96 protein-coding genes, 1 tRNA gene, 1 rRNA gene, 14 pseudogenes and 1 riboswitch (2 of these 113 only partly in view) are annotated in these 115,343 nt (G+C 44.6%); of the genes and pseudogenes, 80 read left to right on the forward strand and 32 right to left on the reverse strand.

Annotation, left to right across the window (positions count from 1 at the left end; all coding sequences use genetic code 11):
- A protein-coding gene (locus NQ542_RS04085) for a citrate/2-methylcitrate synthase (protein ID WP_005639394.1) crosses the window boundary here: on the forward strand, nt 1-949 show its 3' portion. Its footprint begins 395 nt before the window's first position; the window shows 949 of its 1,344 coding nt (coding positions 396-1,344); the start codon falls outside the window, past its left edge; the stop codon is at nt 947-949.
- Between the two features lie 64 nt (nt 950-1,013).
- On the opposite strand, the gene NQ542_RS04090 is transcribed toward NQ542_RS04085, so the two are convergent.
- A complete protein-coding gene (locus NQ542_RS04090; RefSeq protein WP_005639395.1) occupies nt 1,014-1,169 on the reverse strand; it encodes a hypothetical protein in 156 nt (51 codons plus the stop codon).
- 128 nt (nt 1,170-1,297) lie between these two features.
- Between NQ542_RS04090 and NQ542_RS04095 the strand changes: the two genes are divergently transcribed.
- The 3 genes from NQ542_RS04095 to NQ542_RS04105 all read left to right on the forward strand — a co-directional run bounded on the left by NQ542_RS04095 (nt 1,298) and on the right by NQ542_RS04105 (nt 2,898).
- On the forward strand, nt 1,298-1,474 hold the full coding sequence (locus tag NQ542_RS04095) for a DUF4250 domain-containing protein (RefSeq protein WP_005639397.1): 177 nt from the start codon (nt 1,298-1,300) through the stop codon (nt 1,472-1,474).
- Nucleotides 1,475-1,708: 234 nt separating this feature from the next.
- Nucleotides 1,709-2,059 carry a DUF6565 domain-containing protein gene (locus NQ542_RS04100; RefSeq protein WP_005639400.1) on the forward strand — a complete coding sequence of 117 codons (351 nt, stop codon included), beginning with the start codon at nt 1,709-1,711 and terminating at the stop codon, nt 2,057-2,059.
- Nucleotides 2,060-2,079: 20 nt separating this feature from the next.
- A complete protein-coding gene (locus tag NQ542_RS04105; RefSeq protein ID WP_005639402.1) occupies nt 2,080-2,898 on the forward strand; it encodes an alpha/beta hydrolase in 819 nt (272 codons plus the stop codon).
- Nucleotides 2,899-3,050: 152 nt separating this feature from the next.
- Here NQ542_RS04105 and NQ542_RS04110 read toward each other — a convergent pair whose 3' ends face one another.
- Together NQ542_RS04110 and NQ542_RS04115 are read right to left on the reverse strand one after the other, a co-directional pair.
- On the reverse strand, nt 3,051-4,718 hold the full coding sequence (locus NQ542_RS04110) for a formate--tetrahydrofolate ligase (protein ID WP_005639403.1): 1,668 nt from the start codon (nt 4,716-4,718) through the stop codon (nt 3,051-3,053).
- Nucleotides 4,719-4,799: 81 nt separating this feature from the next.
- On the reverse strand, nt 4,800-5,498 hold the full coding sequence (locus NQ542_RS04115) for a precorrin-2 C(20)-methyltransferase (RefSeq protein ID WP_005649923.1): 699 nt from the start codon (nt 5,496-5,498) through the stop codon (nt 4,800-4,802).
- 187 nt (nt 5,499-5,685) lie between these two features.
- Between NQ542_RS04115 and NQ542_RS04120 the strand changes: the two genes are divergently transcribed.
- The 5 genes from NQ542_RS04120 to NQ542_RS04140 all read left to right on the forward strand — a co-directional run bounded on the left by NQ542_RS04120 (nt 5,686) and on the right by NQ542_RS04140 (nt 10,366).
- A complete protein-coding gene (locus tag NQ542_RS04120; protein ID WP_005639408.1) occupies nt 5,686-6,045 on the forward strand; it encodes a hypothetical protein in 360 nt (119 codons plus the stop codon).
- 42 nt (nt 6,046-6,087) lie between these two features.
- Nucleotides 6,088-6,289, forward strand: a riboswitch (cobalamin riboswitch).
- Between the two features lie 56 nt (nt 6,290-6,345).
- A complete protein-coding gene (locus NQ542_RS04125) occupies nt 6,346-7,506 on the forward strand; it encodes an ABC transporter substrate-binding protein (protein ID WP_005649921.1) in 1,161 nt (386 codons plus the stop codon).
- A 9-nt stretch (nt 7,507-7,515) separates the two neighbouring features.
- Nucleotides 7,516-8,553 (forward strand): iron ABC transporter permease, encoded by a 1,038-nt coding sequence (locus tag NQ542_RS04130; RefSeq protein WP_005643707.1) that lies wholly within the window; start codon nt 7,516-7,518, stop codon nt 8,551-8,553.
- Entirely contained in the window at nt 8,553-9,560 is a 1,008-nt protein-coding gene (locus tag NQ542_RS04135; protein ID WP_036724155.1) for an ABC transporter ATP-binding protein, read from the forward strand. Before NQ542_RS04130 ends, NQ542_RS04135 begins: the two co-directional genes overlap by 1 nt.
- A gap of 131 nt (nt 9,561-9,691) precedes the next feature.
- Nucleotides 9,692-10,366, forward strand: a complete 675-nt coding sequence (locus tag NQ542_RS04140) for a hypothetical protein (RefSeq protein WP_005649919.1) — start codon at nt 9,692-9,694, stop codon at nt 10,364-10,366.
- Here the strand turns inward: NQ542_RS04140 and cbiD are convergent, their stop codons facing one another.
- The 12 genes and pseudogenes from cbiD to NQ542_RS04200 all read right to left on the reverse strand — a co-directional run bounded on the left by cbiD (nt 10,367) and on the right by NQ542_RS04200 (nt 26,592).
- Nucleotides 10,367-12,211, reverse strand: a complete 1,845-nt coding sequence (gene cbiD / locus NQ542_RS04145) for a cobalt-precorrin-5B (C(1))-methyltransferase CbiD (protein WP_005639418.1) — start codon at nt 12,209-12,211, stop codon at nt 10,367-10,369.
- A 164-nt stretch (nt 12,212-12,375) separates the two neighbouring features.
- Complete coding sequence (gene cobM / locus NQ542_RS04150) at nt 12,376-14,313, reverse strand: precorrin-4 C(11)-methyltransferase (RefSeq protein ID WP_005639420.1); 1,938 nt, start codon at nt 14,311-14,313, stop codon at nt 12,376-12,378.
- Nucleotides 14,306-15,565 carry a precorrin-6y C5,15-methyltransferase (decarboxylating) subunit CbiE gene (cbiE, locus tag NQ542_RS04155; RefSeq protein ID WP_005639421.1) on the reverse strand — a complete coding sequence of 420 codons (1,260 nt, stop codon included), beginning with the start codon at nt 15,563-15,565 and terminating at the stop codon, nt 14,306-14,308. The genes cobM and cbiE overlap by 8 nt, the downstream gene beginning before the upstream one ends.
- Complete coding sequence (cobJ, locus tag NQ542_RS04160) at nt 15,562-16,974, reverse strand: precorrin-3B C(17)-methyltransferase (protein ID WP_005639423.1); 1,413 nt, start codon at nt 16,972-16,974, stop codon at nt 15,562-15,564. The genes cbiE and cobJ overlap by 4 nt, the downstream gene beginning before the upstream one ends.
- Before the next feature lie 47 nt (nt 16,975-17,021).
- Nucleotides 17,022-18,686 (reverse strand): AMP-binding protein, encoded by a 1,665-nt coding sequence (locus NQ542_RS04165; RefSeq protein WP_005639425.1) that lies wholly within the window; start codon nt 18,684-18,686, stop codon nt 17,022-17,024.
- A 176-nt stretch (nt 18,687-18,862) separates the two neighbouring features.
- The gene (locus NQ542_RS04170) at nt 18,863-19,516 is read right to left on the reverse strand and encodes a 3-keto-disaccharide hydrolase (protein WP_005639429.1); all 654 of its coding nucleotides are present in this window, start codon (nt 19,514-19,516) and stop codon (nt 18,863-18,865) included.
- 28 nt (nt 19,517-19,544) lie between these two features.
- Entirely contained in the window at nt 19,545-21,233 is a 1,689-nt protein-coding gene (ettA, locus tag NQ542_RS04175) for an energy-dependent translational throttle protein EttA (protein ID WP_005639431.1), read from the reverse strand.
- A gap of 308 nt (nt 21,234-21,541) precedes the next feature.
- A pseudogene (locus NQ542_RS04180) lies at nt 21,542-21,742 on the reverse strand (BfmA/BtgA family mobilization protein); the annotation flags it as partial.
- Nucleotides 21,743-21,805: 63 nt separating this feature from the next.
- Complete coding sequence (locus NQ542_RS04185; RefSeq protein WP_005639433.1) at nt 21,806-23,098, reverse strand: MATE family efflux transporter; 1,293 nt, start codon at nt 23,096-23,098, stop codon at nt 21,806-21,808.
- Nucleotides 23,099-23,336: 238 nt separating this feature from the next.
- Entirely contained in the window at nt 23,337-23,810 is a 474-nt protein-coding gene (locus NQ542_RS04190; RefSeq protein WP_036724003.1) for a DinB family protein, read from the reverse strand.
- An 83-nt stretch (nt 23,811-23,893) separates the two neighbouring features.
- Nucleotides 23,894-24,430, reverse strand: a complete 537-nt coding sequence (locus NQ542_RS04195; RefSeq protein WP_005649909.1) for a helix-turn-helix domain-containing protein — start codon at nt 24,428-24,430, stop codon at nt 23,894-23,896.
- 351 nt (nt 24,431-24,781) lie between these two features.
- Nucleotides 24,782-26,592, reverse strand: a pseudogene (locus NQ542_RS04200) (HelD family protein).
- A gap of 126 nt (nt 26,593-26,718) precedes the next feature.
- Between NQ542_RS04200 and NQ542_RS04205 the strand changes: the two are divergent.
- Nucleotides 26,719-27,312 (forward strand): phosphoglycerate mutase family protein, encoded by a 594-nt coding sequence (locus tag NQ542_RS04205; RefSeq protein WP_172676543.1) that lies wholly within the window; start codon nt 26,719-26,721, stop codon nt 27,310-27,312.
- Here NQ542_RS04205 and NQ542_RS17825 read toward each other — a convergent pair.
- Nucleotides 27,313-28,077 (reverse strand): annotated as a pseudogene (locus NQ542_RS17825) (LuxR C-terminal-related transcriptional regulator). It abuts the gene before it with no gap.
- Between the two features lie 228 nt (nt 28,078-28,305).
- On the opposite strand from NQ542_RS17825, the pseudogene NQ542_RS04220 reads away from it, so the two are divergent.
- The 3 genes and pseudogenes from NQ542_RS04220 to NQ542_RS04230 all read left to right on the forward strand — a co-directional run bounded on the left by NQ542_RS04220 (nt 28,306) and on the right by NQ542_RS04230 (nt 29,245).
- A pseudogene (locus NQ542_RS04220) lies at nt 28,306-28,618 on the forward strand (helix-turn-helix domain-containing protein).
- The gene (locus NQ542_RS04225; protein WP_005649906.1) at nt 28,605-28,898 is read left to right on the forward strand and encodes a DUF3876 domain-containing protein; all 294 of its coding nucleotides are present in this window, start codon (nt 28,605-28,607) and stop codon (nt 28,896-28,898) included. Before NQ542_RS04220 ends, NQ542_RS04225 begins: the two are co-directional and overlap by 14 nt.
- A 53-nt stretch (nt 28,899-28,951) precedes the next feature.
- Nucleotides 28,952-29,245, forward strand: a pseudogene (locus NQ542_RS04230) (helix-turn-helix domain-containing protein).
- A 283-nt stretch (nt 29,246-29,528) separates the two neighbouring features.
- Here NQ542_RS04230 and NQ542_RS17900 read toward each other — a convergent pair.
- A complete protein-coding gene (locus NQ542_RS17900; protein WP_370686462.1) occupies nt 29,529-29,795 on the reverse strand; it encodes a site-specific integrase in 267 nt (88 codons plus the stop codon).
- A gap of 205 nt (nt 29,796-30,000) precedes the next feature.
- Here NQ542_RS17900 and NQ542_RS04240 point away from each other — a divergent pair, with 205 nt between their 5' ends.
- From NQ542_RS04240 to NQ542_RS04395, 34 genes and pseudogenes are all read left to right on the forward strand, one after another.
- Complete coding sequence (locus tag NQ542_RS04240; RefSeq protein ID WP_005639464.1) at nt 30,001-31,071, forward strand: site-specific integrase; 1,071 nt, start codon at nt 30,001-30,003, stop codon at nt 31,069-31,071.
- Nucleotides 31,072-31,309: 238 nt separating this feature from the next.
- Nucleotides 31,310-31,477 (forward strand): annotated as a pseudogene (locus NQ542_RS17985) (PRTRC system ThiF family protein); the annotation flags it as partial.
- A 373-nt stretch (nt 31,478-31,850) separates the two neighbouring features.
- A complete protein-coding gene (locus NQ542_RS04245; protein WP_005639469.1) occupies nt 31,851-33,059 on the forward strand; it encodes a tyrosine-type recombinase/integrase in 1,209 nt (402 codons plus the stop codon).
- Nucleotides 33,060-33,522: 463 nt separating this feature from the next.
- Entirely contained in the window at nt 33,523-34,059 is a 537-nt protein-coding gene (locus NQ542_RS04250; RefSeq protein WP_005639473.1) for a UpxY family transcription antiterminator, read from the forward strand.
- Between the two features lie 10 nt (nt 34,060-34,069).
- Entirely contained in the window at nt 34,070-35,215 is a 1,146-nt protein-coding gene (locus NQ542_RS04255) for an MraY family glycosyltransferase (protein WP_005639476.1), read from the forward strand.
- A gap of 11 nt (nt 35,216-35,226) precedes the next feature.
- Nucleotides 35,227-36,024 (forward strand): polysaccharide biosynthesis/export family protein, encoded by a 798-nt coding sequence (locus NQ542_RS04260; protein ID WP_005639478.1) that lies wholly within the window; start codon nt 35,227-35,229, stop codon nt 36,022-36,024.
- Between the two features lie 8 nt (nt 36,025-36,032).
- The gene (locus NQ542_RS04265) at nt 36,033-38,435 is read left to right on the forward strand and encodes a GumC family protein (RefSeq protein WP_005639480.1); all 2,403 of its coding nucleotides are present in this window, start codon (nt 36,033-36,035) and stop codon (nt 38,433-38,435) included.
- 17 nt (nt 38,436-38,452) lie between these two features.
- Nucleotides 38,453-39,166 (forward strand): tyrosine-protein phosphatase, encoded by a 714-nt coding sequence (locus tag NQ542_RS04270; protein WP_005649411.1) that lies wholly within the window; start codon nt 38,453-38,455, stop codon nt 39,164-39,166.
- 156 nt (nt 39,167-39,322) lie between these two features.
- Complete coding sequence (locus tag NQ542_RS04275) at nt 39,323-40,891, forward strand: lipopolysaccharide biosynthesis protein (RefSeq protein WP_005639484.1); 1,569 nt, start codon at nt 39,323-39,325, stop codon at nt 40,889-40,891.
- Entirely contained in the window at nt 40,876-41,799 is a 924-nt protein-coding gene (locus NQ542_RS04280; RefSeq protein WP_005639486.1) for a nitroreductase family protein, read from the forward strand. Before NQ542_RS04275 ends, NQ542_RS04280 begins: the two co-directional genes overlap by 16 nt.
- Entirely contained in the window at nt 41,796-43,031 is a 1,236-nt protein-coding gene (locus tag NQ542_RS04285; RefSeq protein ID WP_005639488.1) for a polysaccharide pyruvyl transferase family protein, read from the forward strand. The genes NQ542_RS04280 and NQ542_RS04285 overlap by 4 nt, the downstream gene beginning before the upstream one ends.
- Complete coding sequence (wecB, locus tag NQ542_RS04290) at nt 43,028-44,173, forward strand: non-hydrolyzing UDP-N-acetylglucosamine 2-epimerase (protein ID WP_005639490.1); 1,146 nt, start codon at nt 43,028-43,030, stop codon at nt 44,171-44,173. The genes NQ542_RS04285 and wecB overlap by 4 nt, the downstream gene beginning before the upstream one ends.
- Nucleotides 44,174-44,179: 6 nt before the next feature.
- Entirely contained in the window at nt 44,180-45,403 is a 1,224-nt protein-coding gene (locus NQ542_RS04295) for a glycosyltransferase (protein ID WP_005639492.1), read from the forward strand.
- 103 nt (nt 45,404-45,506) lie between these two features.
- Entirely contained in the window at nt 45,507-46,304 is a 798-nt protein-coding gene (locus tag NQ542_RS04300) for an acyltransferase family protein (protein ID WP_005639495.1), read from the forward strand.
- Nucleotides 46,301-47,017 carry a PIG-L deacetylase family protein gene (locus NQ542_RS04305; RefSeq protein WP_005639497.1) on the forward strand — a complete coding sequence of 239 codons (717 nt, stop codon included), beginning with the start codon at nt 46,301-46,303 and terminating at the stop codon, nt 47,015-47,017. Before NQ542_RS04300 ends, NQ542_RS04305 begins: the two co-directional genes overlap by 4 nt.
- On the forward strand, nt 47,014-48,114 hold the full coding sequence (locus tag NQ542_RS04310; protein ID WP_005639499.1) for an ATP-grasp domain-containing protein: 1,101 nt from the start codon (nt 47,014-47,016) through the stop codon (nt 48,112-48,114). Before NQ542_RS04305 ends, NQ542_RS04310 begins: the two co-directional genes overlap by 4 nt.
- Nucleotides 48,111-49,073: a glycosyltransferase gene (locus NQ542_RS04315; protein ID WP_005639501.1), complete on the forward strand. Its 963-nt coding sequence runs from the start codon at nt 48,111-48,113 to the stop codon at nt 49,071-49,073. The genes NQ542_RS04310 and NQ542_RS04315 overlap by 4 nt, the downstream gene beginning before the upstream one ends.
- A 37-nt stretch (nt 49,074-49,110) precedes the next feature.
- Nucleotides 49,111-50,048 (forward strand): annotated as a pseudogene (locus tag NQ542_RS17905) (acyltransferase family protein).
- Between the two features lie 12 nt (nt 50,049-50,060).
- Nucleotides 50,061-51,179, forward strand: coding sequence for a glycosyltransferase family 4 protein (locus tag NQ542_RS04320; RefSeq protein WP_005649408.1), 1,119 nt, complete (start codon nt 50,061-50,063; stop codon nt 51,177-51,179).
- 2 nt (nt 51,180-51,181) lie between these two features.
- Nucleotides 51,182-52,498, forward strand: a complete 1,317-nt coding sequence (locus NQ542_RS04325) for an O-antigen ligase family protein (protein ID WP_005639509.1) — start codon at nt 51,182-51,184, stop codon at nt 52,496-52,498.
- Between the two features lie 12 nt (nt 52,499-52,510).
- On the forward strand, nt 52,511-53,482 hold the full coding sequence (locus NQ542_RS04330; protein WP_005639510.1) for a glycosyltransferase family 2 protein: 972 nt from the start codon (nt 52,511-52,513) through the stop codon (nt 53,480-53,482).
- 402 nt (nt 53,483-53,884) lie between these two features.
- Nucleotides 53,885-54,091 (forward strand): annotated as a pseudogene (locus tag NQ542_RS04335) (acyltransferase); the annotation flags it as partial.
- Nucleotides 54,088-54,762 (forward strand): acyltransferase, encoded by a 675-nt coding sequence (locus NQ542_RS04340; protein WP_005639514.1) that lies wholly within the window; start codon nt 54,088-54,090, stop codon nt 54,760-54,762. The pseudogene NQ542_RS04335 and the gene NQ542_RS04340, both read left to right, overlap by 4 nt.
- Before the next feature lie 48 nt (nt 54,763-54,810).
- Nucleotides 54,811-55,947, forward strand: coding sequence for a glycosyltransferase family 4 protein (locus NQ542_RS04345; protein ID WP_005639516.1), 1,137 nt, complete (start codon nt 54,811-54,813; stop codon nt 55,945-55,947).
- 90 nt (nt 55,948-56,037) lie between these two features.
- The gene (locus NQ542_RS04350; protein ID WP_005639518.1) at nt 56,038-56,595 is read left to right on the forward strand and encodes a hypothetical protein; all 558 of its coding nucleotides are present in this window, start codon (nt 56,038-56,040) and stop codon (nt 56,593-56,595) included.
- A 62-nt stretch (nt 56,596-56,657) separates the two neighbouring features.
- Complete coding sequence (locus NQ542_RS04355; RefSeq protein ID WP_005639519.1) at nt 56,658-57,479, forward strand: hypothetical protein; 822 nt, start codon at nt 56,658-56,660, stop codon at nt 57,477-57,479.
- Between the two features lie 10 nt (nt 57,480-57,489).
- Entirely contained in the window at nt 57,490-58,260 is a 771-nt protein-coding gene (locus tag NQ542_RS04360) for a WecB/TagA/CpsF family glycosyltransferase (protein ID WP_005639521.1), read from the forward strand.
- A complete protein-coding gene (gene gmd / locus NQ542_RS04365; protein WP_005639523.1) occupies nt 58,257-59,345 on the forward strand; it encodes a GDP-mannose 4,6-dehydratase in 1,089 nt (362 codons plus the stop codon). The genes NQ542_RS04360 and gmd overlap by 4 nt, the downstream gene beginning before the upstream one ends.
- Nucleotides 59,342-60,286, forward strand: a complete 945-nt coding sequence (locus tag NQ542_RS04370) for a GDP-L-fucose synthase family protein (protein WP_005639525.1) — start codon at nt 59,342-59,344, stop codon at nt 60,284-60,286. Before gmd ends, NQ542_RS04370 begins: the two co-directional genes overlap by 4 nt.
- Before the next feature lie 19 nt (nt 60,287-60,305).
- Nucleotides 60,306-60,416: ribosomal RNA gene (rrf, locus tag NQ542_RS04375) — 5S ribosomal RNA — on the forward strand.
- Nucleotides 60,417-60,768: 352 nt separating this feature from the next.
- Complete coding sequence (locus tag NQ542_RS04380) at nt 60,769-62,115, forward strand: sugar phosphate nucleotidyltransferase (protein WP_005639527.1); 1,347 nt, start codon at nt 60,769-60,771, stop codon at nt 62,113-62,115.
- Between the two features lie 324 nt (nt 62,116-62,439).
- Complete coding sequence (locus NQ542_RS04385) at nt 62,440-64,713, forward strand: Helicase associated domain protein (RefSeq protein WP_005639532.1); 2,274 nt, start codon at nt 62,440-62,442, stop codon at nt 64,711-64,713.
- 74 nt (nt 64,714-64,787) lie between these two features.
- A pseudogene (locus NQ542_RS04390) lies at nt 64,788-65,331 on the forward strand (AAA-type ATPase lid domain-containing protein); the annotation flags it as partial.
- Between the two features lie 54 nt (nt 65,332-65,385).
- Nucleotides 65,386-66,573: an IS256 family transposase gene (locus NQ542_RS04395; protein ID WP_122206265.1), complete on the forward strand. Its 1,188-nt coding sequence runs from the start codon at nt 65,386-65,388 to the stop codon at nt 66,571-66,573.
- A gap of 147 nt (nt 66,574-66,720) precedes the next feature.
- On the opposite strand, the gene NQ542_RS04400 is transcribed toward NQ542_RS04395, so the two are convergent.
- The 5 genes from NQ542_RS04400 to NQ542_RS04420 all read right to left on the reverse strand — a co-directional run bounded on the left by NQ542_RS04400 (nt 66,721) and on the right by NQ542_RS04420 (nt 71,725).
- Nucleotides 66,721-67,014, reverse strand: coding sequence for a helix-turn-helix domain-containing protein (locus NQ542_RS04400; protein WP_005641696.1), 294 nt, complete (start codon nt 67,012-67,014; stop codon nt 66,721-66,723).
- Nucleotides 67,015-67,026: 12 nt separating this feature from the next.
- Nucleotides 67,027-67,230, reverse strand: coding sequence for a helix-turn-helix domain-containing protein (locus NQ542_RS04405; RefSeq protein WP_081447005.1), 204 nt, complete (start codon nt 67,228-67,230; stop codon nt 67,027-67,029).
- A 388-nt stretch (nt 67,231-67,618) separates the two neighbouring features.
- A complete protein-coding gene (locus NQ542_RS04410; protein ID WP_005641700.1) occupies nt 67,619-67,852 on the reverse strand; it encodes a hypothetical protein in 234 nt (77 codons plus the stop codon).
- A complete protein-coding gene (locus NQ542_RS04415; RefSeq protein WP_005641701.1) occupies nt 67,849-68,778 on the reverse strand; it encodes an amidoligase family protein in 930 nt (309 codons plus the stop codon). Before NQ542_RS04415 ends, NQ542_RS04410 begins: the two co-directional genes overlap by 4 nt.
- A gap of 2,044 nt (nt 68,779-70,822) precedes the next feature.
- The gene (locus NQ542_RS04420; RefSeq protein WP_005641712.1) at nt 70,823-71,725 is read right to left on the reverse strand and encodes a helix-turn-helix domain-containing protein; all 903 of its coding nucleotides are present in this window, start codon (nt 71,723-71,725) and stop codon (nt 70,823-70,825) included.
- Nucleotides 71,726-71,888: 163 nt separating this feature from the next.
- Between NQ542_RS04420 and NQ542_RS04425 the strand changes: the two genes are divergently transcribed.
- The 20 genes and pseudogenes from NQ542_RS04425 (at nt 71,889) to NQ542_RS04520 (ending at nt 88,671) form a co-directional block, all read left to right on the forward strand.
- On the forward strand, nt 71,889-72,122 hold the full coding sequence (locus NQ542_RS04425; RefSeq protein WP_005641714.1) for a hypothetical protein: 234 nt from the start codon (nt 71,889-71,891) through the stop codon (nt 72,120-72,122).
- Nucleotides 72,119-73,245, forward strand: a pseudogene (locus NQ542_RS04430) (aldo/keto reductase). Before NQ542_RS04425 ends, NQ542_RS04430 begins: the two are co-directional and overlap by 4 nt.
- A gap of 12 nt (nt 73,246-73,257) precedes the next feature.
- Complete coding sequence (locus tag NQ542_RS04435) at nt 73,258-74,316, forward strand: cyclophilin-like fold protein (protein ID WP_005641721.1); 1,059 nt, start codon at nt 73,258-73,260, stop codon at nt 74,314-74,316.
- 2 nt (nt 74,317-74,318) lie between these two features.
- A complete protein-coding gene (locus NQ542_RS04440) occupies nt 74,319-74,885 on the forward strand; it encodes a DapH/DapD/GlmU-related protein (protein ID WP_005641723.1) in 567 nt (188 codons plus the stop codon).
- A gap of 9 nt (nt 74,886-74,894) precedes the next feature.
- Complete coding sequence (locus NQ542_RS04445) at nt 74,895-75,845, forward strand: aldo/keto reductase (RefSeq protein ID WP_005641725.1); 951 nt, start codon at nt 74,895-74,897, stop codon at nt 75,843-75,845.
- 18 nt (nt 75,846-75,863) lie between these two features.
- Nucleotides 75,864-76,382: a cupin domain-containing protein gene (locus tag NQ542_RS04450; protein WP_005641727.1), complete on the forward strand. Its 519-nt coding sequence runs from the start codon at nt 75,864-75,866 to the stop codon at nt 76,380-76,382.
- Entirely contained in the window at nt 76,379-77,392 is a 1,014-nt protein-coding gene (locus NQ542_RS04455; RefSeq protein ID WP_005641728.1) for an amidohydrolase family protein, read from the forward strand. Before NQ542_RS04450 ends, NQ542_RS04455 begins: the two co-directional genes overlap by 4 nt.
- 98 nt (nt 77,393-77,490) lie before the next feature.
- Nucleotides 77,491-78,396 carry a flavin reductase gene (locus NQ542_RS04460; protein WP_151203678.1) on the forward strand — a complete coding sequence of 302 codons (906 nt, stop codon included), beginning with the start codon at nt 77,491-77,493 and terminating at the stop codon, nt 78,394-78,396.
- 6 nt (nt 78,397-78,402) lie between these two features.
- A complete protein-coding gene (locus NQ542_RS04465) occupies nt 78,403-79,218 on the forward strand; it encodes a carboxymuconolactone decarboxylase family protein (RefSeq protein ID WP_005641731.1) in 816 nt (271 codons plus the stop codon).
- A gap of 8 nt (nt 79,219-79,226) precedes the next feature.
- Nucleotides 79,227-79,796, forward strand: coding sequence for a flavodoxin (locus NQ542_RS04470; protein ID WP_005641733.1), 570 nt, complete (start codon nt 79,227-79,229; stop codon nt 79,794-79,796).
- Nucleotides 79,793-80,806 carry an aldo/keto reductase gene (locus NQ542_RS04475; protein ID WP_005641734.1) on the forward strand — a complete coding sequence of 338 codons (1,014 nt, stop codon included), beginning with the start codon at nt 79,793-79,795 and terminating at the stop codon, nt 80,804-80,806. Before NQ542_RS04470 ends, NQ542_RS04475 begins: the two co-directional genes overlap by 4 nt.
- Before the next feature lie 7 nt (nt 80,807-80,813).
- The gene (locus tag NQ542_RS04480; protein ID WP_005641736.1) at nt 80,814-81,401 is read left to right on the forward strand and encodes an NAD(P)H-binding protein; all 588 of its coding nucleotides are present in this window, start codon (nt 80,814-80,816) and stop codon (nt 81,399-81,401) included.
- Between the two features lie 44 nt (nt 81,402-81,445).
- Entirely contained in the window at nt 81,446-82,207 is a 762-nt protein-coding gene (locus tag NQ542_RS04485; protein ID WP_005641738.1) for an SDR family oxidoreductase, read from the forward strand.
- A 15-nt stretch (nt 82,208-82,222) separates the two neighbouring features.
- Nucleotides 82,223-83,128: an aldo/keto reductase gene (locus tag NQ542_RS04490; protein WP_005641740.1), complete on the forward strand. Its 906-nt coding sequence runs from the start codon at nt 82,223-82,225 to the stop codon at nt 83,126-83,128.
- Nucleotides 83,129-83,378: 250 nt separating this feature from the next.
- Nucleotides 83,379-83,918 carry a flavodoxin family protein gene (locus NQ542_RS04495; RefSeq protein WP_005649394.1) on the forward strand — a complete coding sequence of 180 codons (540 nt, stop codon included), beginning with the start codon at nt 83,379-83,381 and terminating at the stop codon, nt 83,916-83,918.
- A 74-nt stretch (nt 83,919-83,992) separates the two neighbouring features.
- The gene (locus tag NQ542_RS04500; RefSeq protein ID WP_005641744.1) at nt 83,993-84,187 is read left to right on the forward strand and encodes a Sec-independent protein translocase subunit TatA/TatB; all 195 of its coding nucleotides are present in this window, start codon (nt 83,993-83,995) and stop codon (nt 84,185-84,187) included.
- A gap of 4 nt (nt 84,188-84,191) precedes the next feature.
- Entirely contained in the window at nt 84,192-84,974 is a 783-nt protein-coding gene (tatC, locus tag NQ542_RS04505) for a twin-arginine translocase subunit TatC (RefSeq protein ID WP_005641745.1), read from the forward strand.
- Nucleotides 84,975-84,981: 7 nt separating this feature from the next.
- Nucleotides 84,982-87,018: pseudogene (locus tag NQ542_RS04510) on the forward strand (hybrid sensor histidine kinase/response regulator); the annotation flags it as partial.
- Between the two features lie 88 nt (nt 87,019-87,106).
- The gene (locus NQ542_RS17910) at nt 87,107-87,388 is read left to right on the forward strand and encodes an Hpt domain-containing protein (RefSeq protein WP_005641749.1); all 282 of its coding nucleotides are present in this window, start codon (nt 87,107-87,109) and stop codon (nt 87,386-87,388) included.
- A complete protein-coding gene (locus NQ542_RS04520) occupies nt 87,385-88,671 on the forward strand; it encodes a sigma-54-dependent transcriptional regulator (protein WP_005641752.1) in 1,287 nt (428 codons plus the stop codon). Before NQ542_RS17910 ends, NQ542_RS04520 begins: the two co-directional genes overlap by 4 nt.
- A gap of 231 nt (nt 88,672-88,902) precedes the next feature.
- On the opposite strand, the gene NQ542_RS04525 is transcribed toward NQ542_RS04520, so the two are convergent.
- The 4 genes and pseudogenes from NQ542_RS04525 to NQ542_RS04540 all read right to left on the reverse strand — a co-directional run.
- The gene (locus tag NQ542_RS04525) at nt 88,903-89,982 is read right to left on the reverse strand and encodes a site-specific integrase (protein ID WP_005641753.1); all 1,080 of its coding nucleotides are present in this window, start codon (nt 89,980-89,982) and stop codon (nt 88,903-88,905) included.
- A gap of 239 nt (nt 89,983-90,221) precedes the next feature.
- Nucleotides 90,222-90,294, reverse strand: a tRNA-Lys gene (locus NQ542_RS04530).
- Nucleotides 90,295-90,524: 230 nt separating this feature from the next.
- A pseudogene (locus tag NQ542_RS04535) lies at nt 90,525-90,801 on the reverse strand (chromosome partitioning protein ParB); the annotation flags it as partial.
- Nucleotides 90,779-91,536: pseudogene (locus NQ542_RS04540) on the reverse strand (trehalose-6-phosphate synthase); the annotation flags it as partial. The pseudogenes NQ542_RS04540 and NQ542_RS04535, both read right to left, overlap by 23 nt.
- 832 nt (nt 91,537-92,368) lie before the next feature.
- Here NQ542_RS04540 and NQ542_RS04545 point away from each other — a divergent pair.
- From NQ542_RS04545 to NQ542_RS04585, 10 genes and pseudogenes are all read left to right on the forward strand, one after another.
- Nucleotides 92,369-92,839, forward strand: a complete 471-nt coding sequence (locus tag NQ542_RS04545; protein WP_005649390.1) for a hypothetical protein — start codon at nt 92,369-92,371, stop codon at nt 92,837-92,839.
- Between the two features lie 18 nt (nt 92,840-92,857).
- A pseudogene (locus NQ542_RS04550) lies at nt 92,858-94,178 on the forward strand (sigma-54-dependent transcriptional regulator).
- A 695-nt stretch (nt 94,179-94,873) separates the two neighbouring features.
- On the forward strand, nt 94,874-94,954 hold the full coding sequence (locus NQ542_RS17915) for a potassium-transporting ATPase subunit F (protein ID WP_081447009.1): 81 nt from the start codon (nt 94,874-94,876) through the stop codon (nt 94,952-94,954).
- Nucleotides 94,955-94,980: 26 nt separating this feature from the next.
- Nucleotides 94,981-96,690 (forward strand): potassium-transporting ATPase subunit KdpA, encoded by a 1,710-nt coding sequence (gene kdpA, locus NQ542_RS04555; protein ID WP_005641784.1) that lies wholly within the window; start codon nt 94,981-94,983, stop codon nt 96,688-96,690.
- 16 nt (nt 96,691-96,706) lie between these two features.
- Complete coding sequence (kdpB, locus tag NQ542_RS04560) at nt 96,707-98,746, forward strand: potassium-transporting ATPase subunit KdpB (protein WP_005641785.1); 2,040 nt, start codon at nt 96,707-96,709, stop codon at nt 98,744-98,746.
- Nucleotides 98,747-98,826: 80 nt separating this feature from the next.
- Nucleotides 98,827-99,408: a K(+)-transporting ATPase subunit C gene (locus NQ542_RS04565; RefSeq protein ID WP_005641787.1), complete on the forward strand. Its 582-nt coding sequence runs from the start codon at nt 98,827-98,829 to the stop codon at nt 99,406-99,408.
- A gap of 33 nt (nt 99,409-99,441) precedes the next feature.
- Nucleotides 99,442-100,212: a hypothetical protein gene (locus tag NQ542_RS04570; RefSeq protein ID WP_005641789.1), complete on the forward strand. Its 771-nt coding sequence runs from the start codon at nt 99,442-99,444 to the stop codon at nt 100,210-100,212.
- A 12-nt stretch (nt 100,213-100,224) separates the two neighbouring features.
- Nucleotides 100,225-101,346, forward strand: a complete 1,122-nt coding sequence (locus NQ542_RS04575) for a hypothetical protein (RefSeq protein WP_005641791.1) — start codon at nt 100,225-100,227, stop codon at nt 101,344-101,346.
- Between the two features lie 11 nt (nt 101,347-101,357).
- Entirely contained in the window at nt 101,358-103,076 is a 1,719-nt protein-coding gene (locus NQ542_RS04580; RefSeq protein WP_081447010.1) for an ATP-binding protein, read from the forward strand.
- A 28-nt stretch (nt 103,077-103,104) separates the two neighbouring features.
- Nucleotides 103,105-104,433 carry an aspartate kinase gene (locus tag NQ542_RS04585; protein ID WP_005641795.1) on the forward strand — a complete coding sequence of 443 codons (1,329 nt, stop codon included), beginning with the start codon at nt 103,105-103,107 and terminating at the stop codon, nt 104,431-104,433.
- 230 nt (nt 104,434-104,663) lie between these two features.
- On the opposite strand, the gene NQ542_RS04590 is transcribed toward NQ542_RS04585, so the two are convergent.
- The 5 genes from NQ542_RS04590 to NQ542_RS04610 all read right to left on the reverse strand — a co-directional run bounded on the left by NQ542_RS04590 (nt 104,664) and on the right by NQ542_RS04610 (nt 110,769).
- Nucleotides 104,664-105,983, reverse strand: a complete 1,320-nt coding sequence (locus NQ542_RS04590) for a TldD/PmbA family protein (RefSeq protein ID WP_005641799.1) — start codon at nt 105,981-105,983, stop codon at nt 104,664-104,666.
- A gap of 90 nt (nt 105,984-106,073) precedes the next feature.
- Nucleotides 106,074-107,606, reverse strand: coding sequence for a TldD/PmbA family protein (locus NQ542_RS04595; protein WP_005641801.1), 1,533 nt, complete (start codon nt 107,604-107,606; stop codon nt 106,074-106,076).
- 8 nt (nt 107,607-107,614) lie between these two features.
- A complete protein-coding gene (locus NQ542_RS04600; protein WP_005649385.1) occupies nt 107,615-108,850 on the reverse strand; it encodes an anaerobic sulfatase-maturation protein in 1,236 nt (411 codons plus the stop codon).
- Between the two features lie 73 nt (nt 108,851-108,923).
- Complete coding sequence (locus tag NQ542_RS04605; protein WP_005649370.1) at nt 108,924-109,937, reverse strand: N-acetylmuramoyl-L-alanine amidase family protein; 1,014 nt, start codon at nt 109,935-109,937, stop codon at nt 108,924-108,926.
- Nucleotides 109,938-110,208: 271 nt separating this feature from the next.
- Nucleotides 110,209-110,769: an NUDIX hydrolase gene (locus NQ542_RS04610; protein ID WP_005641813.1), complete on the reverse strand. Its 561-nt coding sequence runs from the start codon at nt 110,767-110,769 to the stop codon at nt 110,209-110,211.
- Nucleotides 110,770-110,878: 109 nt separating this feature from the next.
- Between NQ542_RS04610 and NQ542_RS04615 the strand changes: the two genes are divergently transcribed.
- Genes NQ542_RS04615 through NQ542_RS04625 form a run of 3 tightly spaced genes read left to right on the forward strand, consistent with a single transcriptional unit; the run spans nt 110,879 to nt 115,197 of the window.
- Nucleotides 110,879-112,327: an SGNH/GDSL hydrolase family protein gene (locus tag NQ542_RS04615; RefSeq protein ID WP_005641815.1), complete on the forward strand. Its 1,449-nt coding sequence runs from the start codon at nt 110,879-110,881 to the stop codon at nt 112,325-112,327.
- Nucleotides 112,302-113,645: a GDSL-type esterase/lipase family protein gene (locus tag NQ542_RS04620; protein WP_005649348.1), complete on the forward strand. Its 1,344-nt coding sequence runs from the start codon at nt 112,302-112,304 to the stop codon at nt 113,643-113,645. The genes NQ542_RS04615 and NQ542_RS04620 overlap by 26 nt, the downstream gene beginning before the upstream one ends.
- Entirely contained in the window at nt 113,638-115,197 is a 1,560-nt protein-coding gene (locus NQ542_RS04625; protein ID WP_005649347.1) for an MBOAT family O-acyltransferase, read from the forward strand. The genes NQ542_RS04620 and NQ542_RS04625 overlap by 8 nt, the downstream gene beginning before the upstream one ends.
- 99 nt (nt 115,198-115,296) lie before the next feature.
- On the opposite strand, the gene NQ542_RS04630 is transcribed toward NQ542_RS04625, so the two are convergent.
- Nucleotides 115,297-115,343 carry the final stretch of a RagB/SusD family nutrient uptake outer membrane protein gene (locus tag NQ542_RS04630; protein WP_005641820.1) on the reverse strand. It continues 1,645 nt past the right edge of the window, so 47 of the gene's 1,692 nt are visible here — the last part of the coding sequence; its start codon lies off the right edge, out of view — the gene reads right to left on this strand; the stop codon is at nt 115,297-115,299.

The raw sequence follows: 115,343 nt of genomic DNA on the forward strand, positions 1-115,343 counted from the left end.
GGATCTGGAGGGACAGAACATCATGAACATCCTGGCCCGTAGCGTCCTCGAAATGTACACGTTCGATCCGAACCCCGATGATACCTCTCGCGACAACTTGATGCGCCAGTCGATCGAGCTGATCTCACGTTTCCCGACCATCATCGCCTATGCTTACAACATTTACCGACATAGCCAGCAAGGTCGTTCGCTGCATATCCGCCACCCGCATGAAAATCTTTCGATCGCCGAAAACTTCCTTCATATGCTGAAAAAAGATTTTACCGATCTGGAAGCTCGTACGCTTGACTTACTGCTTGTTCTCCAGGCCGAACATGGAGGAGGTAACAACTCGACGTTCACAGTCCGCGTGACCAGCTCGACCGGTACGGATACCTATTCTTCCATAGCCGCCGGTATCGGTTCGCTGAAAGGTCCGTTGCACGGGGGAGCCAATATCCAGGTGGTTGATATGTTCCATCATCTGAAAGAAAACATAGCCGACTGGAAAAATGTAGACGAGATAGATACCTATTTCATGCGGATGCTGAACAAGGAAGCCTATAACAAGACCGGCCTGATCTACGGTATCGGACACGCTGTCTATACGATTTCCGATCCCCGCGCCGTCGTCTTGAAAGAACTGGCACGTGATCTCGCGAAAGAAAAAGGGCGTGAAGAGGAATTTGCTTTCCTCGAATTGCTCGAATCACGTGCCATCGAGTGTTTCGCCAAGCATAAAGGGACGAAGAAACGCGTTTCCTCGAACGTTGATTTCTATTCCGGTTTCGTGTATGAAATGATCGGATTGCCGCAGGAAATCTATACACCTCTGTTTGCGATGGCACGTATCGTCGGATGGACCGCCCACCGCATCGAAGAGTTGAACTTCGATGGTAAGCGCATCATCCGTCCGGCCTACAAGAACGTCCTCGAAGAGCAGTCGTATCTCCCTATTGCAGACCGCTAATACCGGTTGGGCCTGCGAACTCCGCAATTCCCCTAATTATGATAATGACCCCGACAGCCCATTTTCATGCGGCAGCCGGGGTTTGCTGTTTTTCCGTCTTGTCGTCCGAGTGGCTGTCCTCTTTTTGCAGGACGGTTCTGGTGATGTTTTCGCGGAGCAACTTATCACGATAGGTGATATTGAATTTAATTTCTTTTGAAGCTCCTGTACAGTGTTCCATCTGGTGATTTCCGGATTAGTTGCTTTCAAAAGAAAGTCGGATACAAATGTCTGTTTTTTTTAATCGGGAAGACGAGATTATGGAATAAGCCATTATCTTTGCACCTGATTTAGAAAAGATGATGAACTATGACACTTCCGGAAGATCCGATGATGCTTTTCAGCTTCATCAATATGAAATTACGTGATAATTATTCTTCTCTTGATGAACTGTGTGACGATATGCATCTTCAAAAAGAGATGCTTGTCCAGAAACTGAAGAGTGCAGGATTCGAGTATAGTCAAGAGAATAACAAGTTTTGGTAATCGATGGAAGGAGATGACGTCCATTTGAAAAGTTGACTTGTCTCCACATGCCATGGCAGCGATGAAAAGCGAAGAAAAAGATGACCTGTTATTCTGAAAAAGTAAATTGTTGTTTGCAAGGCAGCCGATAGAAGATTGTTGATTGTGATTTTGGTGCAGTTGCCCTGAAGTCCTGCTGTATAGTGTAAGATTTATTCGTATATTTGCTATCATTGTAATAAAAATAAAAAAGATATGAAAACAAGATTGATGATGTTTGTGGCGGTTATCGCCTTGTTTGTTTTTAATGGTTGCAGCGATTCCAAAGAATCGTATGTGAAAGATTTCAAGAAGTTTATCGAAAAGGTGGAAGCAGCCGGAAGCGATTATACAGAAGAAGACTGGAAGAAAGCCGATGAAAAGTTCGAAACTTTTACTGGTGACCGTTATGAGAAGTTCAGTTCCGAACTGACAATAGATGAGCAGATAGAGATTACCAAACTGAAAGCAACCTATGCAACCCGTAGAGGACTTTCGAATTTGAAGAACGGAGTTGACAAGCTCCTCGACAGCGATATACTTAAAATGGAAAAGAACAAAAAATAGCGTTTATAGAGTCTGATACCATGAAACTTAAATTATCCATTTTAGCTCTTTTTATCCTGGTTGCCATATCGGTGAAGGGGGCAGTTGTCGATACGTTGGCCGTTTACAGTGAGGCGATGAAAAAGAATGTCCAAGTCGTTGTCGTTTCTCCGGAGAATAATCATGTGCCGAAACCGGTTGTCTACCTGTTGCACGGATATGGAGGAAATGCGAAAACCTGGCTTTCCATGAAGCCGGAGTTGAAAGATATTGCAGATCGCGACGGCCTGATCTTTGTCTGTCCCGATGGCAAGAATAGTTGGTATTGGGACAGCCCGAAAGATCCGTCCTACCGTTATGAGACATTCGTTTCCTCCGAATTAGTCAAATATATCGATTCTGAATATTCGACAGTGAAAGATCGTTCCGGTCGTGCTATTACTGGGTTGAGCATGGGCGGACACGGAGCCATGTGGCTATCTTTTCGTCATAAGGATGTGTTTGGTGCGGCCGGTAGTACGAGTGGCGGAGTCGATATCCGACCGTTCCCCAATAATTGGGAGATGAACAAGCTGCTCGGAAACGAGAGCGACAATCAGGAGGTTTGGAACACTCATACGGCAATCATGCAAATTGACCGTATCAAGAACGGTGAACTGGCTATTATCTTCGATTGCGGTTACAGCGATTTCTTTTTCGAAGTGAATAACGACTTCCATAAGAAGCTGCTGAAATATAAGATCGACCATGATTTCCTTGTTCGTCCCGGATCACATAACGGTGAATACTGGAAGAACTCGATCGACTACCAAATCCTGTTCTTTAAGAAATTTTTCGATAAAAACAAGGGAAAGAATTAGGCTGGTATAGCCTAGTATCAAAACACCGGTGATTCGTTTTCAAAACACCGGTGATTCGTTTTCAAAACACCGGTGATTCGTTTTCAAAACACCGGTGATTCGTTTTCAAAACACCGGTGTTTTGCATATATAGGGATATGGTGGCTTGTCTTTTAGCTCAACCCTTCAATCACGCCGTCCACGATGTCGATACGTTTTGCCTGCGGGTCTTTCGGCAGTCCCGGCATGCGCATGATCTCGCCCATGATGACAACGATCATCTCTGCACCGTTGTTGATGATGATATCGCGCACTTTCAACTCGAAATTCTTGGCTACCCCGTAGGCTTTCGGATCGGAAGAGAACGAATACTGCGTCTTGGCGATGCAGATCGGATAGTGGGAGATTCCGAGACTTTCGATCTGCTTGATTTTCTTGTCCGCCAATGTCGTATAGACAACAGAGGCTGCTCCATAGATCTGTTCGGACACCTTTTTTATCTTGCTACGGATAGATTCGTCGTCCTCGTAGATGTATTTTAGCGGGGTGGAAGGTTTCTTTTCGATCGTGTCGACCACCAGTTTCGCGAGTTCGGCACCTCCTTCGCCACCGGCAGCAAATACGTTGTTCATACAGAAACCAACACCGATCTCGCGGCAATGTTCTGCGACCAGTGCGATTTCCTCGTCCGTATCGGATGCGTACCTGTTGAAAGTCACGATCACTTCCTGGCCGAAGCGTTTCATGTTCTCGACATGTTTGTCCAGATTCTCGAAACCGTTTTTCATCCCTTCGATATTCTGTTCCTTGATCTTGTTTTCCGGTACGCCTCCATGCAGCTTCAAGCTCTGGGCTGTCGCCACGATAACTGTCAGTTTCGGTGTCAGTCCGGCTTTGCGGCATTTGATGTCGAAGAACTTTTCAGCTCCTAGGTCGGCACCGAAGCCAGCCTCTGTAATGACGTAATCGCCATACGTCAGCGCCATCTTGGTCGCCAGAACGGAGTTGCAGCCGTGTGCGATGTTGGCGAATGGGCCTCCGTGTACGAATGCGGCCGTGTTTTCGGTTGTTTGCACCAGGTTGGGCAGGAGAGCGTCTTTCAGCAATACCGTGATCGCTCCGGCCACACCGAGATCGTTTACAGTGAAAGGCTTGTCATCGTTCGTATATCCCAACAGGATGTTGCCGATACGGCGTTTCAAGTCTTCGATGTCCGTTGCCAGGCAAAGGATCGCCATGATTTCCGAAGCGGGTGTGATGTCAAAACCTGTCTCCGTCGGTACACCGTTGGCCGATCCGCCCAAGCCGGAAACAATGTTGCGCAGGCTGCGGTCGTTCACGTCTAGTACGCGTTTCCATTTGATTTCTTTCAGACCTTCACAGGTATTACGCGTCTGGTAGATGTAATTGTCCAGCAATGCCGTGATCATATTGTGGGCAGAAGTAACCGCATGGAAATCCCCCGTAAAATGCAGGTTGATGTTTTCCATCGGCAACACCTGCGAGTATCCGCCTCCGGCAGCTCCGCCCTTCATGCCGAAGCATGGACCCAATGATGGTTCGCGCAAGGCAACGACCGCCTTTTTACCGATTTTGTTCAATCCTAAAGCCAGCCCGATTGAAACGGTCGTCTTACCGATACCCGCTTTCGTAGGAGTGATGGCTGTAACCAGGATAAGATTGTGTTGTCTGATCTTCTCTTCGTCGATCAGATGGATAGGTATCTTGGCGATGTATCTGCCGTAATTCTGAACTTCTTCACGAGGGATACCTAATCCGGTCGCGATTTCTTTTATCTTGCGCAGAGAAACCTCTCTTGCAATTTCTATGTCTGATTTCATGTCTTATGTGAGTTTAAGTGGAAAACAAAAGTAAATATATTTTTGTATAATAACAAAATGAAAAGTCAGGTAGTTTAGATACTATTGGATGATCATAAGGGAAAAGTATGGGAATATTTTCCTCTGGATTTGTTTCCGGTCGGAGGTGTAAAACTCTTCTCCGGTCCCGACATTCTCAAAATAATGGAAGTTCGTTTCCGGATGCAACCGGATGCAGGTATGGACGGCCTCCACACATTGGGACAGCTTCATGATGACGATCACATTACCGGTCTTGATCTTTTTCGACAATTCTTCCGCCGTCAGCATTCCGGGTATGACGATGATTTGTTCTTCCTGCTTGACAATATGCAAGCCGGCTAAAGCACCCGCTGCAATGAAAGCTGGTATTCCGGCGGTTCGTTCCACTTCGATGCGGTTCTCTTTGAATTTGTCGTATATATACTGTATGGAAGAATAGAACCCTGCATCGCCTTCCGCCACAATGACCACCTTTTTCTCTTTATCCCTGGCGGATATGGCCTTTTCATACAAGGTATCGTAGACTTTCCAGACTTCGGTCCGGTCTTTGCTCATCGGGAGCGTGAAGAACTGGACTACAGATTTCTCGATTTCCAGTTCTTCGATAATACGGGCCGCACGGGAGAGTAGTTGTCCGCTTTTGCTTATGGTGGCGGGGCAATAGATGATATCGGCCTGTCGGAGTTTTTTCAAGCCTTTCAAGGTGATCAGTTCGGGGTCTCCCGGACCGAGCGATACGAAGCAGATGGGGTACGACATGTGCGTTAGAATTATTTGGTGCGCAAAAGTGAGGAAAATTGCGGAACTTTCCAAATCTGCATTCCACAATTGTGGGGATAATTTCCACACTGCCTTTTCCACAGCCCGCTTTTTATTCTTTGGCATGCAATTTGTACTTGATGGAACGATTAGAAAAAGGTAAATAGATTGTTTAAGATTTTAGGTTATGAAGAAGTTTGTATTGATGGTGGCTATGGTGGTTTCGTGTGTCTGTATGGCTCAAAACAGTCATGCGCAGACTGGACGGGATGGGAATACGGATATCGATATGTTGAGTATGAAAAATTTCTATGCGATCGATATCGTCGATGTGGACCTTGCCGCACAGGAAGCGATTTACAACGCTTATGAAAATTGCTTGATCAAAGAGGTGTACAAGTCGAATGGTAGCGGTAGCCCTATCCAGTATAAGGTCTCTCTCGAGACGACTGACCAGCGGAATCTGGTTGTCGCTTTCGACGAAAGCGGCCATGTACTGAAAGTCATGCTAGAAGACGAATATTTGGCGGCTCGTAAGAAAAACTGATTTGTCTGCCACTTTTCTCTTGAAAGCAAAAGTAATATTATTATATTTGCCCTTTGAAACAGGTTTCCCTGTCCTCCTTACAGGACAGGAATGAAAAGGGAACCGGGTGGAAATCCCGGACAGACCACGCTGCTGTGAAACTTCGGTAACATACCGGCAATACTCAATGCCACTGATCGGGGGATCGGGAAGGTGTCCGGGGATGGAAGTAAGTCAGAAGACCTGCCGTTTCGGTTTTGAAGAGTCTCGTCCTCGTGGGGTGGACAACGCTCGCTCGGTTATAATAAAATAATATTGAATATGAAAAAATGCCTGGCAGGATGCTGCCTACTTATGTCGTTGTGTGTCGCATCCTCGTGTACGACCAAAAACAATCAACGGACCGATAAGGTGGAAACGACGGAAGAAAGCGCGTTTTCTGGTGTCCATATTGTACCCGAGTATGCCCGTGGTTTCGTATTATCCTATCGGAGCGGGTATGTCTTGCTGGATATCCAGGACCCGCAGAATGAGGAAAGTACGACTTTTCATTATGCGCTTGTCAGGAGAGGAACGAAACCGTCCGGCATCCCCGGATCGTATACTGTGATCGAGACACCCATCAGAAGTGTTGTCTGTATGACATCTTTGCAGTTGTCCAATTTTATCAAGATGGGCGAACTGGACAAGGTCGTAGGGGTGACCAGTACCCGGCATCTGTTCAATAGGGAGATGAACGAACGTCTCAAGAGCGGGAAGACCGCCAAAATCGGCATAGAAGGGAATTTCGACAACGAGGTGATCATGAGTATGAACCCAGACCTGATCCTTGTTTCGCCTTTTAAACGGGGCGGATATGAGACCTTGAAGGATGTCGGTATCCCATTGATCCCACATTTAGGCTATAAGGAGATGACGCCGTTGGGACAGGCGGAATGGGTGAAGTTCGTCGGCCTGTTGGTAGGACAGGAGCAAAAGGCAAACGAGACATTCGACGCTATCGCGGCCCGTTACAATGAATTGAAGGAGCTGACGGCGGAAGGAAAAGTGAAGAAACGCCCGGTCGTGTTGAGCGGCGAGATGCGGGGCGGTAACTGGTATGCCGTAGGAGGGGAGAGCTTTCTCGCCCAACTTTTCAAGGACGCCGGTGCTGACTATTTCCTCAAAAACGACAAACGTTCGGGAGGTGTGACACTTGATTTCGAAACTGTCTACAACCAGGGTGACGAAGCCGATTACTGGCGCATTGTGAACAGCTATCCGGGTACGTTCAGCTATGAGGCATTGAAGGAGCAGGACCCGCGTTATGCCGATTTCCGTGCCTTCAGAGAGAAAGGGATCATCTATTGCAACATGAAAGATACGCCTTTTTACGAAAGTATGCCGACCGAGCCGGAAGTCGTACTGGCCGACCTGCTGCATATATTCCATCCGGACCTGCTGCCCGATCATACACCTGTTTATTATGCACGGCTCAAATAAGTTGCACGAATGAGACATTCCACTACTTTTCTGATGTCGCTCATCGTAGCGTCTATCCTGGTCCTGATGTTCCTGAATTTGGTGTTAGGGTCGGTGTCTATCCCGTTGAAGTCTGTCTGGAACATTATTTGCGGACTGGGAGACGAGCCGGTGACCTGGCAGAATATCGTCTGGAAATCACGTCTTCCGCAGGCATTGACAGCTTTGGTGGCGGGAGCGGGCCTGGCGATAAGCGGCTTGCAGATGCAGACTGTTTTCCGGAATCCACTGGCGGGACCTTCTGTGCTGGGGATCAGCTCCGGTGCGAGCATGGGCGTGGCCTTTGTGGTACTGCTGAGCGGTAGCCTCGGAGGGGTTGCGCTTAGTAAATTGGGGTTTATGGGAGAAATCGCGCTTTCGATAGCAGCCGTGATCGGTTCGCTCTCGGTGATGGCGTTAATCGTATATGTGTCGCAGAAGGTGAAAGGGAACGTGACGCTGCTGATCATCGGCGTGATGATCGGCTACGTGGCGAATGCGGTGATCGGCGTGCTGAAGTTCTTCAGCGTGGAGGAGGATATTCGCGCCTATGTGATCTGGGGGTTAGGCAGCTTCTCACGTGTTTCCGGCAACCAGATGATGCTGTTTGTTGCGATCATGGCGATTCTGATCCCTTTGTCGTTCCTGTTGATCAAGACGTTGAACCTGATGCTGCTTGGCGACGGCTATGCCCGTAACTTGGGATTGAACATCAAGCGGGCACGTCTTTTGGTGATCACCTCGGCAGGAGTGCTGACGGCGATCGTGACGGCCTATTGTGGACCGGTCATCTTTCTTGGCCTGGCCGTCCCGCACCTGTGCCGGGCCATTTTTCAAACATCCGACCATAGGGTCCTGATGCCTGCCGTCCTGTTTGCCGGTGCCGCATTGGCACTCGTCTGCAACTTGATTGCCCGGATGCCCGGCTTCGAAGGGGCTTTGCCGGTCAATTCGGTGACTGCCCTAATCGGTGCTCCGGTAGTGGCCTCCGTTCTATTCCGTAAACGTAAAAACGAACTGAACGAATGATGAGACAAGATACGATTCATATAAACGATCTCTCTATCGGTTATCGGACAAAGAATGATACCAAGTTGGTGGCGAGCCATATACAGGCCCGGATTTATAGTGGAGAATTAACCTGCCTCTTAGGAGCGAACGGAGTCGGGAAGTCGACGCTTCTGCGCACGCTGTCGGCTTTCCAGCCGAAGCTGGGAGGCGAGATCGCCGTCTTGGGACGTGATATGGACAGTTATTCGGACAAGGAACTGAGCACGACGATCGGTGTGGTCCTGACGGAGAAGTGTGACATCCGGAATATGTCCGTGCGGGAATTGGTCGAGATGGGACGCAGTCCCTACACCGGTTTTTGGGGACGGTTGGACAAGGAGGACAAGCAGGTCGTGGAAGAATCGATCGCCTTGGTACGGATTGAGAACCTGGCCTCCCGCATGGTGCACACCCTGTCGGACGGAGAACGGCAGAAGGTCATGATCGCCAAGGCACTGGCTCAGGAAACACCTGTTATCTTTCTGGACGAGCCGACTGCTTTCCTCGATTTTCCGAGCAAGGTGGAGATCATGCAATTGCTCCACCATCTGACGCGAAGCACGAACAAGACGATTTTCCTCTCCACGCACGATCTCGAACTGGCGCTCCAGATCGCCGACAAGATTTGGCTGATGGACCGGACGAACGGGATTACGCCTGGTACGCCCGAAGACCTCGCCCTGAGCGGCCACTTGAGCGGTTTCTTCGCCCGCAAGGGAATCGTGTTCGACACGGAGACCGGCTTGTTCCGCATCGATAACCGGTATTCGAAAGAAATACGCCTGATCGGGCATGGACAGAAATATGCGATGGTCCGCAAGGCACTCCAGCGGAACGGTATACGTGCCGATCGGCATGTGGAGTCGCCTGTATGGATCGAGACGGGCGATCTGTCTGTCGGTTCCGCATTCCTGATCCACCATCTTGACGGACGTACGCTGGCGGCCGATACCATAGAATCTCTCTTGCAGGAGCTTTCTGTTTGACAAAAAAGCCTAAAAGGAAAAACTTTTCCCACTTCATTTGTTATTTCTATCAAAGAAGAATAATAGAGTCCTCGGAGAAGCAATTGGTAAATTATCCTATACTTTCCGTAACTCGGATAAAATTAAATGATATGAGAAAGTATTTCCTTTATGCTTGCCTGTTGTTCGCTGGCGTGTTTACCGCTTGCGATAACGATGATTCGGACGGGATCGACCCCTCGATCCCTTTTTATCAGAATTTGGGTGTCGAATATAATGTTACGCAGAACCATACCCATATAGGCGCAAATTTCAATAAATATAACAGCGAAGGGGCCAATCTGCGCCTGCCGGCCAAAGGTATTCTCTTTAACGGAAAAGTGCCGGACTTTTTAGGAATGGGAGCTTATATGTATATGCTGTCGGAATCCGGGCTGGACCCGGTCACGTTCACCTTTTCCCGTTGGAAAGACCAGGTCTATACAAACAAGGCCTCTATCGACGATGTCGATCCAATCGCTCTTCCCGAATCCCTGACATCCGTCAAAGGCAATGGCGCAACCATTATCACTTGGGTAGGAAAGCCGATCGGGAAGGACGAGTATGTCCAGGTGCACCTGACCTACAGCGGCGGTGTTTATGATATCAACAATACGCAGGAAGGCGCGACCTCCATCACGCTAAACTTTACGAATCCGACTTCTGCCACCAAAGGAACCCTGTTCTTGAGCCGTGTCAGAGAACTTCCTTTACAGGAGAGCAACGGTGATGCGGGAGGAAAAATCGATGTCTCCTACGTGCAGAACAAGGATGTTACATTTGAATAATCACGCTTGAAAGGTTATTTTCCCACTTTCCGAAATCAGCAGAACGGATAGTTTCCCGTTGGGAAGCAAGGGGGTACAATGCTCTCGGCATTTCTGTAACAGAAGTGGGAAGAAACTTTGTTGTTCGGTCTTGCTGAACAGTTCCCATAGTTCTCTGGCCAGCGTCAGGGAATCTATTTTTTGTACGGACTCTGGTTTGCAACCCGCCTTTGCAGCCAATTCTTTCAGAAAGGCTTTGTTCATGACGACCTTTTTGCTGTGCGTATCCAGTGCTCCTTCCGCTAGTTTGACGGCTTTGCCAATCATGATTCCCATGACGACTTCGTCAAATTGCAGTTCGGCAGCTATTTTCAGTGTCTTTCCGATGAAGTTCCCGTAGTGCACAAACATTTGCGGAGGAAGTTCTTCCGACAGCCGTTCCGACAGGTAGCCTTTCAGGAAACGTTCACTTTTCGCTCCTGAGTTGATGACGAGGCGAGAACATCCTATTGCTTTTGCAACTTCGGCTTCTTTCCGGATCGAGGCGAGAAAGGCATCGTTCGAGAAAGGGCGTACGATGCCGGATGTCCCGATGATCGAGATTCCGCCGATGATTCCCAACTTCGGATTGAATGTCCGGGCAGCTAACTCTTTCCCTCCCGGAACGGAGATCGTGACGACCACCTCCTTTATCTTGCCGGACAGGCCGTTTTCCTCCAGTATTGTTGTCAATTCTCCAGTAATCAGACGGCGGGGAGTGGCGTTGATGGCTGGTCCTCCAATTTCGAGGCCGAGGCCGGGAAGCGTCACCGTTCCTACTCCTTCACCAGCCCGGAACAGGAAGGCGGGGGTAGGGGATTGCCCAGCCTGTAACTCGATACGGGCGATAACGGAACAGCCGTTTGTCACGTCCGGATCGTCGCCGGAGTCCTTTATAACCGTGCATAGGGCGGCGTTGTCCGCCCATTCGGTAGCGGCGACAGGGAGCATGATCTTTTCCCCGGAAGGGAGCGTGATGCAACTAACGGTTTGTTCCGTTCGGTTCAGGAGGGCGACTAAGGCGGCTTTGGCGGCAGCCGTAGCACATGTGCCGGTCGTGAAACCGCTCCGGAGCGGGAAGAAGCCGGGAGCGAGGCGTTCGATGGCTTTACGAAGTCCTTCCATGCCTTGCACAAAAGTGAAACTGTCAGGCAGGGGAGGGCGTTGTATGACATAAACGGGAATGCCGCAGGCTTGTGCTGCTTCGACCTTTTCCTTGAAATATCCGCTTTCCCCACTTTCCTTTGTCAGTACGGCATCTGGATGAAGCTGGTCCAGCAGCTTCTTCTCGTCTTCTCCTTCATGGAAAAAAATAATCCGTTCCTTTGGGAATCCGTCGGATTCAGCCAGCGAAAGAGACTCTTTCCGGTTCAGGATACGGAACCAGCAGGGCGTCTGCTCCCAGTAAGGACGCAGTTTCGCAATGGTCTTGACGCCTGTCAGGGCCAATAGGTTGCAGATCCCGTCCGCACGTAGGCGGTCGATGGCGGCGGCATAATCCGTGCACCATATCAACCGCTTGTCATGTGCGGGGTATTGCCTTTCCAACCGGACGACCGGAATCCGGAGACGGGAGGAAACCTTTGCAAGCGTCCGATGCAATCGGATGGCGAAAGGGTGGGCGGCATCGACTAGCAACGAGATTTTTTTCTCGCGGCAGAATTGTGCCATCTTTTCTTCGTCCATACCACCGGTGAGGCGAATGGCATGAACGGCTTCTATCGCCTGTTCGTTGCCGACTGTCGAGTAGTAGTAGGGTTTGCCAGCGCTCTCGACGACTTGTACGGCCTTGCGGCCTTCGGTTGTTCCTCCTAAGATCAGTATCATAATGTTTCTGTTGTTCTCTTGTCTTTACCGGTAATATAGCAGGGGGGCATCCTCTCTGGTGAGTACTTGCCTGGCAGCTATGAGGTATCATGCCTGATAGCTATGAGGTTCCGTACCTCCTACTTATGAGGTATCATGCCTCATAGGTAGGAGGTGGCCCCTCACTAACGGCGGTACAGATGTTTGAACTCCTCGGCGTAGAGACGTGATACCCCCGTGCGGTTGTCTATGGCATCACCGACGACTAACAAGGTCGTCAGTGTCAGATTGTTTTCTTTTACGATCTGTTCCAGGTCTTTCAATTCGCCTCGGTAGATGCGTTCGTCTTTCCAGGTCAACTTGTAGCAGGCGGCTACCGGTGTCGTTGGCGGGTAATGTTCCAGAAGTTCTTTCTGGACTTGTCCGGCAATGCCGGCGCTCAGGAAGATGCACATTGTGCTTTGGCTGGCGGCTAGTTTATGCAGCTGCTCTTTCTCCGGCATGGGGGTACGTCCTTCACCACGCGTCAGGATGATGGTTTGCACCTTTTCAGGAATAGTGAACTGGGAACGGAGAGCTGCAGCAGCAGCTTGGAACGAGGAGATTCCCGGTGTGATATGGTAACTCATGCCATAGCGGTCGAAGAATGCCATCTGTTCTTGTATCGCCCCATAAATGCAGGGGTCACCTGTGTGCAAGCGTACGATGAACTTCCCTTTGTCATAGAACTTTTTTATAAGGGCGAATTGTTCTTCCAGGTTCATGTCGGCAGAACTGCGAATCGTCGATCCTTTCTTGGCGCATAGGGTGAGTTCTTTGGGGACGAGGCTTCCGGCATAGAGGATCAGGTCTGCATTTTCCAGCATCCGCCGGCCCCGGATGGAGATCAGTTCTGGATCGCCCGGTCCGGCTCCGACAATTTCGATATGTCCATGTCCCTGTTTCCCTTTTTGCTGACTATCTTCTTCGTCCTGTATTGCCGATTTGCTGATGGCTATCGCATAAGTGAAGTCTTTCGTCTGCCCCTTTTGTTTTCCCACCAATAATGGGCCTCCTTCCGCACTCAGGATGGCCGCTGCCTCCGCGACGCTTCCCGACCCGGTGGCTTTCTTTACTGTGGAAGAAGGATGGGGTACGGGGATTTTGTCCAGTACCTCTGCCGGATAGGTCTTGAACGGGCTGCGCAGGTAGGTGTCTGCCAGTTCCTTTAATATCGGTTCTTCTTTCTTTAGGTCGATGGAGGAGACGTCGGCTATGCTCTTCAGGTTGAACCTGTAGAAAATGGAGCAGATATACAGGTCCGTGAGGACGGACTTCATGTCTGTCAATCCCTTTTTACATCCGATACCTAAGTGAAGCACTTTCGGGAAGAATGATAGGCAGGGGATAGGGGATTTGTGGTAGTAAGTGGGACTGACCGTGATCAGCAGCTCGTATTTTTCGAGGTCGATATCTTTATATTTATAAAAGACATCGACGTGCGGGGGACAGGTTTCCTTCATATAGTCCGTCTCCTTCGTGCGAATATCGAGCAGGAGGGCGGTCGGTCGACAGTTGACGAAACGGGCGACACATTCGTTCATGGCCTTTTCCCTCGATGCATTAAACGTTTCCTCGTCTATCTTCTCGAAATCGGTTTGGAAGAAACTGATTATGCCTTCTTGTGGGTTGTAGACATCCTGTTCCCAGCCATATTGTTTCGCGAAGGTGTCCAGTGCCCAAAGTCCCTGGTTGTCACTCTGTGTCGTGACAACCGCTTCGGCGTCCAGTATGCGGGCCAATTCATGTGTCAGTTCGTTCGCCCCACCGATATGACCGGATAGTACCGATACGACATATTTGCCGGTACTGTCGAGGCAGATGACTGCCGGGTCCGTGTACTTGCTCTTGATGTAGGGAGCGATACTCCGTACGCAGATACCCATCGCCCCGATAAACACAATCGTTTCCGATTTATCGAAAAGATTGCCAGTCAGCTCTTTGAAAGAGGTGACTGGTTCGATGTCGTTATCTGCTTCTCTACAATAGATGACAGTTTTGCCTGGATATTCGTCCCGGATTTTGCGTGCTAACGACAGACTACTTGCCGAAACCACAAGAATGTTCAGTGTATTTTTAGACATAATTTTTACCCGTTGCGCAAAGGATTGTAATAGGATTATTGGAATCGAGCGTAATGTTTATTTCTGAATGTAGTTTCAGACCGTTTTCTGCAACCGCCTCCCGGAAGAGCTTGCTGCTTTCTTCTGAAACGGAGTTAAAAACGATCTTGCCGTTCAGACTGTTCAAGTGGGAAGCTACCTTGCGGATGATTTCTTTCAGCTTGCCGCCATGACCGCCGATAAAGACTGCATCGACAATCGTGTTCTTTTCGATTGACAGATTGAGGAAGTTACCAATACGCAGGTCTATGCCTGGAGCGCTGTGCAGCCGTGTGTTTGCCCGGATGATGTTCTCGCACTCTTTCCGCACTTCAAAAGCTTGGATATCTAGATGAGGATACTGGCGCCGCGCTTCGATTGAAACCGAGCCGGTACAGGCGCCGATATCCCAGAAGTAGCGGCTGTTATGCAGTTCTAACAGGCTTAGGTCTATCACTCGTATCGGTGCTTTGGTAATCATTTTTGTCCGGTCATTCAGCAAGATAAATTTCGTGTCAGGTATGCCTAAGGCTGGTCGTTGTAATGCGCAGTTTGGAGCCTTCATTAGCAGAACACAGTTTGGATTGGTGAAACTCATTTCGCTGATTTCCTCGATCGAGTAGATTTTATAGATTTTCTCTTTCTTCGGGTTGCCTAAATGTTCGGCTACCCACATGGTGTAATCCCTGTCCAGATGATATTCCATCATCCTCTTGGCTATAGCCCTGGGCGTATGGACACGGTCGGTTAGCACACCGATCAGCGGTCGGTATTCCAGCAACGCCCGGTCGAGTTCGTGCCATGGTCGTCCGGTAACGGACACGGCGTGCATGTTCTCATACGGAATTTGTTCATGGTGTGCGAACATCTGCAATGAGTTGAAGTAGGGAAACACTTTCATGCCTACTCCTAAAAGGTTTTTCCGGATGGTGGAAGCGAAGCCGAAAAAGAACGGGTCTCCCGAAACGAAGGAGACGATCACTTTGCCTTCCTGGATCAACCGGCTGTATTCTGCAAGGACGGCATTTATTGGAGCCTTGATTTCGATCCATACCGCATCGGCGGGTAGGAATGGTTTCACAATTTCGTAATGCCGCTTCCCTCCGGAGAAGATGTTGTCGTGTTTGACATTTTTGATAATGACTTCTATATGCTTAGGCTGTGGATTGTCGTCCATCCCGATCATATAGATGTGCGTTTTGCCGTAAGCTTCTACAATTTCTTGAGTTCTCATACGTCTCTACCTGGTTTTAATTGTTTTGCATCATTGTAGCATAAAATCGCATTTACCAAAGTCGCGGCGAGGTTGCTACCACCTTTCCGTCCTTCGATGATGAGTTTAGGAATAGAGACAAACGGCTTTACCATGTGTTTGGATTCCTGTACGTGTACGAAACCGACAGGAGCGGCAATAATGCCGGCGGGAATGGCTTTCCCTTTCCTTATCAGGTCACAAAGTTCCATTAATGCGGTCGGCGCATTGCCGAATACATATAAAGCGCTGGGATGTTCCTGTACGGCAAGCCGGATGCCAGCTTGTGTGCGGGTGATCCCTTTTTCTGTTGCAAGTTGTACGGTGCGCTCGTCTTGCAAATAGCATTTCACCTCGATCCCCATACGCTGCAAAGCTCCTTTGCGGATGCCGGAAGCAGCCATTGTGACGTCTGTGATGATGGTGCGCACCTCCCCCCGGCTGAATTTTCCGTAAAGGGAAGCCACCGCGTGATCGTCGATCCGTAGGATATTTTCCATATCGAAATCGGCTGTCGTGTGGATGGCATGGAGCAAAGCCCATTTCTTGTCGAGCGGTATTTCTTTGTTCTTGAGTTCTTTCTCGATGGTGCGAAAGCTGCGGATCATGATGTCCTGGCCGATCCCGACATCTGTTTTCATCTTGATCTCTCCGTAATAGCCGCGTGGTGTGATGAATTTACCGTCGGCCTCATATGACTGCGAGTTCCCGATCAGGATGACAGTGAACATGTCGACCTGCTCAGGGTCGAACTCTGCCAGCGTGGTCAGGTTGACGACCTGCTCTTCGCGTCCGGCCTGACGGACATAGCCGACCGGTGTTTCGGGTACACGTTCTTCGAGGAACAGCTCCTTGAGACGATGCAACTGCCAGTAGCGCCCTTCGCTTTTCGGATTGTAGATGGCTGTCACGAAGTCGCCGATAGCGGCGGCCCGTATGCGTTTTTCGATCCGTAGCCAGGGAGTCATCAGGTCGGAGAGGGAGATGATACAGAGATCATGCCCGATAGGTGCCCCCAGAAGCGAAGCCGCCTTTTGGAACGCACTGATACCGGGCACTACCTCGATCTCCACTTGCGGCGCCTCTTTCATCGTCCGCATTTCATATATCAACGGGGCCATCCCGTAGATTCCGGCATCACCAGAACTGATCACTGTCACTGTTTTACCTTCCGAAGCGTATTTGTAGGCCTCTTCGGCACGTATTTTCTCGCGCTTCATCCCAGTATCGATACATTGGGTATCCGGGTGAATTATATCCTGTATAAACTGGAAATAATAGTTATATCCGATGATCACATCCGACTGCCTGATGGCTGATAATGCCGCAGGCGTTATGTCATCGCGATTTCCCGGTCCAATGCCGACAACAGTAATTTTCCCTTTGTTCATATGAGCTGTTTGTAAATTAACAGAAAACAAAGGTACGATTTATTTATTTAGTTTTCCTCTGCGGGTTGATATAAATATCGTTTAATACTCCGTTTCGGTGTCTTTTCGAATTCTTCCTGATAAAGCTTGAAGCAAGATACTTTGCTGTAGGCGGGCATTTCAGTGTTCAGTTGGTCGATGTTCTGCTGCATCAGCTCTTCGATTTCGGAGTGTTGGATGCCTGCCTTGTCCACTTGTTCCCAGTCCGGATAGATCAGGGCGACCAGTTTACCTCCCTGAGAAATGATCAACGACTCCGCCACGTACAGCATATTGTTTAGGCGGTCTTCGATCTCTTCGGGATAGATATTCTGTCCGTTGGAGCTTAGGATCATACTTTTGCTTCGTCCGCGGATGTAAAGGAAACCGTCTTTGTCAAGTGTTCCCAAGTCACCTGTCCGTAGCCAGCCGTCGGGTAGCATCACAGCCTTTGTTGCCTCTGGATTCTTGTAGTAGCCTAACATCACGTTCATGCCGCGAACCAGGATTTCGCCTACTTCGTTTTCCGGATCGTTCGAGTCGATCCGGATTTCCATGCGGTCAACGACACGACCCACCGAGCCTTGCTTGAACGTGTCCCACTGTTCGTAGGAAACCAGTGGGCCGCATTCCGTCATCCCATAGCCAACCGTATAACGGAAGTCGATGGATTTGAGAAACGTCTCTACCTCTTTATTGATGGCTGCACCACCAATCACGATTTCGCCGAAGTTCCCACCGAAAGAGGCTTCCAGCTTTTGGGCGATCTTCTCGCGTACCTTTTGGTCGATGTATGGCACTTTCAACAGCAATTTGATCAATGGCTTTTCCAGTTCGGGAAAGACCTTGTTCTTGATGATCTTCTCGATAATGAGTGGCACGGCAAGGATCAGCGCCGGTCGAATCGTCGCAAATGCCTCTGCGATGATTTTTGGACTCGGCGTGCGTGTCAGGAAATGAACGTGGCAGCCTTTGTTGACGGAGTTCAGCACTTCGAACGCTAACCCGTACATGTGCGCCATCGGTAACATACAGACAATGTTGTCTCCTGGATGTATGAAAGGAAGACGGTCGTAGGCGAACTGTGTGTTGCTCCACAAACTGCGGTAGGGGATCATGACTCCTTTCGAGAAGCTGGTCGTGCCGGACGTATAGTTCAAGACAGCCAATTCCTCCGGGTCTTCGATATGATATTTCACATCGTTGGCGGTGAAAGAACGGGGATATTTCTTGCCAAAATATTCGTTGATGCGATCGCGTATGGTGCGTACCTCCTTATTTTTGCAATCGATAATGGAGAAGTTGTCCAGCATCATGAATAGCTTGACATCCGGCATCATCTTTTCGTTCATGTTCTCCCAGTTGCTGGAGCCTGCCAGTACGGCTTTTGCTCCCGAATGGTTGACGATGTGATGGATATTGTCGGGTTTGAACTCATGCAGGATCGGCACGGCAACAGCTCCGTAAGCCAATATTCCGAAAAAGCAGATTGCCCAGTTGGAGGAGTTGCGTCCGACGATGGCCACTTTGTCGCCTTTCTTGATACCGGCATGTTCCAGTAGGATGTGAAACTTTTCTATCCGCCGTGCGACGTCTTTGAAATGGAAGGTATGTCCATTGTAATCGGAGAAGGCGGGGAGGTCCCAATGCTCCTTTATGCTTCTCTCTATAAGGTCCAAGAAACGATTATCCATAGTGATATAATTTAAAAAAGAACCGGAATATCCGTGAGAATGTTGCAAAGATAGCAAAGAAACGATATGTTTTTATGGAAACCCAAGAAACACCTTTCCAAAACATATATGATTTGAATGCAAAACACCTATGCTTTGAATGCAAAACATAGGTGTTTTAAAATAAGTATAGTTGTTTACCACGGAGTGATTGTCACGTTACGGAATTGTACTTCCTTGCCTTCGCTTTGCAGTCCGATGTAACCTTCCTTTACCTTGTTTGTCCCGGTGTTCTGGTAAACGCCATTGATATAGACCGTGATGACACCGTTTTTTACGAAGATATTAGCTTCATTCCATTCACCGGCAGGCTTCTCGCTGTCTTGATTCGCCTTCTGGATTTTCGGGAAAGAGGGGCGGGGTTGGCCTGGCTTATTCTGGTATTCAGTCAGATCCGAACCGCCGAGCAGGACGAAATCACCGGCATTATCAAGCATCAGGTTGCATTCGATACCGTTCGGAAACGGGTTTTTCGGCTCTTCAATTAGCAGGAAGATACCGCTGTTCGCCTTTTCCTTGCCGTTTGGCCAGCGATATTCTACATGTAGTTTATAATCTCCGTATTTTTCTTTCGTGTACATGTATCCGAATGGCTGTCCTGTGATGTTGATGACACCGTCTTTCACGGAATATACCTGTTCGGCTGGGACGGAGTTCTTATCGACAACGAAGTTCCAGCCGGAAAGGTCTTTTCCGTTGAACAGCTTGGTTGTTTTCTGTGCACTCGCGTCACTTCCGAAACACAAAAAGGCGGCAGCTACTACTGCCATCGATAACATTCTTTTTTTCATGGTCTTATAATATTAATTATTTATACGATTAATCAACAATAAGTTTACGGTAACGGACACGTTTTGGTTCCACGTCGCCCAATAATTTGCGCTTGTACTCTTCATACTCCGAATAGGAACCTTCGTAGAACACGACATTTGAATCCCCTTCGAACGAAAGGATATGCGTACAGATACGGTCGAGGAACCAACGGTCGTGAGAAACGACGACCGCACAACCGGCGAAGTTCTCCAATCCTTCTTCGAGTGCCCGGAGTGTGTTCACATCAATATCGTTGGTCGGTTCGTCGAGCAGCAACACATTCGCCTCGGCCTTCAGCGTTAGAGCCAGATGCAGGCGATTCCGTTCACCACCGGAGAGTACGCCGCAAAGTTTTTCCTGGTCGGCTCCCGCAAAATTGAATTTGGAGAGGTAAGCGCGGGAGTTGACTTCCTTGCCGCCTACGCGGATGAACTCCTGTCCGCCGGAAACAACCTGATAAACGGTCTTCTTCGGGTCGATATCTTTATGTGTCTGGTCTGCATAACCGACCTTTACCGTTTCGCCCACTTCAAAAGAACCTTTGTCGATACTTTCCATTCCCATGATCATCTTGAACAGTGTAGTCTTACCTGCTCCGTTCGGACCGATCACGCCGACGATTCCGTTCGGCGGCAACATGAAATTTAGGTCATCAAACAACAGTTTGTCGCCAAATGCTTTTGCTACATGCTGGGCCTCGATCACCTTGTTCCCTAAGCGCGGACCGTTCGGGATAAAGATTTCCAGTTTGGCTTCGCGTTCTTTCTGGTCTTCGTTCAAAAGGGCTTCATACGAATTCAGACGGGCCTTACCTTTTGCCTGACGAGCTTTCGGGGCCATGTTGATCCATTCTAGTTCGCGTTCCAGTGTCTTACGGCGTTTACTTGCTTGTTTCTCCTCCTGTGCCATACGTTTAGTCTTTTGATCCAGCCAAGAAGAGTAGTTTCCTTTCCAGGGAATACCTTCTCCGCGATCCAGTTCCAGAATCCATCCGGCCACATGGTCGAGGAAGTAACGGTCGTGCGTGATGCAGATAACCGTACCCGTATATTGTTGTAGATGTTGCTCCAACCAGTCGATCGACTCAGCATCCAAGTGGTTGGTCGGTTCGTCCAGCAACAGGATGTCCGGCTGTTGTAACAGCAAACGGCAGAGAGCCACACGGCGGCGTTCGCCTCCCGACAGCGTATCGACCACCTGATCTTCAGGAGGACAGCGTAAAGCGTCCATCGCTCTTTCTAGGCGGCTGTCGAGGTTCCATGCATCAGTTGCATCTATCTTATCTTGTAATTCGGCCTGCCGGTTGATCAGTGCGTCCATTTTGTCTGGATCTTCGAGTATTTCGGGATCGCCGAATTTTTCGTTTACTTCTTCATATTCTTTGAGGGTGTCCACAATATTTTGTACGCCTTCCTGTACGACTTCCTTTACTGTTTTGCCCGGTTCCAGTTTCGGTTCCTGCTCTAGATATCCGACGGAATATCCGGGTGAGAATACTACTTCTCCTTGGTATTCTTTTTCGACGCCGGCAATAATTTTTAGCAATGTAGATTTACCAGAACCATTCAAACCAATGATCCCGATCTTCGCTCCATAGAAAAAGGACAGGTAAATATTTTTCAATACTTGTTTTTGAGGCGGAAAGACTTTACTCACGCCTACCATCGAGAAAATAATTTTCTTGTCGTCTGCCATGTTTCAAATTGTGTGTATTTATATGATCATTTTTCTTTGTGGACAAACTTACATAAATATCTTCATAGTTTATATATGTCCGGATGAAAATAGCGTGTATTTTTATCTTTCCTGCGTTCCTTCGTCTGCAATCTTAAGGGGCATGATTACTTGTTATGTATCGGCTTACTGCAAAACGCAAATGCATATCCTCCCCCCAGAGTGTCTCCAAAAAACGTTTTCAAAGGGATTATTAAGTAATTTTCCTGTCTCAAAACGCTTTTTCTTTCCGGCATATTTTTCTCGGAGGATAACTCGTCATTTACAGTCGTTTTCATCAATTGCTTATCCATAAGAGTTTCCAAAGTTTTACCGATGACATCGAAACGCAAAGCGATAGAATTTGTTACCCGTATCATGGGATTCAGTTGTTCTTCCTCATAGTGACGGATAAATCGGATAATATCATCCTGTCCCTTATTTATTTTCGCCAGTTCCGATTTTACGGATTTAGGGGCTTCGGATGGGTTGGATAGACTGTTTGCTTATCTCCGATGCGAGGATATATTTTTGTCATCATAACTTGATTCGCTTTAATAGTGTTTACTTTTTAGATAAATGATAGATTGAAGTGCTAGCAGAATCACAAACAGGTATTCTGCCGTCAAGTAGAGGGATAAAGATGCTTTTATACAGAAGCTCAACCAATAGAGGTACACTAAATACACACAGGTGGTTGTCACCTGAAACAGAAAGGTGATTTTGTTTTTTCCTGTTCCCCCGACAGCATTAAGATATACATAGCCAGGTAGTGCAAACGTGTAATTCAATATCATCACCACGAAAGGAGCAAATGCTAATTCTATCAATAGCTCATTATCGGTGTAGAAACTGACAATCCAACGGTTACAGAGCAAAGCTACTACTACGAATGGGATGCCAACGGCATAACCTAATTTCAGAACCTTGTGACAGATCGGGAAAAGCTCGTTTCTCGCTCCTGCTCCAATAACATTACTCACTAATGAACCCGTAGTGACAGCAAAGGAATTGGCAATTACGAAAAAGATTGCCGATACGCTTCGGGTGATATTGGAAATAGCCAACTCTGTTTTCCCTAAATGCTCGATTGCTACGAAAAATAGAAACCAAGGGGCTACGCTGATAAAAGCATGGAGCATACTCCACACAGACAGATTCAGGACTTTGATAAGTAACCGTCCATCATACACGGGCTTCAATCCGTATTTGTCTTTGTCAATCTTCGCTTTTGTGTAGATACAAAGTACAATCAAAGAACCCATTTCTGCTAAAGATGAAGCGATGGCTGCTCCCGAAATGCCTAATTCCAGTGTAAATATTAAAAAGTAGTTCAGCGGCATATTAATCGTCACCGCAGTAACAGCCGACCACGATAAGGCTTTCGTGTGCGTTATCCCAACGAAGAAAGACCGGATAGCCAGAAAAGGAAATGAGAACAACAGCCCGAAGCTGCGCCAGTCCAAATAGTGGATTACAGCCTGATAAATCTCCGGTGAGGAAATTAACCGTTTCAATAGATAAGGAGAAACGGCATGAATCAATAGGCAAAGCAAGACGGCTAATCCCGATAAAAAGAATAGCCCCTGAAAGAAAGTCTTTCCTGTTGCCTTGTAATTCTGCTCCCCGTTTCTGCGGGCAATCATCACTTGAAGTCCAATACTAAACCCGAAGCCCAGCATATAGACCGCCAGATAATAAATTCCGGCAATAGCGGATGCTCCCAATTCCACCTCACCTACGTGACCTAAAAAGACAGCATCCGTTATATTGATTAACTGCTCCATTAAGATGCTCATCATGATCGGAAAGTTGATGAGCCATATTTGTCTATATGTATAATTCATTGCTCAACTGCAAAATAGCACGATACGAACAGACCTGCATAACATGGTCTGCCAGCTCGTAAATTCATAAATAAAAGGATATAAAATCTCTGTGGCAAATAAATCGTTATTTGTCAAATAGCTGAATAGCTTTCTTGAAAGGGGCTATTCGCAGGAGCGTAGCTATATACAGAGTTTCATAAGGAGTGAATACTATTTGTGAGTTGATATAGCGCAAATGTATGAAAAATTAAGAAATTCAACCGATTAATTCATGGATTTCTTTTATATGCAGGTGCAAATGTCCCAAATATCCTTCTATCATTTCTTGTAGCGTGACCTTTGTTCCTGTAAAGTCGCACCAGTAACTATCCAGTCTGTTCTTATCTACCGAGTTAATTACTTGGATGATGTGCAGATTGTAACACCTCCATAACTGGATTAAGTTAGCCCAGTCTGCATTCTGATAATCTTGTAAAGCTATCCACAAGTCATTATCCTGTGTATAATCAGGGAAGAAAAGCAGGTCTTTGCTATATTGCAACCGAACCATGCGTTGGTGATTATTGGATGCCGAATCAATCAAGTGACCGAGAATCTGCTTGATGGTGCGATTCTGCGTATTTCGCCTTTGTGTGATAACCTCTACAGGCAGGCTACTTAACAATTTCTCTTCTGCTTCAATAACCTGTGCAATGCCAGCGGTTATATGTATAAAATTACTTTCTTGTATAACTTTCTAATTTTAAATACTTCTGCAAAAGTAAGTTCTTTGCCTATCATCCACTTGTAAAAAACTGACTTTATCACAAATGACTACGCACGGCTATGCGATTTAATAACATTCAGCCTGCAACCTTCGGAAAAGAATGTAGAATATAGAGAACGGGAAGATAGATATTGAGTAGGCGAACAACCTGTAAACTCTTTAAAGTCTTTCACCAAGTGCGAAGAATCATAAAAGCCACACGAATAAGCCAAGTCTACGAACTCTATTCCCGGATGATTCTGCAACAGATACAGTGCCCGCTGAAAGCGAACTACTCGATAATATTCTTTAGGGCTCATTCCTACATAGTTGGAAAATACTCGCTTGAATTGCCTATATCCCAAACAAGCACTTTCAGCAAGGGTATTCACGTCAATTTGCGGTTGATTGATGATTTGACGGATAGCGTGATGCGTTCTTTGGTAGTTACAATTTGCATCGACCAACCGTTGCATAAGGAAGCGTTCAATCAACCGGATGCAGGTTTCAACGGCTGGTTCGGCAGAAATATTTCGTTTCAGGTGATTCAGTTCAATATCTTCCAAATCTTCTACATCTATATAATGGTTGTAAAACTTATTCATAGAACATTGCACAAATGAATTTAGCCCCAGAGGATGAAATATAACAGCAATCATATCAATATTTCCCACTGAAATCAAACTTCCATAAGTTGAGAACTGTCCCCGAATGAAATTCTTCGGCTGTAAACCTTTTGATTGGATATTCAGATTCTCACCCCGATGGAATAGTCTGTATCATTACTGGCTCTACTTCATCGGTCTTTAACGCCCAATAGTATTTAATGTATTGGGAAAGTACAGGTGACGGATATAAAATCTTGCTTTCTCTCATCGTTATTTCGTTAATCTGCTATGCGCATGGCGGTAAATATAGAGGTTAATCCCCGCATGACAATAAAGTAAGCCGAAAATTTAGATGAATGGTGTGTGTTTTGTTCCGCTATATGTCAGCGTTAAACGGTGCATTGCCCTTGTTACCGCCACATATAGCATACTCCGGTCGATTTCCGAATGATAATTCCTATCATCCACCTGTGGTATAATCACCTCATCGAATTCCAAACCCTTTGCCATGTGGGCAGAGATGATAACAATACCCTGCACAAAAGCCGAACTTTGGCTTGATAGGAAATTAATATCAGGAATTTGTAATTTATCTGCCATCTCACGGGCTTGCGATTCGGTTTTGCAGATAATCCCCAGCGATTTATAGGCGGATGCCTGATAAGTGACAATTAATTCTTTAATAGCAGATAGTTCTTCTTTCTCATTATTAAATTGTAATACTTTCGGTTTCTCTCCATGCCGTGCGACTGGTTCAAGATCGGTATTTATCCGTATTTTCTGTGCAAAATCTGTGATCTCGCAAGTAGAGCGGTAACTTTTGCATAGCTTCATCACTTCACCTGTGACAAGAGCTTTCTGAATCATATCCGTAGTAGACGAGCCATAAGGATTGACCGACTGGCTGGCATCGCCCAACACCGTTTTCCGACAAGGGAATAGCTTTTGTATTACCTTATACTGGATTGGAGAATAATCTTGCATTTCATCTACCAGCAAATGTTTAACATCATTCTTTGTACCACCATCTAAAGCGATATGCAGATACGCCATTGGTGCTAAGTCAGCATATTCAAGTGTGCGATTCTACCGCATTTTAAACAGTTCCGGCTTACCTGCCCATGCGAAGAAATCTTTATAGACTTGCAGATCATTGTTTCCGGCAAACATTCGCTTAATCTCTTTCTTTAGGAAATTCCGTTCGGTAGTCGTCACAGTGAAAGCGTACTGTACTTTCATCATATCGAGAATATAATCCGTCATTGCCTCAAATCGCTGGCGCATGGGATAGCGGTTGAAACGGTGGAATTGCTCTTCGATAAATTCAGCCGGGACGGTGATATGTTTGGTTAGCTTCACATCCTCTGCTCTAAAGTAGTGGTTTTCGATGTGCAGAATGAAGCGATCCAGACTGGCGATGAAGTCGAAAGAGGATTTATATTCGATTCGCTTAATAAAGTCCGATATTGGTTTTGTCAGTAGTTCATTCACTTGCTTGAAAAAGCTAAGATATTTGTATTTGTGATTCAGTACTTCGGAAAGTACCTGCTCCATGCTGGTTTCGGGTACGGTTTCTTCGCCCAGTTCGGGCAGGACATTGGAAATGTAATCGGCAAACACCTTGTTTGGAGAAATAATCAATATGTCTTTTGAATAGATTTTACTCTGAAAAGCATACAGCAAATAGGCGATGCGGTGTAGGGCAATAGAAGTTTTGCCCGAACCTGCCACACCTTGAATGATGAGCGTTCGGGCTTCCTCATTACGGATAATTCGGTTTTGTTCTCGCTGGATGGTGGCAACAATGTTCTTCATCTTATCATCCGCATTAGCACGTAAACAGGGATTACCGTACAGTTCTCGCTCTTCTCTTGAAAGTCGATTCGTCCGAAGTAGGGGATATCCACTATTTTGGCAAGCCGTCGGCGTTTGTCAATTACACTTTCGCCTATGGCAAAATGATTCAGGATACTTTCACGCATGGAACGTATCTCATGCGGATCAATATCTTTATTGTTCCAAAGGTAGTCCTTGTACTCTGCCAATGTATCTACATGGTCTTTCACGGACACATCGGTATGGCTGATTATCTGCTTCAACCGATTGATTATTTGCTGCAAATAGCTTCTTTCTTGCTTCTCTGTTTGATTGAATACCATAGTAATTTATTGCTAAAGGATGAAAATAGAGTCAAAACGGTGCGCAAAATTACTGCAATCGAGTAGGATAGGAAATGGCTATTTATAGCTATATATCCATAAGTTTTGTATCTTTGCATGCTCAAAATGAACGATATGGATATTCTTGAACTTGCCCTACATAATCAGCAAACCGCTTGGAATATATTGGAACATACCGGTATTATCCCGGCATGGGAACGTATTGGGGCAACCGTTCATTTGGTAGGCTCACTCAAATCCGGTCTGTTGGCAAAGAGTAGGGATATAGACCTGCATATATATACCGATACATTGGATATTGCAGCCAGCTTTTCTGTGATGCAGGAACTTGCCGAACAGCTCTCTTTAAAGGAAATCCAATTTAAAAATCTAATTCAGACAGAAGAAGAGTGCATCGAATGGCACTCCATCTACGAAGATGAGGACATGAACACGTGGAAGTTCGACATGATTCATATTCGTAAAGGCTCAAAATATGATGGTGTGGTAGAAAAAGTAACTGCTGCCATAACGAACCGACTTACTCCTGAAATCAAGAATACTATCCTTCAAATTAAATTCGATGTGCCGGATGGGGTACAGATTCCCGGCATAGAAATCTATCATGCTGTTTTCGTGGGTGGAGTTCGTAGTTACGAAGAACTGGAACAATGGAGAAAAACCAATCCGCTAACAAATAGCTTGGATTGGTTGCCATAATCAATAGAGAATACCGAAACTTTCTGCCCGGTTGATGGCTTCGATCACATTATCGACATTCAGTGTTGCCAATATATTCTTGCGGTGATTGTTCACCATGTAAATACTAAGGTTCAGTTTATAAGCAATTTCCTTGCTCAAAAAGCCCTGTCGGATTAATAAAAGTATTTCCTTTTCCCGCTTGATTAATTGTTGGTCTGCCGGAACAACTGCCGATGCAAGTATCTCACCCGTCTTCCGATTAATAATCGTTCGCTTAATTCGCTCCATAGGTGTTTGGTCAGGTGAAAGATCCATCACTCCCATAATCATCCACGCCTTTCCGTTCTTGTCTTTCTGAATCACTTGGTGGCGACTGATAACATTCACATATTCCTGCTGGGCATTCAGCATACGAATTTGGAATATCTGCTGATAATCATTCCTCTGTTCCTGCGGAAGTGAATAGATGAACTATCCGTGTTCAATCTGGTGTTCGATGAGTTGCGTCCGGTCGTCAGGGTGAATCCGTTCCTCCTGCAAATCGCCCTGTTTACGAATAGTCTTTATCCATATAGGGTTATATCCGAAGATAGTCGCAAAGTTATCGGATGCAAAATCGTATCGTTCTTTGAAAACATCTACCGTAAAGATACAACTCTGGCTCATTTGTGAGAATGCCTGTATGGAGGCCCTGCGTTCATTCCACGAATCATAGTCCACATCTAGCGGGCTGATCTGCTGTCTTGCCCATAATTTTTCGGGAGTTATCTTATTGGTAGTCATGTAGCAAAGATAAGCGATAAATCTTTTCGTATCTCTATTTCCATTTGACTTTCTATGTAAATACGTTCAAAAAAAAGAATATCCTATGAGTATATTCCAAATGAATTGAGCCAGAGATAGACAGGATATACCACTTTCAGACAGTTTTGAAAACGGCTCTTGATTCTATTTTCATTTGCCGATGAAAATAGAATCAACACGTTTTATAAACCATTAAAAATTAAAAGTATGGAAGTAGTAACCATTGAAAAGAGAACCTTTTCGTATGTCTGCGAACGATTCACCGAGTTTGCAATAGAAAGTTTGTGCAGCACTCATATCCAGAAAGTAGAAAACTGGCTGGATGGATAGTCAGGAAGTGTGTCTGTTGTTGGGCTTTAGTAAACGAACACTGTAATATTACCGTAGTAGTGGACGGCTGGCTTATTCTCAAATCGGCAGCAAAATTTATTATAAGTCTTCCGATATTGAAAGAATTATTGCGAACAGTGAAACACAAAATCAATCACCCAAACAAATTATGCCTTATGAAAAGAACTAAAGAAGATTACCCGTCTTTCAACCTATTTTTCATTGTCGGCACATGGGAAAGTGTTAATTTGAATCCCACGGTTATCATCTATTGGAGCGACAAAGAGTATCTCTTTTCTATTATATATGTATCGGAAACTACCAAACAGGCTTCACCCGCTACTTATGAGATACAGCAAGATGGTAGCCAGTATTTTATTGCCATTGCGTCTAAACGGCTCTATATAGATTATGATTCGGCAAAAGATATACTTAGTATTTCATCGTTGGGTGACTATCTGCGCAACTAATCAGCCATCTAGCCATCTTGAAATCAATATTTCAATAAAACAATCTTTCAATCATGGAACTAATAAATAAAGATACCCCACAAGTCAAAGAATTTATTTCTTCGCTCGATTCGATGCTGGACAGCATTGAATCTATTGTCAAACATTACAAGCCCCACCTTAACGGGGAACGTTTTCTTTTTAATAATGAGGTTTCCAAGAAACTAAATGTCAGTTTGCGAACCTTGCAGGTGTGGTGAGATACAGGACTAATCCCCTTTATCCAGATAAAAGGTAAAATCATCTATCGCCAAAGCGATATTGATAAACTGCTTCAAAAGCACTACTTTGAAAGCTGGAAAGAGTAACCTGCCAAGCCCAAAAACATTGTTTTTCGGAATTTAATTTGAATCATTGACTTTTCCAGTGAAGTATTTAGTCTGTGCAAGTCTTTAGATGAAAATACGCTCGAACATAGTGAGAGGAAGATTTTCATCTAAACCGAAGGCTCGGACTTGAACAGGCTAAATACGGAACTTACCTTTGTCAATGCTTCATATTGAGTTCTGGAAAACTTACTATAAAAGAAAAGGATTGAGAAAATGAAATTCATTCTTCCCAATCCTTTTTCAATATTAGCTACTATTTTTATTATATAGCCAATTCCGACAGGCAGCTATTTACTTTTTGCATATCCTTGAAAATATTCTGATCCAATACCCTTGCATAGTGTTTTGTTACGCTTGTATCTGCATGACCTAACATCTTAGCAACATTCTCCATACTCACGCCATTTGCAAGGCAAATGCTTGTGGCATAGCTATGACGGGCTGTGTAAGTAATATTTAGAAATGCAATAAAAAACAGAATGACGAGAATTAAACGTAAAACGTTTATAATTAAGCATTTTTCAAGAATTGCAGAACAGACATTCCTGCAAAGGACAACAAAATATTGCGACGTTTCAGTTACCAGACTGTTAGCCGCCTGTTTCGGAAACAACGGCAGGTAACCGAATTTTTACCGATAGGAACAAAGCGGATTTGTATTCACTGTTTATCAATGTTTTGCATGCCAAAGGACGCTTTTCAAAGGAGTATTTTTACAACCTAAAAAGAGCGTTATGAAAGTGGAAAAATTCAAGGTGCTGCTCTACCTGAAAAAGAGCGAGCCGGACAAGACCGGCAAGGCCCCGGTCATGGGACGGATCACCCTCAACCGCACGATGGCGCAGTTCAGCTGCAAGCTCTCCTGTACCCCCGGGCTATGGAACGCGCGTGAGAGCCGATTGAATGGCAAGAGCCGGGAAGCGGTGGAGACCAATGAAAAGATAGAGAGGCTGCTGCTTGCCGTACACTCGGCCTTCAATTCCCTCATGGAAAGGAAAAAGGATTTCGATGCCGCCGCGGTCAGGGACATGTTCCAGGGTAACGCGGGCATGCAGATGACCCTGCTCAAACTTCTCGACCGGCACAACGAGGAGATGAAGACCCGTGTCGGCGTGGACCGTGCGCCGACGACAATGTCGACCTACGTGTACACCCGGCGCACCCTTGCCGAATTCATCAAAACGGAATTCAAGGTCTCGGACCTCGCCTTCGGACAGCTCAACGAGCAGTTCATTCGTGACTATCAGGATTTCTGCCTGGAAAAGAAGAGACTGGCGATGGAGACGGTGCGCCATTACCTGTCCATCCTGAAAAAGATCTGCCGGATCGCCTACAAGGAGGGGCACTCGGAGAAATACCATTTCTGCCACTTCAAGCTGCCCAAGCAGAAGGAGACAACACTGAAAGCACTCAGCCGTGAGAATTTCGAGAAGCTGCGTGATCTGGAGATACCGGAAAAACGCAGGTCACATGTCATCACCCGAGACCTCTTCCTCTTTGCCTGTTACACCGGCACCGCCTATGCCGATGCGGTAAGCATCACCCGGGAGAACCTCTTCACGGATGACGAGGGCAGCCTCTGGCTGAAATACCGGCGAAAGAAGACCGACTACCTCGGACGCGTCAAGCTGCTGCCGGAAGCACTCGCGTTGATCGAGAAGTACCGTGACGATACCCGCACCACCCTCTTCCCGCCGCAGGACTACCACACGCTCAGGGCAAACATGAAATCCCTGCGCCTAATGGTGGGGCTCAGCCAGGACCTTGTCTACCACACAGCAAGATATTTAAATTTTCTTTTCTAATTGAAATACAGATAATTACATGTTTATTCCTCTTGGTCAGGTAACGATTTAGAAACGAGCGAACTACATATATTTGCCTTATTTTGCATTTAGTTAAAAGAACACCCTATTTCTCTACAAAGATAGTGCCTTTTTATTTATTAGCTATTTTTTCTTACCATAATTTCGATAACTAACCTATATAACCCTTGTAGCCCTCAGTTTATTATCTCTGCTTAATTATTCTAATTCTGCTTCAGAACGTTCGCTGGCCGAAGCATTGGAAAAACAGGACCTGTTCATCAACTCCACACTGGCACTACTCGTCTACAACATTTTGTAGAAAATGTTCCGAAACGGTATGATCAAGCATAACGAGCTGTACCTTAATCTGAAAATCATGAAGGTGAATCCGATAATCATATAGACAGATCTGTTATGCAATTTTTTCTTTAGTTATTTATTAAGGGGCAGTCTAGTGTTCTTTGAAAACTAGAAAACACTTCTTTTGCTCGGAAGGAAAGAGTTCAGGCAATGGTCTTTCCATTTCGAACATTTTATTTTCTGCGTGGTAAGATATTCTTTGGTATTAACCCTGACACTCCGTTTCAAGTTTTCGCTTAATATACAGAACAAGGTCTTTTATTATGTTACTAAAGTAATGTCTTCATGGGATAAAAATAATTAAAGCATCTTTTATCAATCAAGAATAGTTTAGCAGGAGATATACATAACAGCTGGAAGCTTTTTGAATTGCTTCCGGTTTTTATTCCATATGTTAAACTAATAATTGATTATTTATGACTAGTGTAAAAGTAAAATTCACTCCTTCATCCGTTATCCTTAAAGAGGGATCGGTTCATTATCAAATAATTCATCATTGTAAAGTACGGCATATCCGCACCGGTTACAAACTGTTTCCAAGTGAGTGGATTTCTGCTTCCGGTGAAATCAATGTCTCGGCAGGAAGTGGAGAAGGCCGAAAAAGCTATCTTGCCGCATTAAAAAATCAAATTGATAAAGACCTTTTCCGAATAAAGAAATGCATCAACCGATTGAATCAGGAAGACAGCCCTTTCACTGTGGACCGTATAATAGAACTTTACACTGTTCCTGAAGGGAATTGCACTTTCCTTTTATATGGAAAAGAACTGCTGGTAGAATTGAGGCAGATAGGTAAGGTACGCACAGCCGGCACCTATCAGAATGCCTTGAACAGCTTTGAGCGGTTTCGGGGACACCGGGGCGATATCCCATTGGATGAACTGGATTCCAATCAGATGATAACCTATGAAAGCTGGCTCAAAGGAACCGGTGTCTGTCCGAATACCAGTTCGTATTATATGCGTAACCTCAGGGCCATTTATAACCGGGCCGTGAGTGAAGGGCTTGTTGTTCAACGAAATCCCTTCAAGCATGTCTATACCGGCATAGACAAAACAAAGAAACGGGCGGTTTCCCTCAGCGTGATTCGAAGAATACGGGATTTGGATCTTAATAAGAAGTCTCTCATTTTTGCCAGGGACATCTTTATGTTCAGTTTTTATACACGTGGAATGTCCTTTGTGGATATGGCATTCCTGAAAAAGAAAGACCTCCAGAATGGAATCCTGACCTATCGGAGAAAAAAAACCGGTCAGCAATTGTTTATCAAATGGGAAAAGCCCATGCAGGAACTTATTGATAAATACAATACCTCTGAAACTTCCTACCTGCTACCAATTATTCAGAACAATGGTGTGGACGAATGGCATCAATACCAAAATGAAGCGCACCGTATCAACAGAAATCTGAAATACATTGGCAAACAAATAGGTTTAGGTATTCCACTTACCACCTATGTTGCGCGCCATGCTTGGGCCAGCATCGCTCAAAGTAAAAATGTTTCTTTGCCTGTTATCAGTGAGGCACTGGGACATGATTCGGAGCAAACCACCCGAATTTATCTTGCCTCTTTAGACACGTCTATTGTAGACAAGGCGAATAGTCTCATTTTGATGTCTATATAAATAAATACCGAAAAAGGTACATATCTTCTTAAGAGAAGTATATTTCGTTTGCAAAAGTACGAAAAAAATCTAAAAATCAAGGCATAAAGTGAACTTTTTTTACTACTTATTTTTAAGAATCTTCAACATAATGCGTAAAATGAAAAACAATCATCCCCATATATCCTCTAACATGACTTTGTTTATCAAGTTATTATCGCTTTATAACTAAAAGATGTACTTCTCTTAAGAAGATAAAGTGACTATCGCTACTCTTTCAAGTTCATTATATAGATGTACTTCTCTTAAGAAGAGTAGTATGTTTTAGTATAAGTGAACACTTGCCTTTTAGAATAGCGATGCAAGGAATGATTAAAGGAATAAAAGATTCCTACTTTTGGAAAGTGTTTTGTAACTGCTTGATTATTAATAAATAGAATGATCGTGCAGGATTGGTGATATTTGCTTGAACTAAAGTATATCAATGGGAAATACTGAATACGCACAATGGTATGTTATGCGTGATTTAAAACGGTGTAATGCTAAAAAGCCGGCATACAAACAACTGCAAGAAGCAGGAGTAAAGGTATTTGTCCCCTTGAAGTGGCAAATCATTTTGCAAAAGGGCAAAAAGGTGCGTGAGAAAGTTCCGGTCATTCAAGATTTGCTCTTTGTTTATGATTCCCGTCAGCATTTGGACTCCATTGTGGAAAGAACCAAAACGCTTCAATACCGTTGGTTGAGGAATACGTTCCGGGAGCCTATGACTGTGTCTGATTTGGAAATGGACAGATTCATACAAGCCGTCAGCAGTTCCGATTCACCCCAATATTATTTGCCGGAAGAAATAACCCCTCAGATGTGCGGGCGCAAAATTCAGATTATAGGAGGCTCTCTCAATGGATATGAGGGCTGTTTGCTTAAAATACGAGGCAGCAAGATAAAACGCTTGCTTGTCGAATTAAAGGGTTATCTCGCTGTTGGTGTGGAGGTTCTTCCTGAATATATTCAATTTGTCTGATACGATATTTATGACTGTTATTTTAAATGTAATTGACAATCCTAGGGCCTTTTGGGTTGTCAATTCCTTGTTTGTATTCGCCTTGAGCGTATTTTGTGCCGGCGTCTTGATTCCACAAATCTTGTTGATATCATTTCGTAAGCGTCTGTTTGATGTGCCTGATGAACGGAAGATCCATCAGGGGGTAGTACCCCGTTTAGGAGGGATAGCCTTCAAACCGGTTGTCTTTTTCTCGGTGGCACTTGCTTTGGGACTCAATATGTTGTTGGGGTACGGTCAGCTTCTTGGTAATATCGGCAGTGAAAGCCGCCCGTTGGCATTCGGCTTCTGTACCATTATGATGCTTTATCTGGTTGGGATGGCTGATGACCTGATTGGTATCCGTTACCGTGCCAAGTTCGCCATACAGATTATTTGCGGATTACTGGTCATTGCAGGCGGGCTGTGGATCAATAACCTGCACGGTTTGCTGTTTATTCACGCTCTTCCTGAATGGATTGGATACCCCATTACCTTATTCGCCGTGGTATTTATTATCAATGCCATCAATCTGATAGATGGGATAGACGGATTGGCTTCCGGATTGTGTGGAGTGGCTATGCTTTTTTATGGATTGGTGTTTTTAAGAATAGGCGAATACATTTATGCCCTGCTCGCTTTTGCGACACTTGGAGTGCTCGTCCCCTTTTTCTATTATAACGTATTTGGAGATCCTGCCAAAAAGAACAAAATATTCATGGGTGATACCGGCAGCTTGACGATTGGTATGATGACTTGCATTTTAAGTCTGAAACTGCTTGACGGGGTTCCGGTAAATCCCTCTATGCAACAGCCTAATGCTTTCTTTTTAGCCTATTCACCGCTTATCATTCCCTGTTTTGATGTGGTACGGGTTTATTTGCACCGTGTGCGAAACGGAAAGAATCCCTTTTTGCCAGATAAGAACCATATCCATCACAAAATGCTTGCTGTTGGCATAAGACAGCGTACAGCTATGATTATCATTGTACTGGTATCTGTCTGTTTTACACTGTGCAATATTCTGCTTTCACGTTATATAAATGTAACCTTGCTTTTAATACTGAACATCTTTATATGGACCTTGGGTAATCTATGGTTAACCCGTAGAATCCATATAGCTCATTCGAAACTATAGTTTATATCAACATGAATTTTTGCAAAAATTTAATTGGGGCAATATTACTCCTGTTTTTAGGAGCTTGCTCAACTTCAAAAGAAGTCGCTTATTTTCAAGATTTACGTCCGGGCGAAAGCGAATTGGCGCTTACTGCTCCGGTAGAGATTAAGATTCAACCGAAAGACAAATTGTCTATTTTAGTCAACAGCCAGGATTTGCGCCTGACCAACCTGTTTAACTTGCCGATTGTTTCGCCACAGATCGGCATGGAGGGCTCTTCCGGTTCTAATCGTGGTGTGTCCGGTTATACGGTAGATTCCAAAGGGAACATTGACTTTCCCGTTTTGGGAGAAATCCATATAGCCGGTATGACCCGTGAAGAGGTGGCTACCTATATAAAAAAAGAGCTACAGTCGCATGATTTGATTAAAGACCCTGTTGTTACGGTAGAATATATGAATCTCAGCATAGCTGTAATGGGTGAAGTGAACAACCCCGGCCGTTTTAGTATCGACAAGGATAACCTTACAATCCTGGATGCCTTAAGCCAGGCGGGAGACCTCACTATCTACGGAAAGCGGGAAAAGGTATTAGTGTTGCGTCAAGAAGAAGGAAAACAACGGGTTTATGGAGTCAATCTTTGCTCTGCCGAGCATCTTTATACTTCGCCTGCTTATTATCTGCAACAGAATGATGTGGTATATGTGGAGCCTAATGCTACCAAAGCCCGTCAGTCTACCGTAAACGGGAACAATGTGCGTAGTACCTCTTTCTGGATTTCCCTGGCATCTTTATTGACCTCTATTGCTGTACTTATCGTTAAATAAAAAGAGAAATGACTACTATTCAGAATAAATCAACTGTACAAAATACACAGGATTTCATTACCATACAGGATTTGTTTTATCTCTGCCTGAACAAATGGCACTGGTTTGTCATTTCGTTGGTTTTATGTTTAGGGGTTGCAACCTTTTATCTGTTGAGAACCCCATCGGTATATGTCAGGACTGCCTCTATTTTGATTAAAGACGATTCCAAAGGGAAATCTTCTTCTGCGGATATGGAATCTTTTTCCGATTTGGGGTTGTTCAAGACCAACACCAACGTTTATAACGAGATAGGAACTTTGCAATCTCCCGATATCATGCGTGAAGTAGTGTCGCGATTGCATTTGGAAATGAATTACCAGACAGACGGACGTTTCCATAAACAGACGGTATACGGAAATCAACTTCCTGTCCAGGTGTCGATTCCTAATCTTTCAGAGAATGAATCCGCCACTTTCGAACTTCATCTGGCAAAAGACGGTTCAGTGGAATTATCCTCTTTTACACGGAATGGAACAGAAATAGAAAATGCCGATATCGTGAAAGGCAATTTGAACGACAGCATCCAAAGCCCCTTAGGACCTGTTGTCGTCGTTCCGTCGGTAACTTATTCAGGTAAAATGGAAAGTACCATTTATGTAACCCGCCAGTCTTTGGCTGCGGCATCAGCAGGTTGTTCTGCCAACTTGACGATATCCCAGAACGATGAGAAGTCTAATATCATCACGCTGTCTTTCCAAGATGTGTCTACCCAACGGGCGGAAGATGTACTTAACACCCTTATAGCCGTTTACAACGAGAACTGGGTAAGGGACAAGAATCAGATAGCGGTCAGTACCTCCATGTTTATCAATGAACGTTTAGGGGTAATTGAAGGAGAACTCGGCAATGTGGATGATGATATATCCTCCTTCAAGAGTGAGCATTTGCTGCCGGATGTACAGGCGGCGGCAAGTATGTATATGACTCAAGCCAATGAGGCCAATACCGCAATTCGTGAATTGAACAACCAGGCATATATGGCCCGGTATATCAGGAATTATTTGACCAATGAAACTAACAAATACCAGTTGCTCCCTGCCAATTCCGGTATTGAAAATGCAAGCCTTTCCACACAGCTGAATGAATATAATACTAAGTTATTGGAACGAAACAGCTTGGTGGCACATAGTAGTACCAAGAACCCCTTGGTTCGGGAAATGGACAAATCGTTGGATGCTATGCGAAATGCATTGATTTCTTCTATCGACAACCAAATGGTGGCTTTGCGTGCGCAAATCAGAAGTTTGGAGGCTATTGGAGGCAAGGCAACCTCGCAGATCGCCTCCAACCCGAAGCAGTCCAAATACTTGCTTAGTGTGGAACGTCAACAAAAGGTGAAGGAGTCACTTTACCTGTATTTGTTGCAGAAACGTGAAGAGAATGAACTTTCACAGGCGTTTACGGCTTACAATACCCGCATTATCACCAAGCCCGGCGGTAGCATGATACCTACCGCTCCGGTCAAGAAGAATATCCTGCTGGTGGCATTCGCCCTGGGAATGCTGATACCTGTGGTTATCATCTTTATGAAAGAAAACATGAATACGGTGGTTCGCGGGCGCAAAGATTTGGAGAACCTTACTATTCCGTTCGTGGGCGAAATACCACTTGATTTTCGTAAGAAAAAGAAATTCTCCCGGCAGACACAGGAAAAGGAATGTGCGGTAGTGGTTAAGGAGAAAAGTCGCAATGTCATCAACGAGGCGTTCCGCGTAGTACGCACCAACTTGGAATTCATGCAAAACAAGGGAAGCGAATCCCACGTCATCATGATTACTTCCGCCAATCCGGGCAGCGGAAAAACCTTTATCTCCTTTAACCTCGCTACCAGTTTAGGCATCAAGGGTAAACGGATTATAGCGATAGACCTTGACCTGCGCAAAGCTTCTTTGAGCCAATACGCAGGCAGACCAAAGAAGGGCATTTCCGACTATTTGGCAGGAGATGTGAAAGACATCAAGGATGTGATTGTCAAACCATCAGGAGATGCCAAGATAGATCTTATTCCGGTTGGCACAGTTCCTCCAAATCCGACAGAATTGCTCTTTTCCGAACGCCTGGAACAACTGATAACCGACCTCCGTGCGGAATATGATTATATTTTCATCGACTGCCCGCCGGTTGAAATTGTGGCAGATGCCGCCATCATCAATAAGCTGGTGGACATGACCCTATTCATTGTACGTGCCGGATTGCTTGACCGCAGCATGTTGCCGGAGATAGAGAAATTCTATGCCGATAAGACATACAAGAACATGTCCGTTATTCTCAATGGAACGGATGGTGGCAGTGGGCGGTACGGCTATAAATATGGCTATAAGTATGGGTACAAGTATGGCTATGCAGGATACGGAAAAAATGAAGAGTGAAGAAAAAAGGATACAAGATGTGGCCCTTTAGAAAACAGGTAAGTTTGAAGGATAGCGACATCTTCCGGGGATTTACCGACTGGCACTGCCACCTGCTTCCCGGTGTGGATGACGGTGTGCAGACGATGCAGGAATCCCTGCAAGTTCTCTCCCTTTATGAGGAGTTGGGTATCAGCGAGGTTTGGCTCACGCCCCACATCATGGAAGACATACCGAACCGTACGGAGGATTTGAAAGAACGGTTTATGGAACTGAATGCCGCCTATCAAGGGAATATCATACTTCATCTTGCTGCGGAAAACATGCTCGACAACCTGTTTGAAGAGCGGCTCGCTAAGAACGACCTGCTTCCTTTGGGAAATGAAGGGAAACATCTGTTGGTGGAAACCTCTTATTTTAACCCACCGATGGGGTTGAACAACATCCTGCTCCGCATCAAGTCAAAAGGCTATGTCCCCGTCCTGGCACATCCGGAACGATATGTGTATATGGATGCTGGCGATTACCGGCAATTGAAGGAGATGAACGTGATGTTCCAACTCAATTTGTCCAGCATTGTTGGCGGCTATGGAACGGAAGTCAAAAAGAAAGCCGAATGGCTGTTGAAGAACGGCTTCTATGACTTGGCTGGCAGTGACACGCACGGTCTTGCCGTTTTAGAAGCCGTCCTGTGCAAACAAAAATTACCACAAACCGGCCACGAACAGGTGTTCAAAGCCGATTTATGGTAATCAAAAGACGAATCAGACAACCGGTTCAAGATCGCGATACTCGACAAACCATAAATTAAACTTGACGACAATGCCGTAAATTCCATTTTATTTCGGCAGTCGTGTTTCCTCCGACAAATTGTCAAAACTATATTTTGATTTCCAATTACATACGTCATGGAAAATAAAACCACCACAGAGTCACGTGTAAAAAAGACGTTGCTCAATGCCCGTGTCAACCTTGTATTCTATTTCTTGACACTTGCATTAAGTTTCTTTTCGCGCAAGATATTTCTTGACTGCCTCGGAGCAGATTTCGTAGGTTTGACAGGTACGCTCCAGAACTTGCTCGGTTTTCTCAACCTTGCCGAGTTAGGTATCGGTTCTGCTATAGGATACGTGCTCTACAAGCCCTTGTTTGAACGGAACCAAGAGAAGATAAATGAGATTATTTCCGTTATGGGCTATCTCTATCGGTGCATAGGCATCATGATATTGAGTGCCGGATGTGTGCTTGCCTGTTTTCTGCCACTGATATTCCCCGATAGTACTACGGGGTTTGATATATCGCTTATTTACTTTGCCTATTTCTCCTTTCTCGTCTCCTCGCTCATCGGTTATTTTATCAATTACCGGCAAAACCTGCTTGGAGCCGACCAACGCAATTATGTAGTCACAGCATATTTCCAGTCAGCAAATATCATCAAGACCCTTATCCAGATGTCTCTTGCCTATTATACGCACAGCTTCTATCTGTGGGTATTGATAGAGCTTCTTTTCGGCATCATCTATTCATTTATTCTTAATTGGAAAATCAACCAGACTTATCCGTGGTTACGGACAGAAGTGCGGTTAGGAAAGGCTTTGTTCAAGAAATATCCGGAGGTGATGAAATATACGAAACAGCTGTTCGTACAGAAAATAAGCTATTTTGTACAGTATCAGACAGCCCCGTTCCTTATATATTCTTTCGTAAATCTTCAGATTGTTGCATTTTATGGAAATTATACAATCATTACCGATAAACTGGCACAATTTGTAAATTCTTTCCTTGAAAGTTCTCAAGCAAGCATCGGAAATTTGATTGCCGAAGGCAACCGAACTAAAATATTGCAGTTATTTTGGGAATTGCTGAATATGAGATACTTTGTTGGAGGTGTATTTTCATTTTCCATTTTCATATTGCTTGAACCATTTATATCCATTTGGTTAGGACATGAATATATCCTTCCTGAGATTGTGCTATATCTTGTCGTTTTGAATGTGTTCATTAGTTACACACGAGGTGGAGTAATGCAGTTCCTATTCGGATATGGAATGTTTTCTGATATTTGGGCACCACTTGCAGAGATTGTGATAAATTTAAGTGTCGCTATAGCGTGTGGCGCAAAATGGGGATTGCCCGGTATATTGTTAGGAGGACTTACAAGTCAGGTATTAATAGTGGGTATTTGGAAACCATATTTTCTATTTTCCCAAGGATTTCGTGAACCTGTGTGGAAATACTGGAAAGGATTGTTTATAATGCTTCTATGTGTCATGTTTCCTGCTATTTTGATCATCAAGTTTATAATACCCTTGTTGTCAATAAATCCATCAGAAAATTATTTATCATGGATGTTATATGCATTACTAAGTATTATTAGCTATGCTACAATATTGCTGTCATTAATGTATAGCTTCAATTCTGGAATGAGAAAATTCATAAATAGATTTATAAAAAATAGAGGATGTTCAATAGATTAAGAAAATTGTGCGGAAGATATATGCGAGCATTGTTACCGCGTAAACTTTATAAACTTATTGCCAATGGAGCAATTATTGTGCCGGCGTATTATAAAGATATTATAGCTGATGCAGAAACAAATTTTGACTTGTCTTTAGAAGATACAGATGACAAGGCTATTCTATTGATGCGAAAATATGCACATATTATAGATAAAGGATTGCATAGGGTTGATGCCTCGCCTGGTCACAGTAAAAAATATTATTCTATACTTAAAAGTCTTATTGAAAGATTGGAAAAGACAGAGTATGCAACCGATTCTACTCTCACATGGGCTAGAAGCAAAATTATAGCATACGAACATCTTCAGGTAGAGGATAATTTCATTCCCTTACGAGGTGAGAAGCCAACAATAAATGTTTCCTTTGAGCAATTGGAAAAATTGGTAATGGCACGTCGTTCCAATCGTTCATTTTCCTTAAAGAAAATTTCTGATGAAGACGTAATAAAATTAAAGAATTTGGCAAACTGGGCTTCCAGTAGTTGTAATAAACAGCCCATTGAAATTTATGCGACCAATAATCCTGAATTATCAAAGGAATGTCTCAAATATTGTAAAGGAGGAACTGGATTTAGTGAATTTATTCCCTCTTTTTGGGTATTTACAGCAAATATAAGGGGATATGTGTGGCCTAGTGAAATCTTTTTGCCATCAGTAGATACTTGTCTTGGGGTTCAAAATATAATGTTGGGGGCAACTACATTAGGGCTGTCTGCAACAATACTTTCATGGGCACAAAAGGATAAGAATGAAGAACGAAAAATAAGAGAACTGCTTCATATTCCTGTTCATCATCAGATTATAATCTGTGCAGTAATGGGGTATGCGGATATTGTTAACCAAACTCCAGAAAGGAAAAATATATGAGAATCTTGTTAATAAATCAATATTCCGGGAATAAGGGGGATAGGGCTGTACTTTATGCAATGTGCCGTATTCTTAAATCAATATATCGCGATGTAGAAATAACTGTTTCAACATCAGACCCGGAGTTATGGAACGGGTACAAATACTATTCGTCTGAAGGTATCAGGTTTGTACCATGGGGGTGGGATTATGATAGAGTGAAGAAATATAAATTCTATTGGAGATTTCTGAATAGATTCAAAAAATACACGTTTACGCTTCTCCGTGAATCTTTTATGAGAAATGTATCTCTTGCTCGTTTTTTGGCTAATCCTGAATTTAAAAAAGCATTAAAACAATCAAGTGTAGTAATAAGCGTGGGAGGACATCATTTTACTACAATGTTGTCACGCGATTTAGTCTCAAGCATTAACTTTGATGCAATGGTGGCTTCATCATATAGGAGAATAATATGCTTCTCCCAATCTTTCGGACCATTCGATTTTCATAATCCCAAAAATAGGTTACTTACTCAACGTCTATTATCTAACAGTATATTAATGCCTAGGGAAGAAAAATCTGTCAAGGAAATCCACACATTTTTGGGTAAAGAGGAAGCAGAAGTTATACCGACCTACGAAAGTGTACTGACATTGGCAAACCATATACAGTATCTTCCGATAGAGCAAAGAGACAATGCGGTTGGAATTGCTATTTATTGTACGCAATCCCGAACCGTTGAAGAACGAAAGCATTATCAGCAAACAATCGCAGATTTTTGTAATTACGTAATAGATAAAGGTTATTCGATACGCTTTTTCCCAATGGAGATAAAAGGCTCTGCTCCTGATGACCGTGGTTTCATTGCTGAAATAATCGCCAAAGTGCTTCGGGCAGATAAATGTTTCATATACGAAGATGATATGGAAACACTGGAGCATTTAGAGGAAGTATCCAAATGCAAGATATTCCTTGGGCATAAAACACACAGTACCATATTTGCCCTTGCTACCGGAACTCCATTAATAGCATTGGCATATCATCCCAAGACAATCAAGTTCCTTCAGCAATTTGATATGGCATTAAATGCGATTGATGACAAACAACTTTCAATTCAAGCTTTAATACAAGTACTTGATAGACTAAATACCAATTTGGATGAAATAAGTCAATTGGAATTCAATCGTTCTCAAGAAAAAGCAAAAAAAATTAGTTCGGATTTAATGACTGCAATAAATATATTATCACGATGAAAACAATAATGTTGGTTTTTGGCACACGCCCTGAAGCCATTAAGATGTGTCCACTGGTTAAGGAATTTCAAAAGTACACAGAGCAATTTAAGACTATAGTATGTGTTACAGGTCAGCACAGAGAGATGCTTGACCAAGTGCTTACTATCTTTGATATAAAGCCTGACTACGATCTCAACATCATGAGACAGGGACAGGATCTGTATGATGTTACGGCTCGTGTGCTTACAGGAATGCGAGACGTACTCAAAGAATGTTGTCCGGATGTGGTTCTGGTACATGGCGATACAACCACCTCCACGGCAGCAGCCTTGGCTTCATTCTATATGCAGATACCCGTAGGTCATGTAGAGGCAGGGCTTCGCACACACAATATCCATAGCCCATGGCCAGAGGAAATGAATCGACAGATTACAGGACGAATAGCCACTTATAACTTTGCGCCCACACCTTTGTCAGAGAAGAACCTGATAGTCGAAAGTGCCCAAGGGCAAATCTATGTTACAGGTAATACAGTCATTGATGCTTTGCAAATGGTCGTTGACAAACTCAGAAATGATGCGGCTCTTTCCTCGAAGCAAGAGCAAATTCTTGCCACGGCTGGCTACAATATTACGCGACTTGACCAAGGCAAGAAACTTGTACTTATCACCGGGCACCGGCGCGAAAACTTTGGTGATGGCTTTATTCGCATGGTAACAGCCATGAAAGATCTTTCTGAAAAATATCCTGAAGTGGATTTTGTATATCCCATGCATCTTAATCCCAATGTGCGCAAGCCTATCCATGAGGTATTTGGAGAAAATCTCACTCGATCCAATTTTTTTTTTATTGAGCCATTGCAATACTTGGAGTTTGTCCATTTAATGAGTAAGGCTTATATTGTGCTTACCGATTCGGGAGGCATTCAAGAAGAAGCGCCCGGACTCGGAAAGCCGGTGCTTGTGATGCGCGATACTACAGAACGCCCTGAAGCTTTGGAAGCAGGAACTGTAAAACTTGTCGGTACCGACTATGACAAAATTGTTCATGAAGTGTCTGCACTTATCGATAATTCGGAATATTATAAAGAAATGAGCCATGCAATCAATCCTTACGGAGATGGAAAAGCATGTGCCCGGATAGTAAATGCCTTAAGATAATATACGATGAGACTATTGATGATTGCTACAGGGTATCCGCCTTATCTCTTCTCAGAAAATTTGTGTAATGGAAAATTAGTAATGGCCTTGCTGCAAGCAGGGATTGAAGTGGATGTTATTTCACGTATCGATGAAGGTCCTTCATACGGAACTGATTGGACGGAACCATGGAACATGCTTAAACCGACGGCTCATACTATCACTTATGAATCGGGGAATAGAATCCAACAATTTGCGGATGTCGTTTATTCAGGTTTAATAATGGGAGGAAGTTTTGTGCCCGGTGTACGCTGGATGCGACGCGCTTATGAAAAAGCAGTTGAACTCATATCAACCAATCAATATGATGCGATTTTAACCCGATCTCCTAATGATACAGCACATTTCATTGGCGAAAAGTTAAAAAAGAAAACAGGGATTAAATGGATTGCCAACTGGAATGACCCCGCCGCACCAATATGGCCTGGATTATATAAACATGATTATACAGCCAAAGAGCAGAAACGGAAAATGATAGAGACGGCCCGGTTACTTAAATCTGCTGATATTAATACGTTTCCGTCAGATAGCCTTAGGCAGCATTTTGTAACATTCTTCCCATTTTTGAAAAAACAAAAGACTATAGCAATACCACATATTGGCTTGTGCCAGAATTTTTGGCCTCTATCAGTTCAAAGAACTAATGATTGCAAGTTAAAGTTGCTCCATTCCGGCAATCTTTCAGTGGAACGTAATCCAGAGACTACTTTTCAGGCTTTACGTTACGTTATTGATAGTGGTTTTACTAGTTTGGAGTTTCACATAATGGGCCATATCAATGATTATACATCACAATTAATAAAGAAATACAGTCTTCAGGATTACGTAAAATGTATCGGTAGTTTTTCATATATGGAAGCATTATCTAAAATGCAAACTTATGACATCTTAGTACTTCTCGAAGCCAGATTGGAAAAAGGTATTTTCTTTGCAAGTAAATTCACAGATTATCTGCAAACCGGGTTACCGATTTTGGCGATTTCCCCAGCTAATGGATTTGCAGTAGATATGCTACTAAATCAAGAAGGTGAATTTTTAGCCGATAATCAGAGCGTTGATTCCATTGTTTCCTCCTTAAATAAAATAATTGCAAGATGGGAAAAAGGCGTACTTGCCGATTGTGCCTCCAAAAAACTATATGAAAAAGTCTCTCCTGAGGCAGTAGTTAAACTATACAAAACTTTAATTTAACAAGAAATGCTTGTCAATTGCAAAGGATACAGATGCGATATTGCCTTATTGCGCATATTGTGCATTGTAGTGGTGGTATTTTTCCATGGGTATGGAATGATGTATGCCAACCATTTTTCCGACTGATGTAGCAGAATTATATCGTCAACAATATGAATTGATTAATCAATATGGACTTATTAACTTGGCAATGCCGATGTTTGTCTTTATAAGCGGTTTCCTTTTTGGAAGACAATTAAAACGTAAGCCGTTGTCGTTAGTTAAAGTTATAAAAGACAAGTTTGTTCGTCTGATGATACCATTCTTTGTCTTTACCATATTTTTTATGTTAACAACGAACAGCTTGTCGTGGGAACCGTTTTACCGCTGGACTTACTGGCATTTGTGGTTTCTCCCTATGTTATTTTGGTGTTTTATTGTTACATATTTGATACATCCGTTTATAATGAACAACAGAGCATGGGTTGCTATTTTAACCCTTTTAGTGCTGTTTGCTATTTCACTGGTAGGAAAAGTTGTTCCGATGATAATAGGTGTGCATAACGTTCACCTATGGATTTGCTGGTTCGCTTTCGGAACATGGTTCTGTAGTCATGAACATTTAATTACTAAAGGATTTAGCCAAAAGTTCGTAATTGTCTGTGGAATTAGCATTTATGTGATTATTAGCTATTTTGTTCCATGGGAATATGGAAACAACAACCTGATGGGAACAATTGCAACATTAGGAGGAATATTGGCTTTGTGGAGTATGGCAAATATATTATTTCCATTAGATTATTGGGCTATTGAGCATACCACCTTATTCCCTCTAATATTTTCATTGATGGCATTCATCATTTCATGGGGACTGACATGGCTTTTACTTAAAACTCGTTTTGGTAAATTTCTTATAGGATGAAAAATTTGCTCCGTTATGCACATTGTGTATGGTTAAGGATAATGGCGTGTAAAGCGCGAAAGTTTCTACCGGATAGGCATATATTGATTGTTGCTCCTCACCCCGATGACGAAATAATAGGATGTGGGGGATTGATAGCCCACCTTGTAAAAGAGAATAAAGCACCTCATGTTGTAATCATGACAGGAGGAGAAGGCTCTCATCACGGTTGTTGTGATACTTCATCAGGTGATATAGTTGCAGCACGTCGCCGACTGACCCGTAATGCTGCTGCCATTGTAGGATTGCCGATTGAGAATATTCACGAGTTGAATTATCCCGATGGAGGCATTTCCATGAATAATACGGAAACAGACAGATTGAAAGCGTTGATTGATGAATTGCAACCCGATACAATTTTAGTACCTCATTGGGGAGAAGGTTGGAGTGACCATATTCAAACTGCTGAAATAGTAAAACAGATAGCCCCCCACTCTGCTAAACTTTGGATGTACTGTGTATGGGTATGGTACTATAATGTGTGGCGTGATTTGGATTGGAAAAATGCAGCACAATTGTGTATGACTCCTGCCGAACATCGGATTAAGCTTGATGCTATGGATGCTTATATACGCCCTTTGGCACCATGCGGCAAACCGTGGAGCGGAGTGTTGCCGAAAGTGTTTGTAAAGGCGAATAAATGGAATAGAGAACTTTATTTTAGTTTAAAATGAGTAGATTGCAGCAACAAGCAATTGTTATAGGTGATTCATTTAACAATACGCTTGGTTTAATTCGGAGTCTTGGAGAAGCGAAAGTAGATATCGTTTTGTTGCTTGTGGGTGACGATCGTCTGTTTGTTTCAAAAAGTAGATATTTGAAAAAATCACAGATTTTCCAAATGGAAACTATTGATGATTGCTTGCCTACGTTGCTTCGTATTGCGGACAAGACCAAACAACAGACAATCATTTGTACGAATGACATTGCAACCCAATATATAGATGAGTATGAAACAACCCTTTGTTCCCTGTATATAACTCCAATGAAAGGAAGACATTTAGGAAACCTACTGAATAAAGATGAACAATGCCGTTTAGCCGAAAATTGCGGCTTAACAATACCACAATCAATCATCTATAATCGCAACGAAGATTTCCCTACTGTTTCATACCCAATATTAATGAAGCCGGCCAATAGCAATACAGGAGAAAAATCTGATATACATATTTGCTACTGCCAAAAAGATGTCAATAAAGCACTTTCTGCAACATCTACTTGCAACCAATTCATTATCCAAAAGTTTATTGAAAAAGAATACGAAATAAACCTCATCGGTGTCAGTACCGTTAATGGCGTATATATTCCTGGAGGAATTCGGAAAATTCGCCATTATCCTACAATCTATAGCCCATGCTCTTTTGGAGTATTCCAATCGGTAGAAAACTTGAATGTAGATGTTCATTCGATATTAAAATTAATGCAACATGTAGGGTATCATGGACCATTCAGTGTGGAATTATTACATAAGAATGCAAAAAATTATTTTATGGAAGTCAATTTCCGTCATGATGGTCTTGCCTATGCCGCTACCGCGAGTGGTGTGAATCTTCCTGCAATGCTGTTCAACAGCCAAACTGTTCCTATGACAGTTAACAACACATACATGATGGATTTATCAACAGACTATTGTCATGTCAAGGATGGTACCTTATCGCGTAAATATTGGTTTTATGATTTCAGGAAAACAAAATGCCAATTGAATTTCAATCGTCACGATTTAATGCCTACTATATATTATTATGTGAATAAAATAATGAAACATATATGAACCCTATTATTAGTCTTATAGCTCCAGCTTACAACGTGGAAAAGTACATTGAAGCATGTGTACATAGTTGCGAGAATCAGGATTTACCACGAGATAGCTATGAAATCATTATCGTAAATGATGGAAGTACTGATTCTACTTATTCTACAATTGAGAGGTTGTCAGGTGTTTACGAAAATATAAGAATTGTTACGCAGAAGAATCAAGGATTGTCAGTTGCCCGTAATAATGGTTTCAAATTAGCACGAGGTAAATATGTATGGTTTATTGATTCTGATGATTGCATTTCTTCCAATTGTCTCGGAAAATGTTTAGAGATTATGGAAAGAGATGATTTGGATGCTTTGGTCGTTGCTCCTTCAGTTCCGTTTAGGGAGATATTTCCTTACAAATTCGATTCAGAAGCGGACGTGTCAAAAGTTTATGATGGAGAAAGTTTTTTATTAGATAGTGGCTTTTTTGTTGTCGGAGCATGGTGCTATATATTTAAGCGTCAGTTTTGGCACAACAATAATTTTGAGTTTTATCCTGGAATATCATACGAGGATACTCAACTTATTCCATGGGCAATTGCTCATTGCATGCGAATTGCCGGGTTGATCAAGTTCAGTTGTTATGATTATATCCAAAGAAATGGTTCAATAATGAACTCGCCTGTCAATCAACACAAGATAAAAAGTATAGCTATGATTGTAAATTCATATCTTGATTATTCGGCTCAAATAAGCTCAGAACGACTTAAGAATTATTTTTTAGAGAATTCAACGAGGCAATATATTTCAGGTATCAAGATGTCGGTACAAAGCGAAAGAGGGGATGTAAATGTATTCCTAAATTACATACGGAAATATCCAACAAAAGTAGGTAAATTTCCTTATAGCTTGTATCAGCTGTTTGTTCTTAAATATCCTCTGATTTTTGCAAAATTATTAAGACTCTTGAAAAAATATGATTCGTGAACGTCAGACTTATATTGATGTCCTTCGTATGACATGTATGATATGTGTCATAAGTTTTCATATATTTGGTAGGTTGGATGATCTTTTTCGTGATTCATTCTTAGATAAATCTGCTATACTCTATGGTAGTGCAATATTGGTTCAAATTTCAGTAGCAATGTTTATGTTCCTTGCAGGATATTGTTATCGGAAACCACAGAGAAAAGATGTTTTAATGTTTTTGTTAAAAAAATAAAAAGGTTGCTGATCCCTTATCTCGTTTTTTCATGCTTGATAATGTTTAGCACTGGTTTCTTTGATGTGGGTGAACTGTTCGGAGGGGGATTTTATCATTTATGGTTTCTTACAGCATTATTTTGGTGTTTCATGTTTTCAATGTGTATTGATTATTCCCATCCAAATTCTTTATTATTACTCCCAATTTCTTTAATACTTATAGCAATTCATTTGCCAAACTTATTTGGATTACAAGATTTTGTTAAGTGGTATTTTTATTTTGTAGTTGGTGCATTGATGCACTCTTATAATAGTTTAGAGACTTTTATAAGCAAGAATATTACTTGTATAATCTGCTTGATTATAGCCATCGGAATATTTGTTTTCACCCCTGCTCTAAAATATAGAGAAGGTTCAATAATCCATGCAATAGCAACTTGTTTGCTCATTTGTATTCTATTCTGCTTGGTAAAGAAACGTTGGAATAACAAACAAGGATTAAAAGTCAACGCGGCTTTTATATATGTTGTTGGGAATTCTTCAATGGGCATTTACATCTTCCATTTCTGGGTGTTGATATTTATGCTTTCTTCTACGTCAATCAGACTCTTTCATTTAAATAAGTTAGTAGAACATGTTTCCTATCCTTTTGGCAGGAAGCTTGATAATTGTAAATTTTCTGATAAGTTTTGTTCTTACAGTGCTTCTAAAAAAGACTCGCTGCGGCTGCTGGCTGTTGGGAGAAAATTATATAAATAATTTGCTAAATAAATGAATGTATTAGTATGTATCCCTTGCCTGATGACAGGAGGAACAGAAATTCAGACACTCAATTTGGTGAAGGCCCTTATCACCGCAGAGCATAAAGTGACAACAGTCTGCTATTTTGAACATTCTACAAACATGGTGGAACGTTATAAGCAAGCTGGAAGCAACGTATGCTTATTGAGTCCTGATGGGAAAAGACCTGTGGGGATAACAAACACGGTTATTCTCCTGTATAAGGGATTGCACCGTGTATTGAGGGAAGTAAAACCCGATGTGGTACATGTGCAGTACATGGCACCGGGCGCCATCCCTATTATCATATTACGTCTGTTAGGCATCAAGCGCATAGTAGCGACGGCTCATACGGCTGCCGACATCTATCTTTCTTTGCGATTATTACACTTCGTTTCGCGATATATACTTACAGCATTTCAATGTATTACAGAACGAGCAGAGAATTCGTTCTTCGGAAATTCGCAAATGTATAAAGCTGAAATGAAGTTAACCCGACATGGCAATCATTTTACCATTTACAATAACTTGCCACCTTATATTTCCATAGCCAATAAAGAACAACGAATCGGCAAAGTGATAACCATAGGAGTTGTAAGCCGCCTGGAGCCTATCAAGGGAATGGACTTGGTAGTGCCTGCTTTTGCAAAAATTCATGCCATGAATCCAAATACGCGCTTGTTGGTAGTGGGTGATGGCTCGCTATGTCCACTAATGGAGCAACAGAAGAATGATGCCGGATTGAATGAAGTCGTTAAGTTTGCAGGCGTACAACCACAGGAGGCTTTGCAAGCGTATTATGACAGCATAGACATACTGTTGATGCCTTCGCGCAGCGAAGGATTCGGACTGACTGCAATAGAAGGAATGGCACGGGGATGTGTAGTGGTTGCGGCAAATACCGGAGGATTACCGGAAGTGGTAAGTGATGGTAAGGTAGGTTTGTTGCATGAACCGGAATCATCGGATTCGCTTGCAGAAAAAGCCATACGGCTTGTAAATGACAGGGAATTGCTTATGACCATGAAACAGAATGCCATCGGTCATGTAGCAAGATTTTCATTTGCACATTATTCTGAATTAATCAATAACTTGTATTCGAAATTGTAATTATGGCTATTGTCATTAACGCAATAATCACGGTCATACTTCTGTACTATGCCTATAAGTATGCTTCCGGTGGCACAATGATCATAAAACATCCGTTTAAGGTTGGCGAATATTATGAATGCAACAACAATTTGTCGTTTATGATATTCAGTGTAATGACGGCAATGGTGTTTTTAGGACCACTATCACTGGTGAAATATGCTATATGGATATTCTTCATGTTGTTGATGTCACGCCGATGGGTCAAGAAATGGGATGGTGTGATGACGATATACCTGATTTTCATATTATGGAATCTATATACGCTTACCTATTCTCACTATATCTTTCAAGGCTGGATGATGATTGTCAAATTTTGCCTACCAATACTCTATTTCTGGGTGGGGTATAATGCCGTAAAGGAGGAGCTTGACTTGTGGGTGTTCTTGAAGCGTACAGTACTAATCTGTGTAATCTATTCATTTCTGATAGGTGGAGTATCTGCTAAGTTGATTAGTCCACTTTATGGGTTTCTTTGTTTTGGAACCGGAGGAACATTCGTTGCATACGCTTCTTTGGCAGACTTTTATGCAATACTGATAGGTATTCCCGTAATGCTGTATATTTTTACGTCTGAAAGGAAATTTTTATATGCAGCAGGTCTGTTGTTTTTATCATCGATATTGGAGAGTGTGCGAACAGGTATCGGCGCATCCATTCTTGGTCTTTCACTTCTGTTTTTAGCCTATAAAAAAGGACGGGCTGTTCCAGCCGTGATGCTTTTGATAGCACTCTTTGTTGGCTCCGTATTCTTTGTCAAACCCGTAAAAGATAAAATGTTTGGCAAACAGGCTGAAACCGTTACAATCAGTAATGTAGGCAAGGCTAAAATCGAAACTAGCGGACGCGAATACATGTGGAAAAGGATAATGAATCACTGCTACAATCCAAATCCCACGTTCGGTAGTGGTTGTGGTGGTGCGTTGGGATGGCTGAAGGACATAAACAGTAAGGGAGGATTGGTTCTTATTCATTCTGATTGGGTGCAGATGATGTCGGAATCAGGCAATATTGGTTTGTGTCTCTATATTTTGTTTGCCGTATTCATGTTGTTTAAAGTGCTGGCCATCACATGGAGGTATAGGAACAATAAGATGTTGACACTCTTGGGCGGCACAACCGTAGGAGCCTTTGCCGCCTGTTTCTTTTGCATGGGATTTGACAATGTCATCACATACGCCCAACAAGGCTATGTACTGCCGTTTATGCTGTTCGGCATATTCCTTAAGACAATTGACTTGACTGAAAACGGAGAATTTGAAGAAGAAATAATTCCATAATATGTTGAATTAATGATATCTGTTGTTATACCTTTATATAATAAGGAAAAGAGCATTGCGCAGACACTGGAATGCGTGCTTAATCAGACGTACAAGGATTTTGAGGTAATTGTAGTGGATGATGGCAGTAAGGATAATAGTGCTGCTATTGTGGCACAATTCACAGACACACGAATCCATTTAATCCGACAAGAGAATGGAGGTGTCAGTGCTGCCCGAAACAGAGGAATAGAAGAGGCTCAGGGAAAATATGTGGCATTCCTTGATGCTGATGACGTATGGCTGACAGATCACCTTGAAAGCCTTGTAAATCTGATTAGACAATATTCCCAGTGCAGGGCATGGTCCTCAAACTATGTCAATAACATAAATGGTACAGATTATAATATTATTCTGAATAAAATACCATTTAAAGGAGAAAGTGGAATTTTAACTAATTATTTTGAAATATGCAGTTGTTCCCATCCACCAGTTTGCAGCATTACAACATGTGTAGAAAAGTCCTTATTGAAGGAAATAGGTGGTTTTCCCGTTGGCATTACCTCCGGCGAGGACTTGCTTACGTGGGCAAGAATTGCAATAAAAACCGACTGGGCATATACAAAGAAAGCGACAGCAGTTTATATGATGCCAGCTACAAATTCATTTACAGAAAGGCCAACTCGCCCAAATGATGAAGGAGACCCTGTTTGCGATGGACTGAAATTATTACTGAAAACGGAGTATTCAAAAAAACATGAATTGAGGCATTTCATAGGTCGTTTCTACAAAATGAAGGCTAGTACGAACTTGCGGTATGGTGATAGGTGGAAGACCATTTGTGAATGTATGAAGTCACTTGTTTATAGGCCGTTTGCGAAAGAAACTTATCCTATATTGCTTCTTGCCTTGATGCCAGGATTTATTCAGAGAAGGATTTTCACCATCCATTCTTATGATAAAGTAGCTGATATTAAAGATGTAAAAAAACTAATAGGGAGGTAAACATGGGCTTTTCGCATTTAGTTATTCATTGTCTGAATACAATGGAATTAATGTTTTAAAATGAGATAAACGATTAGTATAAAATATGAGTTACATGAACAGAATATGGTATTATGTATTTCGTTGGTATGCTGTAGCAATAAAGCTGATTGCCAGAAGGGGGTATGACAAATGGATTGTAAGAGCCCATAAGAAAGCGGGTGTCATTTTTATTGGAAGTCCGGAATACATTGACTCACATTCGCATTTAGACCCATCTGGAGGATTGACCATAATGGGGGGGTAGTTATTTTTACTAATGTGATAATCCTTACACATGATTGGTCTTTTCTAAAAGGGTTGATAGCTATCAATAAGGTTAATGAATGTATTTCTTCATTTCATGCTCTTGCTTATAATGGCGTCAGCATTGGAGAAAATAGTTTCATCGGTGCTGGAGCCGTGATTTTACCTGGTACCAAGATTGGAAAATTTTGTATCATTGGAGCCGGATCTGTAGTGAAAGGGAATATTCCTGATTATTCTATTGTGGTCGGTAATCCTTGCAAGATTATCAATGACACGCGAAAGTTTGGGGAAAAATTTTTAGTTCGGTCGAAAGAATCATGAATATCTATTTTAAATATTTACTGTCTTTGCCCAAATCATTATGGTTTAACTTCCGCCACCTGCCACTGAAACAGGCGCTGAAGCTACCGTTTTATGTCCGCTATGGAACACGCGTCAGCGTTAAAGGACGAATAATAATTGAAGATGATAATCATGTAGGTATGGCTATGATTGTCATTGGATCCCATGAAGCTGATGTCTCGGACCCCAAGCATACCACTTGCTTGACGGTGGAAAGAGGCGGAGAATTGGTATTTCAGCACACTGCACACATCGGACTGGGAACGAAGATATTCGTTAAGCATGGAGCAAGGATGTATCTTGGCGATAACTTTGCTGTAAGTGCCAACTCGCAGTTTGTATGTTACAAAAGCATCATTATGGGGCGTGACATACAGTTTGCCTGGAATTGTTTGGTAATGGATAGTGACACACATTCCATCTATAGTGACAAGGGGTGTATCCAAAAAATGAATCCCGACAAAGAGGTTCGTATTGGGGATAAAGTATGGATAGGCTGTAGAGTAACTATCTTGAAAGGCTCGCATGTGCCGAGTAATTGCGTTATTGGTGCAACAAGTTTTGTATCGGGAAGCAAGTTTGAATCCAATAGTCTGATTGTTGGCTCACCAGCTAAGTCGGTCAAACCTATTGCAGGATGGGAATTATAGATTAGAGGATTTCTATCTCAGTTAATAGTCATAAGTTATTTAGGTATTATGTTGGAAAATAATACAAAGATTCTGTTTGTTTGTCCCATGCCGCCGCCAGTACATGGCTCGTCGATGGTGAGCCAGAGCATCAAGGAGAGTAGCGTGCTGAACGATGAGTTTGAGATGGACTTTGTGAATCTTTCCACTTCGCGCACGATGGAGGAGATTGACAAAAGGTCGTGGTCGCTGTATGCACGCAAGGCGGTGAGGTTCATCGGGGCTTATGCCAAGACGCTTTGGCTGTTGACTACGCGCAAGTACGACCTGTGCTATCTTGCCATCACTTGCCATGGAGTGGGCTTTCTGAAGGATGCTCCGTTTGTACTGCTGTGCAAACTTTTTAGGCATAAAGTGGTGATACACCAACATAACAAGGGGATGGCTAAAGATGTGGATAGGCATATTTACCGATGGTTGCTGCCTATGGTATACCGGAACACGAAGGTTATATTGCTGTCGTGGCGACTGTATGCTGATATAGAAAAGGTTGTGAAACGTGAGCAGGTGATGATTTGCCCTAATGGGATTCCCGATACGAATAGCAAAATAACTTCTGCGGAAAGGCATAATGATGTACCGCACATTCTGTTCTTGTCTAACTTGATAGTTTCCAAGGGAGTGTTGGTCCTACTCGATGCGCTGAAAACATTAAAAGAAAGGGGATGCAGATTCGTTTGCGACTTTGTTGGAGGAGAGACAAAAGAACTGGATGGTCGGAGATTTGCACTGGAGATTGAAGCAAGGGGATTGGATGATATCGCCGTGTATCATGGCAGGAAATATGGCAAAGATAAGGAGGCGTTTTTGCAAACGGCTGATATTTTCGTTTTTCCAACTTTCTATTTCAACGAATGTTTCCCTTTGGTCATCATAGAGGCTATGATGAATGGACTGCCGGTAATCTCTACCGACGAGGGCGGAATAAGGGATGAGGTGAAGGACGGAAAAAATGGATTTGTGGTGAAACCGCAGGATTCCAAAGTTCTTGCTGATGCGATACAACGATTGTTGGATGATAAGAATGCAAGGCATACAATGGGAGCAGAAGGAAGACGGATGTTCAAGGAGCGATTTACAATGGTGTATTTTGAAAACAACATAAAAGGTATTTTGATTGACTGCATTGAGGCCAATGACAAATAGCTTATGAGTACGCTTTGAGATGGAGTCTCCGAGGTACTTTGTGAATTGGAGCCATGTGAGAAATAGTCTAATAATTAAATCTATTTTGTAATGTACGATTTTTGGCAAGATAATTATGAATGGTTATTATCGGGCATAATTCCTACCTTGATAACGGCAATCTTTGGTATAATTAAATATAGAAAAAACAAAAGGAACAAGGACGTATCTCAAGAAAAGAATATCCAAACTAATACTATTTATGCCAATAACAATTCAGGTCATATAACTAACAACAACCACCAGAATATCAATATTGGAGACACGAAGAATACCGCTGAAAGGAGATATAAGAATGCCATTGAAATCGTAAAGAATGAATTATTAGATAATTATCGTGATTTATGTGTGTTGATAAATGGAATTGAAGAACGAGTTCCTCAGAAATTCTGGGATGTACGCAAACCCAATGAATCGGAAGATACATTTCAGGAACGGGCAAAAAACTTTCATAAGGAATATCAAACAGGAATTTTTCAACTGATTCAGACTTTTAAAATAAAAGAAGAGATATACAACATATCCAAACAAGACTTGTCTTTCAATTGTAACAATGCAAACTGCATAAAAACATATACTATTGGCAAAAAGATGTGTATGACACGCTAAATAATTTTTCATCCACATTATCGCACTACATATCTCTTAATTACAGAAATTACGAACTTTATTTGAAAAACAAATCGCTCCATGAGGATAAGGTGCTTAAATCAAAAATATCACTGTTGCAATCGTTAAGAGAATTCATACATGTATATCCAGGGGAGGAAGACAGCCTCTTTATCCATATCAGTGAAATGGGATTTGACCATATAACAGCAGGTATGGACATAAACATCCAAAATCTAAACATTGAATTGAAAGAGTTATATACGAAAAGGTCGGATATATTAAAAAAAAAAATTCCAACGCCTCTCAGAACGTTAGAAATCGAAAGGATTATGCGAGATCCCTTTTTGATGCTTTTGCGTAAAAGTGCAGGATTGACAGAAGAATTAACCCCTGCTGAATATAGTGCGTTGTTGAATAAAGAAATTCAAACAGAGGTGACTGATCCTCAGAAGTTAATTTCACTTGCAATAGCGTCATACACAGAATCTGACGGAAGAGAGGCAATCTATTATTATAGAAAGGCTTTGGATTGCAAAGAACTACCCTCAAACATCAGGGTCTTTATAGAACAATCATTGTCAAGATTGCTAAATCCAGACATTTATGATGGTGGAATTGGTCTGATTATTTTAGAAATTCAAGAAAATAGCATGTTATCTGAAAGATTGAATATCGGCGATGTCATTTTCAAAATCAATGGAAATGTCCTCTTAGAACCAGCTGAAATTTTATCTACAATGGCAACTGCCAGTAAGGAAGAGAATATATTATTAGAAGTATATACGAAAGAACAAAAAAGAATTTCGATATCTCTTCCTGGAAGAACTCATTTGGAATGTATAGTCAGTCAATCTGTAATGCTAAACTTATTTTTTATATAAACATCATCACATGAATACATATTTTAATATCCGTTACGAGTTTGACAAGAAGCTTGTGTGGAATCGTATTGCCTCGCAGGTAAAAGCGGAAAAGTCTGATTATATATGTGTGGCTGACGGAGTGGTACTGAATATCGCCAATAGGAAACCGGAATACCTGAGGGTGATTAATGGTGGAATGTTCTCTATTTGCGACAGCGGGTATGTGCCGCTCTATCTGAAATGGATCTATGGCGTGAGGTATGAGCAATACTGTGGGGCGCAGATATTCAAAGATATTGTTAGTTCAAGGAAATACCGTATGATGTTCATGGGTACTTCGCAACGGACATTGGATGGGCTGAAGAATACCATAAAAGTATGGAATACAGATGTACTTACGATGACATTCTATGAACTACCATTCTGCGATGTGAAAGAGTTTAACTATGAAGATATAGCACGGCGTGTGGAGGAATCAGAGGCTGACATCATTTGGATAGCTCTCGGTGCTCCGAAACAGGAGATGTTCATGTCGAAACTGAAGCCTTACCTGAAACGTGGGGTGATGATCGCCGTAGGAGCAGCATTCAAGTTTTACAGCGATACAGATGAGAGGCGTGCTCCGCAGTGGATGCTGAAAACGCATTTGGAGTGGGTCTTTCGTATTATGTGCAGTCCGAAGAAGCAATTGAAACGGTGCTCGATGATTATCTTGACCTTACCACGACTGCTAATAGAAGAAATCAAGCGGAAGTACAATAAAAAGCATAATGACACTATTAACACTATATACAAATGAAGAAAGCATTGATTACCGGTATCACCGGACAAGACGGTTCGTTTCTTGCCGAATTTCTTTTGGGTAAAGGATATGACGTACACGGCACCATCCGCCGTTCGTCAGTGGATTATAGAGAACGCATCGCTCATCTGGAGGGGCATCCGAACTTCCACTTGCATTATGCCGACCTTGGCGACTCGATGAGTATACTGCAAGTGGTAAAGAAGGTGAAGCCGACGGAGATATATAACCTTGCCGCACAGAGCCATGTGCAGGTATCGTTTGATGCACCCGAGTTTACGGCAGACGTGGATGCTACGGGCGTATTACGTATATTGGAAGCTGTGCGCCAATGCGACCTGATTGATACATGCCGCATCTATCAGGCATCCACCTCCGAACTTTACGGTAAGGTAGAGGAAGTGCCACAAAACGAGAAGACACCTTTCCATCCTTACAGTCCATACGCTGTGGCGAAACTCTATGGCTACTGGATTGTGAAAGAATACCGTGAAGCATATAACATGTTTTGCTGTTCGGGCATCTTGTTCAACCATGAGAGCGAACGGCGTGGAGAGACTTTCGTGACACGCAAAATCACGCTGGCTGCCGCACGCATTTCACAGGGCAAGCAAGATTGCCTCTATTTGGGTAACTTGGACTCCCTGCGTGACTGGGGCTATGCCAAGGATTATGTGGAATGTATGTGGTTGATTCTTCAACATGATACCCCGGAGGATTTCGTGATTGCCACTGGTGTGCAGCACACGGTGCGTGAATTTGCCACGCTTGCCTTCCGTTATGCGGGCATCGAACTTCGCTGGGAAGGAGAAGGTGTACAGGAGAAAGGCATTGACGCAAAGACAGGGAAAACGGTGGTGGCGGTAAGTGAAGACTTCTATCGCCCGACGGATGTAGTCAACCTCTGGGGAGACCCGACCAAGGCAAAGAACGAGTTGGGATGGAATCCGCAGAGTACCTCCTTTGAGGAACTGGTTCGCATCATGGTGACGCACGACATGCAGAAAGTGGCAGCGGAACATGTTACCAGCGTAATGAGGACGAACTTGGCTGAATATTTGGAGAAAGGAATCGTGAAATGATGGAGAAAGACGCAAAAATCTATGTGGCGGGACACCGGGGTATGGTTGGTTCTGCCATTGTCCGTGAACTGAGACGACAGGGTTACACGAATATCATTACCCGTACACATAAGGAATTGGATTTGACCCGTCAAGAAGCGGTGGAAAAGTTCTTTGCGGAGGAGAAACCGGAATATGTGTTCCTTGCCGCAGCCAAAGTGGGCGGTATCGTAGCCAACCAGTCGGCATTGGCGGATTTTATGTATGAGAACATGATATTGGAAATGAACGTTATCCATGCGGCATGGCAGAACGGGTGCAAAAAACTGGAGTTTTTAGGCTCATCTTGTATTTATCCACGCATGGCACCCCAACCGATGCCGGAATCATGTTTGTTAACGTCGGAATTAGAAAAGACGAATGAGGCCTATGCTTTAGCTAAAATATCCGGTCTGAAATATTGTGAGTTTTTGAATCGGCAGTATGGTACAGATTTTATTAGCGTGATGCCGACCAATCTATATGGTCCCAATGATAATTACCACCCCGAACATAGCCACGTGTTACCGGCGCTTATCCGTCGTTTTCATGAGGCAAAGGAAGCAGGTCTGAAAGAAGTGGTCTGCTGGGGTGACGGAAGTCCGTTACGTGAGTTTCTCTATGTTGACGACTTGGCCAACCTATGTGTATTCCTGATGAATAACTACTCGGGGAATGAGACGGTAAATGCCGGAACAGGGAAGGAAATCACCATTAAAGCCCTCGCAGAATTGGTGGCTAAAGTTGTTGGTTTTGAAGGCTTAATCAGATGGGATACCTCACGTCCTAATGGCACACCCCGAAAGCTATTGGATGTATCGAAAGCGACTTCGTTCGGATGGACTTACAAGACGGAACTGAAAGAAGGCATACGCCTTTCATACGAGGATTTTTTGAACAATCCCATGAGGGCGAAACGATAACATAACTAATTACCCATTATATGGTGATTATAGCGACAGGGAATACACCTCTTCCCATTCCGAACAGAGAAGTGAAGACTGTTTGCGCCGATGGTACTGCAATTTGCGGAAGAGTAGGTAATTGCCAAAGAGAGATCAACTAAGTTTAACTTAAAACGAATTTAATATGAATTTTATATGTAAAATTTAGAACAGCCTCTCTCAATGGAAGACGAGGCTGCCAAATTGGATAGTAATAATACTTCTTTTTCTTGCCACTGCACAGACGCTAGACAACGCTCATCAGTCATATGTTGCATAGACAAGTGCAGAGCGGTTCGCTGCTGAGTTAACGGTATATGGATTATACGACAACTTATTGAGCAAACAGAAACAGGATGAATTACTGGAAGTTTTGAAAATCTAATCTTCCAACAGGTTGAGGGTTCCTGTCAAAACCCTCTTTTTTATTCTTAACTTATTGCATTTATTGAACCATTATCATGCAAATTATTTTATTATCCGGAGGTTCCGGAAAGCGGTTATGGCCTTTGTCAAACAATGCCCGTTCAAAACAGTTCATAAAGTTGCTCGATGCTCCCGATGGGCAAAAAGAGTCGATGTTGCAGCGTGTAGTTCGTCAATTGGGGGAATCAGATTTGAAGGGACATGTTACCATAGCCACCAGTATCTCGCAGGCTGATGTTATTGTCAATCAGTTGGGTGACCACATTGATGTAGTGACGGAACCGGAAAGACGTGATACATTTCCAGCCATTGCTTTGGCAGCTTCATATCTGAAATATGAGAAATCATGTGCCGATGAAGAAGTAGTTGTTGTTATGCCTTGTGACCCTTTTACGGAAGCTGGATATTTCAAAGTTATTGAGCAGATGGTGCATGCGGTGGATGACAATGTAGCTGATCTGGTTCTTATGGGGATTACTCCAACCTATCCATCTGCTAAATATGGATATGTAGTGCCTGATGAATTGAAACTGAAAGGTGGAATCTTTTCGGTCAAACGGTTTACGGAAAAGCCGAATGTAGCTACAGCGGAATATCTTATAAAAGAAAATGTATTTTGGAACGGTGGCGTATTTGCTTTTAAGTTGGGATATATGATGAATATTGTGGAGCAATATATCCGGGCTGTTTCTTTTTCGGAAATCCGTAACAGATATAGTGAATTCCCCAAAATCAGTTTCGATTATGAGGTGGCAGAAAAGGCCAAATTGGTAGCAGTAGTTCCTTTCTCTGGCAAATGGAAAGATTTAGGGACTTGGAATACACTTACAGATGAGTTGGAAGACCATGTAATCGGTAATGTTATCACTGATGGAGAGGCAGAAAATACACATATCATTAATGAATTGGATCTTCCGATTATGTGTATAGGAACCAAAGATTTGGTGATTGCAGCATCGAATGACGGTATTTTAATTTCCGAAAAGAGCAAGAGCGAGAACATAAAAAAATACGCAGACCGGCTACAGTGTTGTCCAATGTATGAGGAAAGACATTGGGGAGAATACAAGATTATTCATAATGTTCAATATTCAGATGGATTTCAATCGTTGACGAAACAATTGATTATAAAGGCAGGGAAAAGTCTCACATATCAAGCTCATCATCTACGGAAAGAGGTATGGACGGTTGTTGACGGAGAGGGACTGTTGGCTATAGAAGGAAAAATTACCCCAGTTAAACAGGGAGATACTGTTTGTATCCTTCAAGATATGCGCCACGGTCTAAAAGCCATAAATGACTTGACCCTGATAGAAACGCAAACCGGAAGCGATCTTCTTGAAGATGATGTGGAATTGTTTGATTGGAATTGGCAAAAGTAGATACAAAGTTTGGCGAGAACTTCCAGATAATCAAATCCGATTAAATATTTTACACAAAATTCAGAATTATAAAAGGCAAGGGCTTTTGTGATTCTTCCATTGATTATGAAAATCGAGTTTATGGGAGAATCAAAATTTATATTGCATTCCAAAAATGCAAATGTTCAGTGGATAGTATCAAAATATTCCGGTGTTAATCCATTAAGAATTTATCTTATGCTATTTCGTATGGGAATGAAGAAAGAACAAGAAGTGTTGGAACAAACTGCGTCTTGTACATCACTTTTTGTTCTTTTGATATCTTGAAAACATTGATTGTATAACATGGTTTCTTCGTTATCGGTTTATTATCGAAAACTTGCTTATCACGTAATAGAATCGGACGGCTTCCTATGGGTCGGATTCAAGCCGGGAATGGTACATTTTATTGCTAAAGAGGTTTGGAATATTCGCCCCTTGACCCGAACGGACGTTGAGAGATATTATGAGGAGTTTACAGTATTAACCCAAGGTAAAGGGAGTCTTTATTTTCGGATTGTAGCTCATGGTGGATTTCTGAAAGAGGCGTTGGCTTATGAGTTGCATGGTTTGACTGTTTCTGACGACAACTACCTCAGAAGCCTTAATTCCGGCAGACATGTAGAACTTTACCCGCATAACGAGAAAGCTTATCGTGCTATTATAAAAGGCTTTGAACAGCATCGTATCGGTACCGTTGTGCAAGCGACCGGGACGGGAAAGTCATATCTGCTGGCTCGTTATATATCAGACCATGCCACAGAACGAATTTGCGTATTTGCTCCAAATGTCACAATCCTGGAGGAGATCAAAAAGGCGGTAGGCTTTACCTCTCCTTATATCTGCTATCGAACGTTTCAGTCATTGATATATTATCGAAAAAATGATAAACAACTCAAAGCAGATCATATTTTGATTGATGAGTTTCATCATTTCGGTGCAGAAATATGGGGGGCTGCTTTGCAGGAGGTAATTGAATCCAATCCGCAGGCCTATATATTAGGAACATCGGCCACTCCTATTCGCCCGGAGGGAATGATTGATACGGTGGATCTTTATTTCGAGGGAAATCTGTTTTATGAACTTACCTTACCTCAGGCTTGGTATTACCGTATTTTACCAGTCCCAATCCTGGTACAAAGTGCCTATGGATTAGACGGTGAACTGAATCGTTTACAAAAGCGATTGGATCGAAGCGGATGTTCAATTCGACGAAAAGAACAAGTCCAAAAGAAACTGGATGTGGCTCGCGTTGATTTTAAAGGGGCGTTAGGAGCTCCTGAGGTAATCCGAAAGTTCTTGCCCAAAGATGTATGTAAACTGCTGGTTTTTTGCCGTGATCTTACCGACCTGAAACAGATGGTTCCTGAGGTGTGTGGCTGGCTGACACAAGCCGGACGGGTAATCATACCATTTGAGATCCATCACACTCAAAGCGAACGGATTAATAATCAAATACTAAAGGCTTTCCAAAAAGAATCTGGGAAATTGCATGTATTGTTCTCTGTCAATATGCTGATAGAAGGACTGCATGTGGAGGGCATAGATGCCGTCTTGTTTCTACGGCGGACAGAATCCTATATTGTTACCCTGCAACAGCTGGGCCGTTGCTTGGATGCCGGAAGCGGGAAACAGCCTGTCGTATTGGATTTTGTGAATAACCTATCGGGCAAATCTGTATATGACATGATGGCCTTGCACATGGAACGCCTTGCCTGTCAGCCTTCACCCAAGGGATTTGAAGGGGTGACCTCTTTTCTGACCACAGGTTTCCTATCAGACATACGGCTTCGTATTGAGGAGATATTGACAGAGTTGGAACCTTGGCAGATCATGTATGAGAGGCTTATTGAGTTCCGTAAGAAAGAAAATGACTGGCCTTCGGTTACAGAGGGGAAGCTGGGCTTGTGGTGCAATACGCAGCGCATGGCTTACAAACGGGGCAGACTCTCGGAGGAGCGTTACAAACTGCTGGAGTCTGTCGGCTTTGAATGGAACCTGCTGGATTCAAACTGGATGAAGGAATTCCAATCATTGAAAGTCTTCTTTGCGACTCAAGGTCGCTGGCCCAAACGGGAGGATGGTGCCTTGGCTACCTGGTGTTATACTCAACGGGAAAGACGTAAGAAAGGACGTTTGAGCAAAGAACGCATTCGTGTGTTGGATGAGATCGGATTTGTGTGGAGTCAGGACTTGAACGGTGAATGGATGAAAAATTATGAAGCGTTGAAAATCTTTCTCGACAAACAGCAGCGCTTTCCCAAATCAGCCGAAGGCTATTTGGGCGAGTGGTGCAGTACACAGCGGAAAATGCGCAAGCAAGGGAAACTTTCCCCTGATCGTCAAACACTATTAGATCGAATAGGATTTGTGTGGTCGGTGGAGCAGGTCTGGCGAAGCCACTTGGAACAGTTGCACCAGTTTCATGTCCAAAATGGACGGTGGCCTGGATGTCGTGAAGGGGCATTGGGGCGTTGGTGTACGGTTCAAAGACGGAATTATCGAAGAGGAAGCTTGTCGGATCAAAAAATCGTCCAATTGGAACAAATAGGATTTATACCCTTGAAAGGAGACGAATAATACAGATGAAGTGAGAAATATTCTCATTTCATACGGAACAATAGAATTACAATAGATGTAGACTATGATTTTAGATTAAAAGTGGCAAAGAACGGGTGGCAAGATGTTCGTGTCGTTACCGCTACGAACGAGGACTTGCAATTGGCCATCAAGGAAGGGCAATTCAGAGAAGACCTTTATCACCTCCTTTGCTAGTTCAAGATACGCCAGCCTTTGTTAGCAGAATGTCCGGAAGATATCATCCCTTTGGCCGAGTTTTTCCGCGAACGCCACTCGAAAGAACTGAAAAGGGAAACACAAGGCTTTACAGACGATGCCAAGCGCAGGATGCTTGCCTACCCGTGGCCGGGCAATGTGCGTGAACTGCAAAACAAGATCAAGCGTTCCGTACTTGTTTCCGAAGAACCGATACTGGATATCGAAGGGTTAGATAATGGAATTCCGCCGTGCGATAATGGGCAGGCATCCGTACCGGCAGTCCTGCCGTTGAAGGATGAATCGTTGGAGAAGAAGAACATTGTCAACGCCCTTAAAGCCTGCAACGGGCACAGGGAGCAAGCCGCCGCAATGCTGAATGTCAATCCGGCGACGCTGTACCGGAAGATGAAAAAATACGGATGCGGTAGAAATAGAAGGCACTATAAAATATTTTGTGTAAATGGAAACGATGAGGTGTTAAGCAAGGAGTTCCTTAGCCAGTTCAAGACAGAAGCGGATGTGAGCAAGTTTCTGAAACAGTTGCATGCCCAGGTGCTGGAGAAGATGCTTGAAGGCGAAATGGATGCCCATTTGGGCTATGAAAAGAATTCTGTGACAGGGAACAATACCGGCAACTCCCGGAATGGCAGTTATCCGAAGAAAATCCAGACCGAACATGGAGAGTCTGTCATTTCTATTCCACGTGACCGTAACGGCCAGTTTGAGCCGATAGCAGTGCCCAAACATGAAAGTCGTGGACTTTCTATAGAAAAGCTCGTTATCTCCCTATACGCCAAAGGAATGAGCGTTTCTGACATAGAGGAAGAGATGCGTGAGATTTATGAAATAGAGCTCTCTACATCGGCCATTTCCATCATTACCAACAAAGTCAATCAGGCTGCCCAGGAGTGGCAGAACCGTCCCCTTGATCCTGTTTGCCTGATAGTCTGGATGGACGGTATTGTCTTCAAGGTACGGGATAACGGCAAGATCATAAACAAGACCGTTTACCTTTGCGTCGGACTGAAACAGAACGGCCTGAAGGAAGTTCTTGGCATGTGGGTTGGCAAATCGGAAAGCTCTTCTTTCTGGATGGGTGTCCTGACCGACTTAAAAGCCCGTGGAGTGCAGGATATACTGATTACCTGTACCGACAATCTGAATGGATTTACGGATACTATCCGCAGTGTATTCCCTCAGTCATCCACTCAAGTCTGTGTGGTACATCAGATCAGAAATTCCTGTAAATATGTCGTTTATAAGGATAAGAAAGAGTTTACAGCGGATATGAAGAATATCTATAATGCACCCAACAAAGAGGTTGCAGCCACAGAACTTGACAATCTGGAAAAGAAATGGGGAGGAAAGTATCCTTATGCTATACTTTCATGGAGAAACAACTGGGATGATTTGACTGTTTTCTTCCAATTCCCGCTGGAAATCAGAAAAATAATCTACACAACCAATCTCATTGAGAACCTGAATGGAAAAATCAGAAAGTACACGAAATCAAAACTTTCATTTCCTTCGGACGATGCTGTAAAAAAGACCGTATATCTTTCGCTTATGGAGATTGAAAAGAAATGGACAATGCCTATTTCAAACTGGGGCTTGATTATGAATCAATTTATGCTTATGTTTGAAAACAGAATCCAGATATAAGAACAAACTTACAACTGAATCCTGTTTTCATTTACACAAAATTCTGGACAGTGTCTTTAAATATAAAAATGGATAATAAACGGGCTGCATAACAAAAAAAGAAGGCTGCCTTTTCAGACACCTTCATCCTTAAACTTGAATACGATATTATACCAATGCTGCGTGATAGTTCTCCTCCAACAGCTTCTCGATGTCCGACTGCCTGTACAGGATCTTCCCGCCAAGCTGGATATAGGGAATCCGTCCTTGGTCCCTGTAATCCTGCAGGCACCTGCGGCTGATCCTCAACGTTCCGGAAAGCTCCCTGTCGGTCAGGAACCGTTCCCCGTTGAAGGGAGGACGGTTGTCACGGGCAAGACGCTCCACTTTTTTCTCCATGTTGTCCAGCAGGGCAAAGAACCTGCGGACACGTTCGTTCTCCTTGTCGATAATGCCTTCCATCTCTTCCGCTCTTTAAAGGTTTCCGTTCTTCCTTCCTTCTCTCACCTCCTTCTCCTTGCGTCTGATGCCGACGTAGGCCATCAGCTTCTCCACATCCTCTGGCTTGTAATAGAACTTGCGCTGGAGGCGGGTGAACGCCAGCCGTCCGGTATCGCGGAGTGTCTGCAGGGTACGTGGCGAGATGTCAAGGCGCAGGCAGACATCCTGGCCGTCCAGTCACTCTCCGGGTTCCTTACAGCGGTTTCTCTCATACAATCTGTCCACATGTGCGGACAGGTTCTCGGCACGTGCCAGCATCCTCTCAAGGACATCGGCCTCGATGTAGCATATTTCCATATTTTTCAACTCGTTGAAATGTCAGTGCGAATATAAGGGAAGAAACCATGAGAGGCAAGCGCGACCGGCACACTGGCAGGAATAGTCATGGATAGTCGGTTTTTGTCATATGGCGCGGGAAAAATACTCCGTAGCCGGTCGGTTTTCACGACTCCCTTTGGAAAACCTGAAGGACGGGTGCGTCACGGCGATGAAAAAAGAAAAATCCCCACCGGAAGTGAAGCGACCCCAAACCGGCAGGGAGTGTAATAATAAAGGAACGGACTGTTCAGCCCTTGATGTAACCGTACTTTTTCAGGTCGTCCATGAAATGCTCCGGCGTGTCGGTCCTCACCGTCACCCCGTGCAGTTCCCTGTACCGCCCGGAGAAATTCACCATGTACTCCCCGTCGGTGCACCCGCTGTCAAACCAGCTGCCCTCACGCAGGACGCGTACAAACTCGGAAGGGTCGGAGGCGGCAATCCTGCCGCCATCCGCCAAAATATACATATGCTTGCTCATGCCGATAATTTTTTAGTTCTTAATTTATAATATAGCTTCTGTTCATCGTCCAGGAAAGGGATGTTCCGGAGCGCGGTGGCCGTGGGCACCTGTCCCCTCGTGGCGAAGGTAACCAATTTATGGAGAAACAGCACCCAGTTACGCATTTTTGTGAAGTTGGTCGTTCCCGAATGCTGGCGGAACTCGACCGTCTTGTGCCGTGAATAGGCTTCGAGATTCACCTTGTGGTAACGGTTGCCGATTCTGTTTTTCAGCTCGTCCACCGTCTGGGCCGAGCGTATCATCTCATCAGATACATGGCCCAATCCCTTGCAATAGTAGTTATCTCTGCGGGATGCCGGCATGAACCTGTCGATGACCGGTTCCAAATGTTTGTAGCTCAGGGCCAGGTTACGCCAGGTCTCCATGCTGAAACCGGCGGCATCGATATGTACGTGAAGCCCGCAGCTCCCGTTCACCTTCACGTCACACAGGTCAAGTATCCAGCATACCTTCTCCAGTTCCCGCAGGCCGACTTCGCCGACCAGTATCGGACTGACCAGTTCGAAAGTGTCGTTGCCGCTTATACTGCTGTCCGTCACGAGTTTCCAATGCGGACGGGTGGTATGATTGTAGCTTTCCACCATAACCTCGATCCCTGCCTCCCTGAGCTCGCGCGCGAGCCGTTCACGGGAGCAATTGTAGGCCTCGATCTCGATACCGAACTTACGGTTGAAAGTGTAATCCGGTGCGGCTGTCGCCGAATGAGCATTCGGACCGCCCTCACGTTCCCTCATCCGGCGCAGGGCGTTCACTACAAAACCGTAATTGCCGTTGGTCACCATCCTGGCGATTTCCGCACGGGGAACCCCCAGAAGGAACAGCTGCCGGATCTTATTTGTCTTCGTTGTCTCTTGTGCTAAAATGCTTCTAATTTGCTCGTTCATAACTTGTTAACTCCTTTATTGTTACACTACTAAGGTAATGCTTTCACAGGAGAAGTCGTAATTGTAAGAGTCTTATTATCATGCTGTTAGCTTACTTTATCTTAGGCTAAAAGTCCTTATTCAAGGTGTCTGTATCCTAACCGGTTGGTATCGGATTCCTCCTGATTGATGGCATATCTTCTCCACCGGTTCTGGAAGGTCGGTTCTTTTCCTTTTCTGAGTTCATATCTTAAAATCTTAAATTATTAAATTACACAACCGGTATTGTCTCGGAATACAAAATAAAGGAAGAAGAGGACCGGACGGAACGAAACCACCTGTCACTTATAGTCATCTAAAGCCGGTTATCACTATGATACACATGAGGGAGACGGACATACCGTTCCTCTCGGACGGTTCTTCCTATGCGGAGGTGGCGTCAGAGGCTCGCTGCCTGTAGCGGCTGGAAAAACGGGCGGGATTCCGTTTCCCTGTCCACCTATCCTTTTAAATCCTTATGGGCAGGTGTGGGAGCATGCATCCACCCTGATACGAATCCTTAAATTATCGGTCCACAAGAAGTGTGAAAGTATCAATCCGTTAATGGAACCATGAGAAGCAAGCATGGCCGACACACCGGCAGGAATAGTCATGGATAGTCGGTTTTTGTCATATGGGAAGGAAAAAGAAAGCCGAAGCGGGTCTGGATCCACTACCCCCTTTGGATATGTGAGAGGAACGTTGCGATGAAAGAAAAAACTCCTCTTCACGCATGGATAAGGCAATGCCGGAAGTCCGGCAATAAAAAGATGTGGCTTCTCTACCCGGGTAAATGCCACGATTACAGACTTCTTCTTGTTCCTATTATACCATCAGGCCGATTACCCTCAGGTTAAAAACTTATCCAGAATATCCGAATCCAACCCGTGACAGACCCGGATGGGAAAGGCGATGATGCCACCGGATATGTGTATAGCCATATGACCGGACATGGAGATACGACGATAACGATACGTCCTTCTATCGGAATAAGGATATGGCGGGATGCACGGATAACCATATATGATTATCGGAACAGCGGTGTGGCAGGCTGTGGGTATATGACAGCGTCCATATACCTGATCTCGTTTTTTTATTATCGGTATTTCAAATGTCTCAAAAGCCTCTTTGACAGGTTTCCATCCGGGATGATTGCCTGAATTCGCATGTACCGGACTTTCTATTTACCTGATTCCGTAATCGTTCCTGCCATCCGTTTTTTCTCTGTGGCTGTCGCTTTTTTCCTTGTGGCATCATGGTCTGTTACCGGATGGGAAGAGCCATCTCCATCACAACCATGAATTATAGTGTAGCCATATTTGTATATAGCCGTATGATACGCTATCCGGATAATGCTATCACAGAATTGCGATATAGCCGGATATCAAAATAAGGATAGCCGGGAGTGAAGGGAGCACGCACCCTTCTGGATACAGATATCTCAAAATCTCCATTTGCAGAAGTGTATAAATATCAATCCATTAATGGAGATTATAAAGAAAAAATATAAGTCACACGCGACTACCTGTCATTCTCCATTTGTAGAAGTAGCAATCTGTTAATGGAGATAATGAAGAAAAAACAATGAGGTATATACGGCTACATGTCCATTTCTTCATTTGCAGAAGTGTAGAAGTAGCAATCCATTAATGGACAATAGAGCATGTAAAGGGCCGATTTCCCATATATTCGCCTCCTTATCCCCGAATTATGGGCGTAAGTCACATGGTTATGGAGATATATCCATCCTTTAATGGGGAGAACAGCCGGTAAATATCTGATAGAAATGCTCCGCAAACCACAGGAAAATAGCCTTACAATGAGCTGATACACAATAATTATTGGAGAAACGAGGTCCGCTCCTGCGGACAGCAAGTTGTGTTTTCGTTAAACGAAAACAGGACGGTTTAACGGCAATCATGCCGCCAAACCGTCCGTTAAGCAGGCTCCGAAGTCGCTTGATTTACCTGTAAAATAAATTCTTCTATCTTAGAGTGCTTTTCCAATAAATTGTTATTAAGAATAATTATTTCCTTTGCAGATTTTCGAAATAATTTGATGGTGTCATTCCTGTTTGCTTTTTAAACATTCGACTAAGATGTTGCGGATATTCAAACCCCAACCCATATGCTACCTGTGCAATACTTTCACCCGTAGCAAGTTCGTTTTTTGCCAGTTGTATTATGTATTGACGGATATAATTACTTGCTGTATCACCTGTTGTCTTTTTTATCATATCCCCGAAATAATTCGATGACATGCAAAGTTTGTCGGCGCAATACTGCACTGTCGGCAAGCCATATGTCAGTTGCATGTTCCTGTCAAAGTAATCATGCAACAAACGGTCGAATTTCATCAACATATCCGAATTATCAAGTTTCCGGGTGATGAACTGGCGGTTATAGAAACGTTGGCAGAAGTTCAGAACCAACTCGATATAACCCACAATGATGGAATCTTGAAATTCATCGTGCCTTTTCCAGAGTTCATCCCTTATCTGGCACATCAGTGATGTCAAAATGCCGTGTTCTTCATCGCTCATGTGCAGAGCTTCATTAACACGGTAATCGAAAAACGAATAATTCTTTATCGTCCTTTCCAACGGGGTACCATGTAAAAGGTCAGGATGGAACAGTAGTGCCCAACCTGTTAGCATTACCCGTTCGCCGTTGTCCTCTTTACCACCTATCTGGCCAGGAGCAACGCAGATGACCGTTCCTTTCTTGTAATCGTACTTTCCACAACCATAAGCTAAATCTATTTCAGCTTCGTCATGAAAGAAAATACCATAGATGCTGTAATTGTTCAAGCTATGGCGTACAGGGGATACTTCCGCATAGTCAATGACACTGACTAACGGATGTCTGTCGGTGTGTCCTACCCACTGACTATAATCGCCCACATTTCGTACTTTTAGTATCTTGCTCATAGCTTTCCGTTCAAGCTCTTGTTTACATGCAAAAATACATGATTTTAATCGAATAGTCGAATAAAAAGGATAGAAATCAGTAAAATTGGTACGAACTGCCCACTTATGATTACATCGGTTATACGAGCATCAGGTAATTTTGCATCATACAAAGAAAGTAGTAATGAATGAACAAATTGACATTCCAGCGAAATTGTACGAAGATGAAGTCGTACGCTATTTTGCAGACCGTTATCATACCTCTACCGAAAATGTAGTGAGATGTTTTCTCGTTCAGGATGGAATCTGCCCTGAACAGGAAAACGAATCCATTACTTTTCGGCTGGAAGAGAATGAAATGGAGATTATGCGAGGCTTGATTGGTGAAGGTCATTCTTTAAAATTATATGATTTATGAACAGAAGAGATTTTTTAAAGCTGTCATCAATGACAGCTTTACTGGCTGCCAGAGAATGGACAGGATTATCGAAAGTCTTTGCCCAATTTCCATCGCCATCTAAAAGCAATTATTTGAGCAGGAGTAATCCGTTAGGAAATATGGAGCATAGAAATCTTGGAGGATTGTTGAATGTATCGGTTATCGGCTTGGGCTGTTTACCCATGGTGGGCTATTATGGTGGAAAGTATGAAAAGAAAGACATGATTGCACTTATCCGCCATGCCTACGAAAAGGGTGTGACCTTTTTCGATACGGCGGAGGTGTATGGACCTTATACCAGCGAAGAGTGGGTCGGAGAAGCACTCGCCCCGTTCCGTGACAAGGTGAGAATCGGTACAAAGTTCGGTTTCGGAGTCGAGGAAAAGCAACCAACCGCACTGAACAGCCGTCCCGACCATATTCGTCGCGCAGTGGAAGGGTCGCTCCGGCGGTTGCGTACAGATCATATTGACCTTTTATACCAGCACCGTGTCGATCCGAACGTGCCGATGGAAGAGGTCGCCGGCACGGTCAAGGATTTGATGCAGGAGGGAAAGGTTTTGCATTGGGGACTGTCGGAAGCCAGCGCACGTTCTATCCGTCGCGCCCATGCCGTATGTCCTTTGTCGGCTGTGCAGAGCGAGTATGCTATCTGGTGGCGAGAACCAGAAACGAAGATATTTCCGACACTCGAAGAGTTAGGCATCGGCTTCGTCCCTATTGCTCGCTGGGACGTGCGTTCCTTACGGGTGTAATCGACGAGAACAGCCGTTTCTACGAGGGCGACCGTCGCTGGAACCTGCCGCAATTCACCCCTGAAGCGCTGAAACACAACATGCCGCTCGTGGCACTTGTCCGCAAATGGGCGAAGCGCAAACGTGTGACTCCGGCGCAGTTCGCCCTCGTATGGATGCTTTCGCGCAAGGCGTGGATAGCCCCGATACCCGGCACGACCAATCCTGCCCATCTGGATGATTTTCTCGGTGCGGCGACCGTTCGTCTCACTCCATACGAAATGGAGGAGTTCGACAAAGAATACGCACGAATCGACCTTATAGGCCACCGTGCCGATCCGTTTACTGAAAGCCAAATCGACAAATAGAATATTTATGATATGAAAAAGATTTTATTGATTCCGTTTTTATTGTTTGCCGCCTTGTCTATGGCGGCTTGCGGAGGCGATTCTGATGAGCCGTTCACTTCAGAACAGCCCGAACAGCCGGAAAATCCGGGTGGCGGTGATGATTCCGACGATAATCCCGACACGCCTGCCCCCGGCGGGAACGGCCGTTACCTTGTCCTTTATGCTTCCCGCACGAACAATACCGAGCGTGTGGCGCAACTGATTCAGACGACACTCGACTGCGATATTCTCGAAGTGGAGCCGGAAACGGCATACGACAATGACTACAACGCCATGTTGGAACGCTCGCAGGAAGAGCTGGCGGCTATCCGTCAGGGCAACTATCCTCCGATCAAGACTTCGTTGGAAAATTTCGATGACTATGACATCGTATTTGTCGGTTATCCCATCTGGTATAGCAGCATGGCGACATCGATGCAGACATTCCTGCACGAACACGCAGCAAAACTTGCCGGAAAACGAATCGCACTGTTCGCCACCAGCGGCAGCAGCGGTATCTCCACATCGGTAAGTGAAGCACGCAGCCTATGCCCGGAAGCGACGGTAATCGACCGGACCCTGTTGCTGACATCTTCGGGGCTTTCGCAAATGGCGACCCGTGTTCCTGCATGGCTCGAAGAAATCGGAGCAGGGCGGGAAGAATCGGATAAACCGGATACTCCGGATGAAACTTCTCTGAAAGTGAACATTACGGTCGGCGACCGCACGATTACCGCCACGATGGAGGACAATGCCGCAGGCAGGGATTTTCTTTCCCGTCTGCCGTTAGAGGTTACACTGAACGATTACAACAACACGACCGAGAAAATATTTTATCCCGGTCCGGCTCTGACGACCGAAGGCGTGACACGCGGCTGTGCGCCCACGCCCGGCGACATCACGATTTATGTGCCGTGGGGCAACGTGGCGATTTTCTGCAAGAGCTGGTCGCATAGCAACGACCTGATTAAAATAGGCCGTATCGACGGTGACGGCATCGAGGCTCTGAATATCGGAGGAGATATAGCAGTAAAATTCGAAAGGCAATAAATATGACGATAGAAGATTTCAAGACATACGTAAAGACACGGAAGCCTCTCGATACGGAGGAAATCCACCGTTTCATGGACGATATGAGCAATGAGGCCCGTCGCATCACGTTCCGCCTGAATACTGCTTATCATACGCCGGATGAAGTGCGTGGACTGTTATCCAAACTGTTCGGATATGAAGTTCCGCAATCGCTGCGCGTTTTCCCACCCCTCTATGCGGATTTCGGTAAGAACATCACCGTAGGTGAAAATGTGTTTATCAACGCCTGCTGCCACTTTCAGGATCACGGCGGAGTCACGATAGGCGACGGATGCCAGATTGGACACAACGTAGTGTTTGCTACGCTCAATCATGGACTTTCGCCCGAAAAGCGGAAAACCACTTACCCAGCTCCCATCGTGCTGGGTAAGAACGTTTGGATCGGCTCCAATGCGACTATCCTGCAAGGCGTGACTATCGGAGACAACGCTGTCGTTGCGGCAGGAGCCGTTGTAACAAAAGACGTTGCGGCAAATACGGTCGTGGGCGGCGTTCCGGCAAAAATTATGAAACATATAACAAAATAAGAATTAGAGATGGAAAAAATGAAATTACCTTCAATTGCATTAGGCACATGGTCGTGGGGCGTAGGATTCGCCGGTGGCAACCAAGTATTCGGAAACAACCTCGGGGTGAATGAACTGAAGCCCGTATTCGATGCGGCAATGGCCGGAGGTCTGAACCTGTGGGATTCTGCTGTAGTTTATGGCATGGGTGCTTCGGAAAGCTTACTTGCCGCATTCACCAAAGAGCACAACCGTGAAGATGTACTCATCTCAACGAAGTTTACTCCCCAGATTGCTGGGGATTCCGTTAATCCGGTAGAAGATATGCTGGGTAGCAGTCTCGAACGTTTCGGCACGGACTATATCGACATCTACTGGATTCACAATCCGGCGGATGTGGAGAGGTGGACTCCGTTCCTTGCCAACCTCGTGAAAAACGGCAAAGTAAAACGTGTGGGTGTCTCCAACCACAACCTTGCACAGATCAAGCGTGCGGAAGAGATTCTTTCCAAAGAGGGAGTGCATATTTCCGCTGTGCAGAACCATTTCAGCCTCCTTTACCGTTCGTCGGAGAAAGCCGGCATCCTGAATTATTGCAAGGAAAACGGCATCGACTTCTGGGCATACATGGTGCTGGAACAGGGCGCATTAAGTGGAAAATATGACACAGCCCATCCGCTACCTGCCGGAAGCCAACGCGGTGATACCTACAACCCGCTATTGCCGCAAATCGAAAAACTTGTTGCCGCGATGCGCACAGTCGGCGACAAATACGGCATCACTCCGGCACAGGTTGCTCTGGCTTGGGCGATTGGCAAAGGAACGACACCGATCATCGGTGTGACGAAACCCGCTCAGGTGCAGGATGCGCTTGAAGCCATAAAGGTGACACTGACCGACGATGAAATGAAAGTTTTGGAAGAGACGGCTGAAAATACCGGTGTAGATACGAGAGGTGCTTGGGAAATGCCGATGATTTAACTCCAAATGCGGAATTATATGAAACAGAAAACATATATAGGCATAGTTGTCAGTTTTGTCATGGCGATTATATTCGGTATGGAAGTTTATGCTTCATCCCATGAAACAAATATAAATTTCCCCAAGCAGTCATTATCAGATCCTTGTATGCTGTATGACAGTTTGATTTTCAATCGAGGGCAAGAAGTACGGTCAGAACATTATACCGGAAAAATCTGTATTTCCACGGTTGTAATAAAACCTGAATATGACATTCATCACCTCATATTCGAGCCAGGAAGTTACAATTCATGGCATATTCATCCTGATGCAGATCAGGTATTGTTGATATTGGATGGAGAAGGATTTTACCAAGAGGAAGGCAAGCCGAAACGCCTTATAAAGCGTGGTGATGTGATAAATACACCGGCTAATGTAAAGCACTGGCACGGAGCTACACAAGACAGTAAACTCGTTCATCTATCTGTAACAACAAAAAACGGTAAAAATCATATCGAATGGAAAGAGTTGGTGAAATCAAATGAATATAATTTATGAAACATTTGTTAATCAGCATAGTAGGCATGTTATCAATATACACATCTAATGCGCAACAAGTCATAGACGTACATTGCCACAATATCTTTCCCGAGTTCACCGAATTTCTGGAAAGACACGGGGCCGCAATGAAAGAGACATTCCCGTTGCCGCAATGGGATATAGACACCCATCTGGAATTTATGGAAAATGCCGGTATCGGAAAGGCTATACTTTCGATGTCGGCTCCGCAACCGTATTACGGCAACACTGACGAATGCACCCGGATTGTCCGCTTTTATAACGAGGCAAGTGCCCGATTGAAGTCGGACTATCCCGGCAAGTTCCTTTTCTGCGCTTCATTACCGTTGCCCGATGTCGAAGCTGCCATTAAAGAAGCCGTATATGCTCTCGATACTCTCGGTGCAGACGGTATCAAATTGGCGACCAACAGTCGCGGGCAATATTTGGGCGACCCGGCTCTCGACACGTTGATGAGCGTATTGAACGAACGACATGCCGTCGTAATCCTGCATCCACACAAACCCGTGCCGGTCAATGATACTCTGATAGCAGCAACTCCGCTTGCTATTTACGAATATCCCGCTGAGACGACGCGAACGGTTGTCAATATGATTGTCCACAATGTCCCGGCACGCTATCCGAACATACGGTTTGTCATTCCTCACTGCGGCTCATTCTTGCCGCTTGCCTTGCCTCGGATGAAAATGGTGCATCCGGCTATGCTCGCCAAAGGGCTGATGAATTCCATAGACTGGGAAGCCAACCTGAAGAACTTATACTACGACCTTGCAGGAGGAGTAACTCCCGAAGTCATTAAAATGCTGTTGGCAATTACCACACCGGATCATCTCATGTATGGTTCGGATTATCCCTATCAACCGGCCGCCGTGCTGACCGAGAACCTGAATAAACTCCGTTCGGCGCTGAAATCCGATGATATGCTGGCTCCGCATATTGATGGCATACTTTGGAGCAATGCCTATAAACTATTTAATATGAACAAGTAATGAAGATACGTTTTATAAATGCAGTTTGTATTCTCGCGTTAATACTCGCTTCTGCGTGTAAGAGCGATAATGCTTCACAACTAAAAGATAAAGAAATGATGATAACGGAAAAGAAAAATATCGGTAGCAAACTGGCTCTTTACCCTATGCCCGTAACTGTGGTGGGAGCTGAAGTAAATGGTAAGGTGAATTGGCTCCTTGTGGCGCATGTCGGTATTATCGGGCATGACCGCATTCTCGTCAGCATGAGCGACAAGCATTATACCAATCAGGGCATCATAGAGTCCAAGAAACTATCCGTCAATCTCGTTGACAGGAAGATGCTTCCAAAGGCAGACTATGTGGGAAGCGTGAGTGGGGCTAACACGGACAAGTCACACGAGTTCTTATTCCACTGGGGCGAAAACGGAAGTCCTGTAATCGACGCATCGCCGCTTGTGATGGAATGCAACGTGGTGGATATATACAAGTCGGACGGCTTCGACAATTTTATCTGCTCGATTGCCAACACTTACGCTGCACCCGAAGTGCTTGACGGCAACGGGAAACTCGATTATACACGGTTGAAACCCGTGCTGTTCGAGTTTCCGACCTATTCCTACATCGCCACCGGAGAGATTATCGGCAAATGCCTGAACTTGGACAAGCAGCCGGGAATGTGCGCCAAGGAGCCGATGACCGCCGACGGTATCGTGCGCCTGTCGAAAATCGAGGTTTACCCGCAGCATCTCGACGAGTACATGAAATACGCGACCGAGGTGGGCGAAGTCTCCCTGCGTACCGAACCGGGCGTATTGACGATGTACGCAGTCAGCGAAAAGGAGAATCCCTGCAAGGTAACCATCCTCGAAACTTATGCGAGCCGTGAAGCCTACGAGAAGCATATCGCTTCCGAACATTTCCAAAAATACAAGCAGGGGACGCTGCACATGGTCAAGTCGCTGGTGTTGTCTGACCAGACGCCGCTCAATCCCGCGAACCGAATCAATAACTTCATTCAATAAAGAATCATGAACCGAATTATTTTAATTTCAGTATTCACCGTTTTAACATTTAATGTTATGGCACAGGAAAAGATAGTACAGACAGCAGGGCGCGATCAGTTAGGCGGGTTCGCCCCGAAATTCGCAGAACTCAACGACGACGTCCTTTTCGGCGAGGTATGGAGCCGCACCGACAAACTCGGTCTTCGCGACCGCAGCTTGGTGACGATTACCTCGCTCATCAGTCAAGGTATCACAGACAACTCGCTGACATATCATTTGCAGTCGGCGAAGAACAACGGTATCACCCGCACCGAAATCGCCGAAATTATCACGCATATCGGTTTTTACGCGGGTTGGCCGAAGGCATGGGCGGCATTCCGTCTGGCGAAAGAGGTATGGGCGGAAGAGACGACCGGAGAGGATGCAAAAGCTGCATTCCAACGCAAAATGATTTTCCCCATCGGCGAACCCAACACGGCGTATGCCCAATATTTCACCGGCAACAGTTACCTCGCACCGGTTTCGCGTGAGCAGGTGAATATTTCCAACGTGACTTTCGAGCCTCGCTGCCGCAACAACTGGCACATCCATAAAGCCACGAAAGGCGGCGGACAGATGCTTATCGGTGTGGCCGGGCACGGCTGGTATCAGGAAGAGGGTAAACCGGCGATAGAGATTTTGCCCGGAACGGTCATCCACATTCCGGCCAATGTAAAGCACTGGCATGGTGCGGCAGCCGACAGCTGGTTCGCGCATCTGGCGTTCGAGATTGCAGGCGAAAACGCTTCCAATGAATGGCTGGAACCCGTTACCGACGAAGAGTATGACAAACTTAAATAATCAGCCGCATGTATAGATTTTTATTGATATTGCTGTCGGTGGTCGGCATGGCTACCGACACCGGCGCACAACAAAGACAGGATATGAACAAAGGAGGATTAAACCATAAAATATTGGTAGCCTATTTCTCGGCGACGGGAACGACGGCACGAGCGGCCGAAAAACTGGCGAATGTTACGGGCGGAGAGCTTTATGCGATTGTGCCTGCACAACCCTATACAAGTGCCGACCTCGACTGGAATGACAAGCGGTCGCGCAGTTCGGTAGAGATGAACGACCCTAAATCGCGTCCGGCAATCAAAGGCAGAAAGGAAAACATCGCCGATTACGATGTCATCTTCATCGGTTATCCCATCTGGTGGGACCTCGCGCCGCGCATTATCAATACGTTCATCGAAAGCCACGACCTGAAGGGCAAAACAGTCATCCCGTTCGCCACATCCGGAGGCAGCACGCTCGCGGGCAGCGCGGCGGCGTTGAAGAAAACCTATCCCGCGCTGAACTGGAGAGAGGGACGCCTGCTTAATCGTGCCGATGAGAAAAGCATTCGCAACTGGGTAGATAACTGCAAGCTATGAAAAGAAGAAAGATTCGCAGTTTAAGCGTCAGTGAAATAGGCATGGGCTGTATGGGATTCTCCCACGGATACGGCCAAGTACCGGGCGCAGGATATGCCGAAGAAGCCATTCGGGAAGCGTTCGGCTATGGATGCAATTTTTTCGATACGGCAGAAGGATACGGGAAGGAGCTTTATTATCCCGGACATAACGAGGAGATTGTCGGGCGTGCGGTCAGAGGCTTTCGCAATGAGGTTGTGATTGCCACAAAACTGCATATCCGGCCTGAGGCGGTTGAAGATTGCGGCTCCGTTTATGCTGCCGTCCGCCGCCACCTTGAACGCTCGTTAAAGAATTTGCAGATCGATTACGTGGACTTGTACTATCTGCACCGCATCAACATGGAGGTGGACAATCTGGAGGTCGCCCATGCGATGGGCAGGCTCATTCAGGAGGGACTTGTCCGCGAATGGGGCATTTCGACGGTGGACAAGGCTCAACTTGAAGCGGCGCATGCCGTAACGCCCGTAGGTGCCGTGCAGAATATCTACTCTATGGTGGAGCGCACTTCTGAAAAAGATGTCATTCCTTTTTGCGTGGGAAACGGGATTGCTTTTGTGCCGTTCTCACCTGTCGCCAGCGGACTTTTATCCGGAAAAATTACACCGGATACGGAGTTCGGCCAGGTCGATGACGTGCGTGTATGGGTTCCACAACTGAAGCGGGAGAACATAACCGGCAATATGCCCATTGTCGAAATGCTCAGGAGTTTTGCCGCAGAAAAGCAGGCGACTCCAGCGCAGGTCTCTTTGGCTTGGATGCTCCGTAAATATACGAATGTCGTGCCCATTCCCGGCTCGAAGAACAAAGAGCGCATCATGGAGAATCTGCGGGCGTGCGAAATGCAACTGACAGATGAAGAGTTCGACAGGCTGGATTCCGAACTCGACAGATTGCCGGTATATGGCATACGCGGTCATGCGGAGACCGAACAGACTTCATTCGGAAACAACTGGTTAAAACTAAAATAATTCAAGCATGAAAAGAATTCTGATTTTAGGAGCATCCGGGACATTCGGGAAAGCTCTTGTCGAGAAGCTGAGCAATGACGAAGAGTGTCATCTGACGCTTGCATCCCGTCATGCCTCGGCTTGCTATCACGAAAGTGAGCGATGCCATGTCGTCGATTGTGACGCCATGAAAGCGGATGATTTGCAGCAGGCGATGGCGGGTTGCCATGTGGTGTATTGCGCCATATCGGGCGACGATTTGCCCGTTATCGCTGAAAAAACGGTATCAGCCATGAAGAAAGCCGGTTTACGCCGTATTATCTTTATGGGAGCCGTGGGAATCTACGATGAGATTCCGGCGGACATGGACGATGAAGACAATGTTAGAAACAATCCCGACCAAATACCCAACCGCAAAGCGGCGGATATTGTGGAAAACAGCGGTCTGGATTACACGGTACTTCGTCCGGGGTATTTACGGGACGGGGATAAGGATGATTTCACATTGACTTTCAAAGGCGAACAAGCGAAAGGATTGTTTCGACCATCCCCTCCGTTGTCGGGCTTGCCGTTCGTCTTATACATGATGACACGCTCTATGTCCGTCAAAGCGTGAGTATTACCCGTGATATGTCTGATACGGAAAAACTTTGATTCACTATGGAAATACGTTTTGAAAATAAAGTGGCATTTATTACGGGTGCGGCTGGCGGTATCGGTTATGCCGCCGCACGGATGTTTGCCGAAGCCGGTGCGTCGGTTGTCATGGCCGATTTGGATAGTCGGGTAACAGACCGTGCCAAGGAACTGGAAGCGGAAGGACACAACGCCATCGGTATCAGGTGTGACGTATCGGACGAGGTACAAGTGAAAGCGGCTGTCGAAAAGGCGGTCGCTGTTTTCGGCAAGTTGGATATAGCCTATAATAACGTAGGCATACATGCCGCCGTGCGGGAAGATCTGGCGGAAACCGAAGGCTGGGATTTCGACCGGGTAATTTCGGTCAATCTGCGTGGCGTGTGGAACTGTATGAAGTACGAACTTGTCGAGATGAAAAAGCACGGCAAGGGAGCCATCGTGAACTGCTCGTCGCAGGGTGGTCTGGTAGGCATCCCCTGCATCGGGGCTTACAACGCCTCGAAGCACGGTGTACTGGGACTGACCAAATCGGCGGCGTTGGAGTATGCCCGGCAGGGAATCCGCATCAACGCTATCTGCCCCGGCACCTGCGAGACACCGATGGTACGTCAGGCCATCGAGCAGTCGCCCGACCACATGGCACGTGTCATCGACGCCATCCCGTTGGGGCGTGTCGGCAAGGCAGAAGAAATCGCTTCGATGGTGCTGCTCCTTTGCAGCGACTATGCCGGCTTTGCCATCGGACAGACTTGGGCGATGGACGGAGGATATACGGCGATGTGATAAACAATAAATAGAATGAGAAACAGATTGAAAACAATCCTTGCCATTGCCTTTGTATGGGGGATGGCAATTCAAACAAACGCACAGGAAATGAATAAAGTACCAACTGTAAAACTGAACAACGGCATGGAAATGCCGCAATTGGGAGTCGGCACGTTCTTGGTCAAGGATAATGCCGCAGAAAGAGTATGCCATGCAATCAAGGTCGGGTTCCGCCTGATCGACACGGCACAGGGCTACGGAAACGAGAAAGAGGTGGGCGAAGGCATATGCCGGAGCGGAATAGACCGCCGAGAGCTGTTCATTACCACGAAAGTGAACACTATGGAAATGCGAGGCGGCACCGTGCGGCAGTCGCTTGACAAAAGTCTTGCCGACCTCGGAACGGACTACATCGACCTCGTACTCATCCACTGGCCCGTAAAAGGACATATCAAGGAGACTTGGCAGATATTGGAGGAATACGTGGACAAGGGGAAAATCCGCAGTATCGGCGTGAGCAACTTCAACCCGCACCATCTCGACGAGTTGCTGGAGTATGCACGCATACGTCCCGTCGTCAATCAAATCGAGATCGAGCCGTACATGACCCAGCACGATGTCGTGGGCTATACGTTCCGCAAGGGTATTCAGGTGGAAGCATGGGGACCGTTGGGACAGGGCGTTACCGGCGTGCTCGATGACCCTGCAATCGGCGAGATTGCCGCCCGGCACGGTAAATCTGCCGCACAGGTCATCCTGCGTTGGCACATGCAGCGCGGGCTGGTCACCATTCCCCGCTGCGACAACGATGCGTACACGGACGAGAATATCCGTATCTTCGACTTCGAGCTTTCGCCTTCCGAAATGGAGATTATTACCGGTCTGAACCGCAACCAACGTGCGTATGAACAGAACGACCCGGATAATTTCCCGTGGTAACCGATAAATCGTATCGGGGTATCAGTTGGCGGAAACAGAACTATGCGTCACACGCATTTCCTGTTGCCTGACTTGAATAATATCAGAAGTGGCAGACCATCTATCAAAGTGGTTAAATGAAAAAAGTTGAACTGATACGGACAGAAGAAAATTCATAAAGACTGTCGGTGCAGCAGCCGGAGCAACCCTGCTTTCCGGAGTCGGGATAGCGAAGGCAGCCGAATTGTTGAACGATAAAACGGATAAGAAAATGAAAATAGTAGTATTGACAGGAAGTCCGCGCCGGAACGGGAATACCAATCATTTGGCCGGACAATTCATCAAGGGTGCGGAAGAAGCCGGACACGAGGTGTACCATTTCGATTGCGCCCAGCGCAAGGTTTCTTCCTGCATCGCCTGCAACCGTTGCGGAATGAACGGTCAGTGTATATTCAACGACGATTTCGGGCAGCTTCGTCCGCACCTTGTGACCGCCGATATGGTGGTATTCGCCACGCCAATGTATTACTTCGGATTCTCTTCGCAGCTCAAAGCCGTGATAGACCGCTTCTATGCGCTCAACGGGCAGGTCAAGGGAAGCGAGAAACGGTCGGCCTTGCTGATGGCATACGCTGATACAGCTGCGGAAGAAGCCGAGCCGATGCTCTCGCATTACCATACGCTGCTCCGGTATTTAGGATGGAAAGACTGTGGAACGGTCGTGGCGGAGGGAATGTGGCCGACGGGTGCGGTGAATGACACGGAATACAGTCGACAGGCTTACGAATTAGGACGTAAATGTTTCGGGTAGTCATGCTACGGATTCATGTAACGATGCAATACGTTGGTTATAGAGCAGATATATCGAATTAAAACAAAACCAATATGATAACGCCCTTATTTATCGGCGGTCTGGGTATGCAGGAAATGCTACTGATCGCATTGGTCGTGCTGCTGTTCTTCGGTGGCAAGAAGATTCCCGAACTGATGAAAGGTCTCGGCAAGGGAGTACGTTCGTTCAAGGAAGGGATGAACAATATGGAGAAAGAGATCGAGGAGGAACCGGTGAAAAAAGAATAAGCGGATGGCGGCTGATACGGACAAACAATCTTTCTGGGAACATCTCGACGTGCTGCGGGCGGCTATCGTTAAGAGCCTGCTCGTGGCCGTCGTGTTCGGCGTGGCAGCATTCTGCTTCAAAGAAGAGCTGTTCGCAGTCATCCTCGCGCCCAAAGATGCAGACTTCATTACCTACCGCCTGCTCTATTCGCTCGGCGGTCTGGTGACGGAATCCGGTGCGCCGGATTTTCTCGTGAAGCTCATCAACACGGGACTGGCTGGGCAGTTCATCATCCACATGAAAGCCGCACTATGTGCAGGTGTTCTCTGTGCATCGCCATACATCCTCTACCAGTTGTTTCGCTTCGTATCGCCTGCTTTATATGTTAATGAGCGGAAATATGTGGTGCAGGTGGTCGGAGGCGGCTATGCTATGTTCGCCTTGGGTGTGGCGGTCAGCTACTTTCTGATTTTCCCGCTGACGTTCCGTTTCTTGGGAACCTATCAGGTCAGCGGTGAAGTGGAAAACATGATTGCCTTGCAATCCTACATTTCCACGCTGATGACCATGTCGTTGGCAATGGGGCTTGTTTTTGAGATACCAATTCTATCGTGGCTGTTCGCCAAACTGGGATTCCTGTCGGCCGATTTTATGCGCAAATACCGCAAACACGCCATCGTGGTTATTCTTGTGGTGGCAGCTATTATTACGCCGACTTCAGATGTATTTACGCTTTCGCTCGTGAGTCTTCCGATATGGATATTATATGAAACGAGTATTCTACTCGTGAGTAAGATTCATAATTAGTGCTATCATGTGGTTAAAATTAAAAATATCTTTCGGTTATGCCGTCTTGGCCTGCTGTTGGCATTCATCGTCTATCAGTTCCGTCAGGAGCAGATGCAAAGACACACGCTGCGCAAGGAGGAGAAGGAGCTGGTGGCGATACACCGCCTGGCTGAAAAGAGCTACATCGGTCTATTGGACCTCTCCACCCATGCCGAGATTGCCGTCATATGGAATGATGACGACCTGAGGGAATACAGCCGCAAACGCCGTGGGGTTTGTGACAGCCTGCAGCTTCTGAAGGAATATGTCCATACCCCGTTACAGAAAAGCCATATCGATTCGTTATGTCTCCTTCTTTGGAACAAGGAACTCCTTCTTGCCAAGGCGATGCATACCTTCAATGAGCTGCAAGGTATAGGTGACATTGTGCAGGAAAGCATCCCGGCCATTGTATCGACAGCCCGGAAACAGGCTGCGCGGCAAAAGGAAAATACGGTTTCTCCGGGAACCGGTGAGAGAGATACTCCCAAAAAGAAAAGAAGCATTTGGGATATCTTCCGTAGAAAAGAAAACAAATCCGCTTACCTGCAACAGAGGGAAGAGACCGAACGTAAACGGCAGTCATTATCCGCCACCCCTCCAACCGGGACGACAACACGCATGCTCCGCTCCCTGAATGAGAGGGTCGCCCTGGAACAGGCCGAAAGGCAGGCCCGGCTACTGGCACAGATGGACAGCCTGTACACCGGCAGTGTGGAGCTGAACGGGAGGATGAACAATATGGTCTCCGAATTTGAGCGGGAGAACAACGAGCGTTTTACCGCACGCTACAAGGCCTTTGTCCTTGAACGTGACAACTCCTACTATATGATAGTCGGCCTCGCCCTGTCCGTCTCCCTGCTGGCGATCATGCTGTATACCATCATCCACCGGGATCTGAACCGTCGTCTCCGGTACGAAAGGGAGCTTGAACAGTCCGACAGGAGGAATCGGGAACTGCTCCGCTCACGCAAGGAATTGATGGCCTCGGTGGCCCACGACCTGCGCGCCCCGCTGGCGGCCGTCAAAGGCTGCGCGGAGCTGTTGCCCTCGGAAAGCGACGTCAGCCGCAGGACCGGCTATCTGGACAACATCCTGCACTCGTCCGATTACATGCTCGGCCTGGTAAACACGCTGATGGAATACCACCGGATGGATGAAGGCGGGGTCCGTTCCAATGACACGCTCTTCAGCCTGAAAGTCCTGTTCGAGGAAATAGCGGACGGCCATCGGCTTGCCGCCAGGCAGAAGAACCTAATGTTCACCGTATCCTTCTCCGGTCTGGACACCATCGTCTGCTGTGACGGCTCGCATATCCGGCAAATAGCCGACAACCTGCTGTCCAACGCCCTGAAGTTTACGCCCCACGGGGAGGTGCGCCTTGAGGCGGAATACCTGTATGGGGAACTTTGCATCTCTGTCCGGGATACCGGCGTGGGAATAAGTGCAGAAGAGAAAGAACGGATATTCGGGGCGTTCGAAAGGCTGGACAACGCGCGTGGCATTCCAGGGTTCGGACTGGGGCTGGCGATCACGGCCCGGCTCGTGTCTGAAATGCGGGGCCGTGTGGAGGTAAAGAGCGTCCCCGGTGAAGGCAGCCGCTTCTCCGTTTTCCTTCCCGTGCCATCGGCCGGACAGTCCGCCCCTCTGGAAGAGAAGGTGTTTCCGGCCTGTGAACCGCCCGGCGGCATCCGTGTGCTGGTCATGGATGACGACCGCATCCAGCTGGAGATCACCCGGGAGATGCTCTCTCGCAGCCGGATTCACTGTGACTGCTGCACGGATGTCCGGGAACTGATGGACTGCCTGAAAAGGCAGGAGTATGATCTTCTGCTGACCGACATACAAATGCCCGGTGCGGACGGCTTCTCGGTCCTTGAATTGCTGAGGGACTCGAACATCCCCCGGGCGAGGGAGATTCCGGCCATAGCCGTCACGGCACATTCCGGTAGGGAAGAGGAATATCTCTCCGCAGGTTTCGCCGGATGTATCCATAAGCCTTTCTCTGCAGAAAGGCTGGTAACCGCCATCATGGGGGCATAAAAGGGAATGGGAAAGAGTGGAGGCCGGACTTCTCCCTCCTGCTTGCCGGAGAGGACAACCGGCAGGAAATGCTGGGGCTGTTTGTCAGTGAGAGCCGCAAGGACATTGACAGGCTGTCAGCCGCCGTGAAAGAAAAGGACAGCCGGGAAATCATTTCCATCCTCCACAGGAACCTGCCGTTGTGGGAGACGGTACGTCTGGACTATCCGGTGGCGGTTCTGAGAGTGCTGGTCAAATCCGACGCGGGCCAATGGGAGGATGAGGAATATGTGAAAATAGAAAAAATAATCGGTGCCGTCAGGGAACTGATATCCTATGCGGAACTGATGCGGAAAGAGAGACAGGAATGAAAACGATACTTATTTTGGAAGATGACGTGATTTTTAGCCGCAGCATCGGCAACTGGCTGAAGAAGAAGGGGATGGCGACCGAACATGCTACGACGCTGTCAGCTGCCCGCAAGGCCCTTTCCGCAAGGGAATTCGACCTTGTCCTTGCAGATCTCCGCCTGCCGGACGGGAACAGCACCTCCCTGCTGGAATGGATGAACGAGAGGTTCTACGCCACCCCGTTCCTTATCATGACCAACTACGGGCAGGTGGAGAACGCGGTGGAAGCCATGCAGCTGGGGGCGGCCAACTACCTGTGCAAGCCCGTCCAGCCGGACAAGTTGCTGGAAGCTATCGGAAAGATATTCAGCCGTTCTCGGAATGACGGGAGTGAGTTCTACCGCGGGGAGAGTGCCAAAGAGCGGGAAATGTACCGGTTAGTGGGGCTGGTGGCACGTTCCGACATTTCCGTGCTCATTCGAGGAGCCTCCGGTACGGGAAAGGAGCATATCGCCCGCGAACTGCATGAACAAAGCCACCGTAGGAACAAGCCTTTTGTCCCGGTGGACTGCGGAACCATTACCGGCGATCTTGCCAAATCTGAATTTTTTGGGCACCGCAAGGGGACGTTCACCGGAGCCTACGGTGACAGGTGCGGACTGTTCCAGACGGCTGATAGGGGTACGCTGTTCTTGGATGAGATCGGCAACCTTTCCCCCGAGACACAGATACTCCTGTTGCGTGCCCTACAGGAAAGACGCTACAAGCCCGTCGGCTCTACCCGGGAATACGCCTTTGATGTCCGTCTGGTAGCCGCCACGAATGAAAACCTGGAGAGGGCGATATCCGAAGGGCGTTTCCGGGAGGACCTGTTCCATCGCCTGAACGAGTTCACCATCAATGTCCCCCCTCTCTCGGAATGCGGGGAGGACATACTTCCGTTAGCGGAGTTCTTTATGAGGCATTTTTCTGAAAAGCACCGTAAGCCCATACGCGGTTTCAACAGTCTGGCTGCGGTTTCATTACAAAAATATCCCTGGCCCGGCAACATACGCGAACTGAAAAACTGCATCCAACGTGCTGTCCTGCTCTCTGCAGACGGATGGATCTCACTGGAGGGGCTGAATCTGGACCTCACTGTTGGACGGGAGGAAACCGCTTCTCTCTCAGAAGAGGAGAAAGAAAAACGGCTGCTTCTCAAGACCCTTGAAGAGGCAGAGGGCAACCGTGCCCGTACGGCCAGGATGCTCGGTATCAGCCGGACCTCCTTGTACGAGAAATTAAAAAAATACCGGATTATATGAGCGGGCCAGCATTCTTCCAAAAGGAGGAAGTGAAATCAGATACTCTCTTTAAGGTTGATTGTAAGTCAATTAAAAATAGAAAATGATTGTTTTTTTAGACAATAAAGTGTATATTTGCATTGAAAGAATCGTTCTTTGACTGGTGCAAAGGAAAACAGAATATTGTAATTTGCTCGTTTCTAAATCGTTACCTACTTAGTGATAAGTAGAGTATAATTGTTTAATATTCAACTATATAGAGAATGTACAATGTTTTGCCACATGCGTGCTCAGTGGTTTATTGATACCGCATATGTCAGCGATCTCTTTCAAATAACTGTTCATCCGCTGGTTACTGGGTACCGGCAAGACCACTCCTTTTTTCAGGCATTCCGGATGTGTCTTGTACTTCTCCAAAATCATCCGTGGAATGTCCAACAGTGGAATGTCACACATGTTGTCCGTCTTTTCCCGGGCTTTTCTTATCCAGTACTCGCCATTGACATCCTTTATTATGTGTTCATATCGCAAGTGCTGTACATCGGTAAAGGCCAGCCCGGTCAGCGCACAAAACACGAATATGTCCCTGACCGTTTGCAGGCGGGGAATGGTGAATTCCTTTTTCAGAAGTATGTTCAATTCCTCTTCCGTAAGGAACGCCCGGTTCGTTTTTGTTTGTTTAAAATGAATCTCCAGAAAAGGATCGTCCGTTATCCATTTGTTCACAAGCGCCACTTTTATTATCTTCTTGAAGTTTTTCAGATATTTTACCGTGGCATTCTGGGCACATGATTTTTCTGTTTTTACATAGTGCTCAAACCGGGCGATGAACTCATGGTTTATCTCTTTCAAAGGTATATCGTTCATCCTGTATTCCTTTTGCAGCAGTTCACCCAGATACCTCGCGGTCCGTTCATAGCGCAGGACAGTCCCGGCGACATAAACCTTGCCCATCAACTCCCTGTACTTTCGGTTATGTTCCTGGAAAACCTCCAGCAGCATCTTCGGAGAGTCTCCCTCCCCGTAATAACGTCTTTTTAAGACATCGGCCGTGATCGGCTTCCCGTCCTGCTCCAGTTCCCTGTGGATCTGTAAAACTTTCATACGGACCGTATCCAGATAATGGTTCAATTCCATAGATTTCCTTTCCTTACCTATGGCACATTCCTTTTGAGAATTCCACTTGGAAATGTCCACGCTTCTTTTAATCTGTATCTCGGCCCGTTGCCCGTTAACCGTTATACGCATACAAATGGGTGCCTCTCCGTTTTTTAGGAGTTTAGACTTCTTGATGAGGAAAAGAATCGTAAAGTAGTTTCTCTGCATAGCCATACTCAAAAAAATGATGTTACAAAATTAATTTTTATGAGTCGGTTTCGAACCACGCAAAATTCGGAAAATCAATGAAATATGATCTAATTCGGTGGACTTTTTCAGGTAGATGTCAAGTCCACCTATTTCACCTGTGATCATCACTGTTTTTTGCGGTGAAATGCAGTATTTGGAGAAAATAAAAATCCCTGATAATGATTGATTATCAGGGATTTGCTTGATTTTTCTTTTGTTTTCAGTGATCCGCCTGGGGTTCGAACCCAGGACCCCATCCTTAAAAGGGATGTGCTCTACCTGCTGAGCTAGCGAATCATTCTGTGTGTTACTTCTGTAATGCAAAGATAGTGATTAATTTTTTATTGTGCAAGTATTGATTGTGTTTTTATTTGCTTTTCATTCGGAAAAACATATATATTATAGCAGATTATAGTTGATAATCAATACATTCAAAAAATAGCTTTTTAGAAAATCTAAATAATATTGATTATCATTTTTCGGATTTATGTAAATCGTTGTCGTTCCATAGTATTGCAATAGCATTTATCTTTATTGATTACCACAACAGGAAGTAAACCTTTTTCTCGATCATAAATGCGTTGTGACGTTTTCATTACCATATAACGATGATAGCTGTCTACAATTTCATATAGATCTTTTTCTTCAATGTGATAACAAACGCATGGTATAACCATCTTCCCAAATGGAAAGTTCCAATAATTTCATTTCCGGTGGTGCCACAATATTAGGATTATAACTGTTGGCTACCATTTTGTCTATCAGTATAGCTTTAACTGTGTATTGCGTGGTGGACTTTGTCATCAGCTATCACATTGTGATAAAGATCATAGTTTATCCCCATCGGTAATGCATCCACACGGGTTACACGATCATTCATTTGAACTTCATCCAGATTGAAATTCTTATGAAGGACGCGTTCTGTCGCACTGATGAAATGACGTATATAATCGTGAATGTGGAAAGCGACAAAGTCAGCTCTCAAAAGTCCATTCTGGATCTCGACCCTTTCGGGCAGAATCCGGAAAAGTTCATGTGAAGGAAACGGAATATGTTGGAAATACCCGATATGAAGGTTGGGAAACTTCTCACGGAGCATGCCTGGCAACAGCATTAACTGATAGTCCTGTATCCAAACTCAATCATTAGGCTCAACTATTCGAGATATCTCTTCACAAAAAACAGCATTGACTTCCCTATATGATTCCCAAAAGTTTTTTTATATAACGTATATGCAAAAAAGTAATGACAGAGGGGCCATAGGGTACTGTTGCTATATCCTTACGTAGTAATTTTTATACTGTTCGTCGGATAAGAATACCGGATGATAATTATTTTTTTCCAATTGACAGCAAATGTCATCTTTTTCCGTCTTTTGTTCCACGCAGACGCCAGGCCAACCGATCCAATGTTTTCACAATCAACGTCCAATGACTTCAAACCTGTAGCCCCCCCTTCGCTCCGTGAAAAAACGAATTTTCCATCGGAGGAACATGTAATTTTTACAGGCAATCTATTCGAAACGATAAATAATCTCATATTTGATATAATATATATTAAAATAGGGCAAGATTCATGTTGATTTATGTTTATTTGATAGCTAGATATTTACTAAAGAATAAGCCTGAGATACATTTTTCCAAATGAAAATATTTTCCCAAAATGAAAATTTTTGATGAACAAAGAATTGAGCAAGAAAATTTCTTTCTTGTTAATTCACGAGATTTTAATCGGGTGTCTTGTCTTTCCAAAAATAGAGAAAGCATACCAGAATGAAAAAAACTTTTTCGTTTTGGTATGCTTTCTAAAACTTTCAATTTAGAATTAATATTTTAAAATCGGTTGATATATAGTGTTTTATGTTTGTTGTCGTTTAATTGGTCTGATTTTGGCATTACCCTTATTAGTTAGATTTCCGAAGAAAATATCATTAATATTCATATTCGGTTGTCAGCTATAAGAAACAATGTAAAACGACAAAGAAATAAAATGGTATTTTTTATTTATCAGTTAGGCTCGCTTGCCTCTGTATGGGCAATCAGCAATTTAATAAAAAAAGATGTTCCTCAAAGGATCAAAAACAGGATTATCATTCTGTTACTAGTAACAAGCTGGATTGGCGTTTTGGGGTATTTTTTCATTCTGAAAAATAGGATTGAAAAATGGTGGCCTCGCAAGAAATACTTGGTCGCCCATAAATGGACATAAGTTTCATGTTATATATTATTGCAATTAAAATTGTTTTATGTGTACCAAAATCTTTTTCTCCATTCATTCTGTAAAGATTTCCAATGTTTTTTTCTTTTTGAGCCGTGGATATAATTTATTCATGGCTCATTTTAAAGACTTGGTTCTAAAAAACAGGATACAAATGGGAAAGAATATGCGGATGAATTTTTTTAAGCAACGGATAACGATAGTATTACTGTTGGTGGTTGGCGTATATATATATAGTAGTATCAATGAATTCTATTTCTTTGAAAAAGATTATTATGAATATCTGCTGAATACTTTTGCCGGAATCACTCTTTTGACAGGGATCGCCTATTTGTGTTATCCCAAAAAGAAGGCAAACCTAAAAAATGAATTGGTACTGAATGAATACAAGCTGGAATATGAAACGGAGTCAACCGAATCACAATATTTTATTTCTGATGCAGATGCTTGGAATACATTAAGAAAACAATTGGCAACAACAGCTCGGGGATGTGCTGTTTTATATATCAAAGAGAATTGCGAATTGCCTATAATCAATAACACGGTTTTAGCTAAAAAGAGAAATTTCGATTGTTGGAAACCTGTCTGCGCTGGACAGATATCCAAGGATTTTGGCGAAATTTAAAATGATCATAAAAATTATATGGGAAAAATCTTAATCATCGATGACGAAAAACAGATGCTGGCATTATTGTCCCGTATTCTTGAGCTAGAAGGTTATGAGGTATATCGAGCGGCAACTTGTAAAGCTGGTTTAAGATAATTACAGGTTAATACCCCGGAGGTTGTTCTTCGCGATGTCTGTTTGCCGGATGGTAATGGCATCGAACTTATAGACCGGATGAAAAACATATCTCCCTCGGCGGAGATTATTCTTTTAACTGCTCATGGAAAGATTGAAGACAGTGTCTCGGCGATAAAAAGCAGTGCCTTTGATTACTTGGTAAAAGGTGATGACAATAACAGGATCTTTTCTCTTATCGCAAAAGAGATGGAGAAAGCATCCGAAGCATTTATTGTAGATATAACTACCGAAAAACAATCACACTTAAAAAAATAATCGGTAAATCTCCGGCAATATTAGAGGCCGTTTCATTAGCCCAAAAAGTGGCAAAAACGGATGCGTCTGTATTGCAGACAGGTGAAACCGGAACAAGAAAATATGTTTTCGCACGTCTGATCCATAATGATAGCCAGCGAAGTGGGTAGACTTTTGTCGCTATAAATTGTTCTTCTTTCAGTAAAGATTTACTCGAAAGTGAAATATTCGGACACACGGCAGGTTTTTTTGCCGGGGCAATTACGGAAACAAAAGGACTTTTTGAGGAAGCAAATGGTGGTACTATATTTTTAGATGAGATAGGAGAAATGGATATTTCTTTGCAGACCCGGTTGCTGCGTGTTCTTGAGACCGGGCAATTTATGAAAATTGGTAGTACTTACTCTAATACATGTCGATGTCCGAGTTATAGTAGCAACAAATCGCGATTTGGAACAAGAAATAGTTAATGGAAATTTTAGAGAAGATTTATTTAACCGTTTATCTTCTTTCCATATCCATCTTCCTCCATTATGGGAATGGCGGGAAGATATTTTTTTGTAAGAGAATTCGTATCTTCTTTTTCAAAAAAATAAGGAGGGAAAAGCTTCTGATATCAGAAAAATACATGGTAGCCATAAAACGATACCCATGGAAAGGAAATGTCAGGGAGTTAAAGAATACGGTAAAAAGATGTTTAGTTGTTACGGAGGGGGAAATACTGGACTATCAATCTCTGCCGTTGCAGATGCTGGAATTATCTGAAAATACGGGGAATAATATTGGATTGGACCTAGCCAGCGTTGAAAAGCACCACATTCAGAAAGTCCTCCAACATACCAACGGATACAAACCTGAAGCTGCTCGTCTTCTAGGGATAGGGTTAACCACGCTTTATAGGAAGATGGAAACCTATGGACTATAATGTGAAGCACTTTGTTCTTGTATACCTGACAGGCTGCCTGTTTAGGAAGCTTGTCTTTCTATGTACCTTTTCAAAATGAAAAAGCAAAACCAATATCCTCCATACTAACTCTTTCATATCATCTTTCTGGTTTCTCATAGGTATTTTATTTTTCAAAGGTCATGGCTGAGGAGGGAAAAACGGATGTTTACCCGATAGGAAACAAGTAGGCATCGGATGGCGAACGGATACCTACCCGTTCAGGAAAATGTCGGCATATTATTCCTGGAGGATCAGTCTTTCTCGTTTTTTCAAGTACCTTTTAATTACAGACTTTATATCAAAAGGAAAAGACTCCAGAAGCCTGAAATGTGAAAATAACTCTTTTAAAGACTGGTAAGGCAAACAATATGCGATTATCCTAAAATGGAAATATTTTTTTCATTTTGAAAAGGATTTAGTATGTTGCATAACAAGAATGATTTTGACTATATGTCTAATAAATAGATAATTACGCATGAATTAAAACTTTTGGCACGACTTTAGCATATAAGAAAACGAAAAAATAAATGGTATTAACAATTTAATAAAAAGAAGTATGGAAGATACGTTATCGTTTTTGTTCTTGTGTGCTACCGGTGTAGCATGCTATTGGTTTTTCTTCAAGTGTGTGGACTGGTTTGAGAAAATTTAATATGAGAAAGGAGAATTAAATTATGTTTTTAGCACTGTTTATACTTTGTGTAGTGATTTTCGGGTATTTGATGTATGTCCTGATTAAGCCCGAAAAGTTTTAGTGGTAATTAGTTTTTAAAGTAAAAAGATGAACACAGAAATTTTAGGTGTAGCATTGCAGATATTGCTGCTGATAGTTATCAGCTATCCATTAGGAAAGCATATCGCCAAGGTGTACAAGGAGGGAAATGATTGTATGCGTTTCATGGCTCCGATTGAAAGATTTATTTACAAACTGGCGGGTATCAACCCCAACGAAGAGATGGATTGGAAGGTATTCCTGAAATCTCTGCTTATTATAAACGTATTTTGGTTCTTCTGGGGTATGATCCTGTTGGTATCGCAAGGATATCTTCCTTTGAACCCCGATGGAAATAGCGGACAAAGTCCGGACTTGGCGTTCAATACGTGTATTAGTTTTATGGTTAACTGTAACTTGCAGCACTATAGCGGAGAAAGCGGTTTGACTTATTTTACCCAGTTGTTCGTCATCATGTTGTTCCAGTTCATCACTGCTGCGACAGGTATGGCAGCCATGGCTGGTATTATGAAATCGATGGCAGCCAAAACAACTAAAACAATCGGTAACTTCTGGCACTATTTAGTGATCAGCTGTACACGTATCCTTTTCCCGATGTCTCTGATCGTAGGTTTTATTTTGATCCTGGAGGGTACACCAATGGGCTTCGAGTCTAAAATGACAATCCCGACATTGGAAGGATCTGAACAAACTGTTTCACAAGGACCTACAGCTGCAATTGTTCCGATTAAACAGTTAGGTACGAATGGTGGTGGTTATTTCGGAGTAAACTCTTCTCACCCTTTGGAAAACCCGACTTATCTGACCAATATTATAGAATGCTGGTCTATTCTAATCATTCCAATGGCATTGGTATTTGCTTTGGGATTTTATTTGAAACGTAAAAAGTTAGGTTATGTGATCTACGGCGTGATGCTGTTTGCTTATCTTTTGGGAGTATTCTGTAACGTTCACTATGAGATGGCAGGTAATCCGAAAATTGACGAGATGGGTATTGACCAGTCTTGCGGTGCTATGGAAGGTAAGGAAACCCGTCTGGGTCCGGGTGCAACCGCTTTGTGGTCTGTGACTACGACTGTCACTTCTAATGGCTCCGTTAACGGTATGCACGACAGTACAATGCCTCTTTCCGGTATGGTCGAGATGTTGAACATGCAGATCAATACATGGTTCGGTGGTGTCGGTGTAGGTTTCATGAACTACTATGCATTCCTGATCATTGCCGTATTCATCAGCGGTTTGATGGTCGGACGTACACCGGAATTTCTTGGTAAGAAGGTTGAGGCTCGGGAAATGAAGATCGCTACGATCGTATCATTAGCTCACCCGTTCGTTATCTTGATCTTTACCGCAATTTCCAGCTATGTGTGGGTATATTGTCCGGGCTTTGTTGAGAGTGAAGGCGGTTGGTTAAACAACCCCGGTTTCCATGGTTTCAGTGAAATGCTATATGAATATACCTCTTCTTCCGCTAACAACGGTTCCGGTTTCGAAGGATTAGGTGACAACACCTATTTTTGGAACTATACTTGCGGTTTGGCGTTGATCATTTCACGTTATTTACCAATTGTCGGACAGGTTGCTATCGCAGGTCTATTGGCAAACAAGAAATATACTCCAGAAAGTGCGGGTACATTGAAGACCGATACCGTTACATTCGGTGTGATGACATTCTGCGTAATCGTGATCGTAGCCGCATTGTCATTCTTCCCTGCACAAACATTAGGCCCGATCGCTGAATATTTTAGTATTTACTAATTGACAGATTAAGAAGATGAGAAATAACAAAGCTGCTTCTTTATTTCCAAAGGAGCTCGTTATAGAAAGTTTGAAGCAATCATTCGTTAAGTTAAATCCGCGGGTGATGTTCCGTAACCCGATCATGTTTATCGTAGAGGTGGTGACATTCGTCATGTTGTTCGTTACTATATGGGCAGTAGCCACAGGCGATACGACGCAAGGATCTTTCGGTTACAACATGTTAGTATTTATTGTATTGTTCGCAACGCTGCTTTTCGCAAATTTCGCAGAGGCGATTGCAGAAGCACGTGGTAAAGCACAGGCCGACAGTTTGCGTAAGACTCGTGAAGAGACTCCGGCTCGTTTGTGTGTCGGTAATAAGATCGAGACTGTCAGTTCTTCTCAGTTGAAGAAAGGCGACATCTTTATTTGTGAAGCCGGCGATACGATTCCTTCCGATGGTGAGATCATCGAAGGCCTGGCTTCTATCGACGAAAGCGCCATTACGGGTGAATCTGCTCCGGTGATCCGTGAAGCAGGCGGTGACAAGAGTTCGGTTACTGGTGGTACGAAAGTATTGTCAGATCAGATTAGAGTAAAAGTCACAACTGAACCGGGTGAAAGTTTCTTGGACAAGATGATTGCTTTGGTAGAAGGTGCTTCACGCCAAAAGACTCCGAACGAAATTGCCTTGACAATCCTACTGGCAGGTTTTACACTGGTATTCGTTGTTGTTTGCGGTACTTTGAAACCGTTTGCTGATTATTCTAACACGACGATTACGATCGCTGCCTTTATCTCTTTGTTTGTTTGTTTGATTCCGACTACGATTGGTGGTTTGTTGTCAGCTATCGGTATTGCAGGTATGGATCGTGCGTTGTCTGCTAATGTAATCACCAAATCCGGTAAGGCGGTTGAAACGGCTGGTGATATTGATACTTTACTACTCGACAAGACCGGTACAATCACGATTGGTAATCGCAAAGCAACCCAGTTCTATCCAGTATCTGGCATTGATGAACACTCTTTTGCACAGGCTTGTTTGCTGTCCTCTCTTTCTGACGATACGCCTGAAGGTAAGTCAATCGTAGAACTGGGACGTGAAAAAGGTGTACGTGTACATGATCTGAATACATCCGGATCGAAAATGATCAAATTTACGGCTGAGACAAAATGTTCAGGTGTAGATTTGGCAAATGGTACTCGTATCCGTAAAGGCGCTTTCGAAGCCATCCGTAAGATGAGTGAGGCTGCAGGTAACAAATACCCGAAAGAGGTTGCCGATTTAGTTCAGAAGATCACGAGCAACGGTGGTACTCCACTGGTTGTTTCACAGGACGACTTCATTATCGGTGTGATTGAATTACAGGATATTATCAAACCGGGTATCCAGGAACGTTTCGAGCGTCTGCGTAAGATGGGTGTGAAGACGGTAATGGTAACTGGTGATAACCCATTGACCGCAAAATATATCGCAGAAAAAGCAGGTGTAGACGATTATATCGCTGAGGCCAAACCGGAAGACAAGATGAACTATATCCGTAAGGAGCAGGAAAACGGTAAGCTGGTCGCTATGATGGGTGACGGAACGAATGATGCTCCGGCTTTGGCTCAAGCAAATGTTGGTGTGGCAATGAATAGTGGTACACAGGCTGCCAAGGAAGCTGGTAATATGGTTGATTTGGATAATGATCCAACGAAACTGATCGAGATTGTCGAAATTGGTAAACAGTTGCTGATGACTCGCGGAACGCTGACTACTTTCAGTATAGCTAACGACGTGGCTAAGTATTTCGCGATTGTTCCGGCTCTATTCATGGTTACAATCCCTGCATTGGCCCCAATGAACATTATGCACTTGCATAGCCCGGAATCAGCGATCCTGAGTGCGATCATCTTCAATGCAATCATTATCCCGATTCTGATCCCACTGGCGTTACGCGGTGTAGCTTATAAACCGATTGGTGCTTCTGCATTGCTTCGTCGCAACTTGCTGATTTACGGTTTGGGCGGTGTGATTGTCCCGTTCATTGGTATTAAGTTGATAGATATGATTGTAGGTTTATTCATGTAAAAGTAAAATCAATATTAAAAACCTTCCTCCCTCTGTATGAAGATAGGAGGAAGGTTAAGAAAATAAAATAATAATTCATTATGATATCAAATCTTTTTAAATCATTAAGACTGACAATTGCGTTTTGTTTGTTCTTCAGTGTTTTCTACATCTTCGTTTTGTGGTTGTTTGCCCAAGTGGCAGGACCGAATAAGGGCAATGCTGAACTGGTTACATTGAATGGAAAAGTAGTGGGGGCTGCCAATGTTGGTCAGAATTTTACACAAGATATTTATTTCTGGGGCCGTCCTTCCCATGCCGGTGACGGTTACGATGCATCCAGTTCGGCAGGTAGTAACAAGGGACCTTCCAATGAAGAACATTTGGCCTTGTTGGAAGAACGTATTGATACATTTTTGGTCCATCATCCTTACCTAACCCGTGAAAAAGTTCCGGCTGAAATCATCACGGCCAGTAGCTCCGGTTTGGATCCACATATCTCACCGAAAGCCGCTTATGTACAGGCTAAACGTGTAGCGGACGCTCGTGGTTGGTCGGAAGAAAAGGTGATAACAATCGTGAACTCACATGTTGAGAAACCTTTATTGGGCATGTTCGGTACAGAAAAAGTAAACGTGTTGAAATTAAACGTTGCGCTTGATAAAGCTGCTGAAAACAAATAACAGTTATTTAATAGATAAATTAGATTTAAGGTTATGAAATCATTTGTAAAAAAAGTAACTGTTTTGGCGGTTGCATTCTCAATGGCATCTTCTACGTTGGCTAATGCACAAGAAGAGGATGGTAAGGTAAATTTTTCCGTACAGGGAGATTTGGTAAGTTCTTATATTTGGCGTGGTTTTTACCAGACTGGTGCCAGCTTTCAACCAACATTATCTTTAGGCGTAGGTAATTTCTCTTTGACAGCTTGGGGGGCTACTGATTTCCAGGGTGCCAATTCCACGTCAGCAGCTGCGGCTAAAGAAATAGATTTGACGGCTGCTTATACATTCGGATCGGCAGGTCCTACATTGTCTGTCGCTAGCTTATGGTGGGCAGGACAAGGTGCCGGTGACTACTTTAACTTCAAGAGCCACGAAACAGCTCACCATTTTGAAGCAGGTTTGGCTTACACTTTACCTATTGAGAAGTTCCCGCTGTCTATCACTTGGAATTTCATGTTTGCCGGTCAAGATAAAGATGAAAATGGAAACCAAAACTATTCTTCTTATGTAGAGTTGAACTTCCCGTTCACAGTGAAGGGAGTTGATCTGAATGCAACTTGTGGTGTTCTTCCATACGATGCGGGAGTAACTACGTATGGAGGTGATGTAAATAGTGGATTTGCTGTAACGAACGTTGCATTGAAAGCAATGAAAGATATCAAAATCACGAATTCTTTCTCATTACCCATTTTTATACAGGCAATTTGGAACCCTCGTATGGAGGATGCTCATCTTGTCTTGGGAATTTCTTTAAGACCTTGATATAGTATACGCATGGACCGAGAACAAAGTGTACAACATTTTTTGGATTTGTTGAAAAAGTCTCGTCGTGGCAATTTTAAAATCTACATCGGCATGATTGCCGGTGTAGGTAAATCGTATCGGATGCTATCAGATGCCCACCAATTACTGGAAAGCGGTATTGATGTCAAGATCGGTTATATAGAAACACATGGGAGAGTCGAGACAGAGGCATTGGTGGAAGGACTGCCTGTCATTCCACGTCGTAAAATATTTTATAAAGGAAAAGAGATTGAAGAGATGGACTTACAGTCAATTCTCAGTATTCATCCTGAAGTTGTTATCGTTGACGAATTGGCTCATACCAATGTCGAAGGCAGTAAGAATGAAAAACGTTGGCAGGATGTTATGGATATACTGGATGCCGGTATCAGTGTAATTACGGCAGTTAATATTCAGCATATAGAAGGATTAAACGAGATGGTGCAGGACGTGGTTGGCATTGAGGTCAAGGAGCGTATTCCTGATATCGTACTGGAGCAGGCGGATGAAGTAGTCAATATAGACCTTACTGCTGACGAACTGCTGGCTCGGTTAAAAGCCGGAAAAATATACAAACCTGATAAGATACAAACAGCATTGAATAATTTCTTTAAGGCTGAGCATATTCTTCAGCTTAGGGAATTGGCATTGAAAGAGGTTGCTTTGCGGGTAGAAAAAAAAGTGGAAAGTACTATTCCTGAGAATCTTGGCGTGCGGCATGAAAGGTTTATGGCCTGTATCAGCAGTAATGAGAAAACCCCTCGTAAGATCATACGGAAAGTCGCGCGGTTGGCTACCCGATATAACACCAAGTTCTTTGTATTGTATGTACAAACCCCTAGGGAAAGTTCGGACCGGATTTCGTTGGCAAGCCAAAGACATTTACTGAACCATTTCAAGCTGGCAACAGAACTCGGAGGAGAAGTTATTCAAGTGCAATCCCCACATATAACGGATGCGATAGTGCAGGCTTGTAAAGAAAAACAAATCAGCACATTATGTATTGGACGACCGACTTTAAAATACCCTTCCGTTATCCTTGCTATGGTTCATTATCGGAACATGTTAGAAGAATTAGCTCAATTAGGTATTGATTTGATAATATTAGCTTAAAAAATCCTTATATAAAAATGAATATAAAAACAAAGTTGACTTATGGAATAGGGCTTTTATTTGTCTTGATCACTTTATTAGGGGGATTGGCTATAAAAAACATTCATAATGTATCAGATGACACGCAGAATATTCTGGCGGATAATTATAATTCACTCCTTTATTCCCGTCAGATGCTTGAGTCATTGGATGCCATTCGGGAAAATCCGAATGCCCGAAAAAACTTTGAGGCCGGGTTGGAGGCTCAGAGAAACAATCTGACAGAGAAGGATGAAGACGTACTGACCAACCGGTTAAGTTCGTACTGTGAAAAGGCATTGGATGACATGGATGATGAATCGATTCGGCAAATACGCCAGACGATCTATACCATTATGGCGGTCAATATGTCTGCCATTTATGAAAAGAATGAAGTGGCTGTCCACACAGCGAAAAGATCTCTTTTTGGGATCTGGACGGTAGGGATTGCTTGTATCACGATCGCTTTCCTCTTTCTGGTTCGTTTACCACGTTCGGTCAGCGTACAGATCCGGAAATTGACGGATGGCATCAAGGAAATCACCAATGCCAATTACAGTAAGCGGCTCGATTTGGGGAATGAGCCGGAGTTCAAGGAAATAGCTACATTGTTTAACGAGATGGCTGAGCGATTGGCCGAATACAGGAACAGTTCGCTGGAAGATATCCTGCAGGGAAAAAAATATATAGAAACAATTATCAACAGCATAGCAGAACCTATCATAGGCTTGAGTAAGGAACGGAAGATTTTGTTTGTTAATGACGAGGCTTTGACTGTTTTGAATTTGACGCGGGAAAACATTATTGGCAGGCCGGCTCCCGAAGTGGCGTTAAAAAATGATTTGCTCCGCCGTTTGATTCGGCAATTAGTTCATCCCGATGACAATAAGGACCCGTTGAAAATTTACGCAGACAATAAAGAAAGCTATTTTCAGGTAAAATACATTCCGATCAACGTCAACAAGCAGACCGGACTAGAGAGTAAGTATGTCGGGGATGTGATCTTGTTGAAGAACGTGACCGAATTTAAAGAAAAAGATATTGCAAAGACAACCTTTATTTCGACGATTTCCCATGAACTGAAAACACTGATATCAGCTATTATGATGAGCTTGAAATTACTGGAAGATAACAGGATAGGAAAGCTAAATACAGAACAGGAGAGCCTTTCTAGGAACATAAAGGAGAATAGCGATCGTTTGTTGGAGATCACTAGTGAATTGTTGAAGATGTCACAGGTAGAGAGTGGTAAGCTCTATTTGAATCCGAAGATTACCAAACCGATCGAACTGATTAACTATGCCATCAAGGCGAACCAGGTACAAGCCGAGCGTTTTAACTGTCAGATCGAAGTGGAATATCCCGAAAAGATTGCCAAGTTGTTTGTTGACAGCGAGAAGATTGCTTGGGTTGTGACCAATCTGTTGTCGAACGCCATCCGTTATTCATCGGAGAACGGGAGGATCGTCATCGGTGCACGACAGATCGACAAAGCCGTCGAGATTTATGTCAAGGACTTCGGAAAGGGCATTGATTCGCGTTACCACGAAAGTATTTTTGATCACTATTTCCGTGTCCCAGGAACAAAAGTACAAGGTAGTGGTTTAGGACTTGCCATCAGCAAGGACTTTGTGGAAGCTCATGGTGGTACGATCCATATCGAAAGCGAAGTCGGTAAAGGTAGTACGTTCGTGGTTAGATTTAATGTATAAAAAGTAAAATCAAAAATCAGATAGTCTAATGAAAGTATTAAAATTTGGTGGTACTTCAGTCGGTTCTGCCCAGCGGATCAAGAATGTTGCGTCAATAGTTTGCGATCAGGAACAGAAAATAGTAGTGCTCTCTGCTATGGCTGGGACAACAAACTCTTTAGTGGAGATATCTGAATGTTTTCACAAAAAAGATCCGGAAAAAGCCAATGCGGTCCTTTCTTCCTTGGAGCAGGCTTATGTCAATCATATAGAAGAATTATACCGGAGCGATGTCTACAAGGAAAAAGCCATGCAATACATGCTCGAACGGTTTCAACATGTCTGGTCTTTCTCAAATATGCCTTTCAGCGTATTCGATGAAAAGGAAATCTTGGTGCAGGGTGAGTTGATATCGACTTTTCTGATGGCCTGTTATCTGGAAGAACAGGGGGTGGAGGTTGCTTTATTGCCTGCGTTGAACTTCATGCGGATTACGGTGGACAATGAACCGGATATGGAATATATCTCTAAACACCTAAAGGTTCTTTTGGAGCAAAACAAGGAGGCTGAAATATATATCACGCAAGGTTTTATTTGCCGGAATGCCTACGGCAGTATTGACAACTTGGAAAGGGGAGGAAGTGATTACACCGCCTCTTTAATCGGAGCGGCTATCCAAGCAGAAGAGATACAGATATGGACGGATATTGACGGAATGCATAATAATGATCCACGGTTTGTCAATGATACCGCTCCTGTCAGACAATTGAACTTCGACGAAGCAGCCAAGTTGGCGCATTTCGGTGCTAAGATACTGCATCCGGCTTGTATCCTACCTGCCAAGGAAAAGAACATTCCGGTACGCCTTTTGAACGCGTTGCAACCAAGTGCGTCAGGTACATTGATCTCGAACACTGCTGAAAAAGAGGCGATCAAAGCTGTTGCCGCCAAAGACAATATCACATATGTCAAGATCAAGTCGCTACATACGATACCGACACCTCATTTTCTGAGCATCGTGTTTGATACATTCTATAATTACAATACACCGGTGGACATGGTGACTACTTCTGATATCGGAGTTTCCGTAGCGATTGATAATGACAAGCACATAGACGAGATTGTGGGTGTATTAAGGGAATACGCAACGATTACAGTCGAAAAGAATATGGTGATTGTTTGTGTTGTTGGTGACTTGGAATGGCAAAATGTCGGTTTTGAGGCACGCATCATCAATGCGTTGAAAGATATTCCCGTACGAATGATTTCATACGGTGGTAGTAGTAGTAACGTATCGTTGGTGATGAAAGCGGAGGATAAAGTGCATGCCTTAAAGGCGCTCAGTGAACACCTATTTTCCGTATCTGACATTTATTAAATATACCAGATTTGATTCCTTTATCAAATGTTTGGGAGGGACACCAAATCTGTTGAACAATTATATGAAAAACAGAAAGAGAAGGAAATGTTGGAAGATCAAGATGCCTCTGTTTATTCTGTTATCTTTTGGTATAGACAAAATATAATGAAGTGAATTCTAAATGTTTTTGTCTAACTTTTAGGATTCACTTCTATATCCATCTACTATTTAACAATATATATTATTTCTTATAACCCGCTAAAATCGACCCCGTCAAATATTAGAGAAGGAACACGCCAACTGGAGAATGTGCGCGGGTCATTGCCGACTTCGGCTAAATTACTCCACAAGGAAATCATGTTGCCTGTTGCGTTCATTTCGGAGATGGGTTGTGTCAGTTTGCCTTTTTCGATCAGGAAACCTTCTACACCGTAAGAGAAGTCACCGGTCGTACTGTTGCTGTTACCGCCGTTGAAACCCGTCACCAGAATGCCTCTGTCGACAGAAGCAATCAGACCATCCGTATCCTTATTTCCCATTTGCATGGTCAGGATAGAAGGGGAGGCAATCGTTTGTCTCATATTCATCTTGTTGGCTGAATAGGTATCGATATAATAGGTTTTCAGGATACCGTTTTCAAACACAGGCATACGTTTTGTCGCTACACCTTCGCCATCGAAATATCGGGCACCGGATGTACCCACCATGTGGGGGTCATCGATAACCGTTAGTTTGTCACCCAATACTTTCTGGTCGATTTTATCCAACAAAAAAGAGTTTTTCTGCTGGATGGAAGAACCATATAATGCGTCAATTACCGGAGAAAGCAAACGGGAGGAATTCATATTGTCCACAACCATCTGATACTTGCCGGAAGCGACCTTTTTCTGTCCCAGTTTACGCATTACACGTTCCAGGGCCTTTGTTCCCAGACCTTCTTTAATTAACTTATCATAGTAAAGTGAAGAATCGAACCAATAGGATTCCGGGCGAGCATCCCCTTCACCTTTGATGCTTACGCTGGCAACTAGGCTGAAAGAAGAACCGGATGCTTCCCCTTCGAAGCCGTTGCTGGCAACCATATATTTGAAATCCTTTTCATCGCTGTAGGATGAATTGACCGAGATAATACGGGGGGCTTTTCCCATCATTTCGTTGCAGACGTTCATGGCCAGCGTCACTTTGTCGTCCGGCTGGATTGAGTCGAACTTCGGATCGATCAGTTGCAAGTCGGCGCCGCCTCCTTTATAATAGAGAGAAGAGTCGGGTAACGTACGCGCCTTGTCTTCCGCCAGGAAGCGAGTGGAAGCGATACCGTTACGGATAAAACTTTCCAGTTCCTTTTTATCCAGACGGTTTGTAGAGAAGGAACCGAAACGTCCGTCCACAAACAGATGGATCACCAAACTGTTTTCCGATGCCTGTTGCAAGCGGTCCATTTTCATATCACGTATTTCGAAGGAACTGCTCGATCCATTATAGATACTTACACGTGAGGCCTGGCAACCGTTTTTCAGGGCAAATTCCATGGCCCACTGAGCCAGTTTTTTATTTTCGTTCGTTATCATGTCTAATGATTTATGATTTTAGATTTATGACTTTGGATTTATGATTTATGGGTGTGTAGACAACGCATAAATCATAAATCATAAATCTTTTTAATTTTCTCCTCCTACAGTAAGTTTACTAACTAAGGCTGACGGCATACCGCAGGTTACCGGACAGGATTGTCCGTCCTTGCCGCATGTCCAGGTGCCGTTATCCATCTTGTAATTGTTTCCGACCATCGTGATATCGGCCAATGCACGTGGACCGTTACCGATGATATTGATATCTTTGATCGGCTGTGTCAGTTTACCATTTTCGATTAGATAACCGTCTTTCACGAAGAAGGTGAAGTCGCCCGCACCGATTTGTACTTGCCCGTTGGTAAAGCTAGAGGCATAGATACCTTTCTTCACCGTCGAGATCATTTCTTCTTCCGTCACGTTTCCGGCTTCCATATAGGTAGCGCGCATACGCGGGATCGGCATCTGGCGGAATGATTCACGGCGACCGTTCCCCGTTGAAGGTATACCGTAATGTTTGGCACTGATACGGTCGTGCAGGTAGCTGGTCAGAATGCCTTCTTTCACGATATAAGTCTTTTGCCCGGCGATACCTTCATCATCGATATTGACAGAACCGCGGTTGAAAGGAATCGTACCGTCGTCCACCACATTGATATGCTCGTTACAAACCTTTTTGTTCAGCTGGTCGGAGAAGATCGATGTATTCTTGCGATTGAAGTCAGCTTCGAAAGCATGGCCGATTGCTTCGTGCAACAAGATGCCGGAACCTCCTGCACCCATTACGACCGGCATTTCGCCTCCTTTAGGCTTGATAGCTTGGAATAGGATGGAGGTTTTCTCTACTGCCTCCTTAGCTACTTCGGCAATGATATCATCTGTCAGGAATTCGGCTCCCATGCGGAAAGCGCGGGATGCATATGAATTTTCGATCTTCCCGTTGTTCTCCATGATACAGACTGCCCCCAGCGTCACCATCGGACGATAGTCGTAGTACATCTGTCCTTCGGAGTTGCAGAACAAGATGTGTGAAGTCGTGTCTCCCAACGAAGCCATCACTTTGTGCACCCGTTTGTCAAGCGCAAAAATCTGATCGTTCAGTTTCTGAAGATACGGGGTCTTTGCATTTACGGCGAGCTCGTCCCAAGGAGTTTGTACACCGTAATAATTATTCGGGATCGGTTCCTCCGTCAGGGCAACCGGAGCTTTTCCTGCCGAGCCGGTTGCGATACGGGCTGCCGTGCGGGCAGCTTTCAGCATCTCGTCGAGAGTCACGTTTTCCACATACGCATAACCGGTCTGATCACCGGCCAATACACGTACTCCCATACCGAAATCGATATTGGACGAAGCACGGTTTACGGCTCCGTCTTGCAATCCGATATTGTTCCGGTAGGAATGTTCAAAGAAAAGATCTGCATAGTCGCCTCCTTTCTCAAGTGCTGCTGCCAACACTTTCTTCATGTCGCTTTCACTGACACCAAAATGGTTCTGAGCGAATGAGATACCGGTAGCCTGATCTACCTTGTTTCCGGTACAACTTCCCAGGAATGAGGGAACTGCTAATGATCCAAGCATAACCATACCTCCTGTTTTGATAAAATCACGTCTGTTGATTTTCATATGTTCGATTATAGTTTATTCTCTTTTGCCCATTGCATGACGTTGGCTGGCGGGCGTTCGGCCAACAATTCTTTTTTCATGAAATCCATGTAAGGAGCCACGTGCTTAAAAAATTTCTTGTAACCTCTACATAGATAGTTCAATCCGGGTTCACCGTTTGCCGTATGGAGAAAACGGTTCTTGGGACATTCGCCGTTGCAGGCAAACAGGTAGTCACACTCCTTGCATTGGGTAGGGAGTGTTTCATATTTGTCTGCTCCGAACTTCAGTTGGCGTTGGCTGTACATCATCTCGGTAAGCGTTTGAGTATGGATGTTACCTAACTTATATTCCGGGAATACAAAGTGGTCGCAGGCATATACGTCGCCATTGAACTCCATCACACCGGCATGTCCGCAAGTGCGTGCCAGCGTACAGACGCCCGGTTGTTCGCCTACCCAGTTTGCCAGTGTGGAGTCGAAAAGCTGGATATAATAATTACCGACATCCTCTTTCAGCCATTCGTCGAAGACCGCACAGAGGAAATCTCCCCATTTTCCGGCGTTGACCGTGAAAGGGGCCAGTTTGATGTTGGCATCCTGCTGTTCCGGCGAGGTGAGCAACGTTCCGTCCTGATGGAATCCGAGGCGTTCTACAATCGGGGTGAATTGGATATAGTGGCAATCTATTTCCTTGAAAAAGTGATAGAATTCCAGCGGATAATCTACGTTGTAGTCATTGACGACTGCCATTGCGTTGTATTCCACGCCATGCTTTTTCAGCAGTTCGATTCCCTTCATCACTTTATAGAAGGAGGGGAGTCCCTGCTTGTTGCGACGATATTCGTCATGAAACTCCTGCGGGCCGTCTATCGAAACTCCCACGAGGAAGTTGTTCTCTTTGAAGAAACGACACCAGTCGTCGTTCAGCAGTGTCCCGTTTGTCTGGATGCAGTTGTCTATCTGGCGTCTGTGGCCGTACTTGCGTTGCAACTCCAGTGCTTTCCGATAGAAACTGATCGGACGCATCAGCGTTTCACCACCGTGCCAGGTAAAGAGAACCTGCGGCATCGTCTGACATTCCAGATATTCCTTGATGAATTTTTCCAGTAACTGTTCGCTCATGATATGATTTTTCACCTCTGGATAAAGTTTCCCTTTCTCCAGATAATAACAGTATTCGCACGCCAGGTTGCAAACTGAACCGACAGGCTTCAACATTACATATACGGGTTTCGCGAACGGGGATATATATGGATTACTCATGGTATGCTTAAAACGATGTTTTATTTAGTTTCATATGCAAAAGTAATCTTTTTAACGGATGAATGTTGTTTTTTTACCGTGTTTTTTTCTTGTAGCGGTTGTAATCGGTGACAAATCCTTCGCAAAGCCAATTCGCGAGTGCCTGGCGGTTGTCGCTCAGGATGATTCGCTGCTGGTCGAAACTGTTTTGGATATTACCTAACTCGACGAAAACGGAGGCCGGTGTCGTATGTCTCAACACGTATAAGTTCCGTCCGTCCACTGTTCCGGTAAATCCTCGTCCCGGCTGGTGCTTCTTATATTTATGGGTGAAAGTTGTCCGCATGGTTTTCGCCAGATGCTTGCTTTCGGAGTTTTTATTCTGGTGGTAGAAAAAAACATCGGTCTGGTGTCCCTTGTTCCGGCTGTCCACATGCACGAAGATAGCTCGTTTGTAGGCGTATTTATCCTGCTTGAACAGGGTGTTTATCTTGTCACTTCGTTGTTTCAGGCGACGGACCTGGTTAAAAGGAATAGGGCTACCCATACAAGTTTCCCGTTTACTGTTCTTCAGGTATTTGGCATCCCGTATCCCGTCTTTGGCATCTTGAATGATAATGTGGACTTTGGCTCCTTTTGTCATCAGGTTGCGTGCCAGACGGAGTACGATGTCGTAGGCATATTCGTCTTCGTGCAACTCGATTTTGCCAATCCGTCCGATTGCTCCAGGATCAGGGCCTCCGTGTCCGCTGACCAGATAGAAACAGGCTCCTTTTAGTTCGGACGATGTTACCTTATAGGAGGCCAGTTCTTTGCCGAACAACGGTTCATAGTTCGCTCGTTTGATGGCGGATGCAACAGCTTCTTTTCCCTGTAAGGGGGGAAGCGTATATTTGACTCCTATCCTAAGGGTATTCCCCTTGCCTAACTTGTTTTTGTTCAGCTCGATGAACTGTTTCTGATATGAAATACCTGTACGGTTATGGCGTTTGAGGAACAGGGTGATGCCTTCTCCTTTCTTGGGAAAGGCTTTTTCCTGGGCCTGTAAACGGTTGACGCAAAATATGGTAAAAAATAACGCGAATATGATATTAAGTTTAAACTTCATTGGAGACATGTTGCTAATGCGAACAAAAATAACGCTTTTTCGGGATTATGCAAAATATACGGTTATTATCAGGCGGAGCAGCATGTCCTGGTAGTATCATAGGCAGGAAGAGTTTGTGCCATGTCGATGAAACGGTTGTGCCATGCTGATGAAACAGTTGTGCCATACTGGTGAAACGGTCGTGCCATGCCGATGGAATTATTGTGGCAAAGGCATGAAGCTTTATTTTTATGGTTTGTCTGCTTTTGTTCGCCTGAGTTTAGGAAATATCTCAGATCAAATGATTCATCGCCATGTATTTCCAAAGTGGGGCGGCATGGAGCGCTTGTTTGATCTGGTCGTTTAGCAACAATTCTTTTACTTCGTCGAGAGTCAGAAGGTGGACGCTGAGGTCTTCCGTGTCTTCCAGATGTTGTGCCATGACTGACTCTACATCTGTGGCAAGATAGCAATAAGTCAGGTTGGTGTGGGTACTCGGATTGACGCCTATTACCATCAGTTCGCTCCAATTTCCGTTGCCGTAGCCGGTCTCTTCGAGCAATTCCCGTTGGGCGGAGACGAGTGGGGAAGCGTCTTCCTTTTCGCAGACACCGGCGCAAAGTTCGTAAGCCGTGATACCCAGTCCATGACGGTATTGGCTTACAAATACGAATTTCTGCTCTTTGGTGATTGCGATCACATTGATCCATTCTGGATATTCGAATATAAAATATTCAGGAATCCTGTTTCCGTTCGGCAATTCCACTTCCTCCCTGCGCACGGTGAACCAAGGTTGGCTGGATAGGTATTCACTTTTCAGTACTTTCCAGTTTCTGTTTTTCGGAGTTTCCATATTTGTAGTTTGTTGATGGTGTGTATCAAAATATATAATTATGAAACGGTCGAGTTTGTAATAAATTGTATTTGTACTTATCTTTGTGGCTTCGAAAGAGAGGACTTAGATGAATAAAGATAATAATTTCGGCAGGCTTTTGCTCCTGCTACTTCTTGCGTTTGGTATCTGCTTGGGACTTTATTACTTACCGGACCAGCTGTTCGGGATGAAAATAAAAAAAGTTGATTTACTTTCCGATCTCAGGATAAAACCAGAATCCCTGTCTATGGATTCCTTGCGTATGCAATTGGAACAACCGGATACGGTCCGGATAGATTCGGCCGCCGTGCGTGATTCGATCCTGAAAACGACAGGTATCGATTCCGTCGCCCTCGCATTACGCGATTCGCTTTACAAGGTTATGTATGCGGACAAGGGAGCCGATTCGTTGGGAACGCGTATCGAGGATTACTCTGTCGGCCATATCGGTTTGAAACGTTTTTTTGCCGCTTTAAGAAATAGCAGGCAGGCGAACCGCCCGGTGCGTGTCGCCTTTTTGGGTGATTCGTTTATCGAAGGTGACATTGTGGTGGCTGATTTCCGTTCGGGTATGCAGGAGCGGTTCGGAGGACGCGGAGTCGGTTTCGTTCCGGTTACGTCGGTAGCCGCCCAGTTCCGTCCGACGATCGAGCAAAAGGCGGAAGGTTGGACCACCTGGTCCATGTTGACGGATCATCATCACCGGTATACGCTTTCCGGAATGACGTTCGAACCGAAAGGGGAGAAGCCATCTATCTCGATCAAGACGACAGACCGTTATCCGGAGTTGAAAACGGTTTCTTCCCTTAAATTCTTGTATGAAAAGAATATCCGTACACAGATGACTTTGGTTTGCAACGGCACGCAGGACACGATCTGCGAGACCTTGGAACCGACAACCGCCATCACGCAATACGAACAAACAGGAACCTTTACGGAAGCCTCCTTCAGCTTTGCCGATACGGCCGGTTTCCGTGCTCTCGGGGTTGCACTCGAAGATAATTCTGGGGTGATCGTGGACAATTATTCGTTGCGTGGCAATTCGGGGATGATCCTTTCGAGATTGGACAGCACCCGTTGCCGAGAGTTGAACGAGATACGTCCCTATGATCTGGTCGTTTTGCAGTACGGGTTGAATATCGTCAGCGACAGCGTTCTCCAGTATGGCTGGTACGCCAAGCGGATGGAAGAAGCCGTACGCCACGTACGCGTTTGTTTTCCGGATGCCGATATCCTGATGCTGGGGGTTTCGGACAGGAGCCGACAAGTGGACGGAACCTTCGAAACGATGCCTGCCGTATTAGCCTTGCTACACGCACAGCGGCAGGCGGCTCGCCGTTCGGGGGTCGCTTTCTGGAATGTCTTTGGGGCGATGGGAGGAGAGAACAGCATGATCCGTTTCGTGGAGAACAATTGGGCTAGCAAAGACTATACCCATTTGAGTTTCAGGGGAGGAAAAGAGATAGCTTCTGCCTTGTTGAAGGCAATATTATTAGAAAAGGAGTTTTATGATGAAGCAGACAAAGTGGCTCATTAGTCTATCGGCTTGCCTGTTTTTGATGGCCGCCAGTTCTGCCGGAGTGAAAGGAAAATTGGCGATCCCGTGTCAAGCGTGGGAACAGGGGAGTATTGATACGATCCCGCTCCCTTCCCGCATTTATTCGATCGGGAAGGAGGTCGATTCGATCCAGTCGCCCTCTTCGCTGCAATCCTTCTTTGACGAACTGGATTCGCTCGGAGCGGGGAAGGATACCGTATTGACAATCGTCCATTTAGGCGATTCCCACATACAGGCTGGTTATTATTCCGGTAAAGTGATGCGTCTTTTGCAGGCGCAGTTCGGGAATGCCGGACGTGGATGGATTGCCCCTTTCAAGTTGAGCAAGACGAATGAACCGGACGATTATTTCATCTCTTCTTCCGTCCGCGAATGGGTGACGGGACGCTGTATCCAAGCCAATAAGAAATGTCCTGTTGGAATCGGTGGAATCGGTATCCAGTCCGTTTCTCCTTCCATCAATTTGGACGTTCGGATAGCGCCTAACAACGGGGCAGGCTATTCCTTCAACCAGGCGATCCTTTACCGGGGAGAAAAAGCCATGCCTATGTTGCCGGCCGGTTCGTTCAAAGATTCCATACAGACATCCTTGGCTACGGTTCCGGCTGTCGCAGGTGTCTTGGCCGATACCTTCCGTATTTCTCATCCGGTAGATACGTTGCAGCTGCACAGTACCCGGCGGAAACAAGGCACGGATAAGCTGCTTCCGGCCTCCAATTTCAAAAATGTTTATTATGGTTTCAGCCTGACGAACGGTTATCCGGGTGTCCTTTACCATTCGGTCGGCGTGAACGGGGCGATGTATGTCAATTACACAGACGAAGCATACGTTCGTCAGTTGGCCCTGTTGAAACCTTCTTTGCTGATTATTTCGTTGGGTACGAACGAAACCTTCGGCCGTCGCTTCCGTTCGGAAGAATTTGGCGGACAGATACGTGCGTTCGTTTCCCTCGTCAAGAAACAGATGCCTGAAACGGCTATTCTGCTCACCACTCCGCCGGAATGCTACAAGCGGACTTATGTCAATAAAAAACGGACGTATGTCCGTAACTCGAATACCCAACTTGCTGCAAAGGCGATTGTAAAGGCGGCACGTGAAGAGGGCGTAGCTTGCTGGGATCTCTTTGCCGCTACGGGAGGGAAAAGCTCCTGCACCAAATGGCGCAAGGAAAAACTGATGGGCCGTGACCGTATTCATTTCACAAAGGATGGCTATCGTGAGCAAGGAACCTTGTTATATCGTGCCCTAATGCAATCTTATAATCAAATGTTGAAAATCAGAAAAGATGATGAATGATTTTATAAATAAAATGGGAGAATATTGGTCTCAGCTCTCATTCGACAAACTTGGCGATATATTGACCTACCATCACAATGCTCCGATACTTTTCAGCAGCGGATTGTTTTTCTTCCTTTTTATCGGTTTCCTGATTATTTATATGTCGCTCAGGAAGCATTTGCTGACGCGTATCATTTATGTTACGTTGTTTTCCATCTATTTCTATTATAAGAGCAGCGGATTGTTTTTCTTTCTCCTGCTGTTTGTCGCAACATCCGATTTTTGCATTGCGCAGTGTATGACTAAGACTGCTTCCAAGTGGGGACGCAAAGCATGGGTTGTCCTGAGCCTGTGCGTTGACTTAGGGCTGTTGGGATATTTCAAATACTTCAATTTCCTACGGGAGATCATGGCTGCCGTTGCTCATGAGTTGGGGTATCAGTTAGGGAATACCTCGTTGCAGAACATTACCTATCAGCCGTTGGATATATTTCTGCCGGTCGGCATTTCCTTCTTTACCTTCCAGACCATCAGCTACGTGATTGATGTGTACCGGGGTAGGATAGCCCCCCTCCGGCGTTGGATCGACTATGTTTTCTATGTCTCCTTCTTCCCGCAGCTGGTGGCCGGTCCAATCGTTCGGGCACGCGATTTTATTCCTCAGATTTATAAGACTCCGGTTGTTACGCGGGCGGAGTTCGGAGAGGGGCTTTTTCTCGTCTTATGTGGGCTCTTTAAGAAAACCGTCATATCCGACTATATCAGCTTGAACTTCGTCGACCGCATATTCGATGCTCCTTTGCTCTATACAGGGGTGGAAAATCTGTTGGGTGTGTATGGTTATGCCTTGCAGATCTATTGCGATTTTTCCGGCTATTCGGATATGGCGATCGGGATTGCATTGTTGTTAGGTTTCCGTTTTAACGTGAATTTCGATTCGCCTTACCAGTCGGCGACCATTACGGAATTCTGGCGACGTTGGCATATCTCGCTCTCTTCTTGGTTGAAAGACTATTTGTATATTTCACTCGGAGGTAATCGGAAAGGGAAAATACGGACATACATCAACCTGCTGATAACGATGTTGTTGGGCGGTTTATGGCACGGAGCCTCCGTGAGTTTTATCCTTTGGGGAGCCCTGCATGGAGTTGCACTGGCCGTCCATAAGTTCGTGATGAACCATTTCAGCAGTTTCAAACCATTAGGATCAGAAATGAAACCCTGGAGAAGAGTGATAGGTGTTCTGATCACTTTCCATCTGGTGTGCTTTGGCTGGATTCTGTTCCGGGCTGACTCGATGCAAACGGTTGGCGAGGTGCTGACGCAGATTTTCACGAATTTCCATCCGGAGGTCTTTATGCAGTTTGTGGTGGGCTATAAAGGAGTGTTCGTCTTGATGGTGGTGGGTTATATCCTGCATTTCATGCCGAAATCGGCGGAAAACGGTTTGCAGGCAGTCGTTACCCGTTCTCCTTTGCTTGTTCAGGCGGTGATGCTGGCGATTGCGATCTTTGTTGTCGTGCAGTTCAAGAGTGCCGGGGTGCAACCATTTATCTACTTCCAGTTCTGACATTGTTTCCTGCCATATCGGGAATCCGATGGAAGCAGAGTTTAATAACAAAAGCCCTTCCGGAGCGGGGAGGGCTTTCGTTATTAAATGTAGGAGGGATCAGAGTCCAGCTTGCGGGTCGAACGTCCCGTTTTCCCAGCCTTTCG

The organism is Parabacteroides merdae ATCC 43184 (assembly GCF_025151215.1).
Classification (GTDB): domain Bacteria; phylum Bacteroidota; class Bacteroidia; order Bacteroidales; family Tannerellaceae; genus Parabacteroides; species Parabacteroides merdae.

Excerpts from the sequence above, each read along its gene's own strand:
- NQ542_RS04520 (WP_005641752.1), top strand. The coding sequence starts at position 87,385 with ATGAAAACGATACTTATTTTGGAAGATGACGTGATTTTTAGCCGCAGC.
- kdpB (WP_005641785.1), top strand. The coding sequence starts at position 96,707 with ATGAGAAATAACAAAGCTGCTTCTTTATTTCCAAAGGAGCTCGTTATA.
- NQ542_RS04350 (WP_005639518.1), top strand. The coding sequence starts at position 56,038 with ATGTACGATTTTTGGCAAGATAATTATGAATGGTTATTATCGGGCATA.
- NQ542_RS04595 (WP_005641801.1), bottom strand. The coding sequence starts at position 107,606 with ATGAAAATCAACAGACGTGATTTTATCAAAACAGGAGGTATGGTTATG.
- NQ542_RS04170 (WP_005639429.1), bottom strand. The coding sequence starts at position 19,516 with ATGAAAAAAAGAATGTTATCGATGGCAGTAGTAGCTGCCGCCTTTTTG.
- NQ542_RS04285 (WP_005639488.1), top strand. The coding sequence starts at position 41,796 with ATGAGAATCTTGTTAATAAATCAATATTCCGGGAATAAGGGGGATAGG.
- NQ542_RS04470 (WP_005641733.1), top strand. The coding sequence starts at position 79,227 with ATGTATAGATTTTTATTGATATTGCTGTCGGTGGTCGGCATGGCTACC.
- NQ542_RS04345 (WP_005639516.1), top strand. The coding sequence starts at position 54,811 with ATGTTGGAAAATAATACAAAGATTCTGTTTGTTTGTCCCATGCCGCCG.
- tatC (WP_005641745.1), top strand. The coding sequence starts at position 84,192 with ATGGCGGCTGATACGGACAAACAATCTTTCTGGGAACATCTCGACGTG.
- NQ542_RS04270 (WP_005649411.1), top strand. The coding sequence starts at position 38,453 with ATGTGGCCCTTTAGAAAACAGGTAAGTTTGAAGGATAGCGACATCTTC.
- NQ542_RS04330 (WP_005639510.1), top strand. The coding sequence starts at position 52,511 with ATGATATCTGTTGTTATACCTTTATATAATAAGGAAAAGAGCATTGCG.
- NQ542_RS04370 (WP_005639525.1), top strand. The coding sequence starts at position 59,342 with ATGATGGAGAAAGACGCAAAAATCTATGTGGCGGGACACCGGGGTATG.
- NQ542_RS04325 (WP_005639509.1), top strand. The coding sequence starts at position 51,182 with ATGGCTATTGTCATTAACGCAATAATCACGGTCATACTTCTGTACTAT.
- NQ542_RS04415 (WP_005641701.1), bottom strand. The coding sequence starts at position 68,778 with ATGAACGAGCAAATTAGAAGCATTTTAGCACAAGAGACAACGAAGACA.
- NQ542_RS04165 (WP_005639425.1), bottom strand. The coding sequence starts at position 18,686 with ATGGATAATCGTTTCTTGGACCTTATAGAGAGAAGCATAAAGGAGCAT.
- NQ542_RS04090 (WP_005639395.1), bottom strand. The coding sequence starts at position 1,169 with ATGGAACACTGTACAGGAGCTTCAAAAGAAATTAAATTCAATATCACC.
- NQ542_RS17910 (WP_005641749.1), top strand. The coding sequence starts at position 87,107 with ATGCTGGGGCTGTTTGTCAGTGAGAGCCGCAAGGACATTGACAGGCTG.
- NQ542_RS04400 (WP_005641696.1), bottom strand. The coding sequence starts at position 67,014 with ATGGAAGGCATTATCGACAAGGAGAACGAACGTGTCCGCAGGTTCTTT.
- NQ542_RS04450 (WP_005641727.1), top strand. The coding sequence starts at position 75,864 with ATGAAACAGAAAACATATATAGGCATAGTTGTCAGTTTTGTCATGGCG.
- cbiD (WP_005639418.1), bottom strand. The coding sequence starts at position 12,211 with ATGATACTGATCTTAGGAGGAACAACCGAAGGCCGCAAGGCCGTACAA.
- NQ542_RS04250 (WP_005639473.1), top strand. The coding sequence starts at position 33,523 with ATGGGAAATACTGAATACGCACAATGGTATGTTATGCGTGATTTAAAA.
- NQ542_RS04380 (WP_005639527.1), top strand. The coding sequence starts at position 60,769 with ATGCAAATTATTTTATTATCCGGAGGTTCCGGAAAGCGGTTATGGCCT.
- NQ542_RS04255 (WP_005639476.1), top strand. The coding sequence starts at position 34,070 with ATGACTGTTATTTTAAATGTAATTGACAATCCTAGGGCCTTTTGGGTT.
- NQ542_RS04260 (WP_005639478.1), top strand. The coding sequence starts at position 35,227 with ATGAATTTTTGCAAAAATTTAATTGGGGCAATATTACTCCTGTTTTTA.
- NQ542_RS04590 (WP_005641799.1), bottom strand. The coding sequence starts at position 105,983 with ATGATAACGAACGAAAATAAAAAACTGGCTCAGTGGGCCATGGAATTT.
- NQ542_RS04620 (WP_005649348.1), top strand. The coding sequence starts at position 112,302 with ATGAAGCAGACAAAGTGGCTCATTAGTCTATCGGCTTGCCTGTTTTTG.
- NQ542_RS04295 (WP_005639492.1), top strand. The coding sequence starts at position 44,180 with ATGAGACTATTGATGATTGCTACAGGGTATCCGCCTTATCTCTTCTCA.
- NQ542_RS04140 (WP_005649919.1), top strand. The coding sequence starts at position 9,692 with ATGAGAAAGTATTTCCTTTATGCTTGCCTGTTGTTCGCTGGCGTGTTT.
- NQ542_RS04585 (WP_005641795.1), top strand. The coding sequence starts at position 103,105 with ATGAAAGTATTAAAATTTGGTGGTACTTCAGTCGGTTCTGCCCAGCGG.
- NQ542_RS04460 (WP_151203678.1), top strand. The coding sequence starts at position 77,491 with ATGATAACGGAAAAGAAAAATATCGGTAGCAAACTGGCTCTTTACCCT.
- NQ542_RS04420 (WP_005641712.1), bottom strand. The coding sequence starts at position 71,725 with ATGAGCAAGATACTAAAAGTACGAAATGTGGGCGATTATAGTCAGTGG.
- NQ542_RS04490 (WP_005641740.1), top strand. The coding sequence starts at position 82,223 with ATGAGAAACAGATTGAAAACAATCCTTGCCATTGCCTTTGTATGGGGG.
- cobM (WP_005639420.1), bottom strand. The coding sequence starts at position 14,313 with ATGTCTAAAAATACACTGAACATTCTTGTGGTTTCGGCAAGTAGTCTG.
- NQ542_RS04435 (WP_005641721.1), top strand. The coding sequence starts at position 73,258 with ATGAAAAAGATTTTATTGATTCCGTTTTTATTGTTTGCCGCCTTGTCT.
- NQ542_RS04275 (WP_005639484.1), top strand. The coding sequence starts at position 39,323 with ATGGAAAATAAAACCACCACAGAGTCACGTGTAAAAAAGACGTTGCTC.
- NQ542_RS04615 (WP_005641815.1), top strand. The coding sequence starts at position 110,879 with ATGAATAAAGATAATAATTTCGGCAGGCTTTTGCTCCTGCTACTTCTT.
- wecB (WP_005639490.1), top strand. The coding sequence starts at position 43,028 with ATGAAAACAATAATGTTGGTTTTTGGCACACGCCCTGAAGCCATTAAG.
- NQ542_RS04300 (WP_005639495.1), top strand. The coding sequence starts at position 45,507 with ATGCCAACCATTTTTCCGACTGATGTAGCAGAATTATATCGTCAACAA.
- NQ542_RS04095 (WP_005639397.1), top strand. The coding sequence starts at position 1,298 with ATGACACTTCCGGAAGATCCGATGATGCTTTTCAGCTTCATCAATATG.
- NQ542_RS04610 (WP_005641813.1), bottom strand. The coding sequence starts at position 110,769 with ATGGAAACTCCGAAAAACAGAAACTGGAAAGTACTGAAAAGTGAATAC.
- NQ542_RS04105 (WP_005639402.1), top strand. The coding sequence starts at position 2,080 with ATGAAACTTAAATTATCCATTTTAGCTCTTTTTATCCTGGTTGCCATA.
- NQ542_RS04495 (WP_005649394.1), top strand. The coding sequence starts at position 83,379 with ATGAAAATAGTAGTATTGACAGGAAGTCCGCGCCGGAACGGGAATACC.
- NQ542_RS04385 (WP_005639532.1), top strand. The coding sequence starts at position 62,440 with ATGGTTTCTTCGTTATCGGTTTATTATCGAAAACTTGCTTATCACGTA.
- NQ542_RS04500 (WP_005641744.1), top strand. The coding sequence starts at position 83,993 with ATGATAACGCCCTTATTTATCGGCGGTCTGGGTATGCAGGAAATGCTA.
- NQ542_RS04410 (WP_005641700.1), bottom strand. The coding sequence starts at position 67,852 with ATGAGCAAGCATATGTATATTTTGGCGGATGGCGGCAGGATTGCCGCC.
- NQ542_RS04100 (WP_005639400.1), top strand. The coding sequence starts at position 1,709 with ATGAAAACAAGATTGATGATGTTTGTGGCGGTTATCGCCTTGTTTGTT.
- NQ542_RS04455 (WP_005641728.1), top strand. The coding sequence starts at position 76,379 with ATGAAACATTTGTTAATCAGCATAGTAGGCATGTTATCAATATACACA.
- NQ542_RS04440 (WP_005641723.1), top strand. The coding sequence starts at position 74,319 with ATGACGATAGAAGATTTCAAGACATACGTAAAGACACGGAAGCCTCTC.
- NQ542_RS04425 (WP_005641714.1), top strand. The coding sequence starts at position 71,889 with ATGAATGAACAAATTGACATTCCAGCGAAATTGTACGAAGATGAAGTC.
- NQ542_RS04265 (WP_005639480.1), top strand. The coding sequence starts at position 36,033 with ATGACTACTATTCAGAATAAATCAACTGTACAAAATACACAGGATTTC.
- NQ542_RS04625 (WP_005649347.1), top strand. The coding sequence starts at position 113,638 with ATGAATGATTTTATAAATAAAATGGGAGAATATTGGTCTCAGCTCTCA.
- NQ542_RS04545 (WP_005649390.1), top strand. The coding sequence starts at position 92,369 with ATGGGAAAGAATATGCGGATGAATTTTTTTAAGCAACGGATAACGATA.
- gmd (WP_005639523.1), top strand. The coding sequence starts at position 58,257 with ATGAAGAAAGCATTGATTACCGGTATCACCGGACAAGACGGTTCGTTT.
- NQ542_RS04305 (WP_005639497.1), top strand. The coding sequence starts at position 46,301 with ATGAAAAATTTGCTCCGTTATGCACATTGTGTATGGTTAAGGATAATG.
- NQ542_RS04130 (WP_005643707.1), top strand. The coding sequence starts at position 7,516 with ATGAGACATTCCACTACTTTTCTGATGTCGCTCATCGTAGCGTCTATC.
- NQ542_RS04185 (WP_005639433.1), bottom strand. The coding sequence starts at position 23,098 with ATGAATTATACATATAGACAAATATGGCTCATCAACTTTCCGATCATG.
- NQ542_RS04225 (WP_005649906.1), top strand. The coding sequence starts at position 28,605 with ATGAAAAGAACTAAAGAAGATTACCCGTCTTTCAACCTATTTTTCATT.
- NQ542_RS04360 (WP_005639521.1), top strand. The coding sequence starts at position 57,490 with ATGAATACATATTTTAATATCCGTTACGAGTTTGACAAGAAGCTTGTG.
- NQ542_RS04570 (WP_005641789.1), top strand. The coding sequence starts at position 99,442 with ATGAAATCATTTGTAAAAAAAGTAACTGTTTTGGCGGTTGCATTCTCA.
- NQ542_RS04135 (WP_036724155.1), top strand. The coding sequence starts at position 8,553 with ATGAGACAAGATACGATTCATATAAACGATCTCTCTATCGGTTATCGG.
- NQ542_RS04600 (WP_005649385.1), bottom strand. The coding sequence starts at position 108,850 with ATGAGTAATCCATATATATCCCCGTTCGCGAAACCCGTATATGTAATG.
- NQ542_RS17915 (WP_081447009.1), top strand. The coding sequence starts at position 94,874 with ATGTTTTTAGCACTGTTTATACTTTGTGTAGTGATTTTCGGGTATTTG.
- NQ542_RS04125 (WP_005649921.1), top strand. The coding sequence starts at position 6,346 with ATGAAAAAATGCCTGGCAGGATGCTGCCTACTTATGTCGTTGTGTGTC.
- NQ542_RS04310 (WP_005639499.1), top strand. The coding sequence starts at position 47,014 with ATGAGTAGATTGCAGCAACAAGCAATTGTTATAGGTGATTCATTTAAC.
- NQ542_RS04280 (WP_005639486.1), top strand. The coding sequence starts at position 40,876 with ATGTTCAATAGATTAAGAAAATTGTGCGGAAGATATATGCGAGCATTG.
- NQ542_RS04340 (WP_005639514.1), top strand. The coding sequence starts at position 54,088 with ATGAATATCTATTTTAAATATTTACTGTCTTTGCCCAAATCATTATGG.
- NQ542_RS04315 (WP_005639501.1), top strand. The coding sequence starts at position 48,111 with ATGAACCCTATTATTAGTCTTATAGCTCCAGCTTACAACGTGGAAAAG.
- NQ542_RS04240 (WP_005639464.1), top strand. The coding sequence starts at position 30,001 with ATGAAAGTGGAAAAATTCAAGGTGCTGCTCTACCTGAAAAAGAGCGAG.
- NQ542_RS04120 (WP_005639408.1), top strand. The coding sequence starts at position 5,686 with ATGAAGAAGTTTGTATTGATGGTGGCTATGGTGGTTTCGTGTGTCTGT.
- NQ542_RS04320 (WP_005649408.1), top strand. The coding sequence starts at position 50,061 with ATGAATGTATTAGTATGTATCCCTTGCCTGATGACAGGAGGAACAGAA.
- NQ542_RS04575 (WP_005641791.1), top strand. The coding sequence starts at position 100,225 with ATGGACCGAGAACAAAGTGTACAACATTTTTTGGATTTGTTGAAAAAG.
- ettA (WP_005639431.1), bottom strand. The coding sequence starts at position 21,233 with ATGGCAGACGACAAGAAAATTATTTTCTCGATGGTAGGCGTGAGTAAA.
- NQ542_RS04115 (WP_005649923.1), bottom strand. The coding sequence starts at position 5,498 with ATGTCGTACCCCATCTGCTTCGTATCGCTCGGTCCGGGAGACCCCGAA.
- NQ542_RS04605 (WP_005649370.1), bottom strand. The coding sequence starts at position 109,937 with ATGAAGTTTAAACTTAATATCATATTCGCGTTATTTTTTACCATATTT.
- NQ542_RS04525 (WP_005641753.1), bottom strand. The coding sequence starts at position 89,982 with ATGGCTATGCAGAGAAACTACTTTACGATTCTTTTCCTCATCAAGAAG.
- kdpA (WP_005641784.1), top strand. The coding sequence starts at position 94,981 with ATGAACACAGAAATTTTAGGTGTAGCATTGCAGATATTGCTGCTGATA.
- NQ542_RS04205 (WP_172676543.1), top strand. The coding sequence starts at position 26,719 with ATGAACGATATGGATATTCTTGAACTTGCCCTACATAATCAGCAAACC.
- NQ542_RS04475 (WP_005641734.1), top strand. The coding sequence starts at position 79,793 with ATGAAAAGAAGAAAGATTCGCAGTTTAAGCGTCAGTGAAATAGGCATG.
- cbiE (WP_005639421.1), bottom strand. The coding sequence starts at position 15,565 with ATGAGAACTCAAGAAATTGTAGAAGCTTACGGCAAAACGCACATCTAT.
- NQ542_RS04485 (WP_005641738.1), top strand. The coding sequence starts at position 81,446 with ATGGAAATACGTTTTGAAAATAAAGTGGCATTTATTACGGGTGCGGCT.
- cobJ (WP_005639423.1), bottom strand. The coding sequence starts at position 16,974 with ATGAACAAAGGGAAAATTACTGTTGTCGGCATTGGACCGGGAAATCGC.
- NQ542_RS04245 (WP_005639469.1), top strand. The coding sequence starts at position 31,851 with ATGACTAGTGTAAAAGTAAAATTCACTCCTTCATCCGTTATCCTTAAA.
- NQ542_RS04565 (WP_005641787.1), top strand. The coding sequence starts at position 98,827 with ATGATATCAAATCTTTTTAAATCATTAAGACTGACAATTGCGTTTTGT.
- NQ542_RS04445 (WP_005641725.1), top strand. The coding sequence starts at position 74,895 with ATGGAAAAAATGAAATTACCTTCAATTGCATTAGGCACATGGTCGTGG.
- NQ542_RS04195 (WP_005649909.1), bottom strand. The coding sequence starts at position 24,430 with ATGAATAAGTTTTACAACCATTATATAGATGTAGAAGATTTGGAAGAT.
- NQ542_RS04480 (WP_005641736.1), top strand. The coding sequence starts at position 80,814 with ATGAAAAGAATTCTGATTTTAGGAGCATCCGGGACATTCGGGAAAGCT.
- NQ542_RS04465 (WP_005641731.1), top strand. The coding sequence starts at position 78,403 with ATGAACCGAATTATTTTAATTTCAGTATTCACCGTTTTAACATTTAAT.
- NQ542_RS04110 (WP_005639403.1), bottom strand. The coding sequence starts at position 4,718 with ATGAAATCAGACATAGAAATTGCAAGAGAGGTTTCTCTGCGCAAGATA.